Genomic DNA, 112,331 nt, shown 5'->3' with positions numbered 1-112,331 from the left:
GCGGCAGATCGTCTTCAGGAAAACCCTCGGCGGGTGAGGGTGCCGGTGTTCGCTCCGAACCGGCGCCTGCCCGGCCAAAGATCGACAAGGCCAGCGCCAACGATCGATCGTGGGACGTCGTCATTGCAGCCGACAAGGTTGCGGCGCTCAACCTCGCGCCTGTTTCACATGAAACGGAAGCCCGGCTCGATCGCTACATCGCACTGCTGCGGGAGTGGCAGGCCAAGACCAACCTCGTCGCGCCCTCGACATTGCCGTACCTCTGGACCCGGCACATCGCCGACTCTCTTCAGCTCGTCGCTCTCGCCCCATCGGCCAAACGTTGGGCCGACCTCGGCAGCGGTGGCGGCTTTCCCGGGATCGTCCTGGCCTGCGCCATGGCCGGGACGGCCGGGGCGAGCGTCCATCTGGTCGAGCGAATCGCCAAGAAGGCGGCCTTCCTGCGCGAAGCCGTGCGCGTCACGACATCTCCGGGAGTCGTACATCTCGCTGAGATCGGGGATAATGTGGATAGAATCACCGGCCCGGTCGATTGCGTCACCGCGCGTGCGCTGGCTCCGCTACATCAACTCATCGGCTTTGCGGAGCCGCTGATGCGCCGGGGCGCAAAGGCGTTGTTTCTCAAGGGTCAAGATGTAGAGTCTGAATTGACCGAAGCCACTAAATATTGGAATATTCAGCCGCAGCTCCACCACAGCCGTACAGGCGACGGTTGGATCGTCGAGCTGGCTTCCGTCGAACGGCGCGGGTGAGGCGTCAGGGGCCGAGTGGGGGAATTTGCGATGAGCGTGATTGACGAACCGCAGCAAGAACAGACCGCCGCCGTCCCGCAGGGCCATCCGCGCATCCTGGCGCTGGCGAATCAGAAGGGCGGCGTGGGAAAAACAACCACGGCGATCAATCTCGGCACGGCGCTCGCTGCGATCGGCGAGCGCGTCCTGATCGTCGATCTCGATCCGCAGGGCAATGCCTCGACCGGACTCGGCATCGATCGCCGCAACCGCTCCTGCTCGACCTATGACGTTCTGATCGGCGAGGCGAGCCTGCGGGAAGCGGTGGTGTCGACGGCAGTGCCGCGGCTGCATATCGCGCCCTCGACCATGGATCTCTCCGGCCTTGAGCTCGAGCTCGGCACCACGCCGGGTCGTGCGTACAAGCTGCGCGATGCGATCAGCGCGCTCAACAACAACGTCTCGCCCGACGCCGATTACACTTACGTGCTGATCGACTGTCCGCCCTCGCTCAACTTGATCACCGTGAACGCGATGGCGGCTTCCGACGCAATCCTGGTGCCGCTCCAGTGCGAGTTCTTCGCGCTCGAAGGTCTGTCGCAATTGCTGCAGACGGTGGAGCAGGTGCGCTCGACGCTCAATCCGAGCCTGTCGATCCACGGCATCGTGCTGACCATGTTCGACTCGCGCAACAATCTCTCGAACCAGGTCGTTGCCGACGTCCGGCAGTTCATGGGCGAGAAGGTCTACAAGACCATGATCCCGCGCAACGTGCGCATCTCGGAGGCGCCGTCCTACGGCAAGCCGGTGCTCGTCTACGATCTCAAATGCGTCGGCAGCGAAGCTTATCTGCGGCTCGCCACCGAAGTGATCCAGCGCGAGCGCGAGCTGCGGACGACGCATTGAAGCGGCGTTGATGCTACGAGTTACGAGTTTCGACAATTCAGTTCTGGAGTGCAGCGTGAATCCAAGGGAGCTGGCGATGGCCGACGAAGCGCGTTCGCGACTGGGCCGGGGTCTTGCGAGTCTGATCGGTGACGTCGGCGGCGAGGCTCAGCATGTCGATCGGCCGCGCGCGCAACGCAAGGTGCCGATCGAGTTCATCAAGCCCAATCCGCGCAACCCGCGCCGCACCTTTTCGGAGAGCGAGCTCAGGGAGCTCAGCGATTCGATCAGGCAGCATGGCGTGATCCAGCCGATCGTGGTGCGCCCGGTGAAGGGTGCGCAGGACCGCTTCGAGATCATCGCCGGCGAACGGCGCTGGCGCGCCTCGCAAATGGCCGGCCTGCACGAAGTGCCGATCGTCCCCGTCGACATCAGCGACAGCGATGCGCTGGAGTTCGCGATCGTCGAGAACGTGCAACGCGAAGACCTCAACCCGATGGAAGAGGCGCTTGGGTATCACGCGCTCGCCAACGAGTTCAAACGCAGCCAGGACGACATCGCCAAAGTCGTCGGCAAGAGCCGCAGCCACATCGCCAACATGATGCGGCTGACGAAGCTTCCCGCCGAGGTGCAAACCCTGATCACGACCGGCGAGCTGACCGCGGGTCATGCCCGCGCGCTGATCGGCGTGCCTGATCCGCTCGCTGCCGCCAAGCGCATCGTCGAGGAGGGCCTCAACGTCCGCCAGGCCGAGGCGTTGGCGCATGAAGAGGGCGTGCCGGAGCGCAAGCCGCAGAAGGCGCGCACGGGGGCGAAGGAAAAGGACCCTGACACGGTCGACCTCGAAAAGCGCGTCAGCGACGCGCTCGGGCTCAAGGTCACGGTGAGCCACCGCGACCCCGGCGGCTCGGTCCAGATCAACTACCGCAACCTCGATCAGCTCGACGAGGTGATGCGGCGGCTGGCGAAGGGCGCCCTGTAGCCGCTTGGTGTCGTCCTGGCGAAAGCCAGGACCTCATGCCGATCCACACGTCATTGCGAGCGCAGCGAAGCAATCCAGAATCTTTCCGCGGAGAGATTCTGGATTGCTTCGTCGCAAGGGCTCCTCGCAATGACGAGGGGACAGTGCGGGAAGCTCAGCTCCGCCGCTTCGCGTTTGCGGCGATCGCCATCAGCGTGCGCTGGGCGATGGCGGCGGCGAGGGTGGATTGCTTGCGGGTATCGAGCGCGGCGGTCGCGAGCTGCTCGATGATGACGGCGAGCCGCGCCACGCTGAAATTGCGCAATGCGGTTTCGACCGCGGGCTTCCGCGAAAAATGCAGGCGCGGATAGCCGCTGTCGAGCACCGCGGATGCGGGCGTGCCGTCGGCGATTGCGAGCGCCGATTTGTGCAGCCACGCCGCCTGACGCTGCGCCGCGGAGATGATCACGCCGGGGTAGGTGCCGGCGATCATGGCTTTGGCAAACTCGTTCTCGACGATCTCGGGCCGGCCGGCGAAGGCGCCATCGACGATCGGATCGAGTTTCAGTTCCGACGCATCGGCGACGACAGCCATCACGTCATCCAGCGTGATCTCGCCCTTGCCATGGGCATAGAGCGTGAGCTTGCGCAGCTCGTTGCGGGAGGCCTGGCGATCGCCGCCGAGGAACGACATCAGCGCCGCGCGGGCATCTTGCGCGATGCGCAAATTGGCGATGCGGAGCTCGTCTTCCATGAGCTTGGCGAGATCGCGCTCGGTATCGGGATAGCAGGCGATCGCGACGGCCGTCTTGGCGCGTTCGCAGGCCTTGCGCAGTGGCGATTCCGGACGCAGCTCGCCGGCCTCGATCACGATGCGGCAATCCCTGACGCCCATTTCCGCCAGCGTGTCGATAGCACTGGCAAAGCTGCGCGAGCCGGCGCGCACGCGGATGGCGCGGCGGCCGCCGAACAGCGGCACCGTCATGGCCTCGTCGACGAGGCGCGACGGCTCGGCGGAGAGCTCGTCGCCATCGACCTTGACCAGCGAGAAGGGATCATTGGGATCGTCGACGGACGAGGCGATCAGCGCATCCGCGCGTTCGCGGACCAGGCCGGCGTCGGGACCATAGAGCAGGATGATCGGACGGCCCGCATCGGGGCGGGCGAGAAAGGCGTCGATCTCTTTTCCGCGCAGCGCGACCATGTTGCCTGGGACTCGTCATTCCGGGCGAACCGGGGTGACGGGATGAATTAAGTGCCCGCGGTGAAGAACGAGGCGAGTCGAGTCGTGATGTTCTCGGCGATCTCGTTGGCAGCACGATCCTCGGCATCACGTACCGCGCGGTTGCGGCTGAAACGCTGATAGGAGCCGGGCATGTCGTAGGACACGCGGGAGAACGTGGTGCCTGTCATCACCGACTTGCCGCTGACGACCTCGATCAGATTGTACTGGGCGTCGAGGCCGTAGTTTTCGCTGCTGGGCAGGCCGGTGTTGGGATCGACGATCAGCGACGTCTTGCTGCTTGCGAAGCGGATCTCGAGGCGGTGGGTTGGCGGCATGCCAGTGGCGCTGCCATAGAGCTTGAAGGCCAGCGCGTTGCGGACCTCGACGCCGACCCGGGCCTCGCGTGAGGCATTGGCTTTGGCGATCGGGGGTAGATCGACCCCCATCAGCTTCTCGCGCAGACCGGGGGTGCCGTCGGTGTGCTCGGCATACATCGGGTGGAAGCAGCCGGCCGTCATGGCCGCCAGTGCGGCGACCGCCAGCAAGCGGGCTGCGATGCGGATCCTAGCCGACAACATTCACGATCCTCTTGGGGACGATAATCACCTTGCGGACGGGTTTGCCATCCAAGGCCAGTTTTACCGCATCGAGGGCCAAAACGGCAGCCTCGATTTCCGGATTCTCGGCCGCTGTTGCAACTGTGACCTCGCCCCGCTTCTTACCGTTGACCTGGACCACCAGGGTCACACTGTCTTCAACCAGCAAATCGCGTTCGATTTGGGGCCAATTGGCCTCGGAAACCAGCCCGCTATGGCCCAGAACCTGCCAACACTCCTCGGCCAAATGCGGCATCATCGGGGAGAACAGCTGGACCAGGATCTGGCTGGCCTCCCGGATCGCCCAGGCCAAATCTGGAGCCGGCTGGCCGGGACGTTGCAAGATCTCCGCAAACGCATTGGTGAATTCGCGGATATGGGCGAGGCAGACGTTGAAGTGCAGTCGCTCGATTCCGGTGGTGACCTTGTCCAGCGCGCCATGGGCAGCCTTGCGCAAGGCGGTGGCGTCCGGGCCGAAGCTGGCCGGCCGGGCCGTCGGCGCGCCCTTGCCGGGTTCCACAGAATCGTTCACCAGCCGCCACAGCCGCTGCACGAAGCGCGAGGCGCCCTGGACGCGCTCGTCGCTCCAGATCACGTCGCGCTCGGGCGGGGAGTCCGACAGCATGAACCAGCGGGCGACGTCGGCGCCATAGGTCTCGATGATGTCGTCGGGATCGACCGTGTTCTTCTTCGACTTCGACATCTTCTCGATCGGGCCGATCTGGATGTCTTCGCCTGACGTTAGCAGCGTGGCGCGGCGGCCGTTGGCGCCGGTCTCGACCTTCACCTCGACCGGCTGGACGTAGGTGCCGTCGGCCTTCTGGTAGGTCTCGTGCACTACCATGCCCTGCGTGAACATGCCCGCGAACGGCTCGTCCAGGGCGATGTGCCCGGTCGCCTTCATCGCGCGGGTGAAGAAGCGGCTGTAGAGCAGATGCAGGATCGCGTGCTCGACGCCGCCGATATACTGGTCGACCGGCAGCATCCGGTTGGCGACCTCTGGCGTCGTCGGAGCGTTCTCGTTCCAGGGATCGGTGAAACGCGCAAAGTACCAGGACGAATCGACGAAGGTGTCCATGGTGTCAGTTTCGCGGCTAGCCTTGCCGCCGCATTGCGGACAGGTGACGTGCTTCCAGGTCGGATGATGATCGAGCGCGTTGCCCGGCTTGTCGAAGGTCGCATCGTCCGGCAGTTCGACGGGCAGATCGGCATCCGGCACCGGCACGACGTCGCATTTCGGGCAATGGATGACGGGGATCGGGCAGCCCCAATAGCGCTGGCGCGAAATGCCCCAGTCGCGCAGGCGGAAATTGACCTGGCGCTCGCCGACCGGCGCGTTGCCGCGCAGCTCGCTCTCGAGACGCTTCGCCACCTCGTCCTTGGCCTGATCGATGGTCATGCCGTCAAGGAAACGCGAATTGATCATGCGGCCGTCACCGTCATAGGCGGTATCGGTGATGACGAATGATTTCGGATCCTGGCCCTCGGGGCACACCACCGGCGTGTTGCCGAGAGCGTACTTGTTGACGAAGTCGAGGTCGCGCTGGTCGTGTGCGGGACAGCCGAAAATGGCGCCGGTGCCGTATTCCATCAGCACGAAGTTGGCGACATAGACCGGCAGCTTCCAGCTCGGATCGAACGGGTGGACCGCGCGGATGCCGGTATCGAATCCCTGCTTCTCGGCGGTGTCGATGATCTCCTGCGCCGTGCCCATCCGCTTGATCTCGCCGATGAACTCGGCAAGCTTCGGATTCTTAGCCGCGGCTGCCTGCGCCAACGGATGATCGGCCGAGATCGCCATGAACTTCGCGCCGAACAGCGTGTCGGGGCGTGTCGTAAAAATCTTCAGCTCGCTCTCGCCGGCCGGCGTCGTCGTCGCGTCGAGCGCGAAGCGGATCAGCAGGCCCTCGGACCGGCCGATCCAGTTGCGCTGCATCAGCCGCACCTTGTCGGGCCAGCGGTCCAGCGTATCCAGTGCAGACAGCAGCTCCTGCGAGTACTTCGTGATCTTGAAGACCCACTGGTTCATTTCCCGTTGCTCGACAACGGCACCCGAACGCCAGCCCTTCCCGTCGATCACCTGCTCGTTGGCGAGCACGGTCATGTCGACGGGGTCCCAGTTCACCTTGCGCTTCTCGCGCTCGGCGAGGCCTTCGCGCAGGAAGTCCAGAAACATCTTCTGCTGGTGCTTGTAATAGGAGGGATCGCAGGTCGCGATCTCGCGGCTCCAGTCCAGCGACAGTCCGATCGAACGGAGCTGCTTCTTCATCGCGGCGATGTTGGCGTAGGTCCAGGCCTTCGGTGCGACCTTGCGCTCGATCGCGGCGTTCTCGGCCGGCAGGCCGAAAGCGTCCCAGCCCATCGGGTGCAGCACGTTGAAACCCTTGGCTCGCATGAAGCGGGCCAGTACGTCGCCAAGCGTGTAATTGCGGACATGGCCGATATGGATGCGCCCCGACGGGTAGGGGAACATCTCAAGCACATAGTATTTCGGCCGCGGATCGTCGTTTTTGGAGACGAAGATCGCCTGTTGGTCCCAGGCGGCTTGCCAGCGCGGTTCGGCGTCGCGGGCGTTGTAGCGTTCGGAGGTCATGGAATCGTTGGGTTTTCGTGGATCTGGCCGTCTAAAGACGGCGGACTAGGCCATAGAAGTCCTCGGGGGGTCAATGGGTTGCCGCTGGCGGCGCGGCGCCGCAAGGCTGCTCCGCAAAAATACGGAGAGTCCTGTTCGGCTCGCCGGGCCTGGTCACCGAGAGCGAGGTCGATCGCGTCCGGGCTGCGGGTTAGCCCTCAGCCCGCCATCATCATTTCCGCCGCGCCGTTGTCGATCACCGTGATGCCATGCTCGACGACGTTGTTGCGACCGCGGTGCTTGGCGGCGTAGAGCGCGGCGTCGGCGGCTTCGATCAAATCGCCCGGACGCAAGCTCTCGTTGGGCTTGGTCGCGGCAACGCCGATCGAGACGGTGACGATCATGTGGTCGGAGGTGATGTGCGGCAGGCCCAGCTTCAGCACGGCCGCACGCGCCTGTTCGCCAATTTCGACGGCGCGCGCCACGTCGGTGTTCGGCAGCAACAGGCAGAATTCCTCGCCGCCGTAGCGGGCCGCGAAGCCCATCGTGTCGGCGGCGATGCCGGACAGCGATTCGCCGAGCCTGGTCAGGCAAGAATCGCCTTCGAGATGGCCGTAGGTGTCGTTGAACAGCTTGAAATGGTCGACGTCGATCATCAACAGCGCGAGGTCGCTGCCATATTGCTGCGCGCGCATCCATTCGAAATCGAGGCGGCTCTGGAAGCCGCGGCGGTTGGCAAGCCCCGACAACATGTCGATCGAGGCCATCACCGTGAGTCGGTCATTGCTCGCCATCAGCTCGCGTTCGCGCTGGCTGAGCTGTGCGGCCATCGCGTTGAACGCGCGGGCGAGCGGCACGAACTCGGCCGGCAGGCGATTGCGCGCGGCACGCGCCGACAGATCGCCCTCGCCCAGACGCTTGGCCATGTCGGCGAGCATCCTGATCGGCTTGATCACCAGTTTCTCGGCTGCGATCAGCGCGCCGAGCAGCACGAATACGACGACGAAACCGAGCTGGAGATAGGCGGTGCGGATGTCGCGGCTCACGGCCGCGGACACCTTGTCCTCGTCGATGCTGGCGATCAGGCGGGCATTGGTTCCGGCGATGCGGATATAGCTGACCGCGCGGCGGGAGCCGTCGGCAGCGAGGAAAGAGAGTGAACCTTCGTCCTGGTCAGACCTCAGCGCCTTGTCGGCGATCGCGGACATCAGCGGCATGTTGTCGAGCGGACGGCCGATCGCACTATGCTGGTCGGCCGGTGCCGCCAGCACGGTGCCGGTGCTGTCGACCAGCACGGCCGTGATGCCGGCGCGCCCCCCCAGATTGCTCATGACCTTCGACATCCAGTCGAGGTTGACGGTGGCGAGCACGACGGCATCCGCTACGCCGCTGAAGGCGGACACCGGGTAAACCGCCATGACGGTCGGTGTCAGCACCGGGCGCGACAGGATGAAGTCGCTCAGGACGAAGCGGCCGGTTTCCTGCGCCTGCTGGAAATACGGCCGGTCACTGAGGTCCAGGCCGACATACATGTTGTTGGTGGCGCACTGGATGCGCCCGTCCTGGCCGGCGATCAGAAGCGTGCGGATCCAGGGAAGGTTCGACGGCAGGCTCGCGCGCAGCACGTCACAGCTCTTGCTGATGCCGCCGGCGGAGGCGCGGATGAAAGCTTCCGATTTCAGGATGGTCTCGACCGACGAGATCACCTCGCGCTGCGCATCGGCGCTGTGTCTTGCAACGGTGGTGAATTCGGCTGTGGCCTGTGCGATCTGCCGTGTGCGCGTGTCTTCCAGCGATCGGATGCGTTCGAACATCAAAGGCGTCACCAGAATCACCGCGAGCAACGCAAGCCGCGCCCGGATTCCGAGAACCTGCTTGAGTTTCGCTCGTTTGCGGTTGAAACTGACGTTTGACATCTTCGCTGCCCACCCCGCGGCTAAGGTAAAGCGAGGGGTTCAAAAACTCTTTCTTGAACTCGGTAAAATTAGAACTAGCTCCGCAACAACCAGCTCCGATGCGACATCATGACTGAAGCCAACGCCGCGCCGCTAACCGGCCATTCACCAAACGCGCTCGCCGCGGTCGAAGCCGAAATCGCGCGCGCCTGCAAGGATGCGCGGCGCGAGCGTGCCTCCGTGACGCTGATCGCGGTGTCGAAAACTTTCGCCGCGGATGCAATTACCCCGGTCATCGGCGCCGGGCAGCGCGTATTCGGGGAGAATCGCGTGCAGGAGGCCAAAGGCAAGTGGCCCGCGTTAACTTCTGTTTACCCCGATATCGCGCTGCATCTGATCGGCCCGCTGCAATCCAACAAGGCGAAAGAGGCAGTCGCGCTGTTCGATGCCATCCATTCGGTCGATCGCCCGAGCATTTGCCAGGCGTTAGCCAAGGAAATCGAATCCCAGAACAAGCACCCGGAATTGTTCGTGCAGATCAATATCGGTGAGGAGCCGCAGAAGGCGGGCATCGCGCCCGGCGAGGCCGATGCTTTCATCGCGAGCTGCCGCGACACCTACGGGCTGACGATCTCGGGGTTGATGTGCATCCCGCCGGTAGACGAGCCGCCGGCGGCGCATTTCGTGCTGACCGCCAAGGTCGCCGCGCGCAATGGATTGAAGAAGCTCTCGATGGGCATGAGCGCGGATTATGCGACCGCGATCATGCTCGGCGCCACCCATGTGCGCGTGGGCAGTGCGATCTTCGGGCGCCGGTGAGAGCCGTTAGCGACGGCAGAGCGCCATACGAACTCTCGATTTCGTCATTGCGAGCACAGCGAAGCAATCCAGAGTCCCTCCGCGGAAAGATTCTGGATTGCTTCGCTGCGCTCGCAATGACGGTGGTGTATGTGGGGCCTATTCAAACCCCACTGCCACCTTCCCCAGCGCGCCAAAGTCCGCGACAAACCGATCACCCGCCTGGATCGGAAGCGGCGGATGGCACGTGCCCGTGGTCACTACCTCCCCTGCCCGCAAGATGATGCCGAGGCCACGCAGCTCGTTGGCCAGCCAGGCCAGGGCAATGCGGGGATCGCCGAGCACGTTCTTGCCGTGGCCGAGATAGCGCTGGCCGCGTAGCGTGATCTGCGGCCGCTCTTCGACGAGATCCATGGCACGCCAGTTCGCATTCGTCGCTGCGCCCAGCACGAACAGATGCGCACAGGCGTTGTCGGCGATGAGCTGCGCCTCGCCGGCGCTGGCGAAATCGGCAAAGCGCGAATCGGGAATCTCGATCGCGGGATGCAAGCTGTCCACGGCGGCGAGCACCTCGTCGACAGTATATGGCGCCGCGCGCGGCGGCAGATCGCGCCCCATGCCGAAAGCGAACTCCGGTTCGCCGACGCGCATCGCGTTGCCCTTCATCGAGGCGGTGCCGCCATCGGCGATCACGGTGTCGCTCATGATCCGACCGGCCAACGGTCCCGCGACATTGATGTGCTTCTGTCCGGACTCGCTCGTTGCCGCGATCTTCCAGCCGAACAAAGTCCCGCTGAGCGCAGCCTGCACGGCGTAAGCCTCGGTGCGGTTCTGAGGCCGCAACTCTGGCTCCAGCGCGTCAAGCTTGGTGCCGTCGCGCCAATGTTTAACCAGGACCTGCGAAGCGGCGGCGATCTGATCCTTGTCGAGCATGTGTCCTCATCCGATGATGATTTTTGTTTTTGGTCCAAGCCGCCGCAGCAATTGTCGCATCGCCGCTTCGGTCATCGAGACGCAGCCTGCGGTGGGGCCGAAATTGTCGCGGGCCAGATGCAAGAACACCGCGCTGCCCCGGCCGGCGATCCGCGGCCTCGTATTGTGGTCGATTTCGATGATGAAGTCATAGAGATGGTCGGCCCGCTTGAGCCGGTCGCCGCCCTGCCCCTGGCGGAGGCGGATTCCCTGATTGTAATGACGGTCCTTGGGATCCTCGCACCAGGCGTCCTCGCCGGTGATGATCCGGGCCGGCAGGAAGGTCTGCGGGCGGCTGTGCCGGTCGCCCCGCCACCACAATCGCCTCGGACGGAAGCTGCCCCGCGGGGTGCCGCCATCGCCCTCGCGCTTGTTCGCCAGAATGCCGCCGCGTCCGAGCGCCACCGGAATCGTCAGCGCTCCGGCGGTCAGCCAGCCCCGGCGCGGCTTCCCGGCGGCAGGCTTAACGCGGATCACCGAGAGCGGCCCGGCGCTCCGGTTCATGGTGTAACTAGCTGAAGCAGCTTTATTTTTCATGTGAACGTGCGATGTCGAATTCATTACAGGACATTCATCAAAACGGCCTGCTATTCTAGGTTAGAGTGGTTCTGGCTTGTGAATCGGTAACAGCCCACTACTTCAAGACGAACAACAATAATAACGGCGACCCCTAAACTTCCCTCTCGGCCGGGTGCAGCATGGATGCGCGCCGCGCCGGACCCCAAAAGGATGACCCCCTATGGCCAATGCCCGCAAGATCCTGATCGTGGATGACGATACCGATCTGCGCGATACGTTGGTGGAGCAATTGTCGCTGCACGAAGAATTTGAAGCCTCCGCGGTCGATACCGGCGCCAAGGGCGCGAGCGCCGCGAAGGCCAATGCCCCCGATCTCGTCCTGATGGATGTTGGCCTGCCCGACACCGATGGCCGCGAAGTGGTCCGTTCCTTACGCAAGGGCGGGTTCAAGGCTCCGATCATCATGCTCACCGGGCATGACACCGATTCCGACACGATTTTGGGGCTGGAATCCGGCGCCAACGACTATGTCGCAAAACCCTTCCGCTTCGCCGTACTGCTGGCGCGCATCCGCGCCCAGCTCCGGCAGCACGAAGCCAGCGAGGACGCAGTGTTCTCGGTCGGCCCCTACTCTTTCCGGCCCGGCTCCAAGATGCTGACCGCCGCCAATGCGCGCAAGGTCCGGCTGACGGAGAAGGAAACCGCCATCCTCCGCTTCCTCTACCGGGCCGGCCAGATGCCGGTCTCGCGCGAGACCCTGCTCCAGGAGGTCTGGGGCTACAATTCCGGCGTCACCACCCACACGCTGGAAACCCACATTTACCGGCTTCGCCAGAAGATCGAGAAGGACGCCGCGAACCCGGAAATCCTGGTCACGGAAGCCGGTGGCTACAAGCTGGTGCCGTGATACGCTTCAGGGGCGTGCGAATCGTTTTAGATTGCGTGCCCTTGAGCCCCGGACCTGAATGTCAATCGACGATGATGTAGCGCTTCTCGAGCGTGTCCCGACACTGCGCCTGTTGGGAGACGCTTCGTTGCGCATGCTGGCGATCGGCTCCGAGCAGCGTGACTTCGTCCGCGGCGACGTCTTGTTCAATCTCGGCGACGATGCCGATGCCGGCTTCGTGGTCCAGCGCGGCGCCTTCCGGGTCGACGACGGCGCCGGTGCGGAGATGATCGCAAGTCCCGGTGCGTTGATCGGCGAGCTCGCGCTGATCGTGCCGATGAAGCGGCCGTCGAGCGCGATCGCGATCGAGCACGCCTCCGTCATCCGCGTCGCGCGCAGCCTGTTTCAGCGTGTGCTCGAAAGCGACCCCGCCGCCGCCGTCCGCCTGCGCGACGAATTCGCGGTGCGCTCCAGCCAGATCGCCAGCGATATATTGATGGCGGGTGCGAAGCTGACGTCGTGATGTCGTCCTGGCGAAGGCCAGGACCCGTCATCCCAAATGTTTCTGGCTTGGTGCGATTGCCGATGTCCTCGCGCAACAACGAAGATTGGTGTAATGGGCCTGGCTTTCGCCAGAGCGACATTAAACCTCGAGCGTCACCGTCACCGGCACATGATCCGACGGACGCTCCCAGCTCCGCGCATCGCGCAAAATCTTGAAATCACTCACCGCATCTTTCAGCGCGCGCGAGACCCAGATGTGGTCGAGCCTGCGGCCGCGGTCGCCGACAGTCCAATCGGCGGAGCGGTAGCTCCACCACGTGTAGACCTTTTCCGACATCGGAATGCGATCGCGCGCGACATCGACCCATTCGCCGGCGGCGAGCGCGGCTTGCAGCTTCTCGGTTTCGATGGGCGTGTGCGACACCACTTTCAGAAGCTGCTTGTGCGACCAGACGTCATTCTCATGCGGGGCAACGTTGAGATCGCCGACCAGGATGTGGCGATCCTCGCCGCGCGGATGCAACGGCTCGCACGCCTTCATCTCGTCGAGGAAGCGGAGCTTGTGATCGAATTTCTCGTTCAGCGCGGGATCGGGAATGTCGCCGCCGGCGGGCACGTAGAAATTATGCACCACCAGGGGTTTCGCGATCCCGGCCCTCTCACCGAACGACACCGAGATGTGGCGTGAATCCACCTTGTCGCAGAAGGTGCGGATGTCCTTCGACTCGAACGGAATCTTCGAGACGATGGCGACGCCGTGATAACCCTTCTGGCCGTTCAACGCGACATGCTCGTAGCCGAGCCGCTTGAAGCGCTTCAGCGGAAAAGCGTCGTCGATGCACTTGGTCTCCTGGAGACACAGCACGTCCGGCCGCGCGCTCTTGAGAAATTTTGCGACCAGATCGATGCGCAGCCGCACCGAATTGATGTTCCAGGTTGTCAGGGAAAAACGCATGAGATTGATCTAACAAACTCCATCCGTCATGGCCGGGCTTGACCCGGCCATCCACGCCTTTTTGTAGGTCCAGATTGTAGGTCCAGAACGTGGATGCCCGGGACAAGCCCGGGCATGTCGATCATCGCAGCAGCGAGTAAGTCTCAGCCCGGCGACGGGCCGTAATTGGTAAAATCGATCTTGAACATGCCGGGATCGAGCTTCTTGCTCGTATCCAGATTATAGACCGCGATCGTGGTGTCGTAGCCCTGCGGGTCGGTGACGGTCCACTGCTTCAACTGGCCGTCCTTGGCGCCGAACATCAGCAAGAGGCGACTGGTGCCGACCAGCGCCTGCTTCTCCTCGATGGTGACGCTGACGAAGACGTCGTCGGCCGAGACGTTGACGACGTTGGTGTCCTTCATCAGGTCGATGCGGTCGGACAGCAGGAAACGCAGCGGTGTCTGTGACAGCGGATAGACGTCCTGCGTCGCGAGCTTGCGGTCGCGCACCACCAGCGACGATCCGTCGGCGACGATGTCGATCGGGCTCGGCGCGTCATATTCGAAGCGCACCTTGCCCGGCTTCTGGATGTAGAAGTCGCCTTGCGTCTTGCTGCCGTCGGGGCCGACCTGGACGAAATTCCCGACCAGCGTCGACAATGACGACAAATAGGCGCTGACCTTGGCGGCCTGGGCCTTCTGGTTCGCATCGAAGGTCTGGAAGATGCTGCTCGGCACGTTGCGGCGTGGATCCGGAATCACCGGATTGGGCGGCGTCTGGGTCGCGCCGGTGACCGCGGGCCCTCCAACGGCCGGACCGCCGTCGCGGCCCTTCGGTGCAGGCTTCGGCACGGGAACGGTCTGCGCGAACGACGCCGTGATCACCATCGCGGCGGTGACGAGAATTACGCCGGCCATGCGCGCGCTCCGCGCGGCGACAATGGCAGCGAATCGAATGTCCGGATGTCTGATCAACGCGTCGTCCTGTGTGGCTGGGCGCCCTTTTAGCGTGATTTCGGCCAAAAGCAGATAACGTTTTTGCGTGAATGATGGTTTGAGGCGGCTCGCCTCACATATGGCTGTCTTCTTCCTCGACCAGGATCTCGCGCTTGCCGGCGTGGTTGGCGGGTCCGACGATGCCCTCCAGTTCCATGCGCTCCATCAGCGATGCGGCGCGGTTATAGCCGATCTGCAGGCGGCGCTGGATATAGCTGGTAGAGGCCTTACGGTCGCGTTTGACGATCGCAACAGCCTGCGAGAACAAATCGCCGCCGCCATCCGCGCCCATGGCGGACGCGTCGAACACCGCGCCGTCCTCGTCTTCGCTGGGTTCTTCGGCCGTGACGGCTTCGAGATATTCCGGCTGTCCCTGCGTCTTGAGGTGGCGCACCACCTTCTCGACTTCCTCGTCCGACGCGAAAGGTCCGTGCACGCGGCTGATGCGACCGCCCCCGGCCATGTAGAGCATGTCGCCCTGGCCGAGCAGCTGCTCGGCACCCATCTCGCCGAGAATCGTGCGGCTGTCGATCTTGGACGTCACCTGGAAGGCGATGCGGGTTGGGAAGTTCGCCTTGATGGTACCGGTGATGACGTCGACCGATGGACGCTGCGTTGCGAGGATCACGTGCAGGCCGGCGGCGCGCGCCATCTGCGCGAGGCGCTGCACCGCGCCTTCGATGTCCTTGCCGGCAACCATCATCAGGTCGGCCATTTCGTCGACGATGATGACGATGTAGGGCAGCGGGTCGAGCGAGAGCTTCTCTTCCTCGTAGATCGCCTTGCCGGTTTCCTTGTCGAAGCCGGTGTGCACCGTGCGCGTCGGCTCTTCGCCCTTGGCCTTCAATTCGAGCAAGCGCGTGTTGTAACCGTCGATGTTGCGCACACCGAGCTTGGCCATGTTCTTGTAGCGCTCTTCCATCTCGCGCACGGCCCATTTCAGCGCGACCACCGCCTTCTTCGGGTCGGTCACGACGGGCGTGAGCAGATGGGGAATGCCGTCATAGACGGAGAGTTCGAGCATCTTCGGATCGACCATGATCAGGCGGCACTGGTCCGGGCGCAGCCGATAGACCAAGCTGAGGATCATGGTGTTGATGGCGACCGACTTGCCGGAGCCGGTGGTACCGGCGATCAGCATGTGCGGCGTGCGTGCGAGGTCGATGATGACGGGATCACCGCCGATGGTCTTGCCGAGGCAGAGCGGCAGTTTCGCAACCGAATCGACAGTCTCCTTGGCGACCAGCAGCTCGCGCAGATAGACCTTTTCGCGATGCGCGTTCGGCAGCTCGATGCCGATGGCGTTGCGGCCCGGCACGACGGCGACGCGCGCCGAGAGCGCGCTCATCGAACGGGCGATGTCGTCGGAAAGTCCGATCACGCGCGACGATTTGATCCCCGGCGCCGGCTCCAGCTCGTACAGCGTGACCACGGGACCCGGATGGGCCTTCACGATCTCGCCGCGAACGCCGAAATCCTGCAGCACGCCTTCGAGCGCGCGCGAATTGGTTTCCAGCTCGGCCTTGCTGAGCGGCTGGCGATCGCCGGCCTTGGGCGCGGCCAGCACCGACACGGACGGAAGCTCGAACTTGTCGGAAGATTTCTTGGAAGCAGCCTTTGGAGCAGCCTTCTTGCGCGGCGCGCGCGCGGCGGGCTCCTCCTCCTCTTCCTCCTCGTGGTCTTCTTCGTGCTCGTCCTCGTCGTGCTCGTCTTCGGACTGCGGCGAGATCGGCGGCGCGGCGCGGCCGCCACCGAGCTTCGGCTCCTGACGGCTGAAGGCAACGGCCTTGGTCTTCGGTCCGCTCGAGACCAGCGAGCGGTAGGCCGCGCCAAGCAACCAGATCAGTCGTGCCTTCGTGCTCATCAAGGCGTGGAACAGCCAGCCCAGCGATACCGAACCGCGATCGCTCTCCTCGTCCAGGTCGAGCGGCTTGTCATCGTCCTCGATCTCAGCGAGTTCGTCGTCATGCTCGCGTGCGCCGAGGCCGCAGGCGATCAGGAAGGTCGCCGCCATCGCGGCGAACAGGATCGTGCCGAGCACGATGCGATAGATCATGCCCGGCGGTCCGAAGATCACCGCGGGCGCGCGAACCAGGGCATCGCCGACCACGCCGCCGAGGCCTGTCGGCAGCGGCCAGGCGCCGCCATGTGGCCAGCAGCTGACGAAGCCCGCCGCGATCACCGTGCAGAGAATCCAGCAGCCGAGCCGCAGCGCCTCGCGGTCGAACGGGCGGTGGGTCAGCATGCGCCAGCCCCAGACCGCGACGGTCAGGACCAGCATGATCGCGCCGAGCCCGAGGATCTGCATCGCAAGGTCGGCGCCGATCGCGCCGGCATAGCCGAGAATATTGCGGATCGGCCGCGACGTTGCGTGGCTGAGGCTGGGATCCTGCACTGACCAGGTCATCAGCGCCGCCGAGGCGGCGCCCGACAATGCGATCAGGCCGAGACCGCTGAGCTCGCGCACGCGCCGCGCCAGCCCCTCGCGGATCGAGGGCGGCAGATGGCTGACCAAGGGAATGACACGTTCGATTGTCGACATGCTCATGGGCCCCGCCTAACCCAGAGTCTCGACCAGGCGGTGCAGCGCCTGCGCCGTGGTCTCGCCATCCTGCACAAGCGCAAGGCGAATGTAGCCTGCGCCGGGATTGAAGCCGTCGGGCTGGAGCCGCGCCAGATAGCTGCCGGGCACCACGCGCACGCCTGCTTCCTTGAAGAGTTTCAGGCACACAGACACATCGTCGCCGATTTCGGACGTGTTGAGCCAGACGCAGAAGCCGGCATCGGGCCGGCGATAGCCGTAACGATTGCCGATGATCTGGTCGGCGAGATCGAACTTGATGCGGTAGAGCCTGCGGTTCTCCTCGACATGCGCCTCGTCGCCGTAAGCAACGGTCGCGACATGCTGCAACGGGACCGGCACCTGCGGCGCCGCGATGTTGCGCAATTCGAGGAACATGCCGATGAGTTTTTTGTCGCCGGCGGCGAAGCCGACGCGCAGGCCCGGCAGGTTCGAGCGCTTGGACAGCGACTGGAACGCGACCACGCGGGTGAAATCAGGGCCAGCGCATTCGAGCGCGCTGCCGGGCGCTTCGCGGGTGTAGATCTCCGAATAGCACTCGTCGCTGAGGATCACGAAGCCGTAGCGGTCGGCGAGCTGCTTCAGGCGAATGAAATAATCGCGCGAGGCCACCGATCCCTGCGGGTTGGCGGGCGAGGCCAGATAGAACGCCACCGTGCGCGCCAGCGTCGCCTCGTCGATGGCGTCGAGATCGGGCAGGAAGCCGTTCTCGGCGGTGGTCGGCAGGTAGACCGGCTCGCAAGCAGCGGCGCGGGCGCCGGCGCCATAGACCGGATAGAACGGGTTCGGCATCAGGATCGCGGGCTTGCCGGGACGCGGGCCGACATAGCGCGCAGCCGCGATGGCGGCGAGGAACAGCCCCTCTCGGCTGCCATTGAGGACGAGAATCTCGCTCTCGGGATTGAGCGGTCGCGGCAGCTTGAAACGCGACGACAGCCAGGCGCCCGCGGCCAAGCGGAACGGGTCGGTGCCCTTGTTCGCGGGGTAACGGCCGAAATCGGCGATGTGCTTGGCCAGTACCGGGCCGACGAAATCAGGCACCGGATGCTGCGGCTCGCCGACGGCAAGCGAAATCAAAGGCTTGCCGGGCTGATGCGGTGCCAGCAGCTCGTTCAGCCGGACGAAGGGAGAGCGTTCGCTATCGGAGCTTCCACTGTCCTGCGGCGCACGGGATGAAGCGGTCATAGCCATTCTGGACGCCAGCACTCTTGGAACAGCCGGTCGCAGCACGGCGCCGACGGGAAGCGGTTCAGTTCACCATAGATAGGGCGAGGTTAAGACGCGATTAACCATCGGTCGCCGCCTCGGTCCAGAGCAGGAATAATGAGGCCACGGGCGGCTCTCGGAGCTGGTCATGCCATTGCGAGGGGGTGGACGTCTTGGCGATGTCATGGCCGGGCCTGTCCCGGCCACCCACGGCCTTTCCGACGGCGTCCAAGAACGTGGATGCCGGGACAAGCCCGGGCATGACGGCTTATGACGGCTTTGGCGGATAGGCGCCCTAATGCCCCGGCAGCTTCTCGAATGTCGCCATGCCCGCGGGGATCGCGTGGAAGTCCTGCTTGTCGCAGGTGTAGATCGCCATCTGCGGATGGAACTGCGCAGGTTCGTCCAGCGTGCCGACCTTCAGGATCGCCGCCGGCAGGCCGGGAACCTTGGTCACCAGATGGGTCCCGCATTGAGCGCAGAATTCGCGCGTGACGGCGCGTTCGAGGTCCTTGCGCGCGAATTGCTTGGGTTGCCCGGTGATGTAGCTGAAGCCAGCCGCCGGCATCGCGATGAAGGTGTTGGGCGCGCCGCCCGAGATGTACTGGCACTCGCGGCAATGACACTGCGCCTGCATCATCGGGTCGCCCTCGGCGACATAGCGCACTTCGCCGCAATAGCATCCGCCTTCCAAACGCATGACGACCTCCCGATTGTTGTTTCTTGTGGTCGATATTTCTGCGCGGGCGGTGTGGAATGGCAATCTTTTTCTTTCGCCTGGACGGACCAAGACAGACCTCCTGCAGCCGGTTCGTGCATCTATCTCTTGGCAAGTCCGCAGCCGTTGAATCCCCGGCCGCGCCAGCACCCGCTGCTCATGCACTCGGCTTCCAGCCGTGGACAAGCGGTTGAAGCGCAATCCGCGCGGCCACCCATACCGACGCATGCCGTGGCGCACCTGCTTCGCATGAACGAACAGCTCATGCCGCTTCCGGTCTGCCGCGGTTGCCCTGCTCCGGCCTGATCTGGCGGCAGCACGGCCGTCTTGTCCTCGCGCTTGGGCGCCCGCTTCGAATCAGGTCGGCCCGGACTTGCAGCGGGGCTCTGTGTCGTCAGCTTGGAGAGTTCCATCCGACACGGTCGGCTGGTATCGGTGCGGACGCCGGCGCCGGTGGTTCCTTTCAGCTCGAGTGCGAGCTTGTACTGATAGGGCGCGCCGGCTGTGCGGCGCAGCGGATCCTTCTCGCCAATCAGCCCGTTGACGGTGACAGTCGCGCTGCCATCCGCTTCGATCTTCCCGTCATAGATTGTGGCACCGGGCTTGCCCTCTTCCCCGGAGAGAGTGTGCAGCACGCCATCCTTGACGCGCAGGGCATACTGGAAATAGGCCTCGGGAAATGGGGGCTTGTTCTCGCAAGTCTCCTTCGCGATCCAGGTTCCATCGAATGCGGTTACGCGCTTGGCGGTGTCTGATGGTTTCGCCAAGGTCTCGACGCGCGATTTCGCCAGATCTGCGAACGCGCAGGCCGGGAAGCGTGCGAGGTGATCCTTGAATGCCGCGAGCGTTCCCAGCGCTTCCGCGCTACGCCAATGGTCTCCGGCCTCCGCGCAGGGATCGACCTGAGGCGTCGCAGGCGACAACGCCGCCGTCTCGGGCTTGCCGTTCAGGTAGAACTCGCCGAAGAACGACAGCGACAGCTCCGGTACTTGCGAGCCTTTGGAGCGCTGGTAGACGCCGGCGCTGATCGTCTGAAATACCGTGTTGACGTTGCCCTTGTCGCCGATGTGCTCCAGGAACGCGCTGGTGTAGGGGCTGTTGCGGCCGCTGCCGTCGTCGGCGGTCCGGCCGGCCTGTGTCGCGTAGGAAATGATGGTGCCCTCGGGACTTTCCATCTTGGCAAGGCCGCGTGAGACGGTGACGCCACGGCCCTGTCCGACGTTTCGCCGCAACTCGTCGGCAAATGGATTGTCGCGGCAGGCGTCGAGCACGAGGATGCGCAGGTTCTTGGCCTGCTGCAGATCCGCCAGGATCTCGTCGGCGCGCACCAGACGGCGCAGATCGACCTCGTCGCGAACGACGGCATCGACAGGCACCAGATAGTTGACGCCGGCGAACTGGAGCGCGTGCCCACTGTAATAGAACAGGGCGACATCGGCGCCGCGGGCCTCACGCGCGAAGCGAAGAATGGTGTCCTGCATGGCGGACTGGTCGAGGTCGGTCGTGACAACAGGATCGAACCCCGATCGCTTGAGGGCCGCGCCGACATCGGCCGCATCGTTGGTCGGATTGGCGAGCGGGGGAACGTTTCGGTAAGCGCCGTTGCCAATCACCAGCGCGACGCGCTTGTCCGCGCGGGCATCGAGGCTCGACAAAGCGAGCAACAGGAAACACCAGACTAGGCAATAGGGCAGACGCATGAAATCCTGCTCCAAACGGGGAGCATGATATTCAGCAAGCTCGCAGCAATGCAATTTAACTTATGACGGCCCAGCGGCACGGGACCAAAAAGAAAGGGGCTCCAACTTGCGCTGGAGCCCCTCAACGGTCGGGACATTGCCGGGTATGTGCCCCAAACCGTAGTTGTGAGCGCGACCTCCGAGGAGGCCGCGCCCGGGAGGAGACTTACATGTTGTAGGCGCGCTCTGTGTGCTCGGTGATGTCGAGGCCTTCACGCTCGCTCTCGACATTGGCGCGGAGGCCAACGATCACATCGACGACCTTGTAGAGAATCGCCGAACCGATGCCCGACCACACCAGCGTGGTGCCGACGCCCCAGACCTGGGAGATCATCTGCGCCGCGAAGTCGTAATCGGCAACCTTCGGCGGGATCGCGGTGTAGTCGATGATGCCCGCACCACCCAGCGCCGGATTGACGAGGATGCCGGTGCCGAGGGCGCCGATGATGCCGCCGACGCAGTGCACGCCGAACACATCGAGGGAGTCGTCGTAGCCGAGCGCGTTCTTCACGACGGTGCAGAAGAACAGGCAGACCACGCCGACCACGAGGCCGAGGACGATCGCACCCATCACGCCGGAGAAGCCGGCGGCAGGCGTGACGGCCACGAGGCCCGCGACAGCGCCGGAGATGACGCCGAGCACCGACGGGTGACCCTTGATGATCCACTCCGCGAACATCCACGACAGCGCGGCGGCTGCGGTGGCGACGAAGGAGTTGGTCATGGCGAGGGCTGCGCCGCCGTTGGCTTCGAGGTTGGAGCCGGCGTTGAAGCCGAACCAGCCGACCCAGAGCAGCGAGGCGCCGATCATCGACATCGTCAGCGAGTGCGGAGCCATCAGCTCCTTGCCGTAGCCGACGCGCTTGCCGATCAGCAGGGCGCCGACGAGGCCTGCGATGCCGGCGTTGATGTGCACCACGGTGCCGCCCGCAAAGTCGATCGCGCCCTTCTTGAAGATCCAGCCTGCGTCGGCGTTGATCTCATCGAGCTTGGCCTGCGCTGCGGTCTTCGCCGCGCCATCAGCCGCAGCAGCCAGAGCCTTGGCTGCGTCCTGGATCATGTCCGGGCCGGGCCAGTACCAGACCATGTGCGCGATCGGGAAGTAGATCAGCGTGACCCAGAGCGGGACGAAGAGCGCGAGCGCCGCGAACTTCATGCGTTCGGCGAAGGCGCCGACGATGAGGGCGGGCGTGATCGCCGCGAAGGTCATCTGGAAGCACATATAGATGAGCTCCGAGATGTTGGCGTCGACCGAGAAGGTCGCGGCCTTCGAGTCGGTGGTGACGCCCATCATGAAGGCCTTGGAGAAGCCGCCGATGAAGTCGGAACCGCCGGTGAAGGTGAGGCTGTAGCCGTACACGGCCCAGATCACGGTGACGACGCAGACGGTGTAGAACACCTGCATCAGGACGGAGAGCATGTTCTTGGAACGGACGAGGCCGCCGTAGAACAGCGCGAGGCCGGGGATCGTCATCAACAGCACGAGCACTGTCGATGTCAGCATCCAGGCGTTGTCTCCCTTGTTGACCGTTGGCTCGGCGTAGGCTGCGGTCGCAGCGAACAGGCCGACTGCGAGAGCCGCCAATCCCGCGCCATAGGGACGCTTAAACGTCATTTCATTTACTCCTGATTGAATTTTGATTGAGCGCGAAATCAAAGGGCCGCAGCATCGGCCTCGCCGGTGCGGATGCGAACCGCATGGTCGAGATTGATGACGAAGATCTTGCCGTCGCCGATCTGTCCGGTTTTCGCGGCGGTCGTGATGGCGTCGATGGTCTTGTCGACCTGGTCGGAGGCGACAGCGACCTCGATCTTGATCTTGGGCAGGAAGCTCACGGCATATTCGGCGCCGCGATAGATTTCCGTATGGCCCTTCTGGCGGCCATATCCCTTGACTTCCGTCACCGTGAGACCGTGAACGCCGATGGCGGTCAGGGCGTCACGGACTTCTTCCAGCTTGAATGGCTTAATAATCGCCATAACAATTTTCATGGGTCCTATCCCCGCTTGGGCCCGGTCCGGACGTGGCCGGGCGCTTCTCGACTGGTTCGCCACGAGGGAGAAAGTTCACTACGCGGGCACAGCCAGGACCCTTAGAATCAAATGCCGTGCCAGATCGGGCGTGTTGCCTAACGGACTATGAAAACGGGTGTTTTCGCGTTTGACGCGTAGTGCCGTGCAGTGCGCCATTACGCCGCGCTCAATACCTGACCATGCCTGATTAAAATACAGGCACGACAGGCTGTCGACACATTGGTGCTCACACGTAGGGCAGCAGAAAGGTATTTCCGTAAGGCGCGCGCCTATTGCAGGGCTTGTCGTGCCGCGAAATATCGGGCCCGTCGCACTTGTGCTCACGGAATGCGCGCAACCGGCCAACCTGCTTGAGCGGGCGAGGCTTGCCGGACGGGTCCCCGGCAGGGACCGTCAGGCGGCGCTGCGTTCCGCGAAGACCCGGTCGATCAGGCCCCAGTCGACCGCCTGCTGCGCGGTCATGAAATGGTCGCGGTCCAAGGTCCGTTCCACGTCCGGTTCGGGGCGCCCGCAATGCTGGGCATAGAGCCGGATGATGCGCCGCTTGGTTTCCTGCATTTCGGTGGCGTGGATCAGGATGTCGGACGCCTGGCCCTGAAAGCCGCCGAGCGGCTGATGCACGTGAAGGCTCGCATTGGGCAGGGCGGCGCGGTGACCGGGCTCGCCGGCCATCAGCAGAAACGAGCCCATCGAGCGCGCGGTGCCCATGCACAGCGTATGCACTGGCGCCTTGATGAATTGCATGGTGTCGTACATCGCAAGGCCGCTGGTGACCACGCCGCCATAGGAATTGATGTAGAGATTGATCGGCTTGTTCGGATTCTCCGCCTCCAGAAACAGGAGCTGCGCGCAGACCAGTCCGGACATCGCATCATTGACCTCGCCATTGAGGAAGATGATGCGCTCGCGCAACAGGCGCGAATAGATGTCGAAGGATCGCTCGCCGCGGGCGGATTGTTCGACGACCATAGGGACGAGCTGAAGCATGTCGCGCATCGGCGACCTCCATTTTCTGCGGGTGATGAAGTGGTGTTGGTGTCAGGCGGCCGCGCGCATCAGGCAGCCATTGCTGTTGGCCGGCTGCGGCAGCTTCATACGGATCTCGCAGGCTTGCTGGATGATGCGAAAGCGGGTGCCGCCATCCTCGTTCGGCTCGATCCGGAAGATGACATGGCTTTCGCGAAACGGCGGTTCGGAATCGCGCAGCCGGTAGCGCACCTCCTGGCCCGGGATCGCTGATTCCGGCTCGGCGCCCGCAAGATCGCAATCCGGCAACCAGCGCTCGCGCAAAGCCGGAATGGTCACCGCGCGCCAGACCTTGGCCGGCGGCGCATCGAATTCATATTCGAGCACCAGGTCTGTTTTGAGCGCCAAGTCTGCGTCGGAGGGATCAGGCTTCACGGCGTCGCTCATTGATCCATCTCCTTCAAGAGATCGGCGAGGGCATCCATGCGTTTCGGCCAATAGGCGCGGTAGCGCGCAAGCCAGGCCCCGATCGCGGAGATTCCTTCGGGATCGACTTCGTAATTCACAAAGCGGCCCTGCCGCTGTTCGCGCACCAGGCCCGCGCCGCGCAGCACCGCGAGATGCTGCGACATCGCCGGTTGGCTGATCTCCAATCCGTCGCGCAAGGCGCTGGCATTCAGGCTTCCGCCGGCAAGCTTCTCAAAGACCTTGCGGCGGGTCGGGTCGGCCAGCGCTTTGAAGATGTCGGCTTCGATCATGGCGACACATAAGCATACGCTTATGTGTTGCGCAAGCCCAATTACTGCAGCGCCTCGCCGTGCTGCGAAATATCCAGCCCCTCGAGTTCGTGCTCGCGGGAGACCCGCAACGGCACGAACAGACCGACCAGCTTGAGCAGGACGAAGCTCATGCCTGCCGACCAGACGAAGGTGACGGCGACCCCGTAGAGCTGGATAAGAAGCTGCTGCGGATGGCCTTCGAGCAGGCCGGCGGTGCCGCCGATCGCGCTCGTTGCGAACACGCCGGCCAGCAGGGTCCCGGTCATCCCGCCGATGCCGTGGACGCCGAACACGTCGAGCGAATCGTCATAGTCGAAGCGGTGCTTCAGCCAGGTGCAGGCCCAGTAGCAGACGAGGCCTGCGATCACGCCGATGACGATGCCGTGCCAGGGCGCCACGAATCCCGAGGCCGGCGTGATGGTGCCGAGGCCGGCCACCGCGCCGGAGATCATGCCGAGCACGGACGGCTTGCGCCGCGTCGACCATTCGATCGCGCCCCAGGTCAGCGCGCCGGAGCAGGCTGCGAGATGGGTCGCGATGATCGCCATCACCGCGCGAGAATTGGCTGCGCCCGCCGAGCCGCCGTTGAAGCCGAACCAGCCGACCCACAACAGGCCGGTGCCCATCACCGCGAGCGACAGATCGAATGGCGAGAGATTTTCCGTGCCGTAGCCATGACGGCGTCCCATCACCTTCGCCGCGACGAGGCCGGCGGTGCCGGCCGACAGATGCACCACGAGGCCGCCGGCGAAATCCAGCACGCCCATTCCGGCGAGGAAGCCGCCGCCCCACACCCAATGCGCGAGTGGAATGTAGACGAAGATGAACCAGGCCACGGAAAAGAGGAGATAAGCGGAGAACCGCATCCGGTCGGCCACCGCGCCCGCGACCAGCGCCACCGTGATGATCGCAAACGTCATCTGGTACAGCATGAACAGCGCTTCCGGGATCGTCTTCGCCGCCGGGTTGACGCTGTCCATGGTCATACCGGAGAGAAACCAGCGGTCGAGCGTGCCGATCCACGGGCCGTCGCCGACGAAGCACAACGAATAGCCGAACGCGACCCAGAGAATGGAGATGATCGTCACTGCGGCGAGGCTCTGCGCCATGGTGGCGAGGACGTTCTTCTTGCGCACCATGCCGGAATAGAACAGCGCGAGCCCCGGGATCGTCATCATCAGCACCAGCGCGGTGGCGACGATCATCCAGGCGGTGTCGGCAGTGTTGATCTCGGAGCCCGCGGCACGCGCCGGCGAAGCCATGATCGACCCAAGCCCGATCGGCGCGGCGATAGCAGCCGCGCGGCGCAACAATCCCGCCATGTCGTTTCCCCCAGCTATTGATTGTGTCGCACGCCGTGGCGCCGTTGCCCGGTGCGATCGAAGAAGAGCGTTGTCGAGCGAAGCGGTTACCGGTTCGCGAAAAGAAAACGCGTCAAAGCAAAAATCTAGAGCGCGTCGCTGTCGGTCTCGCCGGTGCGAATGCGGGTCGCGTGATCGATCGGCGTGACGAAGATCTTGCCGTCGCCGATCTGGCCGGTGCGCGCGGTCGCGGTGATGACCGCGACGGCCTTCTCGGCGATATCGGAGGCAACCGCGATCTCGATCCGCAGCTTCGGCAGGAAATTCACGACATATTCGGCGCCGCGATAGATCTCGGTGTGGCCCTTTTGGCGGCCATAGCCCTTCACTTCGGTCACGGTCATGCCGTGAACGCCGATCGCCGTCAGGGCCTGACGGACCTCATCGAGCTTGAAGGGTTTGATGATCGCGACGACGAGTTTCATGGTCAGGCCTATTCCCCGGGATGCGCCGCGCCGTATGTCCCCGGCGCAGCGTCAATCTGGCATCTTTCCGGGCAAATGGCATAAAAAACTTGCAGATTGAAGCGGAAAATCGTTGGGCCATGTGAACGGCCGCCTCTGTACAGGGCAGCCGTTCATCCTCCACAATGCGTTTTTGGCATGGATGCGATGAACCCAAGCGTCGCGGCCGGTACAAAACTATGTTCGAGGGGGACGCTTCATGGCGAGTTGGTTCTACGCATCCGAGGGCAAGCAGCAGGGGCCCTATCCGGAAGGGCAATTCCGTGACCTCGTCGCCCAGGGAGTCGTGCGTCCGGATACGCTGGTGTGGTCGGACGGCATGGCCGGCTGGCAGAAGGCGGCCGAAATCCCCGGCCTGATCGGCGGGGGCGGTGCGCCCCCGATGATGCCGGCTGGCGGCCCGCCGATGATGGGCTACGGCGGCGGTGGCGCCGGAGGATCGCTGGCGGTCGATTTCGGCATCCTCGAGTTCACCTGGCGCAGCATCGTGATGCTGATCGGCATGTGCTTCATCATCCCGGTGCCGTGGGTGTTCGTCTGGTACACGAAATGGATCGTGTCCTGCGTGAAGGTCCCCGGGCGGCCCAATCTCAGCTTCACCGGCAATGCGATGGCGCTGGTGCCCTGGTATTTCGGCTTCATCGTTCTGGCGGTCGTGATCGGCTACATCGGCGTTCCCTTGCTGAGCAATTTGCTGTTCATCGCCCAGCTCGTTCTGTACTGGCTCCTGATCAAATGGATGGTCGCGAATCTCGCCTCCAATGGGCAGCCGCTCGGCCTGAGCTTCACCGGCACGGTTTGGGCCTATGTCGGCTGGAGCCTGCTGTTCGCGATTTCCATCATCACCATCATCGGCTGGGCCTGGGTCGCCGCGGCTCAGATGCGCTGGTTCTGCCGCAGCATCGAAGGCACGCGGCGCGAGATCGTGTTCAACGGCAGCGGTCTCGGGATTCTCTGGCGGGGCATCGTGGCCGCATTCCTGTGCGGCTTCATCATCCCGATCCCGTGGGTCTATCGCTGGATCATGAACTGGTTCGCGTCGGAGACGGTTCTGGCTCCGCGGGGATCGCTCCGGGCCTGACCTCGAAAGGCACAAGCGCGATCGATCGTGCTTGTGCCTCTTAGGCTCTCCGTTCGCGCACCGAGCCTTCCTGCGCGACGGAGGCCACCAGCGTGCCGTCAGGCTTGAAGATCGAGCCGCGGGTCAAGCCGCGGCCGCTTCGCGCGCTCGGCGAATCCTGTGCGTAGAGCAGCCATTCGTCGGCGCGGAACGGGCGGTGAAACCACATCGCGTGGTCGAGGCTCGCGGGCATCATGCGCTTGTCGAACAGGGTGCGGCCGTAGCGCGCCATAATCGCATCGAGCAGCGAGAAGTCCGACGCATAGGCCAGCGCGCACATGTGCAGCGCCGGATCGTCCGGCAGCGTTGCCGCGGTCTTGATCCAGACATGGATGCGGCCGTCCTCGATCCTCTCACCGAAATAACGGCCGAGCTCGACCGGGCGCAGCTCGATCGGACGGTCGGATTCATAATAGCGGCGGATGAACTCCGGCATCTCCTTGAACATCGGCTGCTTCGCGACTTCCTCCGCCGTCAGCTTTTCCGGCGGCGGCACGTCGGGCATCTTGTCCTGATGATCGAACGCGCTCTCTTCCTCCGCGTGGAACGACACCATGATCGAGAAGATCGCGTTGCCATGCTGGATCGCGGTGACGCGTCGCGTCGAGTAGCTCTTGCCGTCGCGCAGGCGCTCGACCTGATAGATGATCGGGATCTGCGGATCGCCCGGCAGGATGAAATAGCAATGCAGCGAATGCGGCAGCCTGCCCTCGACGGTGCGGCACGCTGCAACCATCGCCTGTCCGATCACCTGGCCGCCGAACACCCGCTGCCAGCTGGTCTTCGGACTGTTGCCGCGGAACAGATTCACCTCGAGTTGTTCGAGGTCGAGGATCGAGATGAGGTCGATCAGGCTCTTGGACATGGATTTCAGCTTTCGCCTTGCCGCCCCGGGGTTCGCTGCTCCGGATCGACACAATGGGGGCTATCCGCCCTTGTTTCACCGCACTGTTTCGCCCACCTCAAGTCTGCTAGCAAGGCCAGGATTTAGCCGGGAATTGGGTATGTCGGTACAGGGTAGCATTGTCATCGGTGGCGGCGCGTTTGCGGGCCTGGCGCTGGCCCTGGCGCTGCGCCAGGGGCTCGGCCCCGAGATCCCCGTCATCGTCGCCGACCCCGCGCTCTCCACACGTCCGAGCCGGGACCCGCGCGCGACCGCGATCGTGGCCGCCTGCCGCCGCCTGTTCGAGGCGATCGGCGCCTGGGACGACGTCAGGGGCGAGGCGCAGCCGATCCTCGACATGATTGTCACCGATTCCAAGCTGGAAGACGCCACCCGTCCGGCGTTCCTCAACTTTGCCGGCGACGTCGCGCCGGGTGAGCCCTTCGCGCATATGGTCGAGAACCGCCGCCTCATTGATGCGCTGGTGGTGCGCGCCGAGGCCGAGGGCATCGATCTCCGCGCGACCACAGTGTCGTCTTACGACGCGCGGGCCGAAGGTATCGACGTGACGCTCGGTGATGGCAGCGTGATTGCAGCGAGCCTCCTGGTTGCGGCCGACGGTGCGAAGTCGAAACTGCGCGAGCGCGCCGGCATCGCCACCCACGGCTGGGAATATGATCAATCCGGCATCGTCGTCACTGTCGGCCATGAGCGCGATCACGAAGGCCGCGCCGAAGAGCATTTTCTGCCGGCGGGTCCGTTTGCTATCCTGCCGCTTTCGGGCAAGCGCTCCTCGCTGGTATGGACCGAGCGCCGCAGCGAAGCCGCGCGTATCGTTGCGTTGAGCGATGGGGAATTTCACGGCGAGCTCGAGCAGCGCTTCGGCCTGCATCTCGGCGAGGTGAAGGCGCTCGACAAGCCGCGCGCGTTTCCGCTGTCCTATTTCGTCGCACGCTCCTTCATTGCCCAGCGCCTCGCGCTGGTCGGCGATTCCGCCCACGTCATCCACCCAATCGCGGGCCAGGGTCTCAACATGGGGCTGAAGGACGTCGCCGCGCTGGCCGAGGTCGTGGTCGATGCCGCGCGGCTCGGCATGGATATCGGCGGCGTCGACGTGCTCGAACGTTATCAGCGCTGGCGCCGCTTCGACACCATGGCCATGGGCGTTGCCACCAACTCGCTGAACTTCCTGTTCTCCAACCAGTCCACCTTGCTGCGCACCGTCCGCGACATCGGCCTCGGCCTCGTCGATCGCGCCCCGCCGCTGAAGAATCTTTTTATCCGCCAAGCCGCGGGTTTGACCGGTGAGATACCGCGGCTGTTGAAGGGCGAGGCGCTGTAGGATTTTCGGTAGCCCGGATGGAGCGCAGCGTATTCCGGGGCCGCTGCGTCATACGAGGAACCCCGGATTTCGCTGCGCTCCATCCGGGCTACAAGTCTCTCATCGGGCCACAAGTCCCTCAATCGATCTTGCGGGCCTCTTCCGGCAGCATGATCGGGATGCCATCGCGGATCGGATAGGCGAGCTTGGCGCTGCGCGAAATCAGCTCCTGCTTTGCAGCATCGAACTCCAGCGGACCCTTGGTCAGCGGGCAGACCAGAATCTCCAGCAATTTGGGATCGACGCTGGCTTCGGGGCGTTCGGTGGGCGCGTTCATGGGGGTCTCCGACGGTCGGTTGCCTCTAGCATAAAAAATCGTAGCAGCCCATCGCGTCGCCTCAAGCGGCAACCATCCGCAGAATCTCGTCGAGCAGGCCCTCAAGCCGCGCGGCCGGCGCTGGCGGGCCCGACAGGGCGAAGCCGAGAAACGTCCAGTACAGGATTTGCGCGCGGGCTCGCGCTGTCGCCGCCTCGAACCCGCGCTTCCTCAGCAGCTCCTCGATATAGTCGAGCCTGCGCCGGTCGATGGCACGCACCGCCGTTTGTGCCGCCGCATCGAAGGCCGTCCAGTTCCGCACCGCGCGCTCGAGGTCGAGCCGCGCGCCAAAAGTCCTGCGCAGCAGCGCTTTCAGCGGCTCGTCGCTGTCCGCCTCGACATCGGCGATGATCTGCTCGGCCGCGATCTCGCGCCAGCGCTTCAAGAGAGCAGCATGGAATGCGCCGAGATCGGCGAAATGCCAATAGAAGCTGCCGCGCGAGACCCCCATGGCTTTTGCCAGCGGATCGGCCTTCAGCGCGGTGAAGCCGTCTCGCGCGAGCGCCTTCAGTCCCTGTTTGATCCAGTCGTCGGCGGTCAGCTGTTCGGCCATGTCGGGTTCCGGATGCAAACATACACTAGTGTATTGACAGCCGGCAGGCCAGCGCCTATCCCACCATACATAACTGTATGGACCATATTTGCAGGGAGCTTTGACGATGCGTGATCTCTTGCTCCAGTGCGCCGGGGTCTTGACCATTGCCGTGGCCCTCATTCATGGCATTCTCGGCGAGACCAAGGTCTTTGCCCGCGCCCGCATCGAGCCGGAGCGGCTCCGCACCCTGATCCGCCTGGTCTGGCAGGCCTCGACCGTCGCCTGGATCGGCGGCGGTGTGCTCCTGATCGCGGCGCCCTGGATGCAATCGGAGCCAGCGCGTCACTGGATCGTCGTCACCATGGCCGGTGTGTTCGGCTTCTCCGCTCTCGCCAACGCATGGGCCACAAGCGGCCGGCATTTTGGATGGATGGCGCTCACCGCCGTCGTCGTCATGGCGGTTGCTGGCTACTGAGCTTGCGCGTCGGGATCAGCCTGCTGTCAAACCGTGAGACGTAAGGCCGCAGTGTCGTCTCAAATGCGCGCTGCATACGGAGAGCGCTGAACTTTTTCGGATCGTTAGAATAACTCTAAAGCGAACTGGCCGCGAACCGCATTGACTTCATCATGTGCTTTGCTTCCTTCGGTCCCGCTTCGCCTGCCGGCGCAGCGCCCACGACAGAAGAGGAGACGTTTGTGAAGGTTATTCGTGTTGTTGCCGTTGCATTGACGATCGGGATTGGCATGGGATCGGCAGCCTTGGCCGATGGTTTCAAGGACTGCACCAAGCTCGACAAGGCGTCGTGGAAGCCGGCGAGCGACGCCGAAGCCAAGGCCAAGGCGCTCGGCTACGAGGTGCGGCGCTCCAAGATCGAAGGCTCGTGCTACGAGGTCTACGGCGTCAAGGAAGGCAAGCTTTACGAGCTGTTCTACAGCCCAGAAGATCTCAGCCTGAAGCACACGATTGCGAAGTAGACCGCGCGAAGTGTCTGCGCAATGCTACGCCTGAGGGTGGTCCTCGCTTGATCGAAGAAACGGTGCCGCACGCTCGCGGGGGGTCCGACCGGACCCCCGCGGATCGAACCGCCGCGCGGACAGTCGCGGTCTGGGACCTCCCGCTGCGGCTCTGGCACTGGGCGCTCGCGGCTTGCGTTCTGGCCGCGTGGTTCACGCCGACCGTCTATGACCGACTTCACCGCATCGTCGGTTATGCCGTACTCGGCCTTCTTGCGTTCCGTCTGGTCTGGGGTTTTTGGGGAAGCCGCTATTCGCGCTTTCGCATGGTCGGCGTCAGGCTTCGGGCCGCGCCGGGTTATCTCTGGAATCTGCGCCGCGGCATCACCGGCCGCTATATCGGTCTCAATCCAGCCGGCACGTTGATGCTGGTGGCGCTGCTGGTCTCGCTGGCGGTCTCGACGATCACGGGCGCGATGTCGGTGACCGTGACCTTTTTCGGTGTCTGGTGGGTCGAGGACACTCACCATTATTCATCCGACGCGGTCATCGTCCTGATCGTGCTGCACGTCTTGGGCGTGCTGATGATGGGGCGTCTTCAGCGCGAGAATCTGATCAGCGCGATGATCACTGGACGTAAGCGCATCCGTCATCACCTCTAGAGCACTATTGGTTCTGATTGTGTCAGAACCGAAGCTTCGGTTCGGCGCGTCTCCTCCCCCGCCAATCGGTGTCGCCTTCCTCCGCTCCAGGCCTCGCTGCCGGTTCCAGAGTGCTCTCGGTTGGCTCTACGACCGGTGGCGCGCATTGTCCTGCGCGGGCGCCCGCCAGATTTCAAATTGCACTGACCACGTTAAGCAACCAATAAGCATGCAATCAGGCGTTGCACAAAATTAACGCGAAGGCGGATTAGCACGGACACTATCGGCAATATCCACGATGGAGCGGCTGGGATGTTTCGGGTTTTCGCTTGCCTTGCCGTCGAGCACGATTGGCGGCTTGTCCTGCTCGCCGGTCTGGTCTGCTTGCTCGCGAGTAGCGTCGCGGTCAGTATCTTTCATCGTGCGATCGTGGCGCCCGCAAGAACGCGGTTGATCTGGATCGGGATTGCCGGCGCTGCCATCGGATATGGGATCTGGGCAACGCATTTCGTCGCGATGCTCGCCTACGAACCCGGCGTTACGACCGGTTACGGCATCGTACTGACGGCGCTTTCGCTTGCTACGGCAATGCTGTTGACGTCGGGCGGCTTCGGCATTGCGGCCGGCTATTCCGGCCGGTGGCGCGCCGCGGCAGGCGGTGTCGTCATTGGCGGCGGCATCGCCAGCATGCACTATCTCGGAATGTGGGCACTTGAAGTGCCGGGCCGCGTCACCTGGTCGCTGGATCTGGTGTTTGCCTCGGTCATTCTGGGCATGTGCCTCGGCTGTGCCGCCCTCGTTGTTGCAGTCAGGTACAAGAACTCCTGGGGCGCACTGTTGGCGGCAGTCCTGCTGACCCTTGCTATCGTCTCGCATCACTTCACGGCGATGGGTGCCGTGCAGATCGTTCCAGATCCGACGCGTTCAACCGACAGTCTGTCGCTTTCGCCGACTTTCCTCGCTCTCGCCATCGCCGGCGTGGCACTATCTGTACTTGGGATGAGCCTGATCGGCGTACTCGCCGACCGCCGCCTGGCAAGTAGAACCAGCAAATTCGAGGAGATCATCAGCCAGCTTTCGATCGCCCGGCAGCAGCTCGAAGGCTCGCAGAGAGAGTTGCAGGATCAGACGCTCAGGCTGGACACCGCGATCAACCACATGGTTGAGGGCCTTTGCATGTTTGACGCCAAGAAGCGGCTTGTCGTCTGCAACGAGCGCTACGCCCGACTCTATCGGCTGCCGCCGGAACTGCTGCGGACGGGGACGTCGCACACCGACATCATCAGGCATCGCATCGTGAACGGAATCCTCAAGGGCGATCTCAGCGAGGGGGCTGCCGAGCAATTCATCTCGAAGCTGGCCGCGCTGCCGTTCGATGCGGTCTCAAGCAGGATCGACGAGTTTGCCGACGGTCGGTTGATCTGCGTGACGCGGCAGCCAATGGCCGGTGGCGGATGGGTTGCCACACATCTCGATGTGACCGAGCAGCGCCGGTCTGAGGCCAAAATCACTCATATGGCGCAACATGACGCGTTGACCGATCTGCCCAACCGCGTGCTGCTCAGGGAGCGGATGGAGCATGCCATCGCAGTTACTCGCAACGGTGGCGTCGACTTGGCCGTGCTCATGCTCGACCTCGACCGCTTCAAGGAAGTCAACGACACGCTTGGACATCCGGCGGGGGATTCCCTGCTCCGCGCCGTCGCCGCGCGCCTGCGCGAATGCACCACCGAAACCGCGTTGATCGCTCGACTGGGCGGCGACGAGTTCGCAGTGATCGATTACGTCACCAATCCAGCCGTGGAGGCTGCCGGCCTGGCCGAGAGCATCGGAAGGGCGCTTTGCGAGCCCTTCGATCTCGGCGATCACCGGGTCACGGTCGGCACCAGCATCGGAATCGCCATCGCGCCGCGCGATGGCAGCGATTCCGACGTGATCATGAAGAGCGCGGATCTCGCCCTCTACTCCGCCAAAAGTGGCGGACGTGGCGCATACCGCTTCTTCGAGCCGGAACTCGACGAGCTCATGCACGCGCGACGCAACCTGGAGCACGATATGCGGGATGCCCTTGCCGATCGTCAGTTCGAGCTCCACTATCAGCCGTTCGTCAGCGCCGCTACCGGCGAGACCCGCGGCTTCGAGGCCCTGCTCCGCTGGCATCACCCACAGCGAGGACTGGTCACGCCGAGCGAATTCATCCCGCTTGCGGAGGAGACAGGCCTTATCGTGCCGCTGGGAGAATGGGTCTTGCGGACCGCCTGTGCGGAAGCCGCCAATTGGCCTGCGCATGTCAGGATCGCTATCAACCTATCTCCCGCTCAATTCAGGAGCAAGGAACTCGTTGCTGTCATTGTCGGCGCGCTGGCGAGTTCGGGAGTGGCGCCACACAGGCTCGAGCTCGAGGTCACCGAGACGGTGATCATGCACGATAGCGAGGCTGCTTTCGCGGTGCTCGGACAATTGCGCGAGCTTGGCGTGCGAGTTGCCCTGGACGATTTCGGCACCGGCTATTCGTCTCTGAGCTTTCTGCAGAGATTCCCGTTCGACAAAATCAAGATCGACCGCAGTTTCGTCAGCGAACTATCCAGCCCGAGCGCAGAGGCGCACCATCTTGCGCGGGCAGTGGTTCGTTTTGCTGTCAGCCTCGGCAAGATAACGACCGCCGAAGGCGTCGAAACGAAAGAGCAGCTGGACATCCTCCGTGAGGAAGGCTGCGTCGAAACACAAGGCTACTATTTCAGCCGGCCGATGCCTGCATCCAGCATCACCAGCATGCTGCGGCGAGGTGCCGAAGCGGCCTACCACGCTGCATGAGCATTCCTACCCTCACTGCAGCGGCGGATCGCCGCTGGTGCGCTTCTTCGCGAGGTCCATCTCGGTCACCGCGATCAAAATTTCGGCGCGGGTCTTCAGGTCGGGCGCTTCCAGCATCGCCTGCTTCTCGGCCACGCCATAGGGCGACATCATCGCCAGCGCGTTGACGAGTGCTTCGTTGGGAGCGGTCTCGACGCCCTCCCAGTCAACCTTGAGGTTGTTGGCCTTCAGAAAGTCCGCCAGCACCGTCAGCAGTGCTTCGCGATCGACCTCCTCCTCGCCCATGCGCGGCGTGAAGTCGTCGACGAAGGCAAAGAAATCCACCTTGCACTGCCGGTAGGCGGTGAGAACCTCAAGCTCCTCGACGACCTTGAAGCGCGAGACACCGGTGAGCTCGAGGATGTAGCGGCCGTCGCCGGATTCCGCGAGCTGGGTGATGCGGCCGACACAGCCGACACGGAACAGCGCCGGCTTGTCGGAATTCTTGGGCGAATGCGCGATGTCGGGCTGGATCATGCCGATCAAGCGATGGCCGTCGCGAAAGGCATCGTCGATCATCGCGAGGTAGCGCGGCTCGAAGATGTTGAGCGGCATCTGCCCGCGCGGCAGCAGCAGCGCGCCCGGCAGCGGAAACACCGGAAGGATCTCCGGAAGGTCGGCCGGCCCGCGATATTCGATGTTGATCGGCATCTGCCGGGTCCCCTGGCCTTGCCAGCGCGCGTCAGGAAAACAGGATGATCGACAAGCGCTTGCGTCCCTCGACGGTTGCATCGTCCGTGCCGCCCCAGGCCTCGAAGAACTGTACCAGCTGCTTGCGGGCGCCGTCGTCGTTCCATTTGCGGTCGCGCTTGACGATCGCGAGCAGCTGCTCGGTGGCCGCTGCCCGGTTGCCTTGCGCGTTGAGCGCGATCGCGAGGTCGAATCGGGCCTGATGATCGAGCGGGTTTGCGGCGACTTTCTGTTCCAGCTCGGCGACGGGCCCGAGCTGTTCCGCCTGCTCGGCCAGATCGATCGCGGTCTGCACGGCTTTCACAGCCGGGTCGTTGCGCTTGGATTCCGGGACCATGGCGAGCGTCTGCTTGGCCTGCTCCATCGCGCCGGAGACGGCGTAGCATTTCGCGAGCCCGGCGAGGGCCGCAATGTTGGTCGATTCGAGCTGCAACACCTCCGCGTAGATCTGGGCGGCCGCGGCGGCATCGCCCTCTGCGAGCACGGCCTCGGCTTCCTGGAGGATCTCCGCGATATTCGGCTCACCCGGCGCGGTCACGCCCTTGGTCAGCTTCTCGATGAAGGCGTTGAGCTGGCTCTCCGGGACCGCACCCATGAAGCCGTCGGCCGGCTGGCCGTTGACGAAGGCGATCACCGCCGGAATCGACTGGATGCCCATCTGGCCCGGGATCGCCGGGTGCTGGTCGATGTTCATCTTGACCAGCTTGACCTTGCCCTTGGCGGCCTTGACCGCTTTTTCCAGCAAGGGCGTGAGCTGCTTGCAGGGGCCACACCACTCCGCCCAGAAGTCGATCAGCACCGGCTGGCGCTTCGATTCCTCGATGACGTCCTTCACGAAGGTCTGGGTAGTCGTGTCCTTGATCAGATCGGCGGCAGCCGGGCCCGCTGCTCCGTTACCCTGGTCGATGATCGTCACGGGATCCCCTCGTCTGATGTCTGGAATTGGCGGGTCTTTAGCACGTCGCCAATTCATATGCTTCGCTGTTGGCCCTAAATTGGGCCGGGACGGCCGAATTTCAATCCGTGTGGGCCGATTCGCCGGTTCCGGAGCCTTTTTTGGGGCATTTGGCCGCGTTCGGGTCCATATCGGGCCTCCGATTGCGCATCTATGCCGCCGGTAGCTGTTGCATTCCCCTCCCGCTTTTGGCATACGACAGCCGTTGCCGGCGCAGTCATGCGACCGACACAGGATGCGGGTGTAGCTCAGTGGTAGAGCACGACCTTGCCAAGGTCGGGGTCGAGGGTTCGAGCCCCTTCGCCCGCTCCAATTTTCTCCCAAAGCATCCAGTGAGCCGGATGGGCACGTGGTTTTCCACGCCTCTGGCGGCCGTTTGGGTCTCGAATGACAATTCTGGTCACAGGCAGCGCGGGCCATCTCGGCGAGGGTCTTCTCCGCACGCTCCGCGGGCGCGATTCGTCTGTGCGTGGGATCGACCTGAAGCCATCGCCCTTCACCGATGCCGTGGGCTCGATCGTCGATTCCGACTTCGTCCGGGCCCAGATGGACGGCGTCACCGCGGTGATCCACACCGCGACCCTGCACAAGCCGCATGTGGCGACCCACAGCAAGCAAGACTTTGTCGACACCAACGTCACCGGCACGCTCAACCTGCTTGAAGCGGCCGTGGCCGCCGGCGTGCGCAGTTGTCTTCACCAGTACCACCAGCGCGTTTGGCTCGCAGCTTCGCCCCGAGGCGGGCCAAGCCGCGGTGTGGGTCACCGAGGACCTGCCGCCGATTCCGAAGAACATCTACGGCACGACCAAGCTGATGGCCGAAAATCTCTGCGAGCTGTTCTGTCGCGAGCGCGGCCTGCCTGTCGTGGTCTTGAGGACCTCGCGCTTCTTCCTGGAAGACGATGACGATCCGGCGATGCGGTCGGCTTACGCGCCGGAGAATGCGCAGGCCAACGAGCTGCTCTATCGCCGGCTGGATATCGCGGACGCGGTGAGCGCCCATCTGCTCGCCGCCGAGCGCGCGCCGGACATCGGGTTTGCCCGCTACATCCTGTCGGCCACGAGCCCGTTCGAGCAGCGCCATCTCGCCGCACTGGCGCGCGACGCGGCCGGTGTGGTGCACGAGCTCTGTCCGGATTGTGCGGAGCTCTATGCGGCGCGAGACTGGCGGCTGTTCCCCGCGATTGACCGCGTCTATGTCAACGAGCGCGCGCGGCACGAACTCGGCTGGCGGCCCGAATTCGACTTTGCGCATGTCCTGAAATGCCTTCGCGATGACCGCGATTTTCGCAGCACGCTGGCGCGCGATGTCGGGTCGAAAGGCTATCATGAGACGATTTTCGACGATGGTCCTTACCCCGTCGCCCCGTAGCCGCCACCTTTGCTAATTCGCTCGATTCGTCAGATGTCTACCCGGAGTCACCGGCAGCAAGATGGCCGGAGCCGTTCTACTTTGCATGGGGTTGTTTTCGCGTTTTTTTGTTCCAGACCTCCTGCTGCCTGCAAATTAGCCGCGCATGATCTCGATTCTGCGCTGCAGCGAGAGCGTTGTCGTCGCGGCATTCGCGATCATTGCCTTTCCGTCTCAATTTTTACTGAGCGCTATCGCAGCGCACGCGGCGCGCTTCTCACCGCTCGCAGATGTGCTAACCTTCTGCGTCTGTCCTCTCGACAGAGTCCGAACTTCGCCTCTCGATAGCAAATTAAAATAAATGTGCAGCCCTGATGGCTGCCTTAGGGGAGTGACGCGATGAAATTCCATCGATCCGTCTTTCAATCCGTCCTGGCGCTTGCAGCGGTTGCCCTTCTCGCGGGGACAAGCGTCGGTCACGCGCAGCAGCAGGACAAGAACAAGCCGCTGAAGAAATACGAATCCGGCACCAAGGAGTTCTGGACCCATCCGCCGGACGACTGGTTTCTCGGCGACGAGACCGAGGCGCAGAAGGGCCTGGCGCCGCCGTCGGGTCCGCCCACCGGCGCGTCCGACGCCGAGCTCGCCAATATCGTCAAGAAGGTCAAGCTGCCGCCGGGCTTCAAGATGGAGGTCTACGCCTCCGGCGTGCTGGCCGCGCGGCAGATGGCCTGGGGTGACAAGGGCACGCTGTTCGTCGGCTCATTCGGCCTCGGCAACGTCTATGCGATTAAGGACAACAACGGAAAGAAAGAGGTCAAGACGATCCTCAAGGGCCTGAACATGCCCACGGGTCTGGCCGTCAAGGACGGTGCCCTCTACGTCATCGCGGTCGACAAGCTGATCCGCTACGACGACATCGAAAACAAGCTCGACAATCCCGGCGAGGGCAAGGTCGTCTATGACGACATGCCGTCCTATGCCGCGCATGGCTGGAAATACATCGCGGTCGACAAGGAAGGCTGGTTCTACATTCCGTTCGGACCGCCCTTCAACATCGGCATTCCCCCGACCAGCGTGTCGCAGATCCGCCGGGTCGATCCCAAGACCGGCAATGCGGAAATCTATGCGCTCGGCGTTCGCAACTCGGTCGGGGGCGACGTCGATCCGCGCACCGGCAAGTTCTGGTTCACCGAGAATGCCCGCGACTGGATCAGCGACGATCTGCCCTCAGACAAGCTGAACATGATCAGCAAGATCGGCGAGCACTTCGGTTATCCCTACTGTCACCAGGGTGATCTGCCGGATACCAAGTTCGCGATGGGCCACAAATGCTCCGAGTTCACGCCGCCCGTGCTGAACCTCGGCGCTCACGTCGCTCCGCTGGGCATGAAGTTCTATACCGGCGACCAATTCCCGGCCGAGTACAAGAACAACATCTTGATCGCCGAGCACGGCTCCTGGAATCGTCACAAGTACCAGGGCGGCCGCATCATGCGCGTGATCGTCGGTCCCGACGGCAAGAACGCCAAGCAGGAGGTGTTCGCCTCCGGCTGGATCGAGGGCGACCAAGGCTATCTCGGCCGTCCCGACGACATCATTCTCGCCAAGGACGGCTCGATCCTGGTCGCCGACGACTGGGCCGGCGCGATCTACCGCATCAGCTACAGCAAGAAGTAGCGTAAGACGACGCGAGGCTGCGGTGCCGAGAGGGCGCCGCAGCCTTTCTCATTTCAATTTCGCACGCTGTCGTTTCCGATCGCGCACCGCTTGCGCGCAAGTCCGGAACCCTTGGCCACGAACGCGGGTTATCGAATTCTCAGATGCGTCATTGCGCATCATAGCTCGCGCTTCTTCGCCCCGGAATGACGCGTTCGATAGATCGGAATTCCAATCATGCGCCGGCAGTTCATCTCGCACGCAATCAGCGCGGTCGCGCTCCTCGCGCTCGGTTCTCTCCCCACGAGCGCCGCCGACAATGCCGCGATCAAGGAGAAGGCCGCCGTCTGCGCCGGCTGTCACGGCGAGAACGGCATCTCGCAGACCGAGAACATTCCTTCGCTCGCGGGCCAGCCCGATCAATTTCTGCAATGGCAGCTCGTGTTTTTCCGCGCCGGCTCGCGCAAGAACGACCAGATGCAACCCATCGCCGAGGAAATCACCAACGAGGACGTCCGCAATCTCGGCGCCTATTTCGCCGCGCTGACGCCGCCCACAGCGGCGGAGGACAAGGATCCGGACCTGTCGAAAAAGGGCGCCCAAGTTGCCGCCGGCCGCCGCTGCGCCTCATGTCATACGGATAGCTTTGCCGGCACCAAGGCCGTCGCGCGGCTGGCGGGCCAGCGCGAGGAATACCTGGTCAAGGCGCTGCACGACTACAAGAGCAGCCAGCGCGTCGGCGGCGGTGGCGCTGCGATGGCCGATGTCGCCTATCACATGAGCGATGAGGAAATCACCGCCGTCTCGCACTATCTCGCGTATTTCAAATAGCGGAAGCTGCGGCTACCCCACCCGCTGCTTCTCATACGCTTTCAAATGCGTGTAGGCGATGCGCAGCTTCGGCACCGGCACCTTGGCGGCATCGGCGCGAGCGATGAGGTCGCCGATGACGTGATCGGCCTCGACCGGCAGGCCCGCCTTGACGTCGCGGAACATCGAGGCCGTCATCGGTGAACCCTCGGTGGTGAGGTTGCCCTTCACGCGCTCGAAGAACGGCCCGCCCGGCGTGTAGCCCGACGCGGTGGCGATCGCGCTGGTCTCGTCCAGCATGCCGAGCAGGAAATCCCTGCCGCCGGGAGCGGCGAGAATATTGCCGACGGAGGTGCGCATCAGGCTGGTGGACGCGGCCAGCGAGGACAGGAACACCCACTTTTCCCACATGTCTTGCATGATGTTCTGGCTGGCGGTGGCCCCAGCGATGCCGCTCTTGAAGGCCTCGTCGATCGCCTTGACGCGATCCGACAGCTCGCCGTCGCGCTCGCCGTAATTGATCGACTGCATCGGCTGGAGCTGCACCACCTCGCGCTTCTCGTTGAGCGTCGCGGCGATGGCGCAGAGGCCACCGAGCACGCGCTCCTTGCCGAACTTGTCGTCGAGGATATCGAGATGCTTCATGCCGTTGAGCATCGGGATGATCGCCGTATTGGGCCCGACTGCTGCCGCGAACGACTTGATGGCGTCGTCGAGGTCGAAGGCCTTGCAGCTCAGCAGCACGACGTCGAACTTGTCCTTGAGCGCGTCGGCCTGAATGGTCGGCGGATTTTTCAAGGTCACGTCGCCGTTCGGGCTTTTGATGACGAGGCCGGCGCTCGCGAGCTCGCTGGCGCGCCGCGGCCGGACCAGGAAGGTGACGTCGCGGCCGGCCTGCAACAGCCTGCCACCAAAATAGCCGCCGATGGCGCCAGCGCCGACCACGAGGATACGCATGGGATTGTCCTTGTTGTTGGTTCTTTTTCGTCGTCTTGGCGAAAGCCAGGACCCATTACCCCGACTGCCTCTTGTCGGACAAGTCGGAGCCCCCGCCTATCGCCAAACGCGATCCGGTGGTTATGGGTCCTGGCTTTCGCCAAGATGACGTCGAGGACATTGTTCGGTTTCCCTGCTTCGAGAAAATCACTTCCCCGACACCATCTCCTCGACCTCGCGCAACTGCTCCTTGCCGAAGAACATCTCGTTGCCGATGAAGAAGGTCGGCGAGCCGAACGCGCCCCGCGCGACAGCTTCCTCGGTGTTCTTGATCAGTCTGCCCTTCACCTCCGGTTCCCCGGCGCGAGCGAACAGCTTTTGCGCGTCGAGGCCGGAGGACGCCAGCGCCTTCGCGGCGATTTCCGGATCGTCCATCTTCTTCGGCTCGCCCCACATGTGATGGAAGGCGGCTTCGACATATGCTTCGAACACGCCCTCGAGCTGCGCCGCGATCGCTGCGCGCATCAGGTTCAGCGTGTTGACGGGGAAGAACGGATTCATGACATAGGGCTGCACCTGGAAGCGCTTGACGAAGCGCTCGGTCTCGACCGCGTGGAATTCGCGCTTGTTCTTGATGCCGGCAAGCGTCTCGGCGGGGGACTTGTTGTTGGTCGATTTGAAGATGCCGCCGAGCAGGATCGGCACATATTCGAATTTGACGCCGATGCGCTGCTCGATGGCGGGGATCGCGAGATGGCTGAGATAGGCGTTCGGACTGCCGAAATCGAACAGGAATTGCGGGGCTGTGCGGGTCAAAATCATGCTCCCTGACGTCGCTTTTTTCGCATTGTGGCGCAGCGCGCGCCGCGGGTCTACCGTTTAATGGCGGTCATAATCTCTTGATGATTTGGTCAGGTCAGGCGCCGGATCGTCCGCTTGCGCCACACCAGAAGGTAATAGCCCATCTGCAAAAGGAACATGGCGCAGAACACGATCGGATAGGCGGCCCACACACCCTGAAGGCCAATCGTGCGGCTCAGGATCACTGCGGATGGCAGCTCGATCGCCATAATGGCGAAGACCGCGAGCAGCATTGGCGTCAGTGCCACGCCGGCAGCGCGCATCGCGCCGGAAAATACCGTCGCCAGGCCGAACGGCACCGAGCTCCACAGTGCGATGTTGAGCAAGCTCTTCGCCAGCTCGAGCACGGTGTCATCAGTGATGAAGATGCCGAGCACGGCGCGCGGCGCGAGATAGATCAGCGCCACCAGTCCGCCCGTCAGGACGATGTTGAACGCAAGTCCGGTGCGCACGATGCCGTCGAGCCCCGCTCTGTCGCCGCGGCCGACCGCTTGGGCGCCGAGGATGGAGACTGCTATCGAAATCGACATCGCCGTGAACTGCGTGTAGCCCATCACCTGGTTGACCGCGCCATAGGCTGCGGTGGCGTTCGAGCCGAAGCCGTTGACGAGGCCGAGCAGCACCAGCTCGGCGATCGCCATCACCACCATGCCGATCGCGCTCGGCAGTCCAATGCCGAGGATCTGTCCCAGCACCACACGATTGAGCCGCAGATGGCGCAGCAGTGCAGCGTCCGGTGCCAAGGCATGTTTTCTCCGCAGCAGATAGGCCGCCAGCGCGACCAGCGTCAGCGCGTTGGCGATCGCTGCCGCCCAGGCCGGGCTGGTGATGCCGGCCGCCGGCAATCCGAACGACCCGCGGATCAGCATCGGCGTCAGGATCAAGCCGATCGCGGTCGACAAGGCCAGCGCCAGCAAAGGCGTCAGCGCGTCACCGACGCCGCGGATCATCGCCGTCATCAGCAGGAAGACGAAGCCGAGCGGCATGGTGAGCAGCATGATGCGGGCATAGGCGCTAGCCTGGTCGAGAATGTCTGCGGGCGTTGCGAGCATCATCATCAATTGCCGGCTGAAGATGCCGCCGATCAGTGCAATTGCAATCGAGAGCAGCAGGCCGATTGCGAGCGTCGTGCCGACGATGAGCTTGATCCGGCCCTGCTCGCCCGCACCATAGGCCTGGCCGATCAGCACCGTGGCGCCGGTGCTCAGCCCCATGACGAAGGCGAAAAGGAAGAACATCACCGGAAAGAACACCGAGACCGATGCAAGCGCGTCGATCCCGATCATCTGGCCGAGATAGACGTTGCTGACGGTGCCGAACAGTGATTGCAGCGCGTTGCTCAGCATCAACGGCGCGAGGAAGCGCAGAAAACTTTTCCAGAGCGGCTTGGCTGCGGACATGGATTGGCCTTTCAGGGCCTGCGAAACCGTCGCCACGCGCAATGCGCGTGGCCTGGCCGTCGATGGGGTTGTGAGAAGGCGCGCACCTAAGCGCGGTCGCTGTAGGCGAGCTTGACAATGTGGTCGCGGATGTCGGCGGGCCAATCTGCGATCAGTCCGGTGAAACGCCGCCGATCATCCGCAAACAGCGCGCGCGATGCTTCCTCGAACTGCGGCAGATTGCCGGCCATGGTCGACATGAAGTGATAGGCCGCATCGCGCGCCTGCCGCTCGCGGTCCTTGTCGCCGCTGGCACGCCGCGCCTCTTCGACAAGTTTCCGTAGTGCGACCGAGGCGCCGCCTGCTTGCGCGCTGAGCCACTCCCAGTGCCGCGGCAGCAGCGTCACCTCGCGCGCGACCACGCCGAGCTTCGGCCGGCCGCGACCGCGCGGCTCGCTCGGCGATGCGGTGTCCTCAACCGGGGGCGGCACAAGCTTCGCCAGCCGCGCCAGCACCTCCCGGTCTCCGCCGCGCAGATCGAAGTCGATCGATCTGCCCGTGGCGTCCTCGAAGATGATGATGGGCTCGTCCGGCCGCTCCGTCATCCTCTTGATGACCAGCGCGACCTCTCCTGCTGGCCCGGAGACCAGACGGCGATGCCCTTGGAAAGCGGTGAAAGTCTTCTGCATTGGAATCATTGCCATATTGGTCGCGATGGCAGCTTTAATACCCGGGTAAATTGCTAAGGTCAATATACCCGGGTTAAAATACTCGACCGGATGGCTCGACATTGCGTTCCCGGGCTGGCACGAACGCGCGGCCGATCGAACCATGCCTAGCCCCGGGGACCACGCGATGCTGACCGTTCATCACCTCAACAATTCCCGCTCGCAGCGCGTGCTGTGGCTGCTCGAAGAGTTGGGCGTGCCTTACGAGATCGTGCGCTATCAGCGCCAGCCGGACATGCGCGCGCCGAAGGAGCTCCGCGCCATCCATCCACTCGGCAAGTCGCCCGTTATCACGGACAACGGCAACACCATCGCCGAATCCGGCGCGATCATCGAATATCTCATCGCCACCTATGGCAACGGCCGGCTGGTCCCGCCGCCGAACACGCCGGAGCGGCTGCGCTTCACCTACTGGCTGCACTATGCGGAAGGCTCGGCGATGCAGCCGCTGCTGCTCAAGCTGCTGTTCACGCTGATGCCGAAGCGCGCGCCGGCGTTGCTCCGCCCGCTGGTGCGCAAGGTCTCGAACCAGGCGCTTACTGCGCTGGTCAATCCGCAGCTGAAGCAGCACATGGACTATTGGGAAGGCGAGCTCGGCAAGAGCGAGTGGTTCGCCGGCAACGAGTTCACCGCCGCCGACATTCAGATGAGCTTTCCGCTTGAGGCAGCCCAGGCGCGCGGCGGGCTGGAGCTCGGCCATCCCAACGCGATGGCGTTCCTGGAGCGCATTCATGCACGGCCGGCGTACAGCCGCGCCCTCGAAAAGGGCGGGCCGTATCAGGTCGGTCGATAGTTAGCTTTCATCAGTCCGCGTGCAGCACGCGCCCGCGCGTCTCCGGGAGCGCGAAGGCGGCGATGAAGAACAGCGCGTAAGCCACCACCGCGAAGATGGCGATCGCATTCGCAAGCGACGTCGTCGCCGATAGCGCTCCGACCAGGAACGGAAACAGCGCGCCGATGCCGCGGCCGAAATTGTAGCAAAAGCCCTGGCCCGAGCCGCGCAGTCGCGTTGGATAAAGCTCGGTCAGGAACGCGCCGACGCCGGAGAAATAGCCCGAGGCGAAAAAGCCGAGCGGGAAGCCGAGCACCCACAGGACCTCGTTGGTGAGCGGCAGCTGCGTGTAGAGCAGCACAACCGCTATCGCGCCGATCGAGAAGGTCAGAAAGAGATTGCGCCGTCCGATCCGGTCGGCGAGCCACGCGCCGGTGAGATAGCCGATGAAGGAGCCGATGATCAGCGTCGAGAGATAGCCGGTCGAGCCGACGATCGACAGATGCCGCTCCTTGGTCAAGAACTGCGGCACCCAGAAGGTGACGGCGTAATAACCGCCCTGGCAGCCCGTGGCCATCAGCGACGCCAGGATCGTGGTCTTCAGGATCGGGCCCGAGAAAATCTCCCAGAGCGCCGGGCGATTGCCGCTCGCGGCCTGCTTGGCGCGGGCCTCAGCCGCGATCTCCGGCTCGGTCACCGAGCGGCGGATGTAGAACACCAGCAGCGCGGGCAACGCGCCGATCACGAACATCCAGCGCCACGCTGTCTCCGCCGGCAAAGCCGAGAACAGGATCGCCTGCGACAGCACCGCGAGGCCCCAGCCGACGGCCCAGCCCGACTGCACCGAGCCGACTGCACGCCCGCGATATTGCGGCCGGATCGCTTCACCCATCAGCACGGCGCCCGCCGCCCACTCCCCGCCGAAGCCGAGGCCCAGCACCGCGCGTGCGATCAGGAGCTGTTCGAAATTCTGCACGACCGCGCAGACCAGCGAGAAGAACGAGAACCAGATGATGGTGATCTGGAGCGTTCTGACCCGGCCGATATGGTCGGAGAGATAGCCGCCGAGCCAGCCGCCGATCGCGGAGGCCAGCAGCGTCACGGTGCCGGCGAGCCCGGCCGACCCCGCATCGACCTTCCACAGCGCGATGATGGTGCCGATCACCAGCGGATAGATCATGAAGTCCATGCCGTCGAGCGCCCAGCCTGCGGCGCACGCCCAGAACGTCCGCCGCTCCGGCGCGTTCATGTCGCGATAGAAGGCAAGAAGGCTGGTGTCCTCGATCTCGGCGCGTTCGATGCGCTGGTTCGGATCAACGGTGGTCATGCGCGATTCCCGACAGTGTTTTCTTTGGCAGTTTCTCTGGCCTGGCGGTGGTAGCACGCGCGGGGGCGCGCGCAAGCCGGCCGCCGGCCTTCGCGCCATGCAAGTACAGAGTTACTGCCCCGCTGCTTCCGCGCCCCGGGTGCGTGGATCGGGCGCGCCGAGCGGCCCGTTGGCGGTCACCGCGATCGAATTCGCCGATGTCTGCCCCATCGGCGTGACGATGAGATGATCCATCGCCTTCAGCTCGAGCAGCACATCATCGGGAAAGCCGCTCTCGACCCGGACCTCGTCGGGCAACCATTGGTGATGCAGCCGCGGCGCGGCCACGGCAGCCGCGACGTCCATCTTGTAATCGAGGACGTTGACGATCACCTGGAGCACGGCCGAGATGATGCGGCTGCCGCCCGGCGAGCCCGTCACCAGCACCGGCTTGCCGCCCTTCAGGACGATGGTCGGCGACATCGAGGACAGCGGCCGCTTGCCCGGCCCGGGCAAATTGGCCTCGAAGCCGACGAGGCCGTAGGCATTGGAAGCGCCGACCGCTGCGGTGAAATCGTCGAGCTCGTTGTTGAGCAGCACGCCGGTGCCGTCGGCGACGAGGCCGACGCCGTAGCTGAAGTTCAGCGTATAGGTGTTGCTGACCGCGTTGCCGCTGCCGTCGACGACGGAAAAATGCGTGGTGTTGCTGCCCTCATGCGGTGAGGTCGCAGTGGAAACGAGCTGTTCCGACGGCGTGGCGCGATCCGCGGAGATGGTTGCCCGCAGCTTGGCCGCATAGTCCTTGCCGGTGAGCGTCCCGATCGGCGCGTTGACGAAGGCGGGATCGCCGAGATAGCGCGCCCGGTCCGCATAGGCGCGCTTCATGGCCTCGATCAACAGATGCAGCGAGGCCGGCGATCCCTGCTTCAGATCGGCGAGCTGAAAACCTTCGAGAATATTGAGCGTCTCCACCAGCACCACGCCGCCCGACGACGGCAGCGGCATCGACACGATGTCATAGCCGCGATAGGTGCCGCGCACCGGCGCGCGGATCACCGCTTGATAGGATTTCAAATCCGCTGGCGTCATGATGCCGCCCGCATCAGTCACGGCCTTGGCGAGTTTTTCCGCGACCGGCCCTTCATAAAAACCGCGCGGGCCCTGTACGGCGACAGTCGACAGCGTTTCGGCGAGATCGCTCTGCACCAGCCTGTCGCCTTGGCTGAGCGGCGTGCCATCAGGCCGCGAGAATATCCGGGCCGAGGAGGGCCAGCGCACCAGCTGCTTGTGCCAGCCCGGCAGCGTGTCGGCAATGTCGTCGCCGACGAGGAAGCCGTCGCGGGCGAGCACGATCGCGGGCTCGAGCAGTTGCGCCAGCGTGAACCGGCCCGAGCCACATTTTTCCAGGGCGAGCGCAAGACCCGCGACGGTGCCGGGCACGCCGACGCCGAGCGCAGAATCCCGCGACTTCGCCGCATCGGGCTTGCCGTCGGCGCCGAGGAAAATCTGCGGCGTGGTCGCAGCCGGCGCGGTCTCGCGATAATCGATCGTGATGTCTTCGTTGCGCTCGGTGGAATGAATCACCATGAAGCCGCCGCCGCCGATATTGCCGGCCCGCGGATAGGTCACGGCCATCGCAAAGCCGGTCGCGACCGCGGCATCGACGGCATTGCCGCCGCGCCGCAGGATATCGGCGCCGACCTGCGCGGAGATTTTCTCCTGCGCTACTACCATGCCGTGTTCGGCGGGAACGGCGTGCACGGTGTCGAGCGCGGGCGGCACATAGGCCCGCCGCGCATCCTGCGCGGTCGCGGTCGGAAGTCCGAACGCCAGAGTGGCAAGGAAGGCGAAAAATGTCCGCCGTGTCGAAAAAGACGACATCATCAAACTTCCGCAATGGCCATGGGCAGTTCACATGCAGCGCTGCAATGCTATACGGTTTGCCCCGACAGAGGCAAAACTGTTCGTGATGAGGATTATGGAGTGACGACGATCGCCCGGGATGCGCGGATCGCCGGCGCGCAGCGGACCTATCCGCCGCGCAGCGCCGTCGTCAGCTGGATCTTCTTCGACTGGGCCGCGCAGCCTTATTTTACGCTGATCACGACCTTCGTGTTCGCGCCCTATTTCGCCACCGGCATTGCGCCGAATCCCGCCACCGGGCAATCGTTGTGGGGCTTTGCGATGGCTGCCGCGGGCCTCGCGATTGCCTTGATGTCGCCGGTGCTGGGGGCTATCGCCGATGCGTCGGGCCGCAGGAAGCCGTGGATCGCCGGATTCGGCGCAGTGCTGGTGCTGGCATCCTGCACGCTGTGGATCGGCAAGCCCGGCGATCCCTCGATCATTCCGCCGCTGCTCACCGCGGTCGCGCTCGCCAGCGTTGGCGCGGAATTCGCCACTCTCTTCAACAATGCGATGATGCCGACGCTGGTGCCGCCGGAGCGCATCGGGCGGCTCTCCGGCACCGGCTGGGCGACGGGGTATGTCGGCGGCATCGTCAGCCTGATCATCGTGCTCGGCCTGCTCGCCGCGAACCCCGAGACCGGTCGCACGCTGCTCGGTCTCACGCCTCTGTTCGGGCTCGATCCCGTCAGTCATCAGGGCGACCGCGCCGCCGGACCGTTGACCGGGCTTTGGTTCATCGTTTTCGTGACGCCGATGTTCCTGTTCACGCCGGACTATCCGGCGAAGCGTCCGGTGCGCGAGGCGCTGCACGAGGGGCTGTCGGAGCTGAAGCAATCGATCAAGGGGCTGCCGCAGCAGAAATCGCTTGCGGCGTTTCTACTCGCCAACATGATCTACACCGACGGTCTGGTGTCGCTGTTTGCCTTCGGCGGCATCTATGCCGCGGGTACGTTCGGCTGGCACACGATCCAGATCGGCACGTTTGGCATCATGCTCGCGATCGCCGGCGCGTTTGGCGCGTGGTTTGGTGGCAAGCTGGACGATCGCTTCGGGCCGAAGCGCGTGATCGCCGGCAGCATGCTGGTCCTGCTGCTGGCGCTGGCGGCGATCCTGCTGGTCGACAAGGATTCGATCCTCTTCATCAAGGTCGCGCCGCCCGCGCCCGGCGGCGGATTGTTCGCCGCCGCGTCAGAGCGCGCTTATCTGGTGCTGGGCTGCCTGATCGGTGCGGCCGGTGGTCCGCTGCAAGCGGCCTCACGTACGCTTCTGATCCGTCTCGCACCGAAGGACCGCATCGCGCAGTATTTCGGTCTGTTCGCACTGACGGGGAAAGTGACGTCCTTCATCGGCCCGCTGCTGATCGGCGTGATCACCGCGGTGACGGCGAGCCAGAAGGCCGGCATGGCCGTGCTGGTGGTGTTCTTCGTCGCGGGTCTGGCGCTGTTGATGCGGGTGCGGGAAAATTAGCGTCGTCCCGGCCTAGTGCGCAATTGCGCACGGGGACCGGGACCCATACCGCGTGATTGCTCGTTGCCGCGACACGGCCAGTACCGCACACCAAACTACTTCCTGGGCTATGGGTCCCGACCTTCGCCGGGACGACCCGTCGAGAGTTTAGTACACGACAGATCTAGTGCCTGAAGTGCCGCGTGCCGGTGAACACCATGGCGATGCCATGCTCGTCGGCGGCCTTGATCACTTCGTCGTCGCGCATGGAGCCGCCGGGCTGCACCACGGCGGTGGCGCCGGCCTCGATGCAGGCGAGCATGCCGTCGGCGAACGGGAAGAACGCATCCGACGCCACCACCGAGCCCTTGGTGAGCGGTTCGGCGAGCTTCAGCTCGGCGGCCGCATCCTGAGCCTTGCGTGCCGCGATCCGCGCTGAATCGACCCGGCTCATCTGGCCGGCGCCGATGCCGACGGTCGCGAGATCCTTGGCGTAGATGATGGTGTTGGACTTGACGTGTTTTGCGACACGGAAAGCAAACTTCAGGTCGCGCATCTCGGCATCAGTGGGCGCGCGCTTCGTGACAACCTTGAAGGTCATGTCGTCGACGACGGCGTTGTCGCGGCTCTGCACGAGGAGACCGCCCGCCACCGTCTTGGCGGTGAGGCCCGGCGCGCGCGGGTCGGGCAGGCTGCCGGCGAGCAGAAGCCGAAGGTTCTTGCGCGCGCCGATGATGGCGATCGCTTCCTCGCTAGCGTCAGGCGCGATGATCACCTCGGTGAAGATTTTCGTGATCTCGCGCGCGGTGTCAGCATCGAGTGCGCGGTTCATCGCGATGATGCCGCCGAACGCCGAGGTGGAATCGCAGGCCAGCGCCTTGCTGTAGGCGCCGACGAGGTCGGAGCCCTCCGCGACGCCGCAGGGATTGGCATGCTTGACGATGACGCAGGCTGCGGTGCGCTTGGCGTCGAACTCGCCGATGCATTCATAGGCCGCATCCGTGTCGTTGATGTTGTTGTAGGAGAGCTCCTTGCCCTGGAGCTGCCGCGCGGTCGAGACGCCCGGCCGCTTGTCGGGCGTCGCATAGAACGCCGCGGTCTGGTGCGGATTCTCGCCATAGCGCAGTGACTGGATCAGCCGGCCGCCGAAGGCACGGAAATCGGGCGCGTCGATCTCGAGCTGGCGATTGAACCAGTTCGAGATCGCGGCGTCATAGGCGGCAGTGCGCGCGTAAGCCTTGGCGGCAAGGCGCCGGCGCAACTTCAGCGTGGTTGCACCGCTGTTGGCGGCGAGCTCATCGAGCACGGCCTGATAGTCCTGCGCCTCGACCACGACGGCGACGTCGTCATGATTCTTCGCGGCGGCGCGGATCATCGCGGGGCCGCCGATGTCGATGTTCTCGATGCAATCCTCGAAGCCCGCGCCTTTGTCGACGGTCGCCTCGAACGGATAGAGATTGACGACGAGGAGATCGATCGGCGCGATCCCATGCGCCGTCATCGCATCCGCATGGTCCTTGTTGTCGCGGATCGCGAGCAGACCGCCGTGCACCTTCGGATGCAGCGTCTTCACGCGGCCATCCATCATCTCGGGGAAGCCGGTCAGCTCGGACACGTCCTTCACCTCGAGGCCGGCCGCGGCGATCGCCTTCGCGGTGCCGCCGGTCGAGATCAGCTCGACATCGTGCGCGGCAAGCGCCTTTGCGAAGTCGATCAGGCCGGTCTTGTCGGAAACGGAGAGAAGTGCGCGGGTGACGCGGCGGGGATGGTCAGTCATGAGCAAGATCCTCTGTCTGAAGGAGTAATGCCCAGGCGCGCGGCAGCTGTGTCCCGCGCTTCCCGATGGTGCTCCATCCAAGGTCGCCAGTCGCGCGAGCGAGGGCTCGATAGCAGTTTTCGGTCGCTATCACAACGACCAGATGGTGCCGAATCGCATGCGTCTACAGCGGAAGTTCCGGCTCCCGCCGTGCATTTCTGCGGGCATTCGTGACCGCCGGCGAGGCGGTGGAGCGCACAAAACTCCAGCGGATCGAGGGCGCCTGCCGCGCGTCCTGGCGGATCACGATCTGCGCGGTGCGGCGCGGGCCGTCATTGCCGGCCAGGGATACGCTGTCCTCCAGCTCCACCTTGTCGTCGAGCGCCTCGAAGGTCCAGACGTCGCGATTCGGGAGCACCAGCATGACGCCGCGGGCGTCGGACAGCCGGCTCGCCTTCACCGCCGGGTGCAGATGGAATCGCAGCGCGAAATCGGCATCCGGACCCTTGAAGCGCCCGCCTTGCGGCGGCGACAACGTGTCCTCGCCGTCGATGCGCGCGCCGTCATTGGCGATCATCAGTACGCGGCGGTGGATCGCGCCGAATTTTGTCAGGTAACCGTCATGCGACGTCGTGAGCAGGGTGCCGTTCTGCACGATTTCGCGATAGCTCTCAACCTCGACGGGGCCGCTGGTGACCGGAGCGCCGTGCAAGAGCCGCTTCATAGCCGACATCTCCACGAACTGGCATGACGAGGTGTCGTGATAGGTCAGCGTCGAATGCGCCGCCGTGCCGCGTGCGAACGGCCGCCAATTGTCGCGGCCCGTGGCCGGCATGCCGCAATTGGTGACGATGCGGCTGATGCCGGAGGAGAGTTCGAACGACAGGCAGCCGGCATGGGCGTCGTGGCTGACGCTGGCCGCCGGCGGCGGGCCCGTGTCGATGATCAAAGTGGTCTGGCCGGCATCGAGGCGCTGGAAACCGGTATGCGGCATGTTCGACATCGGCGCGCCGTGGGTGTCGTCATAGGCAAGCAGCGTCGCGAGCAGGTCCGACGGGGTCGCGCTCATGCCGTTGAACAGCGCGAAATTGCCGTCGCCGTGGCGGAAGAAGCGCAGCATCGGCATCATGCGGTCGATCGCGTTGAGCAGCGCGGGCGGCGGCGCGATGTTGCGCGCGGCAAAGGTCTGCCGCAGCGGCAACAGGTCGATCAAGAGCTCGATCAGCGCGCCCGGGTTGCGCGAGACATGGCCGCCGTCGGGCAGGATCTGCCGCTGCAATTCATCCGAGAGCTTTTTCGAGGTGCTGCGGATGTGACTTGCCTGGTTGGCAAGGCACAACGCCGCATAGCACAGCGCGATCAGCACCTGGAGCTTCGGCACTCCGTCGGGGATGTTGACCATGGTGTAGCGCAGCAAGCGGATTTCGCGCGCCAGCGCGCGCAGATACCGACGATAGAATTTGTTGTCGGTATCGTTCAGCACCAGCGGCGCCTGCGACAGCAGGGAGATCACGCGGCGCGCCAGCACGTCGGCGCGTCGCGCGACGGGACGGCGCTTGCTGGCGGGGTTGCCGATCCAGTCCTCGATCAGCGAGCGCGCATTTGCGCGCGTCAGCGCGGTGTCGGCGGCGCGCAAATGGCGCAGCCAGCCGAAGCCGAGCAGCGCAACTTCCCAATCTTCCGACGGCGGCTCGAGATCGAAGATCGAGCGGCCGTGGCAATTGACGATCTTGCCGGCGAAGACGAAGCGGCCGGCATAGATCTCGGCGGCGCGGGTCGCATCCGCGGTGCGTAGATCATGCGGCGCGATGATCAGCCGGTCGGCGCGGCCGGGCCAAACCCGCGACAGGGCGACGGAACCGCCGCTCGCGCGCGCGAGCATGTTCCGCGCGAAGCGGTTCATCACCAGCGTCGAGATACGTCTGCGTTGAGCGACCGACACGCCTTGCCTTGATGGGGGAGAGGATTCCGACGAATCCTTATTAATCCCAAAATCGGACGGCCGACACCACCTTGAACGACGCGAATCAGTGCCGTGTTTGCAAAATCCAGTGCAAAATCAGGATTTAACGAGCCGGGCCGCGAAAAATCCGTCGAGCCCGCCGAGCTTGGGATCGGCGTTCGGCAGATGGCTGGGCAGGGTGCGCAGATCGCCCTCGGCGGTAATGATCTCGCTGAGCCCCGACACCTCGGACGCATCGATCGGAACCCGGCGAAGACCGGGCTCCGCGGTCAGCAGCGCGGCGACCGCATGCTCGCCCTCTTCAGGTTCCAGCGAACAGGTGCAATAAACTAGCGTCCCACCGGGCTTGAGTAGCGAGACCGATTTTTGCAGCAGCCGCCGCTGGAGCGCGGTCATTGCGGCGATGTCGGATTCCTGCCGGAGCCAGGATACATCGGGGTGGCGGCGGATCGTCCCGGTCGATGTGCAAGGCGCATCAATGAGGATGCCGTCGAAGCCATCGGCAGGGCCGGCCCATTCCGCGGCGTCGGCGACGACGGTCTCGGCCTGCAGCGACAACCGCGTCAGATTCTCGCGCAGCCGTGCCACCCGGGCAGGCGAGCGGTCGATGGCGGTGACGTGCGCGCCGGCCTGCGCCAGTTGCGCGGTCTTGCCGCCGGGAGCGGCGCAGAGATCGGCGATGGATTTGCCCTTGATGTCGCCGAACAGCCGGGCTGGCAACGCAGCGGCGGCGTCCTGCACCCACCATTGTCCTTCGGCGAAGCCGGGAAGCATGGTCACCGCGCCGTGCAGCACCGTGCGCACCGATCCGGTCGGTAGCACTTCGCCATGGAGCCGGCTCGCCCATTGCGCGGCGTCCGACTTCACGGTCAGATCCAGCGACGGATCATGGCTGAGCGCGAGCGCCATGTCCCTTGCGACCGTCTCGCCATAATGCGCGCTCCAGCGCGCGACCATCCAGGGCGGCAGGTCCAGCGACTGCGCGGCAACCTCGTCCACCAGCGCCTTGCCCTCGCGGGCGCAGCGGCGCAGCACGGCGTTGACGAGGCCGGCATAGCGCGCGGCGCGCCGGTCGGATTGCACGAGGCGAACGGAGAGATCGACGGCCGCGTGATCGGGCACGTCCATCCAGAGGATCTGGGCGGCGCCGATCAACAGCGCGCTCTGCGCGCGCGGCGCGTCGGAGGGAATGCCCTTGTCGAGCAGGCGGGACAGCACATGGCCGAGCGTGCCGAGCCGGCGCAGCACGGTGGCGACCAGGCGGCGCATCAGCGCGCGGTCGCGGTCGGGGAGCGTCTTCAGTCCGGGATGGGCGCCGCTGCCGTCGAGCTGCTCGTCAAGTGTGCGGTGCTTGTGCAGCACGCCGTCCACGATGTCGGCGGCAATCCGCCGCGCCGCGAGACCGGGCACTTCGGATGGAGGAGCGAAACGTTGAGAAGGCATGCGGAAACAAGGTTCTGAGCAGCGGCAGTTCGCCGTAATGGGCGCATGCCTTGAGAAGGCGATCTCTGGCACGCGAATATGCCAAATGTAAGAATCGCTTCCGGGTTTTTCAGCCCTTTCGGAGCAATTTCAGGAATGCGTTATTGGGCGTCGCGCCGCGGGCCGTCCCGCGCTAGAAAGCCGCCTATGAGTGACCAGCCTCCCGTTCCCGACCGCAAGCAGCTTACGCCGGCCGCCCAGCGCGCGCTGGCCGAGGCCGAAGCGCGCCGTCAGGCTGCGGCAGCCCGAGCCAAGAACGACGGCGAGGCGGCGCCAAAGGAGTTGCAGGGCCCAAAAGGACCCGAACCGACCCGCTATGGCGATTGGGAGCGCAAGGGCATCGCTTCCGACTTCTGAAGCTTGTCTTTTGAGGCTCGCTTGCCGGACTGCCCGACTCAGCCCTAGCGTGCGCGGATGTCGCGTTTCGATCCAAGCCATCCATATCGGCCTTCATACAGCGGCTCGCCATTTGGTCGCCGGTTCTCAGGGCTGTTGCCGTGGATGTTCGTGGTTGGAATCGTGGTGGCCGTGGTGTTCACGTCCCGGCATGGGATGAACTGGCAGTTCCCTCACGTGACCGACGGTCAATCACGAGACGCCGAGATTGTGCTCCAGCAAGGCGGCCATCCCGATCGTCGCGAGCCGGTCGATGTCGTTCGCACCATTGACGGCGACACCTTTCTCGCACGCGTTCGTCAGCGCGACGGCCGCGATCTCATCGTGCGCGTTCGCCTGCGCGGCATCGACGCACCCGAGATGAAAGCATCCTGCCAGGAGGAACTGGACAAGGCCGAAGCCGCGGCCCGCGCATTGCGCGATCTGCTCGCACAGGGTGGCGTGACGATCACCAACCTCGGTGCCGACAAATATGGTCGCGTTCTCGCCGACGTCGCGACCAAACGCACGACCAATGTCTCGGCGGCGTTGCTCGCGGGCGGTTACGCGCGGAGCTACAATGGCGGCCATCGCGACGGCTGGTGCGCGCGGAGCTGGCGCTTCTGGTGACAAAAAGCCGCGTCGAACGACGCGGCTATTGCCGTGTCGTCCTGATGCCGGCGATCAGCGCGTCACGACCACCGTCGTGCCGACCGAGACGCGGCTGTAGAGATCGGTGATGTCGTCGTTGAGCATGCGGATGCAGCCATAGGAGACGAAGCCGCCGATCGAGCCCGGCACGTTGGTGCCGTGGATCGCGTATTCACCGCCGGACAGCGTCATCGCCGCGACGCCCATCGGATTGCGGGGCGAGCCGCCCGGGATGACGTCCGGGATGCTGGGCTTGTCGCGCTTCACCTCGGCGGGCGGCGCCCAGGCCGGATTGCGGTACTTGCCGTCGATGCGGGTGGTGCCGGCCCACTGCTTGCCGGACTTGCCGACGCCGACCGGGTAGCGCACGGCGTGGCCGCTATCGAGGACGAGATAGAGCCGACGCTCGTTGGTTTTGACCACGATGGTGCCCGGCGAATAGTCAGCCAGGTTCGTCCCCACCATTTCCGGCCGCGCCTGCGCCGCCGTCAACGTTAAGACCCCAGTCACGACGGTGGCGGCCAGCGCCACAGCAATCCTCATCGACATCGATTTTCCCCTTGCCCCGAACGGACCGTCCAAGATTACGCAAAACCGGCAATCGCCGGCTCGCCAAGTCCTTGTTAGGGGACATTCTTAACCGCGCCTGTTAACCGGATGGTTTCCACGCACGGCCGCCAAGGGCCAGCCAGCAGGGGGAACAAAGGAAATGTTCGAAACAAAGTAAATGACCTGAAAACAACACTTGGCGGGAAAGATGCCCGGGCGCCGGGGCGCGGCCTGACAAGTGCGTGAGGATGTGAACGGCCGTTGTTCGGGGGAGCGCTAACGCGGGGATGCGATCTCGTGTCCCGGACGCGGCGCAGCGCGAAGCGGTGCGACGCAGAGCCGGGATCTAGAAGGCCACAGAGTCTGCCGTTGCATCGGCCCCGACTCTGCAGCGCACCGCGAAGTGCGCGCTACGCTGCGTCCGGGGCACAGGACGATGTGGCTCAGACCGCCTTTTTGTTCTGACGGTTCTTGACGAGGTCGTCGACCACGCCGGGATCGGCCAGGGTCGAGGTGTCGCCCAGGCTGCCCGGTTCGTCCTCGGCGATCTTGCGTAGGATGCGGCGCATGATCTTGCCGGATCGGGTCTTGGGCAGGCCGGGCGAGAACTGGATCTGGTCGGGCGCAGCGATCGGGCCGATCTCCTTGCGCACCCAGGTGACGAGCTCCTTGCGTAGATCCTCGGTTGGCTCGATGCCGGCCATCAGGGTCACATATGCGTAAATGCCCTGACCCTTGATGTCGTGCGGGTAACCGACCACGGCGGCTTCCGAGACCTTCTCATGCGCCACCAGCGCGCTTTCGACTTCGGCGGTACCCATGCGGTGGCCGGAGACGTTGATGACGTCGTCGACGCGGCCGGTGATCCAGTAATAACCGTCCGCATCGCGCCGGCAGCCGTCGCCGGTGAAGTACTTGCCCTTGTAGGTCGAGAAATAAGTCTGCTCGAAGCGGGCGTGGTCGCCATAGACCGTGCGCATCTGGCCCGGCCATGACCGCGTCAGGCACAGATTGCCTGATGTCTCGCCGTCCAGCACGTTGCCGTCGGCGTCGACGATCTCAGGCACCACGCCGAAGAACGGCTGCGTCGCCGAGCCCGGCTTGAGCTTCGTGGCGCCGGGCAGCGGCGTGATCAAAATGCCGCCGGTCTCGGTCTGCCACCACGTATCGACGATCGGGCAGCGGTCGTCGCCGACGACGCGGTGATACCACTCCCAGGCTTCCGGATTGATCGGCTCGCCTACCGAGCCGAGCAGGCGCAGGCTGGCGCGCGAGGTCTTCTTCACGGGCGCGTCGCCGCTCCGCATCAGCGCGCGGATCGCGGTCGGCGCGGTGTAGAAGATGTTGACCTTGTGCTTGTCGATGACGTTCCAGAATCGCGAATTATCCGGGTAATTCGGCACGCCTTCGAACATCAGCGTGGTCGCGCCGTTGGCGAGCGGTCCGTAGAGAATGTAGCTGTGGCCGGTGACCCAGCCGACGTCGGCGGTGCACCAGTAGATGTCGCCGTCGTGATAGTCGAAGACGTATTGATGCGTCATCGCGGCGAACACGAGATAGCCGGCGGAGGTGTGCAGCACGCCCTTGGGTTGGCCGGTCGAGCCCGAGGTGTAGAGGATGAACAGCGGATCCTCGGCGTGCATGTGCTCGACCGGGCACTCGGTCGTCACCATCTTGGCGGCGTCGTGGTACCAGAGGTCGCGCGAGGGATTCATTTCGACCGCGCCGCCGGTGCGCTTGACCACGACGACCCAGTCGACGCCGTCTGCCTTGGCGAGCGCCGCGTCGACATTGGCCTTCAGCGGCACCTTCTTGCCGCCGCGCAGGCCCTCATCGGCGGTGATGATCACCTTGGACTGGCAGTCGTTGATGCGCTGGGCGAGGCTGTCGGGCGAGAAGCCGGCGAACACCACGGAGTGAATCGCGCCGATCCGCGCGCAGGCCAGCATCGCGTAGGCCGCCTCCGGAATCATCGGCAGGTAGATGGTGACGCGGTCGCCCTTCTTGACGTTCCGGGTGCGCAGGATGTTGGCCATCCGGCAGACCTCGTCGTGCAGCTCCTTGTAGGTGATGTGCCGGGATTGGGAGGGATCGTCGCCTTCCCAGATGATCGCGGTCTGGTTGGCGCGATTGTGGAGATGCCGGTCGATGCAATTATGGGCGACGTTGAGAACGCCGTCCTCGAACCATTTGATGGAGATGTTGCCGGGCGCGAAGGAGACGTTCTCGATCCTGGTCGGCGCGTGCATCCAGTCGATGCGCTTGGCCTGCTCCGCCCAGAAACCGTTCGGGTCCGAGATCGAGCGGGCGTACATGTCCTTGTACTTGGCCTGGTCGACCCAGGCGCGCTTCGCCCATTCTGCGGGGACGTCGTAGATCTTCTCGGACATGTTTCCCTCCACATACGGCGAGCCGAGCACGGACCACTGGCGAGCCGACTTGATCGTTGAACCGATTATGCGTCGGGCTAACCGGACCCGACAAGGTGCACAAGCTGGACCTTCGGCGAGCAGCCTGCCATGCGGAGGATCAAGCCGTTTCGTGCGACTGTCGCAGTTTTGAAACAGGGCGACGGGCGGCTTTGGGGTCTTCACCCAGATGCTCGGAATGGGCCCGCGCAGAGCGCCATGCATTCAGCAGAGGTATTTAGAAACCGCCTCTCACTGATTCGGGACTCGCAATGCGGTTCGGAACACCCTAAATGGCCAACCCGGGTCCAACGAGACCCCTTGGAACAAAAATCAGAACAGCGGCATTGACCGACAACAGACAGGGCTAAGGCATAAGACTATGATGGATCAGCAGAATCTCGGGACGATACGGCCCGCTTCAGCCGATCCTGCAGCCATCGCGCTGGCCAAAGCCCTCGGACAATGGCCGAAACCGGCCGGTTCCGGCCGTCCCAGCCCGAAGAAAGTGTTCGACGCGGCGCCGTCGACGACGGTCGAGGCCCTCGCCAAGGAACTGGGCCTGCGGCTCGGCGACCAGAACGAGCTGACCATCCGCCGCGTCAGGCGCGGCAAGGGCTATTCGTTCGTGCGGCCTAACGGCGTCCACATCCGCGATGCCCGCACCATTCGGCGGCTGCATTCGATGGCGGTGCCGCCGGCCTATCGCGAGGTGCGCTACTCGGCCGATCCGAGCACGCATCTCCAGGCAGTGGGACGCGATGCCGCGGGCCGGCTGCAATATCGCTATCACGCCGATTGGGAGAAGGTCCGCGAGCAACGCAAGGCGCATCGCCTGGAAAAGCTCGTCGGCGCGCTGCCCAAGATCCGGCGCAAGGTCTCGGCGTTCCTGTCGGGCGACGAGCCGACCCGCGAGTTCGCGCTCTCCGCCGTCATCGAATTGATCGCGCGCACCGCGATCCGCCCCGGCAACGAATCCTATGCCCGTCTCAACGGCACCCGCGGCGCCACCACGCTGCTGAAGTCCAACGTCTCGCTGGAAGACGACAGCTTCGTGCTGACCTTCAAGGCGAAGGGCGGCAAGGCGGTGCGCAAGGAGTGCGACGCGGCCAAGCTCGTGCGCGCCATCGGGATCTTGCAGGGCGTTCCCGGCAAGCGCATGTTCCAGTATCGCGATCCCTATGGCATCGTGCGCGCGGTCAGCACCACGCAGGTGAACGCGTTTCTGCGCGAGATCGCCGGCATCAAGATCTCGCTGAAGGATTTCCGCACGCTGATGGCCTCTGCCGTCGTCGTGGAATCGCTGTCGCGGATCACGCCGGCGACCAGCCAGCGCGGCCGCAAGAAGCAGGTGCTGGAGGCGATCCGCGGCGCTGCCGACCAGCTCTCCAACACGCCGGCGATCTGCCGCAAGAGCTATGTTCACGATACCATCGTCACCGCGTTCGAGGACGGCATCCTGGAACGCTTCGCCGCGACCATGAAGGGCCAGCGCTCGCAGGCCAGGCGCGAGCAGCTTTTGCAGCAGGTGGTGGCGACCGCGGCGGTCTGACCTCGGCGTCGTTACGCCTTGTTGGAAACGCCGTTGTCGGGACCGGGATCGCCGCCCGCGGCTGCCGCCGTGAGCCGTCCCAGATAGTGCGCCCATCCCGTCGCGTGGGCGGCCGCCTGTTCCTCGGTCGGCAGCCCGCTATGGGTCATGCGCAGCAATGTGCCGCCGTCGCGTTCGATCAGGTCGATCTCGATCAGGCTTGAGCCGGGCGGCACTTCCTGGCCGCCCTCCCATCCAAACGTGTAGGCGAGCCGATGCACCGGCACGACTTCGCGGAATGCGCCGCGGGCAACGCCGCCGCGGGGGCCGATGCCTTTGAGCAGATACAGCCCACCGGGATGTGGCTCCGTGGTCGCCTCGGAACCCATCCAGCTCAAAATCTTCTCGGGGTCGGTCAGGTAGGCGAAAACGGTGGCGCGTGGGGCCGCGATCTGGGTCTCGCGTCGCACTATGAACGGTTCGGTCATCGACGATCACCCCTGGGCTGACACTGGGACATGGCGGCGCTCGAGCGGCCCGTCAAGGATTGCCCGTGACAAAGACCGCCTGCCTTCGTCATGATCGGGCCATGCACCTCTCGCCGACACTCGCCTGGCTTGTCGATGCCGCCGCCGATAGCGCCGGCGCCGACCGCCTGCTCGCGGACCTTGGCGCACATCTGGTCGCCGATGGCGTGCCGCTTGCGGCGGGCAGCCTGACGCTGGAGGTGCCACATCCGCTGATCGCGAAACGGACCTGGTTGTGGCGCGCGGAGAACGGCCGGGTGATCGAAGCGCTCGGCTTCGCACCAGGCGGCCTCGCGCCCGACCCGCCCAACGATGCCGGCCGCCGCTGGCTGCGCGACATCGCGGAGGGTGAAGTGCACGAAGATTTGGTCGGACGGCCCGACGGGCCGTTGCTCGGCTGGATCGGGCCGCGTCCGTTCACCGCGGACGAGACCGAGCAATTGCGCCAGGCCGCGCGCTTTGCCGCCACACCCCTTGCCGTACTTGCCGCGCGTGCAACGTTGCGCGCGACGCTGGATGCCTATCTCGGCAAGCGCAGTGCGGAGCGGGTGCTGGCGGCACCCCTGCGGCGCGACCTCGGCGAGACCATACAGGCCGCGCTGCTCTATGCCGATTTGCGCAACTTCACGCTCCTGTCGGAAACCAATCCGCCTGCCGAGGTCATCGCGGCGCTCGATGCCTGGTTCGATCGCATCGCCGGCGCGGTCCACGCCTTCGGCGGCGAGGTGCTGAAATTCATCGGCGACGGTGTGCTCGCGATCTTTCCGGTGGTCAGGCCGTCACCGCGCCAAGCGTCCGATGCAGCTCTGCGTGCCGCGCGCGCAGCCGAAGCCGGGATGGTGTATCTCAACGCGGAGCGCCGTGCTCAAGGTCTGCCGCCGCTCGCGTTCGGCGCGGCGCTGCATCTCGGCGAGATGCTATGGGGCAATATCGGTGCCGCCAATCGGCTGGATTTCACCGCAATCGGTCCCGCCGTCAATCTCGCCAGCCGGCTCGAAGGATTGTGCAAGCCGCTCGGCAGAACCGTGCTGGTGTCGGGCGCGCTCGCCGCGGAAACCGACATGCCTCTGATCGCGCTCGGATCGCATTCGCTGCGGGGCATCGCCGCGCCATGCGAGATATTTGCGCTGCCGGAGAAACAAGCTCCGATGTCGTAGCCCGGATGAGCGTAGCGACATGCGGGATCGCAGCAGTAGTCCCGGATATCGCTTCGCTCATCCGGGCTACAGCACCCAAGCCTACATCCCGCCCATCTTGCAGACGAGCTTCCATTCCTCGGCCGTCACCGGCTGCACCGAAAGGCGCGAATATTTCACCAGCGCCATGTCGGCGAGTTTCTTCTCGGCCTTGATCGCGGCCATCGTCACCGGAATCTTCAACGGCTTGTCGGCCTTGATGTCGACGCAGACGAATTTCTCGGTCTTGTCGGTCGGATCGGGGTAGGCTTCCTTGATAATCTCCGCGATGCCGACGATCTCCTTGCCCTCGTTGGAATGATAGAAGAACGCCTTGTCGCCCTTCTTCATGGCGACGAGGTTCTGGCGCGCGGTGTAATTGCGCACGCCGGTCCAGGCTTCGCCCTTGGCGCCTTTCGCCACCTGCTGGTCCCAGGACCACACCGATGGTTCGGATTTCACCAGCCAGTACGCCATGTTCATTCCTCCGCCTTGAAAGGTCGCGTCATGAGCCCCGAGATCGCGGCGTCGATCGTGCTTCTGCCGGTCAGGATCGATGCGACGGCTTCCGATACTGGCATTTCGATGTTTTGCGAAGCCGCGAGCTCGATCAGTACCGGCGCGGTGAATTCGCCTTCGGCAAGCTTGCCGGCGGGCGGCTGCTCGCTGCGGCCAAGCGACAGGCCGAGCGCAAAATTGCGCGATTGTGGGCTCGAGCAGGTCAGGATCAGATCGCCGAGGCCAGACAAGCCCGTGAGTGTTTCGCTGCGTGCGCCGAGCGCGCGGCCGAGGCGTGTCAGCTCGGCAAAGGCGCGGGTGGTAAGTGCGGCCTGGGCGGAAGCGCCGAGCTTGCGCCCGACCGCGATGCCGACCGCGATCGCCAGCACGTTCTTGGCGGCGCCGCCGATCTCGACGCCGCGGACATCGGTGGAGTGATAGGGCCGGAACGTCGGCGAGCCCAGCGCCTGCACCAGGTGGCTCGCCAAGGCGTCGTCCTTTGCGGCCAGCGTCACCGCCGTCGGCAGGCCACGCGCGACATCGTCGGCAAAGCTCGGGCCCGACAGGATCGCCGGCTGCGCGTGAGGCGCGGCCTCGGCGATCACGTCGGTCATGAATTTATGGGTGCCGTGCTCGATGCCCTTGGCGCAGGCAATGATCGGCACCGGCTTTTCCAGGTGCGAGGCGAGCATGTTGACAGCACCGCGCAGATGCTGCGCGGGCACTGCGATCAGCAGCATGTCCGCGCGTGCGGCGAGGGCCAGGTCGCTCGTGACGATGATCTCCGGCGCAAGCCGCACGCCCGGCAGCCGCGGATTGTCGCGGCTCGATGCGATTCGCGTCGCGTGCTCGGAATTGCGCGCACACAGCGTCACGTTCCGTCCGGCCCGCGCCGCCACCATCGCCAGCGCCGTGCCCCAGGCGCCCGCGCCGATCACCGCGACAGATCGGAACGCTGTCATTGCTAGAATCCCGCGCGTGTCTTGCCGTATCCGGCCGGTGCCGTCGCGTTCGCATCGAGCAGCCAGCGCGCGCGAGGCTGTGCTTCCATCGTGTCGGTCATGCCGAGCGCGAGACGTTCCGCGCCGGCCCAGGCGATCATTGCACCATTGTCGGTGCAGAGCGCCGGCGGCGGCATGATCAATTGTGTTCCGGCTTTCCTCGCAACGTCATGCAGCGCGCCGCGGATCGCCTGATTGGCGGCGACACCGCCGGCCGCCACCAGCGCACGCGGTGCACCGAACTGCTCGCGGAAGAGTTTCAGGCCGACGCTCAGCCGGTCGGCGGTGGAGTCGAGCACGGCGGCCTGGAAGCTCGCGCAGAGATCGTTGACGTCCTGCGGTGTGATCTCGGCCAACCGGCTTGCTTCGTTGCGCACCGCTGTCTTCAATCCCGAGAGTGAGAAGTTGGCGTCGGGGCGTCCCTGCAGCGGCCGCGGAAACGCAAATCGCGCGGCATCGCCGTTGGCTGCCGCGCGCTCGACCTGCGGGCCGCCCGGATAGGGCAGCCCCAGCATCTTCGCCACCTTGTCGAAGGCTTCGCCGATCGCATCGTCGACGGTGGTGCCGAGCCGCACATACTGTCCGACGCCGGTGACGGCAACGATCTGGGTATGGCCGCCCGAGGCGAGAAACAGGCAATAGGGAAATTCGAGTGCGTCGGTCAGGCGCGGTGTCAGCGCATGCGCTTCCAGATGGTTCACCGCGACCAGCGGCGTGTCGTGCACCATCGCGATCGCCTTCGCGGTGGTGAGCCCGACGATGACGCCGCCGATCAGTCCCGGGCCCGCGGCGGCCGCGACACCGTCGAGCTGGGCGAAGTCGATGCCGGCCTCAGTCATGGCGCGGTCGATGATGCCGTCGAGCAGGTCGACATGGGCGCGGGCCGCGATCTCCGGTACCACGCCGCCGAAACGGGCATGCTCCTCGACCTGCGACCACACGATATTGGACAGGATCTTGCCGCTGCCGTCAGGCGCACGCTCGATCACCGCCGCGGCGGTCTCGTCGCAGGTGGTTTCGATGCCCAGTACCAGCATTGGCGAATTGTTATCCAATTTGCGCCCTTCCCGCCCCCTTGCGCTCATCCGCAAAGCAGAGTTCTGGTACGTCCGGTAGCATTCCGGGGTCGGCCAACGCAATCGTCACGCGCTGCCGTTCCTCGTGAAAGCGCCACCGCCACGTGGTTCGGGAACACAAGCGATGTCCATTCTTGTCACACGGCCGCATCCCGACAATGAGGCGACGTCGGAAAATCTGCGTGCACGGGGTCATGTGGTGCTGCTCGCGCCGGTGCTCAAGTTCGAGCCGGTCGCCTTCCATGACGAGAGTGAAACGAGCTACAGCGCCGTCATTGTCACATCGGCCAATGCGATCCGTGGCGTCGCATCGCAATTACCGGACCTTGGTCTCCTGCAGCTGCCGCTGTTCGCGGTCGGCGAGCACACGGCTGCCGCCGGGCGCGATGCCGGTTTTGCCGAGGTGATCGTCGCCGGTGGCGATGCCGCTGCCCTGCGCGACAAGGTGATGCAGAGCGCGCGCGACAAGCGGCTGAAGAAAAAGAGCACGTTGCTCTATCTCGCGGGCGCGGATCTGTCGCGCGACCTCGGCGGGGAGCTGGGCGCCGAAGGCTTCATCGTCATCACGCAGACGACCTATCGCATGGCGCCAGTCAAGCTGTTGCCGCGCGATGTCTGTGAAGGCTTTGCCGCCCATGGGATCGAGGCGGTGCTGCACTACTCCCGGCGCAGCGCGCGGGCTTTCCTGGAGGCCGCGCGGGCGGAAGGTGTCGAAATCTCGGCTCTGGCGATCCCGCAGTGCTGCCTGTCCGAGCCGGTCGCCGGCGTACTGCGCGAGGCCGGTGCCTCGCAGGTTCTGGTTGCGGCGACGCCGGACGAAAATGCCTTATTTGACACCTTGGAGCGTGCTTTGCGCACCCGTTTGGCGTAAGAGGTCGGGCCGAATCCGACGCAATCGGGTCCGTTCGTTCAGGGCAGGTAAGTGTGAGGAACCGTCACGATGGCCGACGACAAGCCTGAAGACGCAGGATTGGCTCCCGAGTCCGGCCGCGCCAAGCGCATCCCGCCCACCATCGACCTCGAGGCGACGGAAGTCTCGACTCAGCCGCAGCAGGTGACGGGCGAGCCTGAGGCTGGGGCAGCGACCGAACAGGCCGCGCATGAGCAAGCCAAATCTGAAGAGGGCAAGTCTCAAGAGGAAAAGTCTCAAGAGGTAAGGTCCGAAGAAGCTATTGCCGCGCCGCAGCCCGAACCTGCCGAAGAAGAGTCTTCCGTTGCGTCCGCGTCGGTATCGCCGTCGATTTCACCCTGGGTTATCGCTGCGTTCTCCGGCGCCGTCGCAGCCGCAATCGTGATCGCGGTCGGCTGGATGCTGGGCTGGCCTGCCGTGCAGGCGCCGCCGGCTGCTCCGCAAGTGACGGGCGCAACCGTCGAGGCGCTGAGCGGGCGCGTGGCCGCGGTCGAAGCCAAGACGGGCAAGCCGGCCGCCGATCCGGCCATGGTGGCGCGGATCGATGCGCTGGAGAAATCCGCAACGAGCCTGCGCAGCGAGATCGCCAATCTGCGCGCACAATCCGACAAGACTGCCAGCGCCCTAAACGACGCGACATCGGCGCCGCGCGCTGCCGCGCCCGATCTTGCCGCTCTCAACGACCGCCTCGCTCAGCTCGAACGTGCCAGCAAGACCGAACGTGCGGAACTCGCACAGCAAAGCGAGAAGATCGCCGACGCGAAAACGATGGACGACAAGCCGCTGCGCCATGTGGTGGCGGCGGCCCTGCTCGACGTCGCCGTTCGCCATGGCGATGCCTACGAGTCGCAGCTCGCCGCCGCGCGGTCGCTGGCAGCAAAGCCGGAGATGCTGAAGCCGCTCGACACCTTTGCGTCGTCAGGCATTCCGACGCCGGTCGCCTTGAGTCGCGAGCTCCTCAACATCGTGCCAAAATTGTCGCCGCCGGCGGAAGCTCCGGCCAGCGGCACCGGAATCGTCGAGCGCCTTCAGGCGGGGGCGTCGAAACTCGTCCGCATCGAGCGTACCGACGGGGTCGGCAACGATCGCGGCGCGATCGTCGCGCGGGTGACGGCGGCTGCGTTGCGCAACGATTTCGTCGAGGCGCGGCGCGAGTTGAAAACGCTGCCCGAGGCCGATCGTGCACCGGCGCAAGCTTGGCTCGACAAGACCGATGCCCGTGACGCCGCGCTCGCCGCGTCACGCAAATTCGCCGACGCCGCCATGGCGGATCTCGTCAAGCCTGGTCAATAAAGGTTCGCGCAACAATCAGCGCGTATAGGGATCGTCATGCTTCGCATCGTCCTCTTCCTCGTTCTGATCGCACTGGCGGCGGCCGGCGCGGCCTGGGTTGCCGATCAGCCCGGCGACCTCGTCCTGACTGCGGGCGCTTTCCGCGCCACAACGACGCTTCCCCGCTTCGTGTTCTTGCTTGGTCTCTTTGCCGCGGCAGTCGTGCTGGTCTGGAGCCTGCTGACGATGGCCTGGCGCGCTCCGGGGCGTCTGCGCCGCCGTCGTCACGAAAAGCGCCATGCTCGCGGCCGCCACGCCATCACCCACGGCCTGCTTGCGATCGGCCATGGCGACACCGCGCTTGCCCGTCGCCACGCCGATACCGCGCGGCGGCTGGCTGCAAACGATCCGCTCGCGCTTCTCTTGCATGCGCAATCGGCGCAGCTCGAGGGCAATCGCGACGAGGCCCAGCGCGTCTTCCGTGCCATGGCCGAGCGCGAGGACACGCGCCTGCTCGGCCTGCGCGGCCTGTTCATCGAGGCGCAGCGCGCCGACGATGCGGTCGGCGCCGTGATGATCGCCGAGGAAGCGATCAAGCTGTCGCCGTCCTCGACCTGGGCCTCGCATGCGGTGCTCGGCTTCCGCTGCGCGCGCGGCGACTGGAGCGGCGCGCTCGCGATCCTCGATTCGAATCTGTCCGCGGGCCTGATCGACAAGCAGGCCTATCGCCGCCAGCGCGGCGTGCTGCTCGCCGCCCGCGCGCTGGAATTGGAAACAATGGACCGCGACGTCGCGCGCGAGAGCGTGATGCAGGCGGTCAAGCTCGCGCCGACCCTGGTTCCGGCCGCAGTGCTCGCTGCAAAATTCGAGAGCGAGGCGCATCAGGTGCGCCGCGCCATGAAGCTGGTGGAAACCGCCTGGCTCGCCAATCCGCATCCTGATCTTGCGGATGCCTATGCGCATGTGAAGCTCGGCGATTCCGCGCGGCAGCGCCTGCAGCGGGTCGAGACGCTTGCGGCCAAGATTTCTGCCGACAATGCTGGCTATATCGAGGGCCAGCTGGCGATCGCGCGCGCCGCGATCGATGCGTCCGAGTTTGCCCGTGCGCGCGCGGTGCTGGCGCCTTACGTCAACGATCCCACCCAGCGCGTGGCGATGCTGATGGCCGAGATCGAGCGGACCGAGCATGGTGACGGCGGCCGGGCCCGCGCCTGGACCTTGCGCGCGGTGCGCGCCCGCCATGATCCGGCCTGGACTGCGGACGGTTATGTCAGCGACCGCTGGCGTCCGGTTTCCCCGGTCACCGGCCGTCTTGACGCCTTCCAGTGGCAAACGCCAGTCGCGAGTCTTCCTTCCGACAAAGGCGCCATGATCGAATCCTCGGCCTTCGAGGAAGCGATGCTGGCGGCTCCGCCGCCGAAGCGGGTGACGGCGGCCCCGAGCGAGAGCCCGGTGGAACCGGCTGTCATGGCGCCGGATCCGGTGCCCGCTCCGCAGGACAATTCGCCGCCCCTTGAAGCCCAGGAAATCTTAAAGGAAGCCGTCGAGGAGACCGCCAAAGAAACCGTCAAGGAAGAGCCGGTCGTCACGCCTGCCGAGCCGCTCAAACCGGCCCCTGAGATCGCCGAATCATCGTCCGCGGCGGCAACGCCGGTGTTCCGGACCCGCGCCGACCTTGGCAAGCCGGCACCAGCGCCTATTCCCGCCGTCATCCCGATCGTCCGCGCGCCTGATGATCCCGGGATCGATGACGAGGGTCCGAGCGATGAATTTACGGAACAAATCGGCACGCCCAGGGACCACGCAAAGGCCCAGGCCGGCGGCTGGCGCGGATTCTGGTCTCGCTGGGGCGGGTGAGCGGCATTTGGGAGCCGGCGCCACCTTGCCAATTCGGGCCATGCCCGATATCAGGAGCGCGCGTAACGGGACCGGCCTCGCGCGGGCCCCGGCAAGGTTCGCCGCAATAGCTCAGTTGGTAGAGCACGTCATTCGTAATGACGGGGTCGGGGGTTCGAATCCCTCTTGCGGCACCAGCGCCCCAGTGTCCGGCCCGAAGACATGGGTAACGGAACGTACCTAAGACATGGGTGACAGCCTCGCGCCGAACGGGTGTCGAGAGGTTGCAGGCGTCTGCTTCAGGTGCAGCGCGTCTCGCGCGGCGGTTATTAGCTTGCGGTCATCATCCGTCGCCATTGCATCGATCCTCGCTATCACCGCCGGGCATGCACTATCGCTGCGGATGAATTTCAAAGAACGCGTGCAGGCGCTCGGCAGGATCGGCTTTCATTGAGTACGGCCGACGGCCTGCCTTTGATACAGCTTCGTCCAATTGGGCAAACCGTGTTGCCCGCGCTTCAAGGTGATGCTTTTGACTATCTTGGTCGAGATTTGCGGGCAGAGAGATCATGGATCGAACGTTTGCAGCAAACGCTTTTCCGGCTGTCCTTTCACCGGCTCGGGCAATAACTTCTAGATCGACATGTATGTCGGCCAAGTTATAGGCGCTGATCTTTCCCCCGACGTTATCAGCAATTCTTTCGATTGTTTCTGCGCAGGTCTGCGCGATGTCGGGCCAGCCTTTGTCGAGCGCATCGAGTCCAAAGACCGCAAGATTGGCCGTCGCGTCGGACAAGTGGTGTCCCTTTGCAGGACGATCAGCAGGAAAAAATCCTCCCACCCAAGTTATGAGTGGCTTTAGGTCATCCACAACCGTCGAGATAAATTCCTCTGCACCTGAAGGTGGATGCGCGATCTGGCGCATGAGCACTTTCAGAATCGCATCGAGGGAGTCCAGCACCCATTTGGCCAATAGGGTGCCTTGAAAATCGATACTCGACAGGCGTCGGTAATGCCCGCGGACTTCTTCCGCGGCCTCAGATAGATCGGCGAAGGGATCGTTCCATGGCCGCTCTGGATCAACCTTGATCTTTGCCGCGATGCTTTCGACCAGCGCCGGGATGCTAGCTTCAAAGCCGAGTGCGTAAGCCGGGAAAACGTGTAAACGGCGTTTACCTGCGGCGTCAGCCAATATCTCGGACGGAATTAGTTCGGAAATTTGGTCTAACGTCGATTTTAGCGACCCTACTTCGAACAAGTCGTTCTCGATTTCAAAACGGACCGCGAAAAGAATGGCTTCAAACGAGCGGAACACCGAAATCTGATCCGACTTACCGTATCCATCCACAGCAATGTCAAAGAGCGCCTCGTTCGCCTCCATTGTTGTTTCCGTAGAGCCCACATCAGTCGAGCGGTTTTGAAGCACGGCTCCGAAACTGGAAATAGCACGCAATTTTGCGTCGGGCATGTTGGCCGCAAGCACCAAACGCGCCGCGCGGTGAAGGTAAAAGCAAGCACTATAGGCCAGCGGCGCTACTCTCTGCTCTGCCGCGCCGGGCGCGACAACAGACATAGCCTGCAATGTCATCCGGCCCATTGACGAGATTGAATGTTGCACAACTCGCTCGTTCTTGGCGGCAATCGCGTCCTCTATGATGTGCAGTATGCTCTCGTAGATGGGATTCAATACGTCCGATACGTCGCTCAGGTATCCAGCAAATGGAAATTTGGGATCTACATGAAGCGTTATGCTCTTCTTTCGTAGGTCTGAGTATTCGGTAGCGATAGTTTCAAGCGCGCCGAGGGTTTCGATGGTCGCATTCGAGTCGCGGCGAGCAATGAAACGGTGCGCAAATTCCTCAAGTTGCGCAATCGAGTGTTGGAGTCCTTGAGGTAAGCGCGTGCGCACAATTGTTTGTGCGTGGAGTGTCTGATCCATCTTACTCGGCGCGCCGTTAGCAACGACTTGAATTGCGACCACCTTCTCAGCAGCTCGTCCTATCCTGCGAATCTGCGCGCTGCTGACCCGTACGATTTGTCGGATGGCCGACTCTGGTGCAAGCAGGTTAAGTGTTGAAACGTAGAAGCGGCGCAGAGCATCGAATGATATTCCAAGAAGAAGGAATTGCAGCACCAGGGACATCTTCGGATCGAGCCGGACGGACCACCGCGTCCCCAGCAAGAGCGAGAGCATCGTAGTCGCCACCAAAATCAAAAAAACGCCGAGAAGAGCACGATCCTTAGCGAACTGCTGCAAAACAGAGATAGAAAATAATTCGGCGGCGCGTTGCGCAGGAATAATTGAAAGAGACAAAACTAGCGCAAGCGCAGCGCCAATTATTTGGGCGGCGGCTAAGTGCATCTCACTTGCTTTGATATCCGTGCTGTCAGCGATGGTGTAGAAGAGCACCGAGATTATCACGGACACAATTGTCGCGAGGAGCGTTGATCCTTTGGAGGCGACTTGCTGGATCGTTCGTTGCAGGCGCAGGTCTGTAGACAGTAGCGCTTTGATGTACGTCGCATGGGCGCGACGGCGGTACCCAAGGGCGACGCGGCCGAATTTGTGCCATCGCGACTCGCTAATTGGGTCGCTCAGCTTTGTGGGTGGTTCAGAGGTTCGCCCTAGCGGACTAGAGCGGGGTGCTTCCGCACGATGACCATCCCGAGCGGCAGTTGACTGCGGGCGAGACGGTGTAGACTCGCCTTCCTTCATATGTGGAAAGACCTTATACATTAGACAATTCGAAGATCAGCGAGGACGGCCAACTATAGTTGTCGTTCGCAGCGTCCACAACTATCGCACAGAGAGCTGCCGTTCCATCGCAACGGACGCGTTCGGGATCGAGCGCCACCCTGAGTGATCGTGATCACATAAACTCGCAATCGGCTCCCCTAGTGTCCAGCTCACGCCAAACACGGGGAGATTTCATATGCGCAAGATCATTTTGGTGACCGCCATGGTGCTGGTCTCTGCCTCTGCCCAGGCCGGAGGCCCGCGCAGCCTGTCGCTGTCCGCGGTGAGCGAGCCGGCTTCGGTTCAGCAAACGACGCCGGCGCTTGCCGCCGCGCCGACGCAGGTGAGCGAAGCAGCGCCTGCCGCCGAAGCTCCGAAATATCTCGATCGCCCGCCGGCGGTGTCGCTCAATGCGCCCGCGGCGGTTGCCACACCCACGACCACGACGGCCTCAGCGCCCGCGACGACGACGCAACCCGCCGCGAAGACAACGGCCAAGGCAGACAAGCCGAAGCACAAGCGCAGCTGGACCGAAGGCCGCATCATCAGCGAGCTGCATCGCCATGGCATCTACTGGTAAGATGCCCGCTCTCAAAAGGATATGGCCGGGACAAGCCCGGCCATCACGCGAGAGTTTTGAATCTGATCGGGCGCGTTACTGCGAAACCGTCTGCACCACGCTCCCGATCGGACGCGCGCTCGAGGTCGGCACCTTTAGGTCCTTCAGCAGCGCCTCGTCATATTCCGGCAGCGACTGGAGGGTCGTCTTGGCCTTCATCTGCACGATCTTGTAGCCGCCGGCCTTCAGCCGCGCGAGCAGCGCGGGCATGGCTTCGCCGGTGTGCTTCTGGAAGTCGTGCATCAGGATGATGCCCTTGCCGAGCTTGTCGAGCCTGGTCATCACGGTCTCGATGATCTTCTCCGGCGTGGCGCCCTTCCTGAAATCGAAGGAGTCGATGTCGGTCGAGAACATCGCGACGTTTCGGGTGCCGAAATAGCTCACGATCGCCGGATTGTGCTGGAGCTGCGGGAAGCGGAAGAACGGCGCCGGGTTGGTGCCGAGCGCGTATTTCACCGCGCTAATGCCCTTTTCGACCTCGTCCTTGGCCATCTGCTCGGTCATCTTCTTGCCGTTCAGATTGACGTGCGACCAGGTGTGCGTGCCGACCGTATGGCCCTGGGCCAGCACCTGGCGCAGGATCTCCGGGTGGTAGGTCGCATGCTTGCCGACCGAGAAGAACAGGCCCTTGGCGCATTCGTCCGCGAGCGCCTTCAGTACGGCGGGCGTGTTGACCGGCCAGGGGCCGTCGTCGAACGTCAGCACGACCTCCTTGTCGGTGAGGAAGTCGAACTGCTTGAAATGATCGAAGCCGAAGCCCGGACCGCCGGTGGTGTCGATCTCGACCACGCGGGAGACGCCGAGCGCGTTGGGATTGGCGCAGGTCGATTTCTGCTGAACCGGCATCGGCGCGGGTGCGGGCGCCGAGGCGGCTGCCGCCGGCTTGGCCGCAATCGCGGCCGTGATCGCGACGTCGTCCTTGGCGGCGAGCTTCGCCTGTGCCGGCAATGGATCGGCGGCACGGGCGGCAATCGTCTTGGGAGCGGCCTGGTCGGCGCGCGAGGAATAATAAAACCAACCGCCGGCGGCAATCACGACCGCCGCAACTACACTGGCCAGCATCAGGCCCAACGCATTACGCATCGCCATTCTTTCCAATTACGCAACCAAACCGGCGGAATTTCCCGCTCGACGAGCCATTAATGCGAAGGAACAGTTAACGTGACACCAACACGACAGCGGATATGGAGGAATTTCAGCGAGGTGCGCCAGCGTGACCGAGGTCACAGAGGGTGAGCCTCCCGTGACCGTCATCACAGTCGGAACTGTTTTGCTGGAGCATGGTCAATCCCATCAACAACGGCGGGCCCGCTTCCGCGGTGCCAATGGGAGCTTCAAATGACCAACTCGCTGAACATCAAGTCCTTAAGTAGCAAGATCCGCGACGTCAGCCTGGCTCTGGGCTTTGCCGCCATCCTCTCGATCGCCTCGACCGGCTCGAGCTTCGCCTTCTCGTCCGAAGCGCAGCAGCAGTGCACCGGCGACGCTTTCCGCCTGTGCTCGTCGGAAATCCCGAACATCCCGAAGATCACGGCGTGCATGATGAAGCATCGTTCGGATCTGAGCGCCGGTTGCCGTGCGGTGATGGACAAGGATCTCGCCAAGGGCGGCGCGTCACGCAAGGTCGCTGACGCCCAGGACAGTCAATAAGAGTCGATCAGTAACAGCAACGATAGCGTCGTTGCGTCGGTTAGCTCCCCTCGCGATGTGCCCCGGCGTGATGCCGGAGCGCCGCGGCGGCGCAAGCCCGTCTGCCAATAAAGCCGTTGCGGCTTCGGGATCGTCGCTCTAGCTTCGCCCGCACATCTTCCGGGTAAGAGGCATTACGCGATGACCAGATTTCTTTGCATCATTCCATTGATCCTGTTTGCATCGACTGCGTCAGCGCAGCAGCCCGGTCACGACGCCTGCGCGCGCGACGTCACGCGCTTCTGCCGTCCGGTGATGAACAATGGCGATGGCGCCGTGCTCGCCTGCCTCAAGCAGAACCGTACGCGGCTCACCAAGGGCTGCGACAAGGTGCTGACGGATCACGGGCAGTAAGACGTCGCTACGGACTCGCAAAACCTAAGTGCTGCTTCCCGCCGCAGTGGCGACCACGGGCAGCACCTCACTTGCTGCCTGGTCCGGCGTCTCCTCTTTCCAGCGCACCGAGCCGAACGGACGCTCGAGCATGCGGCGGATCCGCACCGGATCCGGGCCGATGTGGAAATCGATCGCCTCCTGATGCAGCGCGCGTTCGGACTGGGTCGAGCGGTTGCGCTGGCGCAGATAGTCGAGCCAGGTCGGGCAATGATAGCGCTCGGTCCACAATTCGGGATCGGCGATGTCGCGCGCGATCGACCAGCCATAGGCGCCGTTGCGCTGGCGAGAGAGCTGCACGTCCTGCATCACGTTGTGAAAGGCGCGGGCGTTCTCTTGGGCGACGCGGTATTCGATCTCGACCACCAGCGGCCCGCTGCGCGCCGTGAGCGACAATTTGACTTCCGGATCGGCCAGCAGATCGGCGTCTTCGTTGCGGGCGCCGACGCGCGGCATCGTGAGCCAGATTCCGAGCACCGGCGAGATCAGCATCAGGCCGGCGGCCGTCAGCAGCGCTACCTCGACGCCGGCATAGTCGGTGAGATGGCCCCAGCCCCAGGCGCCGATCGCGATGCCGCCGGAAATCGAAGCCTGAAACGCCGCGAGCGAGCGGCCGGCGACCCAGCGCGGCGCCGAGAGCTGCACGCCGATATTGAACAGCGCGATGGCGGCCATCCAGACCGCGCCGGCGAGCACCAGCGCAGCCGCGGTCAGCACCGGCTCGGTGCTCACGGCGAGAGCGGCCATCGCAAACGCCATCGAGATGGTGCAGGCGCGGATCGCGGCTTCGCCGCTCATGCGCTTGCGCAATTCGTGGATGTTGAGCGCGCCGATCACAGCGCCCATTCCGAAGGCGCCGAGCATGATGCCGTAGGTTTGCGCGCCGCCATGCAGCAGATCACGTGCGACCAGCGGCATCAACGCCATGATGGCACCGCCAATCAGGCCCATCACCAGCGTGCGCAACAGCACGATCTTGATCGGCGGCGAATTGGTGATGTAGCGGAAGCCCGATACCATGGCGCGGTTGAGCTTCTCCCGCGGCAGGCGCGAGGGTTCGGTGTTGCGCCGCCAGAGCAGCAGCACCACCAACAGCGGCAAATAGAGGATCGCGTTACACGCGAACGCCGCGACAGCACCGAGTGCGGCGACGATGACACCGCCGACCGCAGGGCCGAAGCTGCGGGCGATGTTGTAGCTGATGCCGTTCAGCGCGACGGCTGACGGCAGTGCATCGGGCGGCACCTGCTCGCTGACCGAGGACTGCCAGGCCGGACCGAACAGTGCGTTGCCGCTGCCAACCACGAAGCAGAAGGCGAGCAGCGTTTCCGGGGAAATGAAGTTGAGCCAGGCCAGGACCGTGAGTGCGGTCGCGCCAGTCAGCGCGATCATGAGCGCGATCAGGGTGACGATACGGCGGTCATACATGTCGGCGATGGCGCCCGCCGGCATCGAGATCAGCATGATCGGCAGCATCAGGGCGGTCTGTACCAGCGCCACCTTGTCCGCCGAGGCCGCCATCTGCGTCATCGCCCAGGCGGCGCCCACGCCCTGGATCAGCAGGCCGAGATTGGAGAGCAGGCTGGCGAGCCAGATGCGCCGGAACACGGTGTACCGTAGCGGCGCCATGATGCCGTCGGCGTCAATTTTCTGACGGTTCGTCTGCTCGGTCATATCCCCTTCCAAATGGGCTGGCAGAAGTGGCGTCGGCGTGGTCTTTGGGCGATTTCGGCAAGTTCAGTGATGCCCGCGAAAGTCCTTCGCTGTCCAGTGGTTAGGCCGGTATAAGCGGTGCACAGAGATGCTTTTGCCGGGGAGGAACAGATGAAGCTGTCACGACGGATGATCTTGCAAGGTGCCGGCAGCTTGCCCTTCGCAATTGCGAGCTTGCGCACGGGCGCATTGGCTCAATCCGCACCCACTGCGCCGAGCGAGGTGCCGCCAATCCTGTTCGTCCACGGCAATGGCGACTACGACGCGCTCTGGATGACGACCTTGTGGCGGATGGAATCCAACGGCATTGCGCGCGATCGCATGCATGCGATCAATTTCAACGATCCCAATGCGCGAAGTGACGACAAGGTCGAGCAGGCGGGCCGCTCCTCGACCGAGGACCAGCGCCGCGAGCTCGCCGCCGCCATAGCCGAATTGAAGCGCAGCACCGGCGCCGCCCGCGTGGCGCTGGTCGGCAGCTCGCGCGGCGGCTATGCCATCCGCAACGTCATCAAGAACGGCGGCGCCGGCGATGTCAGCCACGCCGTGCTGTGCGGCACGCCCAATCACGGCGTGTTCGCGACTGACGACCAGCCCAACAGCGAGTTCAACGGCCGCGGCGCGTTCCTGCTCGGCCTGAACGAGGGCGAGAGTGAGGTGACGCCGGGTGTTGCCTTCCTGACCTTGCGCAGCGACGGCATGGACAAATACGCGCAGGCCGATGGCCGCTTCATCGGCAAGCCCGGCACGCCGACCGGCGTCAGCGTCGAAGGTCCGGAGTTGAAGGGGGCCACCAACCTCGTGCTGGGCGCACTCGATCATCGCGAGGTGGCGTTTCACCCCCGAGCCTTCCGCGAGATCTATAAGTTCATTGCCGGCCGCGAGCCCGCGCGAATCTCGATTGTGCCGGAGCAGAGCGTCAGGCTGAGCGGCCTCGTGACGGGCACACCGGGCGGTGCGCCGACCAATCGGCCGGTGGCCGGTGCAACCGTCGATATCTTTCGGGTTGATCCTGAAACCGGTGAGCGCAAGGGCAGCGCCGTGCACAGCGCGAAGACCGGTGCCGACGGCCGCTGGGGACCGGCGCAGGTCGAACCTTCCTGGTCGCTCGAATTCGCCCTCGCAGCGCCGGATGCGCCGACGACGCACATCTACCGCTCGCCCTTCCCGCGCTCGTCCGACGTCGTTCACCTGCGCGCCGCGCGCCCGCTCGGTCCCGCGGACAAGGACGCCGGGGCCGTCGTGATCATGTCGCGTCCGCGCGGCTATTTCGGCCTGCCGCGGGACGTGGTGCTGCTCGACGGCAAGGAGCCGGCGGACGTCAAATCGGGTGTGCCCACGGATTCGACAGCAACACTGCGCCTTCCGGCCGGCGAGGTCGGGCGTAACATCGTGGCCGAATTCAACGAAGAACGAATTGTGGCACGCGCCTGGCCTGCCTCCGAGAACAGGATTGCGATTGCCGAGCTGACTTACTAGCTAACTGCCTGCGCCACCCCTCCGGGAGAGAGCCATGAACATCGCCAGCGTGCGTCGGCCCATCGTCCCTCCGACGCCGCCGCGAGCGCCCGACGACATGTCGTTCCTCGGCCGGCTTGCCGTGATCAAGCGGAATATGATCGCGACCTGGGGGCAGCGCGCCTATGAGGAAGACGTCATTGAAGGCCGCTTCTTCTTCCGCAACAGCTTCATCCTGAACCGGCCGGATGCGATCCGGCATGTCCTGCTCAGCAATTACGAGAATTATTCGCGTACTCCGGCGGGCATCCGCATGCTTCGTCCCGTGCTCGGCGACGGTCTTCTGATTGCGGAGGGCCATTCGTGGACGTTTCAGCGCCGCACCCTCGCGCCGGCGTTCACGCCGCGTGCGACAGCAAATCTCGTTCCGCACATGACGGCGGTGCTCGACGAGACCATCGCAAAGCTCGACGGGCGAACGAGCGAGCCGGTCGATCTGCGCGAGATCATGCAGCGCATGACGCTGGAGATCGCCGGCCGCACCATGTTCTCGTTCGGCATGGACCGGCATGGTCTGACCTTGCGCAACTTCGTCATGGAGTATGGAGCCCGACTCGGACGGCCGTACTTGCTCGACATGGTGCTGCCGCTGTCCTGGCCGAGTCCGATGGATTTTGCCCGCGCCCGTTTCCGCAAGCGCTGGACCGAATTCGTCGCGATGCTGATCGCCGAGCGGCGTGAGATGGGCAAGAAAGACGGCGCGCCGCCGCGCGATCTTTTCGATCTCATGGACGAGGCGCGTGACCCTGAAACCGGCAAGGGCTTTTCGGACGAACAACTGGTCGACGAAGTCGCGACTATGATCCTCGCGGGTCACGAGACCACGGCGACCGCGCTGTTCTGGGCGCTCTATCTGCTCGCGCTCGATCCCGATACGCAGGAGGAGATCGCCTCCGAGACCCGCGGCGAGCACCTCGACAGCATGGCCGACATCGATCGGCAGAAGTTCACCCGCGCCGTGATCGAGGAGACCATGCGGCTTTATCCGCCGGCCTTCCTGATCGCCCGGGCCGCGCGCGAGAAGGACAACGCGGCCGGCGTCGCCATCGGCAAGGGCGACATCATCATGATCGCACCGTGGCTGCTGCACCGGCACGAGAAGCTGTGGGATCAGCCGAACGCGTTCATTCCAAAACGCTTCATGTCCACGGAAGCGCCCGATCGATTCGCGTATCTGCCCTTTGGCGCGGGTCCGCGCGTCTGCGTCGGCGCCCCCTTCGCGCAAGCCGAATCCGTGCTGGCGCTGGCCCGGCTGATCGGTGCGTTCCGTGTCGAGCTTGCCGATACCAGCCCTGTCATTCCGCTCGGCGTCGTCACGACCCAGCCGGACCGGTCGCCGCTGTTCCGCATCACGCGTCGGTGACAGGCGTTCGCCTGGCCGACGGCGTGATCCACTCCAGATAGAGTTGCGCCATGAGCGATATCCAGGCCCAGTTTTCCGTTCTGAAGCAGACCGCCGATGCGAAAGTGGTCGACGCGATCGCGCGCCTCATCGAGGACGGCGAAGATCACGAGCTCAACCGCGTCAATGTACTCGATTTCGCGAAGCAGCACGGTCTCGATGAAGAGCACGCGATCTCGGCATTCCTGCATTCGGCGCGGCTCGGCCTGTTCGATCTGGGCTGGAATGTGCTGTGCCCGGGCTGCGGCGGCGTGTTGGGTGCGCACTCGACCCTGAAGGCGCTCAAGCCAGACAATTATCATTGTGCGCTGTGCGCCTGCGGCTACAAGGCCTCCGTCGATGATCAGGTCGAAGTCTCCTTCACCGTCAATTCACGTGTCCGGCGCATTGCGGCGCATGATCCCGATACGCTTCCGGTGTGGGAGTACTTCAAGCAGGTGTTCTGGAGTTCCGGCGTCGACTTCAACAAGGAATCGTTTGCGACGCTCGCCAACGAGGTGACGCTGGACACGATGGAGCTCCCGGCCGGCGAGAAGGCGACCATGTCGCTGCAACTGCCGGACGATTTCATCATCATCTTCGAACCGGTGACGCACGCGGCGCATTTCATCGACGTGCAGGGCGAGCCCACCAAGGACCGTCAGCAGCTCGCCATCATGTACAACAGGGTGCAGGCGCCGACGGGAACCACGACCATGCGGCCGGGCCCGCTGCGGCTGTCGCTGGAGAACCAGGCCGGCGTACGCGTGCTGCCGTCGGTGTTCATCGCGGCCGAGGCGCTCCATCACCTCATCGGCAAGCGCAAGCCGTTCCTGACCGCCAAGCGGATGCTGTCGAACCAGACGTTTCGTGATGTGTTCAAGGCGGACAATCTCAGTCTCGACCAGCGGCTCCAGATCACCTCGCTGACCTTCCTGTTCACCGATCTGAAGGGATCGACCGCGCTCTATGAGCGCGTCGGCGATCTTGCCGCCTTCGACCTCGTGCGCGCGCATTTCCATGCGCTGCTCGAGATCATCTCCTCCGAGAAAGGCGCGGTGGTGAAGACCATCGGCGACGCCGTGATGGCGACCTTCGTCCGTCCCGAGCATGCGATCGCAGCGGGTTTGCGGATGCGCGCGGCGATGGACGAGCTCAACAAAAAGCGCGGTACTGCCGATCTCATCGTCAAGATCGGCATCCACGAAGGTCCGTGCCTCGCGGTGATGCTGAACGAGCGGCAGGATTATTTCGGCCAGACCGTCAACATCGCCGCCCGCGTGCAGAGCCTCTCGACCGCGCAGGAGATTCACATCACCGGCCCGGTGCTGGATGCGCCGGCGGTTGCCGAAGTCCTCAAGCAGCGCGAAATCAGGCCGATCCAGAAGCAGGCCGCACTGCGCGGCATCGCCGACAAGATGGTGGTGTACGAGATACCGTGACTGGTGTCGTCCCGGCGAAGGCCGGGACCATACCGCGTGATTTCCGAAACAGGCTGGATGGTCGTTACCAAAGCCTTCGCCAAACCGCAGCCTGTGGTTATGGGTCCCGGCCTTCGCCGGGACCACATGTGCGCACTTGCCTTGCCCTACTCCAAAATCACAGACTCAGATTGCCGAAACGTAATGCGACGCGCGGAACTGACGCACGTTGCGCCGGTTGAATTTCCTACTCATATAATGCTGGTAGCGGTCGCGCTCCGCGGCTTCATCGATTTCGGTAGGACCTTATGCTCGACGGCCTGCGCCAATTCATCGCCGACATTGTTGCTCCCCATGCCCAGGACCGCGCTTTCGGTGACGGTGATTACCGGCTGGCGGCGACCGCGCTGCTGGTTCACGTGATCTCGCTGGACGGCCAGCCGACGGCTGCCGAGCAGCGCAAATTGCACAGCCTGATCGAAAGCCACTTTGGGCTCGATCGCGGCACCGCGGATCGTCTGATCGCGGATGCGACGGAGGTCGAGGGCGAGGCGGTCGACCTCTATCACTTCACCAGCATCATGATGCGCTCGCTCGACGAAGAGGGCCGCAAGCGGGTCGTCCAGATGATGTGGGAGCTGGTCTATGCCGATGGCCAGGTTACCGAGTTCGAGGATAATGTGGTCTGGCGTGCCTCCGACCTGCTCGGGATTTCGCAACGCGACCGGATCGACCTGAAGCACGCGGTCGCAGATCGTGCCGGTGGTCAGGTCAAGGACAGCGCGGTCGGCGGGTGATCACTGCCAATACCGCCAATTGGCGGTTGTGCGGACCACATGACGAAACTTTAATGTAGCCTCGGGGCTGCCCTGGTTCCGGTTTTCCCCTGTAAAAACGGGGTTTTCCTGCTTCCCCCGTTTCCCGCTCAGGTGGCTATGCGGTGGACGCCGCTTGCCTGTCGCGCACGGCCTATGCTCTCGTTCCAGCATTGCGGCGCCAAAAAAACTTCAATTCAAGAGATCTCGATCGTGACTGAGCGGGTAACGTTGATCACCGGTGCCTCGGCGGGCATCGGCACGGAGCTAGCGCGTGTGTTCGCCGCGAACGGACACCGTCTTGCGCTGACGGCGCGACGCGCGGACCGGCTCGAGGCGCTCGCAAACGAGCTCGCTGCCAAGGGTGGCAAAAAGCCGATCGTGATCGCCTGCGATCTTGAGGATGCGGATGCCGGCGAGAAGATCGCCGCCGCACTCGCTGCCGAAGGCGTCGAGCTCGATCATCTCGTCAACAATGCCGGCTTCGGCGTGTTCGGCGACGCAATTGAGCGCGACCGCGTCGAGCAGGTCGGCATAGTGGATGTCAATGTCCGGGCTCTGACGGATCTGTCGCTGCGCTTTGCCGATCAGCTGATCAGGAACAAGGGTGGCCTTCTCAACGTCGGATCGGTCGCCGGCTATCTGCCCGGCCCCGGCATGGCGGTCTATTACGCGTCCAAGGCCTATGTCATTTCCTTCACCGAGGCCTTGCGGGCGGAGCTTGCACCGCACGGCGTTCGCGTCACCGTACTTTGCCCGGGCCCGGTGCCCACCGAATTCCAGGCGCGCGCCGGCGTTGGGTCCGGACATGATACGGCCCTTCTCAATGTTCCTGCCGCTGAGGTCGCACGACAGGCCTATCGCGGCCTGATGGCCAACAAGCGGGCCGTGCTCCCCGGTCTGGGCATCAAGATTGTGCCATTCGCGCTGCGCTTCTTCCCGCGCGGCTTCATCCTGTCCGCCACCAGCCGGTTTCAGAGACAAAGACGCTAGAGGGAGCTCTCGGTCGGTCGTGGCCCGGAGCTTGCTTTCTATCGGGAGTGTGTGTGCGCAAACTCACACGAAATTAACGATCGCTTAGTTATGCTGGCGGTCAGAACCGATAGCAGTCGCAAAGACCATGTCGTTCCGGACGGACAGATTTGGTGGCGCAGATGTGGTGCCCTTCCCCAGAAGGACGCCTGATGTCGCCGCCTTCGAAACCCGGTTGCCGGTTCTGATCATCCTGCATCAGGAATCCTCGACGCCCGGCCGCGTCGGCAATGCGCTGCGCGCCCTTGGCCACCGCCTCGACATCCGCCGTCCCCGCCTCGGCGATCCGCTGCCTGAGACCCTCGACCAGCATGCCGGCGCTGTGGTCTTCGGCGGTCCGATGAGCGCCAATGATCCCGACGACTACATCCGCCGCGAGATCGACTGGATCGAAATTCCGCTCCGCGAACAGCGGCCGTTCCTCGGCATCTGCCTCGGCGCGCAGATGCTCGCGAAGCAGTTAGGAGCCCGCGTCGCGCCGCATGCCGATGCGCTGACCCAGATCGGCTACTACCCGATCCGCCCGACACCCGCGGGACACGGGCTCTGCCCGAATTGGCCGGCACGGGTCTATCACTGGCATCGCGAAGGCTTCGAGCTGCCGGTTGGCGCTGAACTGCTTGCCGAAGGCGATGATTTTCCGGTGCAGGCGTTCCGCACCGGCAACGCTTTCGGCGTGCAGTTTCATCCTGACGTGACCTACGCCATGATGCATTGCTGGACCACGCGCGGCTATGACGGTCTCAGCGCGCCCGGCGCGCGGCAGCGGCATCATCACTTCGCGGACCGTGCCGTCTACGATGCCGCGGAACGGGCCTGGCTTGATCAATTCATCGACGGCTGGCTGGCGCGTCGGCCGTTGCTGGCGCAAGCCGCCGAGTGATCGCGCCCTCCCAGGCCGTTGGCACAAGCCCTTGTCTCATCCCTTGATATGCTAGGCTCATGTCAACGAGCGCGCGCGAAACTGCGCCGGCAAACAAAGGGAGAGCACCATGGCTTACGAACACATTCTCTATGAGGTCAGCGACAAGGTCGCGACCATCACGCTCAACCGTCCCGATCGCATGAATGCGTGGACGCCGATCATGGAGCGCGACGTGCGCCATGCGATGGAAGCATCGAGCGCCGATGACAATGTCCGCGTCATCGTGATCACCGGCGCGGGCCGCGCCTTCTGCGCCGGTGCCGACATGGACGCATTGAAGGGGCTCGACCCCGATGATGTCAGGCGCGCGTCGAACCTGCCGCCCTTCGACATGAACCGGCGGCCGGACTGGCAGACGCGCCATGGCTTCTACCCGTCGATCGGAAAGCCTGTCATCGCCATGCTCAATGGCGCGACCGCCGGCATCGGCCTCGTCCACGCGCTCTATTGCGACCTGCGCTTTGCCGCCGACAACACCGTGTTCACCACCGCCTTCGCCCGGCGTGGTCTGATCGCCGAGCACGGCATCAGCTGGATGCTGCCGCGAATCGTCGGCCACGCCAACGCGATGGATCTGTTGCTCTCGGCGCGCCGCGTTTCGAGTGACGAGGCGCTGCGGATCGGGCTGGTGAACCGGCTCTGCTCGCCCGAGAAGCTGCGCGAGGAGACCTATGCCTATGCGCGCGACCTCGCCGATTTCGTCTCGCCGAGCGCGATGGCCGTGATCAAGCGGCAGCTCTACGAGGTGCCGTTCCAGACGCTGGCGGAGGCGACGATCGAAGCCAACCGGGACATGATGGTGGCGCTGAACGGCAGCGATTTCCGGGAGGGGGTCGCGAGCTTCATGGAGAAGCGGCCGCCGAGGTTTACGGGGAAGTAGGGAAGCTTAAGGGGCAGTCCGTCTTCGCCCTGCGGGCTACGCCGGACACCACGCTTCGCCCCTCGAGCTCCGCGCGGCTGCGCCACGCGTAGCCCGAAGGGCGAAGCGTGGTGGAGCCAGGCGGGATCGAACCGCCGACCTCGTCATTGCGAACGACGCGCTCTCCCAGCTGAGCTATGGCCCCTTTTGTAGGCCGCTCTGGTCAATGCGGCCGACAACCGGGCGCCATTTAAGTCCCCGCCAAGGTCAAGTCAAGGACGGGTGTAACCCGGTTTTAGCCATCCCGGCACCGACTTCCCTTGTTTGGACCGGGGGGAACCGATATCTAGCAGCAGGCGTCAATCCCGACCGCAGCCAGAATTTTCAAAAGTCAGAGTCTTCAAAAGCCATGCGTGCCGTTCTCGACATCGTCATCATCGTGCTCGACCTCTACGTCTGGCTGCTGATCGCGTCCGCGATCCTGTCCTGGCTGATCGCCTTCAACGTCGTGAACACCCGCAACCAGTTCGTTTCGGCGGTGGCGGAGTTCCTGTACCGAATCACCGAGCCGGTCCTGGCTCCGATTCGCAATTTCCTGCCCAGCCTCGGCGGCCTCGACATCTCGCCGATCATCCTGATCCTGCTCATCATGTTCATCGAGCGGGTGATCCTGTATTACATCTACCCGAACGTGATCTAAGCAAGCTGGAGCGCCCTGGGTTGCCAAAGAACCTTGTCATCAAGGAACCTTGGCGTTACGGGGCCGCAGGTATCAGCATCGCGCTGCGGGTGACGCCGCGCGGCGTCCGCGACGACATCGACGGGATCGAGCAGCTCTCCGATGGCCGCAGCGTGCTCAAGGTGCGGGTGCGCGCTATCGCAGATGGCGGCGAGGCCAACAAGGCCGTTCTGGTGCTGCTGGCGAAATCGTTGGGCGTGCCCAAGGCCAGCGTCAAACTCCTGTCGGGAGCGACCTCGCGGCTGAAGCAGATCGCGGTCGACGGCGATCCGGCGCGGCTCGGCGAAGCCCTGCGCCAGCTCGCATCAGCCAAATCGACAGACTGAGGGAACTGACATGACCGCCAAGATCATCGACGGAAAAGTCATCGCCGCAGAACTTCGCGCCCGCGTCGCCGACGAGGTCGCACGCGTCAAGCGCGAGCACAATCTGGTTCCGGGCCTTGCGGTGGTCCTGGTCGGAAGCGACCCGGCGAGCGAGGTCTATGTCCGGTCGAAACACACCCAGACCCAGGCCGCCGGCATGGCCTCGTTCGAGCACAAGCTGCCGGCCGACGTCTCGCAAGCAGATCTCCTGGCGCTGGTCGCAAAACTCAACCGCGATCCCGCCGTGCACGGTATTCTGGTGCAACTACCGCTGCCCAAGGGCCTCAATACCGAGGCGGTCGTCAATGCCATCGACCCCGCCAAGGATGTCGACGGGCTGCATCCGAACAATGCCGGCCGCCTCGCCGGCGGTTTCGAGGCGCTGTCGCCCTGCACGCCGCTCGGCTGCATCATTTTGACCAAGAGCGTGCATGCTTCGCTTGAAGGCATGAACGCCATCGTCATCGGCCGCTCCAACCTCGTCGGCCGACCGCTGGTGCAGCTGTTGCTGAACGAGAACGCCACGGTGACCATCGCGCATTCGCGCTCGCGTGACCTGCCCGGGCTCGTGAGGCGCGCAGACCTCGTCTATGCCGCCGTCGGAAAGTGCGAGATGGTGCGCGGCGACTGGCTGAAGCCGGGGGCGACCGTGATCGACGTCGGCATCAACCGGATTCCGAGGGACGACGGCAAGACGCGTCTCGTCGGCGATGTTGCCTATCAGGAAGCGCTCGCCGTGGCTGGCGCCATCACGCCGGTACCGGGCGGCGTCGGTCAGATGACAGTCGCCTGCCTGCTCGTGAACACGTTGCGCGCGGCCTGCGCGATTGCAGGGCTGCCGAAGCCGGCGGTGTAGTTCACCTCGCCCCGCAAGCGGGGCGAGGGAGCAGAGCTCAGGCCTTCTTCTTTTTCTCGCGATCGATGCCTTCGAGGATCAGCTTGTGCGCATCTTCGGGGCCGCCCCAGCGCAGGATCTTCACCCACTTGCCGGGTTCGAGATCCTTGTAGTGCTCGAAGAAGTGCTGGATCTGCTGGAGCGTGATGTCCGGCAGGTCGGAATACGACTTCACCTTGTCATAGCGCTGCGTCAGCTTCGACGACGGCACCGCAAGAATCTTCTCGTCGCCGCCGGCTTCGTCTTCCATGAACAGCACGCCGACCGGGCGCACGCTCATGACCGCGCCGGGAATGATGGCGCGGGTGTTGATGATGAGGACGTCGCAGGGATCGCCGTCGTCGGACAGCGTGTGCGGAATGAAGCCGTAGTTCCCGGGGTAACGCATCGGCGTGTAGAGGAAGCGGTCAACCACCAGCGTGCCGGCTTCCTTGTCCATCTCGTACTTGATCGGTTCGCCGCCCACGGGGACTTCGATGATGACGTTGACGTCGTGAGGGACGTTTTTCCCGATCGAGACCGCATCGATACGCATTCAAGGCTCCGTTGTTGCCGAGGTTAAATCGCACCCGGCAGCGATTTTGGCGCTGTCATACGCGGGCTTGGCCCGCTGATCCATCGCGTTTTTGTGAAATAATGAATCCGGCGATCACCGGCTCAAGGCAGCGGTATCGACGGAAGGAAAACGCTGCCGGCGGGACTTCAGCAGCTCAATTGGTCCAAGCGAAGGCAACCTTGTCGAGCGACTTCGGCCCGAAACGCTCCGAGGACCGCGCCACCATGCGGCCGCCCAAGGCGCGGTAGAACTCGGTGGCCGGATCGTTGTCCGAGAGCGCCCACACCACCATGCTCTTCAGGCCGCTCTGCATCAGGTCGCGGCGGGCCGCGGTGAACAGGCGGCGACCAAAGCCCAGGCCCTGGAATTCGGGACGCAGATAGAGCTCGTAGACCTCACCGTCGAAATGCAGGCTGCGGGCGCGGTTGCGGCCGTAATTGGCGTAGCCTGCGATCTTGTCGCCGAACACCAGCACGCTGACGCGGCTGCCCTTGCGGATCGCGCTGTCCCACCATTGCGGACCGCGGCGGTTGATCAACTTCTCCAGTTCGGCGCCGGGAATGATGCCCTGATAGGCGGAGCGCCAGGCTTCGTCATGGGTGGACGCCACCGCAGTTGCATCTGCGGCTTTGGCCGGCCGGACCTCGATCAGGGTTGTGCTCATGGACGTGATCAAACCAAGTCGCCGCGCCGGCGGCAAGACCTATCGTTAATTATCGGTTAACGTGTGGACTTTCTGCATCAGTATTTGAACCATGTTGTACCGAAAAAAGACAAGACGCCGATTCGAATGGCACCGGGGTGCTCTGCGCCGGTGCAAAACTGCTTTGCGGCAACGAATGAACGGCAATGGCAACGCAGAAAGTCTGCCGATATTGATTCGTTCCTACTAGTCTAACTGTCGCTGTTCTCGCCTCCGGCAATTCATGCGGATCCCCAACATCCTCGTGCCTTTGGCTCTGCTGGCCTTGCTGGCTGCGCCGCCGGTGTGCGCTCAGGTTTTTGGTTCGTCCGGAGCGGAGGGCGATCCGTTTCGCCGTCAGCAATGGCGCGTGCCGTCGCCGGATACCGACATCGCCGCTCATGCCCGGCTGTTTCGCCCGCCGGGTGCCGGCCCGTTCCGGCTTGCGGTGATCGCGCATGCTTCGACGCAAAATGGCTTGCGGCGCGCGCAAATGTCTCAGCCGGAATACCGCGCACTCACGGCATTCCTCATCGCGCGCGGCTTCGCCGTGCTGGTGCCCGAACGGCTCGGCCATGGTGCGACCGGTGGCCGCTATGTCGAGGACCAGGGTGGCTGCGACGAGGCGGACTACGTGCGCTCGGGCCGCGCAACGGCCGACGAAATCGCGCTCGCGCTGGACTATGTGCGAAAGCAGGATTTTATCCGCAAGGACGCCGCGATCGTGATCGGCCATTCCGCCGGCGGTTGGGGCGCGCTGGCGCTCGCGAATGCCGATCCGAAGGCGATCTCCGCCATCATCGCCATTGCGCCGGGCCGCGGCGGCCATGCCAATGACGAGCCGAACCGGATCTGCGCGCCGCATACGCTTCTCGCCGCGGCGGCTGAATTCGGCAAGGCCGCGCGCATCCCCATCACATGGCTCGTTGCCGCCAATGACAGCTACTTTGCACCGGCATTTTCGCTTGCGTTGGTCGATGCGTTTCGCGGCGGCGGTGGCAAGGTCGACTTCCGAACGACGCCGGCCGTCGGTAGCGAGGGCCACTGGATGATCGAAACCGAGGCAGGCGTCAAAGCCGCGAGTGCCGAGCTTGCGCGTGGGTTGAAGCCGGCGGCTGCCAAAAAGCCATGACGCCGTATTCCTGGTCACGCACCTGATATTGGACAATCGCTAATGCCCAAATGGCCCGACGATGACGTCATCCTGTTCGACGGCGTCTGCATCTTCTGCTCGCGCTGGGTCCGCTTCGTCGCCAAAAGGGACCCGGCGAAGCGGTTTCGCTTCACGCCGATTCAATCTGACTATGGCGCCCGGCTCGCGCGCACGTTCGGCATCGATCCCGCTGATCCCGACACCAATGCCGTGGTTCACGGCGGCGCGGTGTTCATGAAGTCGGACGCTGCGCTGACGGTGCTGTCGCAGCTCCCCGGCTGGGGCTGGGTGCGCGCGTTGTTCGCTGTGCCCAAGCCGCTACGGGACCCGCTCTACAATCTCGTCGCGCGCAACCGATACCGCATCTTCGGCAAGTATGATTCGTGCTTCGTACCGGATGCCGACTTGCGGGCGCGGGTGATCGAGTAGGACGTGGTCAGCGTTGGATTTTCTCTACAAGAGCCACAAATTCTTGCAGGTCCAAAAGGGCTCTTTGTTGAGTCGACTTGTACGTTTCGTGAAGCTTTTTTGGCAAGACAAGTTGCAACGATTTGGTGCGCATTTCGGATGTTTGATTTTCTGAAATTCCGGGCTCTAACGTCAAGAGATGCTTCGTCTTGATCCGGTTCGCTTCAGCTAACACTTGACGCCACCGATCCTTGCAGGTCGATTTTGCGCCGAGCATTACAAGGCGATTTTCTGAAAACGCTGACGAATTGTATTCCTTCGCCCCCGGGAACAGGAAATCCGGTCTATTGTTATTTTCGGTTCGCGCCCCTCTCTCGAACCTTAGCTTGCGGGCAGAAAAAATTGCAGCGAGATGATGCTCAAGAGCCGATCCGGCGCGCGACTTGCGGCGATTCTGGACGCTCAGCGAAAATTTGATGAAGCCTTCAACGTCAGCCTTCTTGCTGAGCATGAAACCGTCGGCCAGCCTTTTCGAGACAATGTGCCGCTCTAGGGTACGGAACAACCTTTCCTCAAATTCGATCCATGTCATGAGCGCGTGATCAGGATCGTCTCTAACACTCGTCTCGGGAGCATGCTTCCTAGCAAACTCAGAGAAGATGCCCGTTGCGGGGAATTCTGCACCAAATTTCTTTAGGAGCGCGTCGAGCCACTCATCCTCAGTAACGATAGCTTCGATTTCGATGAGCTCAAGAATATAGCGAGCCGTGAAAGAAAGTTCCTGACCGCGCTCTCGGCGAAAGTCTCGCTTATTGTCGTCGAAACGGTCTCCGGTTGCACGCAGACCGAATAGCCAAAAGAGTTGCTGCTCAATTGCGCTGCCCGCGGTGCAACTCATCGCAAGCAGTGGACCAGATTTTGGCTTGCAGAAAAACAGCGTGTCGCCAGCGCGCGCCTTCCGAACGACTTCTTCGGCAGCCGCCCGCAAAGAACAGCCGCCCATCGGTCGGTGCCGCCAGCACGGCGCGGTCACCGGCGTGGCCGGGCAGGGCGTGCGAGTAGGAGCCTCTCGCGAAGGGGTCGTGGGCCCAGCGCGACTCGTAGAGCGGCTTCAGCTTTCGCCTGATGTCGTTGCCGAGGAAGCCTGCGATCTCCTCGATGCTTTGGGCGGCAATGGCGCCGTCGCCCGCGTCTTCCAGTTCGCGTGCAAAGCTGCCGCCGAAAAAGCCTTCGATGCAGGGCTGGCCGAACGGGCGGATATGATAGGTGCCCATGTCAGTGCGCATCGTGGCGCCGCGCAAATTACCTTCCTTCGGGAAGGCTTCGGCATCGTCGAGCGCCAGCGTCACCTTGTCATCGACACCGAGCGGCAGGCCGGCCGCGGCGTCGACCTTGGCGGGGAGAGGTGGCGAGAAGCGGATCGCCTCATTGGCGATCAGATTGGTCGGCACGGTGACGATCACCTTGTCCGCGGTCAGCGTGCCCTGCGATGTCTCGATGCGGATGCGCTGGTCGGAATGATCGATCAGCGTGACGTTGCAGTTCAGCGCCACCGGGCATGGCGCGCCATAGGCCGCGATCAGCGCGCCGTAGCCGCGGCGGACGCGCCAGTTGAGGTCGCTGTCCTCATACGCGTCCCAGTCCAGCGTCGACATGTCCTTCAGTTCGCAGCCGTTGATGTAGGTCGAGATCGCGTCGATCATGGGATTCCAGCGATTGCCGGGCTCCAGGCTGAAGCTCGCGGGGACATCCTGGCCCTTCTGGGCGGTCTCCCACAGCCGCTGATAGAAGGCGTCCATGGCGTGCATGAAATCATCGCGCTCGGCTTTCGGAAACGCGTCGCCATAGGCGCGCTCGCGCCAGGGCGGGAGGTCCTTGTTGACCTCGAAATCGAGCTGCTTTGCAATCGCGACGAAGGAGTTGTTGTCCGCCGAATGCAGCCAACCGCAGCCGACGTCGAAGGTGACTTCGGGCGAGGCCTGCACCGTCCAGGCCCGGCCACCGAGCCGGTTACGCGCCTCGAGCACGATCACGGAGAGGCCGGAGCCTGCCAGCGCATGCGCCGCGCCGAGACCGGCGGCGCCCGCACCGATGATCGCGACGTCGACGGAGGAGGGGAGGGACATAGCGGTCAATTTCATCGTCATGCCCGGGCTTGTCCCGGGCATCCACGTCATTGACACCAGTATCGAAGACGTGGATGGCCGGGACAAGCCCGGCCATGACGCATTCGTCGTGTGTCCGAGTGGCCTTAAGCCACCGCTTCCTTGGATTTTTCCGCGCGCTTGCGCTCGTTCGGGTCGAGGTGCCGCTTGCGCAGGCGGATCGACTTCGGCGTGATCTCCACCAGCTCGTCGTCCTCGATATAGGCCAGCGCCTTTTCCAGCGTCATGCGGATCGGCGGGGTCAGGCGCACCGCTTCGTCCTTCGACGTGGTTCGGATGTTGGTGAGCTGCTTGCCCTTGAGCACGTTGATCTCGAGGTCGTTGTCGCGGGTATGCTCGCCGACGATCATGCCCTTGTAGACCTTCCAGCCCGGCTCGATCATCATCGGGCCGCGATCTTCCAGCTTGAACATGGCGTAAGCCACCGCTTCGCCCTGGTCGTTGGAGATCAGCACGCCGTTGCGGCGGCCCTGGATCTCGCCCTTGTACGGCGCGTAGCCGTGGAACAGACGGTTCATGATCGCGGTGCCGCGGGTATCGGTGAGCAGCTCGCCCTGGTAGCCGATCAGGCCGCGGGTCGGCGCGTAGAACACCAGCCGCAGACGGTTGCCGCCGGACGGCTTCATCTCGATCAGCTCGGACTTGCGCTCGCTCATCTTCTGCACGACGACACCGGAATGCTCCTCGTCGACGTCGATGACGACTTCCTCGATCGGCTCGAGGGTGGCGCCGGTGGCCTCGTCCTTCTGAAATACGACACGCGGACGCGACACCGAAAGCTCGAAGCCCTCGCGGCGCATGGTCTCGATCAGGATCGCGAGCTGCAATTCGCCACGGCCTGAAACTTCCATCGCGTCCTTGTCGGAGGCTTCGACGACCCGCAGCGCAACGTTGCCCTCGGACTCGCGCAGCAGGCGGTCGCGGATCATGCGGCTGGTGACCTTGTCGCCTTCGGTGCCGGCGAGCGGCGAGTTGTTGACGATGAAGGACATCGACACGGTCGGGGGGTCGATCGGCTGCGCCACCAGCGGGGTGTCGACCGACGGATCGCAGAAGGTGTCGGCGACGGTGCCCTTGGTCAGGCCGGCGATGGCGACGATGTCGCCTGCCTCGGCTTCGTCGAGAGGAGTGCGCTCGATGCCGCGGAAGGCGAGGATCTTGGTGATGCGGCCCTGCTCGATCGTCTTGCCGTCGGCGCCCAGCACCTTCACGGCCTGGTTCGGCTTGATCGAGCCTGAGGAAATACGGCCGGTGATGATGCGGCCGAGATAGGGGTTGGCTTCCAGAATGGTGCCGATCATGCGGAACGGGCCTTCCTCGACGGTCGGCGGCGCGACATGGCGCACGATCAGGTCGAACAGCGGCTGCATGCCGGCTTCCTGCGACCCGTCCGGGCTCTCGGCCATCCAGCCTTGCTTGGCCGACCCGTAGAGGATCGGGAAGTCGAGCTGCTCCTCGCTGGCGTCGAGCGCCGCGAACAGGTCGAACACCTCGTTGATGACTTCGGTTGCCCGCGCGTCGGGACGGTCAACCTTGTTGATCACGACGATCGGCTTCAAACCGACCTTGAGCGCCTTGGAGACCACGAATTTGGTCTGCGGCAGCGGCCCCTCGGCGGCGTCGACCAGCACCAGCGCGCCGTCCACCATGTTGAGGATGCGCTCGACCTCGCCGCCGAAATCGGCGTGGCCTGGGGTATCGACGATGTTGATGCGGGTGTCCTTCCACTGCACCGAGGCCGCCTTGGCCAGAATGGTGATGCCGCGCTCGCGCTCCAGATCGTTGGAGTCCATGGCGCGCTCAGTCACCTTCTGGTTCTCGCGATAGGTGCCGGATTGCTGGAGGAGGCGGTCGACCAGGGTCGTCTTGCCGTGGTCGACGTGGGCGATGATGGCGATGTTGCGAAGATTCATGAGTGGGCTTCTTTGCGGTCGGACAATGGGTTAAGCGCGATCTCGCCGGTCAGACCGGGACCTCTTCTCGAAACAACGCTTGAAGACTGGAAACGGGGCGCTTTCCGCCCAAAAGGGAAAGCCCGGCATATCGACCGGGCACCCTACGCGTTGCGGCGCAATATAGGCAAAAACCGCCAAAAAACAATGTGTTCTTTGGCCGTTGGTTGATTGAATTTTGTCCGGGAATTCCCGGGGGTTAGGCGAAAAGCCGGGCTCAGCCGCGCCGGCCCTTGATCGCGGCCCAGATCAGGGCGACCCCGCCCAGCCCCACGACCAGGCCTACGAACACCAGCGGTGCCACGTCGGAACCCATCCGGCCGCCCTCGATCACCGACATTCCGCCGAACAGCAATGCGCAGGCACCGGGTAGCAGCATGAGGATCCCGAAGATCGCCATGATCGCGGTCAGGCAGCCGCCGCGCTTGTTCGGCGGGGCAGGAGGCGGTCCCGGAGGGGCTGGCGGCGGCGTGTCGCTGATGCTCATGCCTGCAGGACTCCTGCGGTTGACTGCGCCGCCAGTTCGGCGCGGATGCCGTCGATCTTTCCGTTTCGGTAGAACAGATTGTAGGTGTCGAACGGGATGATCGCGCCGTTCTCGGTGACGAAATGGATGCAGCTGCGCTTGACGTTGCCGACGCAGAAATTGAAGCGATCGAGAAACTGCACGATGGTGACGCGGAATACGTTCTCGTACGTGATTCCCTGCGGCACCTCGAAGCTCGGCAGGCAGCACAGCAATTCGCAGACGCGCTCGCTCGTGTTCAGCGGTCCCGAGGACAGCGAGAACAGATCGATGAATTTCTCCCTCAGCGCCGGATGCTTCTCCGGGCTTATCGTATTGGGCAACAATGCGACGAGTTGCTCCTGCGGGATCAGCGAGGTCAGCGGCAGCACTTTCTTGCCGTTGCGCAGGCCGTAACCGATCGAGATGCTTTCGGGATTGCAGGGCAGCGGGATCATGTCCTTGTCGCCGAACACGCCGGTTTCGACCACGCGCTTGCGGATCTCCGACAGCATGATGCGATCGGTGTTCTTGTCGAAATTTTCGTTGCGGCCGGCGTCCTGCACCGGCTGCAGCGTGACGCCGCGAACGCACTTCCAGGTCAGCGCGTGGCGGACGATGTCGCCGATCTCGGCATCGTTGACACCGCGCTTGATGGTCGCCACCAGCGTGGTCGATACGCCGTAATGCTCGAGATTCTCCAGCGCCTGCTGACGGATCTTGCGCAAATCCGCGCCGCGCAGATTGATCAAAGCGTCGCGTTCGAGCGAGTCGAACTGGAGATAGACCTCGAGCCCGCGCTTGTTCTCGGCGAGCCGCGCCACGAAATCCTTTTCGCGGGCGATACGCAGGCCGTTGGTGTTGATCATGACATGGCGGATCGGGCGGGCGCGCACCGCATCGAGGATCGCGAAGAAGTCGGGATGCAGCGTCGGCTCGCCGCCGGAGATCTGCACCAAATCAGGCTCGCCCTCGCTCGCGACCAGCGCGTCCAGCATTCGCTCGACCTTGGCCAGCGGCGTGAAGCTGGTCCGCGCCGGCGAGGAATCGGCAAAGCACACCGGGCAGGTCAGATTGCAATGCTCGGTGATCTCGATCAGCGCGAGGCAGGAATGCTGCTCGTGGTCGGGGCACAGGCCGCAATCATAGGGGCAGCCGAATTCGGTATGCCGTTGAAAGGCCAGCGGCCGGTCGCCCGGCTTGATGAAATCCTTGCACAGGCGCCAATACGCGGCGTCCGTCGACACGAGCGTGGACTGGACGCCATGCTCCTTGCAGCGCTTCTCGTACCAAACCTCGTTGTCGAGGATCTGGATCTTGGCCGGCACCAGCTTCAGGCAGGTCTCGCAGAGAGATTGGGTCTGGCCCCAGAAGATATAGGGACGCGACTTACGCAACGGCGCGTTCATGCATGGGTCTCGCATTGGGCGCCCTCGCCAGCATGACGACGGCGTAGAGCAGGATGGACAGCGACAGCAGGTGAAACAGCGTGAAGGGGCCGATCAGCGTGCCGTAGGGCTTGAGGAATTCCCACAGGAAGCGCTGTGCTCCATAGTAGACGAGGACGAGGTAGAAACCATTGGTGATCACAAACGCGCTCCGGTTCAAGACCGCCACCACGTAGAGCAGCGCGAACACCCCCATCGCGGCGCTTTCGTAGAGCTGCACGGGATGGCGCGGGATGCCGTCGGCGAAATCATGGCCCCAGGGCCATGCCGTCGGCGTGCCGTAGGTGAAATCGTCGAGGCCCGCGAAAAAGCAGCCGAGCCGGCCGATCGCGATGCCGAGCGCCAGCGGCAGCGCAAAACGGGCGCCGGTTCGGACCGTGATCCCTGCGGACCATTTGTAGAGCTCGATCGCCAAGATGCCGCCGACCAGCGCTCCTTCCACGGAGCGCGCGATGCCGCTCTGGCCCGACAGCCACAGATTGGCGGAGCCGAACAGATAGGCGCCGAGCCCCGCGCCGAACACCAAAGCGGCGAGGTAGGACCGCTCAAAGGATTGCGCCGGAAACCGCAAGCCCTGTCGCGACAGCCCGTAGAGCGCCACGGCCGCAGTCAGCCACGCCGCGATGTCGAAGAGAGTGTGAAGGAAAGCCCCGCTCATGCGGGGACATTAGCCCAGGTTCCCCCGCGGCGGGATAGTGCGGCCGCTTCTTATCCCCGAAGAGGAGCGAGTCAGGCGGCTAGCCGGCCTGCCTCTCCTCGGTCGGATAGACGCCGCGCAGCACCTCCTCGAAGTGCATCTTCACGGCCTCGTTGCACAGGCAGGAGCGCAGGCGCAGGCCCTCGCGGTTGCGGACCAGGATCGATCCGCGTCGCGTGTCGAGCACGCCCTCCGCCTTGAACGACTGGAGCACGCGGCTGGCATAGCTGCGGCCGACGCCGAGCAGTGTCGCGAGTTGCTCGTGCGTCAGAGGCACGCTGCTCTCGTCGCCGGTCCGCTCCATAGCGGCCAGCATCCATTTGGCGGTGCGCTGCTCGATCGAGTGAATGGCGTTGCAGGCGGTGGACTGGAAGATCTGAGCCAGCATGCAGTCGGCGTAACGAGCGAAGACATGGCGCAACGAGGGCGAGCGCTGCTTGGCGGCCTCCAGCTTGCTGACGTGAATTCGCGCAAACGGCCCGCCGAATTTCACGCAGATCCGGGTATAGGCCGGCAGATAACCCTCGCTGACGATGCCGCCCACCGCGCCTTCGCGGCCGACCAGGATGGTCTCGACATCGCGGCCGTCCTCATTGGGAACGAGGAAGGTTGCAAGCGACGGTCCGCAGGGGAAGTGGACGACCTGGACGTCGTCGCCGGGGTTGTAGAGCAGCTCATTCGCTGCGGCGCTTTCGAGCATGACATGCGGCGCAAGCAGGGCGAAGTCGGCCGGGCTCAAGCGCCGCAGCAGATTGTTGGTCGGCCGGCTATCGATCTCGGTGGCGTTGCTGGTCCGCGCGTCCATCTTAAACTCCCATCCGCCTCCACATTTAGCGAGTTCCGACGAGGTCCTGTGTGCACAAGTAGACAGACCTAACAACTGTGATGTGGTGGTTTCGTTCCGGGAACCTCCGCGCCGGGTACAGGCGTCGTGACGCGGTATCCCAGTCAGAGAAACCTCATGCTCCAAGTTACGATGATGGCACCCGCTGTTTCCGATGGTTCAAACTGTCCCGCCGATGTGCTCATTGTCGAGGACGATCCGATCATCGCGATCGACTTCGAAGATCGCCTGCTCGGATTTGGCGTGAAGAGCGTCCGCACGGTAGGTTCAGTGGCGCAGGCGCTGACCGCAATCGCGGCGCACGCCCCCGAATTCGCCTTGCTCGACGTCGGTTTGAGTCGCGAGAACAGCTTTGCGGTCGCCGAACGGCTCGCGGCGCTGAAAATTCCCTTTGTGTTCGTCACCGGCTACGGCGCTGACGCGCGCATCCCGCCCGAATTCGCCGGCCAGCCGCGATTGCAGAAGCCGTGTTCGAGCGACGCGCTGGAGGCGGCGCTCCAGGTCCGCGCGGCGAACTAGCGATACGGCGTCAGGCCGGCTTCGGATCGAGCGTGGTTGACCACAGCGCGACGTCGGCGCGGTCGCGCAAGGTCACCGTCATCTGGCCGGAAGCGCCGTCGATCTTGACGTGACCGAAGAACTGCATGCCGGCGGATGGCGGCAGGTTCTGGTTGTCTTTCCCGGGCGCCTTGACGAAACGCACCTCCGGCCCAAACGTATTGTCGAGCGCGTTCGGACCGAATGTGCCCGCGTGAAGCGGGCCCGACACGAACTCCCAGAACGGCTCGAAATCCTGGAATTGCGCCTTGTTCGGATCGTAATAATGCGCGGCCGCGTAATGCACGTCCGCCGTGAGCCACACGGTGTTGCTGACCGGCGCCATCTTGATGAAACGCAGGATGTCGGCGATCTCGAACTCGCGGCCGCGCACCGGGCCGTCGCCCTGCGCAATGGCTTCCGATCCCCCCTTCGGCGTGTCTGACACGACGAGGCTGAGCGGCATGTCGGAGGCGATCACTTTCCAGGTCGCGCGAGAATTCAACAGGCCGCGCTTGAGCCAGGCGATCTGGTCCGGGCCGAGGAAATAGCTGGCCGGGTCGTAAACGGTTTCGAGGTTGGGGCCGTTCGGGCCGCGATAGCTGCGCTCGTCGAGCACGAACACGTCGAGATGGGGACCATAGGAGATCTGGCGATAGACGCGGCCGGGCTCGACGATGCTCTCGCGCATCGGATACATCTCGTGGAAGGCACGGCTTGCGCGGGCCGCAAGCAGTGCGATGTCGCGCTCCTTGTAGGTCGCCGGCAGCTCCTTCGACAGCGACCAGTTGTTGGTCACCTCATGGTCGTCCCACTGCACGAAGATCGGCACTTCGGCATTGAAGGCGCGAAGATTGTCGTCGGTGAAATTGTATTTGTGCGCGGCGCGGTACTCGTCCAGCGTCTCGGCGACCTTGGCCTTCTCGGGAATCGTGACGTTCTTCCAGATCTTGCCGTCCGCGAGCTTCACCTCGGACTGGATAGGGCCGTCGGCATAGATGGTGTCACCGGAGTGCAGGAAGAAATCCGGACGGTGCTTGCGCATCGCCGAGAAGGTGAACATGCCGCCGTCATCAGGGTTGATGCCCCAGCCTTGTCCTGCGACGTCGCCGCCCCAGACGAAGCTGACGTCGCGACGGTCGGCGGGTGCGGTGCGGAAGCGGCCGGTCACCGGCTCGCCCTCCACCGCGGTGTGCGAAAGATCGCGGAAGCGGACGCGATAAAAAATGTCCTGTCCGCCCGGCAGGTTTTCGATCAGCATCTTCGCGGTGAAGTCGCTGTCGGGCAGCGCCGCGATCGGCGGCAGCGCGCGGGCATCCCTGAACGACTCCGTCGTCGCCACCTCGACCAGCATCTGTGCGGGCCGGTCGGTGCGCGCCCAGACCACGCCGCTGTCGACGGTGACGTCGCCCGACTGCACGCCATGGGTCACCGCCGGCCGGTCGGCCGCGCGGGAGAGATGGGGCATTGCGACCGCGCCGAGCGCGCCGGCGCTGGTCGTCAGGAAACGGCGGCGGGAGAATTTGATGTTCATGAAGACGGTCTCGATATCGCGTGAGGCGATCGCCCAGGGCGGTCGCCATGGTGAAGCAGACGCTATATTGAGACAATGTGACGCGGCGATAACGCGCGAGCGCTTACGCGTTGCCAGCGGCCCGGAATTGGGCACCGGCGCGCTGCAGGTTCTGCGGCAGGCTGAACAGCACCGCCTTGCGGTCGGCAACCGCCGCATGGAACTGGTCGAGCGCGATGTTGAAGGCGGTGAGCGCACCTTCCTCGATCGCGCCGTGGTCGTAGCAGCGCAGCGTATCGCGCAGGATCTCGTCGGCCTCGGTCTGCATCTGATCGAGATCTTCGGTCGTTTCGCTCTTTCGAGCGGCGGTGATCATGTCGAGCAGCCGCTCGCGCAGATGGCTGTTGTTGTCGCGCTCGTCCTTCTTCAGATAGCCCGCAAACCAGGCGCCGATCGAGCCCATGGCCGAGAGCGCCATCAGGGTCCACCAGATGTAATCGCTGTATCTGTCGAGGAAGGTCTTTTCTTCGCCGTCGACGAAAGCGGCGGCGCCGGGATGCACGGGAATCACCGCATCCTTGTCGGTGTCGGGCGTTTCGATCTTCGCCGCCAGCGGGAATTCCGTCACCAATTGCTGGCGTACGGAGAAAAGCTGGCGCGTGAACGCCGCGATGGTGGTTTCGGACACTGCTTTGCGCGCCACGATGTGGTGCGAGAAGCTGATGGTCTTGACCTCGTCATCGGGACGATCGGGCGAGCCGCCGTAAGTGCCCGCGGGAATCTCGGCCGCTTCATAGACCGGATGGTTCTGGGCGATCGCATCCGCGGAATCGATCGCGAGAAAGGTCGGCGTGCCGAAATCCTTGGTGGAAGCGGCGATCGCCTCCGCCGTGATCTTGCTGTTGACGGGACCGGCCGCGAGATAGGCATCAGCCCTCTGCGCCTTGATCGCTTCGACGGCTTCGGTTGCCGGGTATTGCACGATCTCGACCTTGGCGGGATCGACACCGTATTGCTGCAGGATCACCTTGAGCAAATTGACGTTGGCCTGGGTGCGGCCGACCACGCCGACCCGATGTCCGGCGAGCTGCGCGATCTTGGTGATCTTCGCGCCCTTCTTCTTGCCCTTGCCGGACACGGACCATAGCGCCACGACGTTCTTGCGCAGGGTCGCAACCGCTTGCGCGTTCTTCGGTACGTCGACGTCGCCGCGCACAATGGCAAGATCGGCCTTGCCTTCCGCGAGCAGATTGGCGCTGGCGGTGGCGCCGTCGGTCTGGATCGGGCGCAACCGCACAGAACTCTTATGCTGCGCGAAGGCCTGGGTCAGTGCCTGCACGACCTTGACGTCATCGCTGTTGGCGGGGCCGACCGCGATCTTCAGCGTCACCGGCCGCATGGCAAAGTAATAGCCGCCGGCGAGCGCGCCAACGATCGCGAGCACCAGCGCGAGAGTCACGAGCGCCGTCTTCCGCGCCGATGATCGCGGCGAGGGCGGGGTGGGCGCTTCGGCCAGGTCCAATCCCCCGGTCATCGATCTCCCGAACATTCGCTTGAGGCTCAGTTTCATCTTGGCCGGCGGTTTACGCCTGCAAGTGTAGCAAATTTCTTGTCCGGCAGGGTTACATCTCCGTTATGGTTAGCGGATGGGGTCCAATCCCGTATGAACCCGGGGCGTCAGTGCGGTGTTAGGGTAAAGTTCCCCTGAAAGGACGGAGGCGAGGATGACAGAACGGCTCTCGGCGGAGGCACGCAGGCAGGCGCTGGGCGAACTACCTGGCTGGACCGAGGCTCAAGGACGCGAGGCGATCGGGAAAACCTTTGTCTTCAAGGATTTCAACGAGGCGTTCGGCTTCATGACCCGCGCGGCACTGGTCGCCGAGAAGATGGACCACCACCCCGAATGGCGCAATGTCTACAAAACGGTGGAGGTGGTGCTGTCGACCCATGACGCCGGCGGCGTCACCGCGCTCGACATCGAGCTCGCCAAGGCGATGAACGCCATCGCCAAGCTGACACCAGGCTGACGTCTTGCAGGGGAAGGCCGCGTCCCCATCTTGTGATCAGCACGGGATGCGGCGATCTGCCACCCAGGCTGGAACGGGGAGTTTGTCGAACATGGCTGCCGAACACAGCGTCGGTTTCGAGCCCGCCGACCGGCTCGCGGAAGATCGTGAGAGCGTGCGCCGCCGCTTCTGGCGCAAGCTGAAGCGTGTCGCCGCGCATCTGCCGTTCGCGGAGGATCTGCTCGCGGCCTATTACTGCGCGTTCGACCGCCAGACGCCACGCCATGTCCAGGCCTCGCTGCTCGGGGCGATCGCCTATTTCATCCTGCCGTTTGATTTCGTTCCCGACGTGATGCCGATCCTCGGCTTCACCGATGACGCCGCCGTACTCGCCACCGCGATCCGCATGGTTGCCAGCCACATCACGAACGAGCATCGCGAAGCCGCCCGCGCCGCGCTGAAGCGCGGGGTGGATGAGGTGGAGCCGGAAGCCGCGCAATAGCTGTCGCCGCATACTCCGCTGTCATTCCTCGCGATGGTGCGGAATCCAGCACGCCGCGGCCTTCCGATTGAACCATAACCGTCTCGGAATGCTGGATCGCCGCCTTCGCGGGCGATGACAGCTGTATGTGTGGATGACTGCTCGCTACTTCTTCTCCGCCTGCGCCTGGGCCTGGGCCTTTTCGGCGTCCCACGCCTGGAATTGCTTGAACAGCGTTTCCTTGTCCGCGTCGGACACTTTTGCGGCCGAGGGGCTCTGTCGCAGGAACGCCTCGAAGCGTTGCCGCGTCACCGGTTCGACGCCGTGGCGGTCGAGCCATTGCTGCGCCACCGGCAATCTGTTCCAGCCCGCCAGGGGCGCCGCGAGCGAGACCTCCTTCCACTTTGGATGGAAGGGCGGGTTCTGCAGCGTCGGGAATTTCGTGAAGAACGCGTCCACGTACAGTGCAAGCTTGCGGTAGCGCTCGGTGTTGGGCGCCCAGTTGTAGGCCGCGAGCACGGCCGGCACCGCGATGGTGTCCACGCTCTCGCCCTCCTTGACCAGGTTCGGATAGTCCTTGGCGGTCAGCGTCGCCGGCAGATAGTCGCTCTGGAGGGGCTTTGCATAATCCACGGTCGCAAGGTGGAAGCGGCCGTCATTGCCGAAGGTCGAAACGGACTTGTACGGTTTGCCGCCGACCACGATGACGGCGTCGATCTCGCCGGCCTTCAGTTTCTCCATCGCGATGCGCTGCTCGACATAAACGAATTTCGCCTTGATCCCGAGCCGCTCGAACACGGTGAGCGCGGTGACGAAGGTGCCGCCGTTGGGCAGATCGACGCTTACAGTTTTGCCTTCCAGATCCTTGAGTGTCGCGACCGATTTTGGCGCGATCACCTGCATCTCTTCGTTGTAGAGCTTCGTCACATAGGTGAATTGCTTCTTGATGTCCTTGGCAAAACCTTTGCGCTCGAGATAGTCGAGCGTATCCGCGCGGACGATTCCGAGATCGACGCCTTGCAGGAACAGGATGTCGGCAACGCTCTGCACCGAACCTCGGCCGACGATTGGCAACACACGAATCCTGTTGCCGTCGTCGAGCACGGAGGCGAGGTCGGCGCCGAATTGCACATAGGTGCCGCCGATCGTGCCGGTGATCAACGTCACGGTGTTGGCGTTCAGCGACTGCTTGGTCGAGGTCGAACCGAACTGGAAGATGGCTTTCAGGCTGTCAGAGACCTTGGCCGGATCATATTCGGTCTGCTCCGCGCGTGCCGCGAAGGCATAGATCATCATGATGGCGGCAAGCGCCATTCTCAAAGCATTACGCATGATATCCCCTAAAGAGTTCTAGTTCTGAAGCTGGGCGAGGCGTTGCCGCGCCTCCGCCGATCCAAGGCCTGCGGCCTTTTGGTACCAGTCGCGCGCGGCGGTCGCGTCGGCAGCAACGCGCCGCGCGTCGCTCGTGCCCAGCACCGCCGGGTCATAGGTTTGCGCGAGCAGAAATGCAGCCGTTGCATCCTGTGCATTGGCGGCCCGTTCGAGCAGCAGGCGCGCCGCGGCAATGTCGCCGACCGCCAACAGACCGTTCGCGCGCGCCATCAGCCCAGCCAGTGTGTCGGCATCGAGCGTCTTAGCGGGCGGTGGGGGCGCAGGCGGCGCCGCGACTGGCCCGGGCGCCTGGGCTTGCAGCGCGGTTTGATAGGCAGTCGCAATCGCTTCGCGGCTCGGAGCTGAGGCTGCGGGGAGATCCTGCGCGTCAGCGCTCGCCAGCCTTGTGTTGCTCAAGCGCGCCGGGTCCTTGTACGCGGTCTGAGGCCTGTCCGGCACGTTGGCCGACGCCATGGCCTGGTCCAGCTCGGCACCCGTCGGGCCGGCAGCGTCGGCGGCGAAGAGATTGCGGAGACTGGGCTGATACAGCGCGGCCGCAACGGCCAGCGTGGATGCGATGAGAACCGCCGCGAGAACACGCGGGACAATTCTGAGCCGGGGACCCAACGCCCGCGCCGTATATTCGCCTGACTCCGGCACACCGAGCGGATCGGACAGGAACAGTGGAATTGGATCTTCCGGTGACAGATCGAGCCGCGCGGCGCGCGCACGGATATAGGACGCGACGGCCGGATGTGATGCAGCTTGATCGGAATCGAACGATCTCGATTCCCTGGACGGGCGGTACGCCGTCGTCTCCATGGTGATGCTCCCCACTACTAACGCAACGCTGGGGCATCCCGGCTTCAGTCTTTTTGTTGTTGTCCAGAAATGCCCCGCAAACTGGAGCCGGTAAATCGCCGTCTGAATCAGCCCAAAAAACGTCGGCGGCTTGCGCGAATCGGGAGATATTTGGGTTTGATTGAGGCGAGGCGGAGGAATGCCCCGCAATTTTGTCGACAATGGTTGACGGGGATTGACCCGGCGGCGGCGCGGACACTGCCTGTCCCGCGCTCGCGGTCATTCCCCGCGAAGGCGGGAATCCAGTACGCCGCGGCTTCTCGATTCAATGACTGACGTCTCGGAGTACTGGTCGCCCGGTCAAGCCGGGCGATGACAGTTGAGCTCGTGGCGAGCGGCCGTACCGACACACGTCGTGCCGCATAGCCTCACGGATGCAGGATCACTTTGCCCATCGCCTGGCGTCCGGCGAGCACCTTGAGCGCATCCGCCGTCTGCGCCAGCGGGAAGACGCGATCGACATGCGAGGAGATCTTTCCTTCCGCTGTCCACTTCACGAGCTTCTCGAGATTGGCGCGGTTCTTTTCCGGGTTGAGCCGGGTCCAGGCGCCCCAGAACACGCCGCGGATATCGCAGCCCTTCAGCAGCGCGAGGTTCAGCGGCATCTTCGGAATGTCGCCGGCGGCGAAGCCGATCACGAGGAAGCGGCCTTCCCAGGCAATCGAGCGCAGGGCCTGCTCGGCATAGGTGCCACCAACCGGATCGAAGATGATGTCGACGCCCTTGCCGCCCGTAAGCTTTCGCAGGCCTTCCTTCAAAGCTTCCTTGCCGTAATTGAGCGCGAGTTCTGCGCCGTGCGCCTTCGCGAATTCGAGCTTCTCGTCCGACGAGGCGCAGGCGATCACCTTCAGGCCCATCAGCTTGCCGAGCTCGCACGCGGCAAGTCCGGTGCCGCCGGCGGCGCCGAGCACCGCGAGCGTCTCGCCCGGCTTCGGGCTCGCGCGATCTTCCAGCGCATGCAGCGCGGTGCCGTAGATGATGATGATGCCGGCCGCGCGGTCATAATCGAGATTGTCGGGGATCTTCACGATCGATGCCGCCGGCAGCGCGATCTTTTCGCGCGCGCCGTTGTGGCCGCAGGAGGCGACGACGCGATCGCCGATCTTCAGATCAGTCACGCCGGGACCGATGCTCTCGATCACCCCAGCCACTTCGGCGGCCGGCGAGAACGGGAATGGCGGCTTGATCTGGTACTTGCCTTGAATCATCAGGATGTCGAAGAAGTTCAGCGCCGCAGCCTTGATCGCGATCACGGCTTCGCCGGGACCGGCCACCGGATCCGGCACGTCGGCCAGAACGAGATCGTCGGGCTGGCAATATTGCGAGCAGAGGATGGCTTTCATGGCGGCACCTTCTTGAGAAGTGAAGTACTGGGCGTTTCGAGTGGATTTATAGTTTGCCCGTTTCTGCCGGATTTAGGTGCGGGCGACAATCCGGTTTCTTTGTCAGTTGGAACGCAGGAGCCTATCCTCCCGTCATTGGGAGCGTAGCGAAGCCTATTTCCGCGGTACGGTTTCCCGCTGCGCGCGCAACGACGAAACAAGAAGGATTCAAACCATGTTTGAAACAGGCCTGCTCAAGGACAAGCGCATCCTCGTCACCGGCGGCGGTTCGGGCCTCGGTGCTGCAATGGCGCACCGTTTCCTCGCGCTCGGCGCCGAGCTCGTGATCTGCGGCCGCAAGCTCGATCGGCTCGAGGCGGCGGCGAGCAAGATGCGCGAAGAGAACGGCGGCAAGGTCACCACGATCGCCTGCGATATCCGAGACGGCACCGCCGTCGAGAGCATGATGGACGCGATCTGGCGCGGGGCGCCGCTCGATATTCTCGTCAACAATGCGGCTGCGACTTTCATCGCGCAGAGTGAGCATCTCTCATTCCGCGCCGCGGATGCGATTCTCGCGCCGACCCTGCATGGTGCGATGTATTGCACGCTTGCCGCCGGCAAGCGCTGGATCGACGGCAAGCATGGCGGCGTCGTGCTCTCGATCCTCTCGACCTCGACCATCACCGGTCGCGCCTTCACCGTGCCGTCGGCGATGGCGAAGTCGGCCGTGTTGGCGATGACCAAAAGTCTCGCCGTGGAATGGGGCCCGAAGGGAATCCGCACCGTCGCGATCGCGCCGGGACCGTTCCCGACCGCCGGCGCCTCGGGCCAGCTCCGCCCCGAGGGTCGCGACGAAGGGTGGGCCGCGCGCAACCCGATGGGACGAGCCGGCGAGCACCCCGAGCTTGCCGACCTCGCCAGCTTCCTAGTCTCCGACCGTGCCGGCTACATCAACGGCGAGATGGTGGTGATCGACGGTGGCGCGCATTTGCGCAGCTCCGGCGTCGAGGATTTGTTGCGCTGGACCGATGCGCAATGGGCGGAGCAACGCGCGGCGCGATCCAGGGCCTAGTCGCCGCGACCTTCGCTAACTGCCTTCCCAAATTGGACTTTCCCGGCTATCCCTGCCCCGGGGACAATGCGCGACCGGGCCATCTTCCAGTCACAATATTGAGGGAACCACTCCAGCATGTGGCGGGTGCTGATTTTAGCTTTGATGACGGGCGTGGCGGCCTGTGGAATCATCGATTCCGCGCGGGCGCAGACGGCGCAGCCTGCGCCCAAGACTGCACCGAAAGAGGCCGCGCCGAAACCGGCCGCGCCGGCGGCCAATACGACCGGAAAGACGGCTGCAAAGCCCGAGAGCAAGCCGGCGGCCCCGCACGCGGCGGTTGCCGGCGGCGCGGAGCCAACCCTGATCGGTCAGTTCGGCACCTGGGGCGCCTATTCGGCCGCGCCCAACGGCAAAAAGGTCTGCTTCGCGCTGGCCAAGCCGTCGTCGTCGAAGACCAACCCGCCGAATCGGCCGCGCGATCCTGCCTATGCCTTCGTCTCCACCCGCCCGGCGGAGAAGGTCAACAACGAAGTCTCGGTCATGATCGGCTATGCGCTGAAGCCGGGCTCTGAATCCTCGGTCGAGGTGGGCGGCGCCGCTTTCGCCATGTACTCGCAGGGCGACGGTCTCTGGATCAAGAACGCGGCCGAGGAAGAGCGGATGGTCGAGGCCATGCGCAAATCCGCCGATCTCGTGGTCAAGGGCATGTCGTCCAAGGGGACCGAGACCACCGACACCTTTTCGCTGAAGGGCCTTGCCCAGGCGCTCGACAAGATCGCGCAGGATTGCAGGCGTTAAGCCTGCGGTCGATAAGGTCGCAATCGGCCGTTCCGGTTGCTATATAGGGCGCGTTCCAGATTTTCTCCCGTCATTCCGGGGCGATGCGTAGCATCGAACTCGGAATCTCGAGGTTCCGGGTTTAGTCCTTTGGACCATCCCAGAACGACCACCTAAATCAGGCCATTCCATGCAACCGACGACCGAGCCGCACAACGCAACACTGGTGGAGAAGACTCCGCTCGAGACCTATGTGCCGCCGGCGAGGCCCTCGCTGATCGGCCTGTCGCGCACCGAGCTTGCCGATCGCCTCGGCGAGATCGGCGTTGCACCGGCGCAGCGCAAGATGCGCGTGCAGCAGCTGTGGCACTGGATGTATTTCCGTGGCGCCCAGAATTTCGAAGAGATGACGTCGGTCTCGAAGGGCATTCGTGCCGAGCTCGCGCAACATTTCACCGTCGACCGGCCCGAAGTCGTGGCCGAGCAGATCTCCAACGACGGCACCCGCAAATGGCTGCTGCGGCTGCCGAGCGGCGACAATGTCGAGCGGGCGCATGAAGTCGAGTGCGTCTACATCCCCGAAACCGATCGCGGCACGTTGTGTGTGTCCTCCCAGGTCGGCTGCACGCTGAACTGCTCGTTCTGCCACACCGGCACGCAGCGCCTGGTGCGCAATCTCACCGCCGGGGAGATCGTCGGACAGGTGATGGTGGCGCGCGATCGTCTGAATGATTGGGCCGATCGCGAAGACGGTACGCGCCGCGTCACCAACATCGTGATGATGGGCATGGGCGAGCCGCTCTACAATTTCGACGCGGTGCGCGACGCGCTGCTGATCGTCGGCGACAACGAAGGCATCGGCATCTCCCGCCGCCGCATCACGCTGTCGACCTCGGGTGTGGTCCCGAATATCGTGCGCGCGGGCGAGGAGATTGGAGTGATGCTCGCGATCTCGCTGCATGCGGTGCGCGACGAGCTGCGTAACGAGCTGGTGCCGCTCAACCGCAAATATCCGATCAAGGAATTGCTGCAGGCCTGCCGCGACTATCCCGGCGCCTCGAACGCGCGCCGCATCACCTTCGAATATGTGATGCTCAAGGGCGTCAACGATTCGCTCGACGATGCCAAGCTGCTGGTGAAGATGCTCAAGGGCATTCACGCCAAGATCAATCTGATCCCGTTCAACCCCTGGCCCGGCACCGCCTATGAGTGCTCGGACTGGGACCAGATCGAAAAATTCTCCGAATACGTCTTCAACGCCGGCTATTCCTCGCCGGTGCGCACTCCGCGCGGCCGCGACATCCTCGCCGCCTGCGGCCAGCTCAAGTCGGAGACGGAAAAGCTCTCGGCCCGTGAACGCCAGACGCTGCGGGCCATGGCGATGACGGATTGATATTGATGATGGCGACGCTCTCAACGCCCGTCATGGCCGGGCTTGACCCGGCCATCCACGTCGAGCCACGAGAGAGCAAGTCGTGGATGCCCGGGTCAAGCCCGGGCATGACGATTGTGGATGTGGCGACGCCGTCAGTCACCAATTCGTTCCCATCATGTCCCTGATCGGCCGCCTCGTCGTCATCTTCATCGGCTTCCTCGCCGCCTGTTTCGTCGGCGGCATGATCGTTGTCGTCGCGCTGTTGTTTCCGGAGTTCGCCGATCTCGGCGCCGGTCCCGTCGATCAGGGCACGATCGATATCCTGCTCGGGTTCGGCTTCATCTTCGTCTCGGGCTTTGCGCTGGTGCCGGCGGCGGTGATCGTGGCGATCACCGAGGCGCTCTACATCCGCAGCGCGCTCGCCTATGCCGTGGGCGGAGGCGTCGTGGGGCTCGCCTGCTATCTCGGCCTGGTCCCGTTTCATTCCGACACGCTGCAATTCGAAGGCATTGTGCGGCGGCATCTGGAGATCATGACCGGCGCGGGCATCGTCGCCGGCGTCGTCTACTGGCTGATCGCCGGCCGCAATGCCGGCGCTTGGCGCAATCCGCCGCCTGCGCGCCAACCGCCTCCGCCGCTGCCGTCGAATTCGCGGCCGGATGCGCGGTGACTTTCTGACTTGTCACGGGGTTTTCATCCCTTTCCCACTGGGCTAAACCGCGCGCCATGAACCGGACTGGACTCTTCATCGCCCTGGCGCTGTGGCTCGTGATCGGCGTCGTTTTCGGCCTCTATCCCGAGCTTGATCTCAAGCTCGCCGCGCTGTTCTTCGACCCTGAGACGAAAACGTTTCCGCTCAAGCTGAACGGTTGGGCCGGCTTCGCGCGCGACGCCGCGATGTGGGTCGCCTGGGCGTTCGTGCTGCCTGCGCTGATCGCGCTCGTGGTCAAGATGGTCCGGCCCGACCGCCCGCTGATGGTATCCGGTCGCGCGATCGTCTTCCTGCTGGTCACGATCATCATGTCGGCCGGCATCCTCACCAATCTCGCCTTCAAGTCCTATTGGGGCCGGCCGCGCCCGGTGGTGGTGACGCAGTTCGCCGGCGACCAGCAATTCGTGCCGTGGTGGGATCCGCGCGGGGGCTGCGCGCGCAACTGCTCGTTCTTCTCGGGCGAGGGCGCGACCGCGTTCTGGACGCTGGCGCCGGCCGCACTGGCACCGCCGGCGTGGCGACCGCTCGCTTATGCCGGAGCCGTGGTGTTCGGCCTCGTGACCAGCGGGCTGCGGATGGCCTTTGGCGGCCATTTCTTCACCGACGTGTCGATCGCCGGCCTCGTCACCTTCGTCGTGATCTGGTTTGCCTACGCGCTGATTTACCGCTGGCCGCGGACCCGGTTTTCCGACGAGGCGGTCGATGCCGCCCTGACTCGGCTGAACATGCCCGCTTACCGGCTCCGCCAGCGCCTGTTCGGACGCAAGACGGGTGCCGAGCCGTCAGTTTGAGCCATTAAAGGGGTGCCGAGCCCCGCGAAATTTGATATTCGCGCGGTCAACCCGTGAAACGACATCAGCCCTTCGAGACCGATTGGAAGCCCCATGACCACGATCCTGAAAAGCCTGCCCAAGGGGGAGAAAGTCGGCATCGCTTTTTCGGGCGGCCTCGATACCAGCGCGGCGCTGCTCTGGATGAAGCAGAAGGGCGCGCGCTGCTACGCCTATACCGCCAATCTCGGCCAGCCGGATGAGGCCGATTACAACGAGATCCCGCGCAAGGCGATGGAGTTCGGCGCGGAGAAAGCGCTGCTGGTCGATTGCCGCACGCAGCTCGTCCACGAAGGCATCGCCGCTATCCAGTCCGGCGCCTTTCATATCTCGACCGGCGGCATCACCTATTTCAACACCACGCCGCTCGGGCGCGCCGTCACCGGCACGATGCTGGTCGCGGCGATGAAGGAGGACGGCGTCAACATCTGGGGCGACGGCTCGACCTTCAAGGGCAACGACATCGAGCGCTTCTATCGCTACGGCCTCCTGACCAATCCGGGCCTGCGCATCTACAAGCCCTGGCTCGACCAGCAGTTCATTGACGAGCTCGGCGGCCGCGCCGAGATGTCGGCGTTCATGACGGCGCAGGGCTTTGCCTACAAGATGAGCGCCGAGAAGGCGTATTCGACCGACAGCAATCTGCTCGGCGCGACGCACGAGGCCAAGGATCTTGAAAGTCTCGACAGCGGCATCAAGATCGTCAACCCGATCATGGGCGTGCCGTTCTGGCGTGACGACTGCAACGTCAAGGCCGAGAAGGTTGTGGTGCGTTTCGAGGAAGGCCAGCCGGTCGCGCTGAACGGCCAGACCTTCTCTGATCCCGTCGCGCTGTTCCTCGAAGCTAACGCCATCGGCGGCCGCCACGGCCTCGGCATGAGCGACCAGATCGAGAACCGCATCATCGAGGCCAAGAGCCGCGGCATCTATGAAGCGCCCGGTATGGCGCTGCTGCACATCGCCTATGAGCGCCTCGTCACCGGCATCCACAACGAAGACACCATCGAGCAGTACCGCATCAGCGGCATGCGCCTCGGACGCCTGCTCTACCAGGGCCGCTGGTTCGATTCGCAGGCCCTGATGTTGCGCGAGACCGCGCAGCGCTGGGTCGCGCGCGCCGTCACCGGCGAGGTCTCGCTCGAGCTGCGCCGTGGCAACGACTACTCGATCCTCAACACCGAAAGCCCGAACCTCACCTATGCGCCGGAGCGGCTCAGCATGGAGAAGGTCGAGGACGCGGCGTTCACGCCGGCCGATCGCATCGGTCAGCTCACCATGCGCAACCTCGACATCAACGATACCCGCGCCAAGCTGAAGCTCTACAGCGACACGGGCCTGCTCTCGGGCAGCGAAGGCTCGCAGATCTTCCGGCTGGAGAGCGACAAGAGCTGACACGCTCCATCCGGGCTACGAAACAAAACAAAAAATGGCCGGGATTGCTCCCGGCCATTTTGCATTTGTGTGTCGCCTCAGCGCGGCGGCGCGGTGCCGGGCGGGGGCGGCGGCAGCGAGGCCTGGCCGCCGTTGAGCAACGGCGTGATGTTGCGGACGGTGACGCGCCGGTTGATCGCGCTCGGTCCTTGCGTCTGCTCCTTCAGGTACTGCTCGCCATAGCCTTGCGACGTCAGGTTTTCAGACGGCACACCGAATTGCTGGGTCAGCAATTCGGCCGCGGACTGCGCACGACGGTCCGACAATGACAAATTGTCGACGTCGTTGCCGACCGCGTCGGTGTGACCTTCGATCAGGAACACCACGCGCGGGTTGGCCTGGATCGCACGGTTGAGACCGTCCGCGATCGACTGCAGCTTCGCCGCCTGGTCCGGTGGGATGGTCCACGATCCGGTCTCGAAGTTGATCGTGTTGAGGTCGATGCTCGGCATTTGCATGCGAACATTCGGGCTGTAGCGGATCTCGTCGAGCGTGTAGCGACGGTTGATCCGCTGCACCGGCGGCGCCACCATCGTCTCGTAGATCACGTCCGGCGAGGCCTCCTGGGCGTCGACGATATAGCGATCGTAGGGCATGTTGACGACGGGCGGCGGCGCGTCGACATAGAAACCGCCGACCGACTGCGGATCGCGGTAGCTGTTGTCGATGATGACGAGCTCGCGCCCGGCCGGGTCCCTGCGGATTCGCCGCAGCAGCCGACCGTCCTGACCTACAACGGTAATGATCTCGCTGCCGTCGGGACGGATCACCACGGTGCGGGTATCGGCGCCGACAGTTTCGGTGCGGATGTCGCGGGCGCCATAGCGGAAGCGATAGAGATCGTTGCCGCGGACGTAGGTCTGCCCACCCGGATCGCGGATGATGATGCGGTCCGGCTCGGTGTAGACGGTGCGGCCGCCTTCGACCGACTCGCGGCGCTGGTTGCGGTAGTCGGCGATGGTGGCGCCGATCACGGCACCGGCGACGACACCTGCACCGATCGCGAGCGGCGTCAGGTCACGCTGCGGCGGACGCGGCGGTGGCGGCAGGGGCGTGGTCGTCGTGGGCGCGGCGCGGAACGCCGGCGCAACCGTGGGCGCCGCGTATTGCGCCCTGTTGGGCGGCGGGGTCGCAGCCGCCGAGCCCGGCACGGTGCTCGGTGCAGCGGCGCCGGCGGGGGGAGCCGGCGGCCGGGGCGGGGCGCCTGCCTGCGGCTGGGTCGGCGGAGCTCCGGCAGCGGGTGCACCAGCAGGAGGCGCACCACCCTGGCGTCCAGGGGGCGGTGTCACGGCGCCACCGGGGGCCGGCGTCGTTGTCGGAGCCGGAGTTGCACTAGGCGCAGGAGGCGAACCTGGACGGCCGGGCGGCGGCGTCGGAGTGCCACCGGGAGTCGGCGTACCGGGGCGGCCAGTCGGCGGCGTGCCCGGCGTGCTGCCTGGAGCCGGCGTCGCGGTCGGCGCAGGAGTCGCCGTCGGTGACGGTGTGGCTGCAGGTGCAGCCGGAGCACCCGGTCGCGCGGTCGGAGCGGCCGGCGCAGGCGACGGTGTTGCCGTGGGCGCCGGCGCTGGGCGTCCCTGCGGAGTTGCTGCCGCAGGCGGCGTCGGTGCGTGCTGCGGAGCCGCGGCGGACGGCGGTGCTGGCGGCGGGGGAGCCGGGCGCGCGGAAGGCGGTGCCGGAGGCGGCGGTGTCGGCGCGTGCTGTTGCGGAGCCGCAGCCGGGGGCGGCGCAGGTT

At 64.2% G+C, this 112,331-nt stretch carries 104 protein-coding genes, 3 tRNA genes, 1 pseudogene and 1 riboswitch (1 of these 109 running past the window's edge); of the genes and pseudogenes, 50 read left to right on the top strand and 58 right to left on the bottom strand.

The window, feature by feature from the left end; translation table 11 throughout:
• The 3 genes from rsmG to IVB42_RS01045 all read left to right on the top strand — a co-directional run.
• On the top strand, positions 1-752 hold the 3' portion of the coding sequence (rsmG, locus tag IVB42_RS01055) for a 16S rRNA (guanine(527)-N(7))-methyltransferase RsmG (protein ID WP_018459644.1). The gene continues 22 nt to the left of window position 1, outside the view; only the last 752 of its 774 coding nucleotides appear in the window; the start codon falls outside the window, past its left edge; its stop codon occupies positions 750-752.
• 30 nt (positions 753-782) lie between these two features.
• Positions 783-1,637: a ParA family protein gene (locus IVB42_RS01050; RefSeq protein WP_018459645.1), complete on the top strand. Its 855-nt coding sequence runs from the start codon at positions 783-785 to the stop codon at positions 1,635-1,637.
• A 76-nt stretch (positions 1,638-1,713) separates the two neighbouring features.
• Positions 1,714-2,598, top strand: a complete 885-nt coding sequence (locus IVB42_RS01045) for a ParB/RepB/Spo0J family partition protein (protein WP_018459646.1) — start codon at positions 1,714-1,716, stop codon at positions 2,596-2,598.
• A 154-nt stretch (positions 2,599-2,752) separates the two neighbouring features.
• On the opposite strand, the gene holA is transcribed toward IVB42_RS01045, so the two are convergent.
• The 4 genes from holA to IVB42_RS01025 form a co-directional block, all read right to left on the bottom strand.
• Complete coding sequence (gene holA / locus IVB42_RS01040; RefSeq protein ID WP_018459647.1) at positions 2,753-3,781, bottom strand: DNA polymerase III subunit delta; 1,029 nt, start codon at positions 3,779-3,781, stop codon at positions 2,753-2,755.
• A 47-nt stretch (positions 3,782-3,828) separates the two neighbouring features.
• Positions 3,829-4,380 carry an LPS assembly lipoprotein LptE gene (gene lptE / locus IVB42_RS01035; RefSeq protein WP_018459648.1) on the bottom strand — a complete coding sequence of 184 codons (552 nt, stop codon included), beginning with the start codon at positions 4,378-4,380 and terminating at the stop codon, positions 3,829-3,831.
• Complete coding sequence (leuS, locus tag IVB42_RS01030; protein ID WP_018459649.1) at positions 4,367-6,991, bottom strand: leucine--tRNA ligase; 2,625 nt, start codon at positions 6,989-6,991, stop codon at positions 4,367-4,369. The genes lptE and leuS overlap by 14 nt, the downstream gene beginning before the upstream one ends.
• 197 nt (positions 6,992-7,188) lie before the next feature.
• Positions 7,189-8,886 carry a diguanylate cyclase gene (locus IVB42_RS01025; protein WP_018459650.1) on the bottom strand — a complete coding sequence of 566 codons (1,698 nt, stop codon included), beginning with the start codon at positions 8,884-8,886 and terminating at the stop codon, positions 7,189-7,191.
• 108 nt (positions 8,887-8,994) lie between these two features.
• Here IVB42_RS01025 and IVB42_RS01020 point away from each other — a divergent pair, with 108 nt between their 5' ends.
• Positions 8,995-9,684: a YggS family pyridoxal phosphate-dependent enzyme gene (locus tag IVB42_RS01020; RefSeq protein WP_247393713.1), complete on the top strand. Its 690-nt coding sequence runs from the start codon at positions 8,995-8,997 to the stop codon at positions 9,682-9,684.
• A gap of 138 nt (positions 9,685-9,822) precedes the next feature.
• Here IVB42_RS01020 and IVB42_RS01015 read toward each other — a convergent pair whose 3' ends face one another.
• Both IVB42_RS01015 and IVB42_RS01010 read right to left on the bottom strand, forming a co-directional pair.
• Positions 9,823-10,596, bottom strand: a complete 774-nt coding sequence (locus IVB42_RS01015) for a fumarylacetoacetate hydrolase family protein (protein WP_018459652.1) — start codon at positions 10,594-10,596, stop codon at positions 9,823-9,825.
• A gap of 6 nt (positions 10,597-10,602) precedes the next feature.
• Positions 10,603-11,139, bottom strand: coding sequence for a L,D-transpeptidase family protein (locus IVB42_RS01010; protein WP_018459653.1), 537 nt, complete (start codon positions 11,137-11,139; stop codon positions 10,603-10,605).
• Between the two features lie 235 nt (positions 11,140-11,374).
• Here IVB42_RS01010 and IVB42_RS01005 point away from each other — a divergent pair, with 235 nt between their 5' ends.
• Together IVB42_RS01005 and IVB42_RS01000 are read left to right on the top strand one after the other, a co-directional pair.
• Entirely contained in the window at positions 11,375-12,061 is a 687-nt protein-coding gene (locus IVB42_RS01005) for a response regulator transcription factor (protein WP_007598630.1), read from the top strand.
• Between the two features lie 58 nt (positions 12,062-12,119).
• Positions 12,120-12,563 carry a cyclic nucleotide-binding domain-containing protein gene (locus IVB42_RS01000; RefSeq protein ID WP_007598631.1) on the top strand — a complete coding sequence of 148 codons (444 nt, stop codon included), beginning with the start codon at positions 12,120-12,122 and terminating at the stop codon, positions 12,561-12,563.
• 120 nt (positions 12,564-12,683) lie between these two features.
• Here IVB42_RS01000 and xth read toward each other — a convergent pair whose 3' ends face one another.
• The 13 genes from xth to IVB42_RS00935 form a co-directional block, all read right to left on the bottom strand.
• A complete protein-coding gene (xth, locus tag IVB42_RS00995) occupies positions 12,684-13,499 on the bottom strand; it encodes an exodeoxyribonuclease III (RefSeq protein WP_018459654.1) in 816 nt (271 codons plus the stop codon).
• A 143-nt stretch (positions 13,500-13,642) separates the two neighbouring features.
• Entirely contained in the window at positions 13,643-14,398 is a 756-nt protein-coding gene (locus IVB42_RS00990) for an outer membrane lipoprotein carrier protein LolA (protein ID WP_018459655.1), read from the bottom strand.
• A gap of 151 nt (positions 14,399-14,549) precedes the next feature.
• Positions 14,550-17,024, bottom strand: coding sequence for a DNA translocase FtsK (locus IVB42_RS00985; protein WP_026233856.1), 2,475 nt, complete (start codon positions 17,022-17,024; stop codon positions 14,550-14,552).
• A gap of 9 nt (positions 17,025-17,033) precedes the next feature.
• Complete coding sequence (locus IVB42_RS00980; RefSeq protein ID WP_026233857.1) at positions 17,034-18,248, bottom strand: aminotransferase class I/II-fold pyridoxal phosphate-dependent enzyme; 1,215 nt, start codon at positions 18,246-18,248, stop codon at positions 17,034-17,036.
• 310 nt (positions 18,249-18,558) lie between these two features.
• Positions 18,559-18,963 (bottom strand): GFA family protein, encoded by a 405-nt coding sequence (locus IVB42_RS00975; protein WP_018459659.1) that lies wholly within the window; start codon positions 18,961-18,963, stop codon positions 18,559-18,561.
• Positions 18,964-19,082: 119 nt separating this feature from the next.
• On the bottom strand, positions 19,083-20,681 hold the full coding sequence (locus tag IVB42_RS00970; RefSeq protein WP_247397675.1) for a caspase family protein: 1,599 nt from the start codon (positions 20,679-20,681) through the stop codon (positions 19,083-19,085).
• A 205-nt stretch (positions 20,682-20,886) separates the two neighbouring features.
• Positions 20,887-22,335 (bottom strand): ammonium transporter, encoded by a 1,449-nt coding sequence (locus tag IVB42_RS00965; protein ID WP_018459661.1) that lies wholly within the window; start codon positions 22,333-22,335, stop codon positions 20,887-20,889.
• 38 nt (positions 22,336-22,373) lie between these two features.
• Positions 22,374-22,712, bottom strand: a complete 339-nt coding sequence (locus IVB42_RS00960) for a P-II family nitrogen regulator (RefSeq protein WP_007598642.1) — start codon at positions 22,710-22,712, stop codon at positions 22,374-22,376.
• Between the two features lie 435 nt (positions 22,713-23,147).
• The gene (locus IVB42_RS00955; protein ID WP_018459663.1) at positions 23,148-23,750 is read right to left on the bottom strand and encodes an ATP-dependent Clp protease proteolytic subunit; all 603 of its coding nucleotides are present in this window, start codon (positions 23,748-23,750) and stop codon (positions 23,148-23,150) included.
• Between the two features lie 42 nt (positions 23,751-23,792).
• A complete protein-coding gene (locus IVB42_RS00950) occupies positions 23,793-24,167 on the bottom strand; it encodes an SRPBCC domain-containing protein (RefSeq protein WP_018459664.1) in 375 nt (124 codons plus the stop codon).
• Positions 24,164-24,478, bottom strand: coding sequence for a metalloregulator ArsR/SmtB family transcription factor (locus tag IVB42_RS00945; protein ID WP_018459665.1), 315 nt, complete (start codon positions 24,476-24,478; stop codon positions 24,164-24,166). Before IVB42_RS00945 ends, IVB42_RS00950 begins: the two co-directional genes overlap by 4 nt.
• A gap of 41 nt (positions 24,479-24,519) precedes the next feature.
• On the bottom strand, positions 24,520-25,821 hold the full coding sequence (locus IVB42_RS00940) for an ammonium transporter (protein WP_018459666.1): 1,302 nt from the start codon (positions 25,819-25,821) through the stop codon (positions 24,520-24,522).
• Positions 25,822-25,946: 125 nt separating this feature from the next.
• The gene (locus IVB42_RS00935; protein ID WP_007598647.1) at positions 25,947-26,285 is read right to left on the bottom strand and encodes a P-II family nitrogen regulator; all 339 of its coding nucleotides are present in this window, start codon (positions 26,283-26,285) and stop codon (positions 25,947-25,949) included.
• 238 nt (positions 26,286-26,523) lie between these two features.
• Here IVB42_RS00935 and IVB42_RS00930 point away from each other — a divergent pair, with 238 nt between their 5' ends.
• Positions 26,524-27,405, top strand: a complete 882-nt coding sequence (locus IVB42_RS00930) for a DUF4339 domain-containing protein (protein ID WP_247397673.1) — start codon at positions 26,524-26,526, stop codon at positions 27,403-27,405.
• A 40-nt stretch (positions 27,406-27,445) separates the two neighbouring features.
• Here the strand turns inward: IVB42_RS00930 and tesB are convergent, their stop codons facing one another.
• Entirely contained in the window at positions 27,446-28,309 is an 864-nt protein-coding gene (gene tesB / locus IVB42_RS00925; protein ID WP_018459668.1) for an acyl-CoA thioesterase II, read from the bottom strand.
• Between the two features lie 139 nt (positions 28,310-28,448).
• Here tesB and IVB42_RS00920 point away from each other — a divergent pair, with 139 nt between their 5' ends.
• On the top strand, positions 28,449-29,669 hold the full coding sequence (locus tag IVB42_RS00920; protein ID WP_018459669.1) for a ubiquinone biosynthesis hydroxylase: 1,221 nt from the start codon (positions 28,449-28,451) through the stop codon (positions 29,667-29,669).
• Between the two features lie 118 nt (positions 29,670-29,787).
• On the opposite strand, the gene IVB42_RS00915 is transcribed toward IVB42_RS00920, so the two are convergent.
• Complete coding sequence (locus tag IVB42_RS00915) at positions 29,788-29,985, bottom strand: Trm112 family protein (RefSeq protein ID WP_018459670.1); 198 nt, start codon at positions 29,983-29,985, stop codon at positions 29,788-29,790.
• A 61-nt stretch (positions 29,986-30,046) separates the two neighbouring features.
• A complete protein-coding gene (locus tag IVB42_RS00910) occupies positions 30,047-30,577 on the bottom strand; it encodes a TetR/AcrR family transcriptional regulator (RefSeq protein ID WP_247295815.1) in 531 nt (176 codons plus the stop codon).
• Between the two features lie 106 nt (positions 30,578-30,683).
• Between IVB42_RS00910 and IVB42_RS00905 the strand changes: the two genes are divergently transcribed.
• From IVB42_RS00905 to IVB42_RS00890, 4 genes are all read left to right on the top strand, one after another.
• Positions 30,684-31,034: a hypothetical protein gene (locus IVB42_RS00905; protein ID WP_018459672.1), complete on the top strand. Its 351-nt coding sequence runs from the start codon at positions 30,684-30,686 to the stop codon at positions 31,032-31,034.
• A gap of 221 nt (positions 31,035-31,255) precedes the next feature.
• Complete coding sequence (locus IVB42_RS00900; protein WP_007598654.1) at positions 31,256-31,534, top strand: PepSY domain-containing protein; 279 nt, start codon at positions 31,256-31,258, stop codon at positions 31,532-31,534.
• 47 nt (positions 31,535-31,581) lie between these two features.
• Positions 31,582-32,175, top strand: coding sequence for a cytochrome b/b6 domain-containing protein (locus IVB42_RS00895; RefSeq protein ID WP_018459674.1), 594 nt, complete (start codon positions 31,582-31,584; stop codon positions 32,173-32,175).
• A 291-nt stretch (positions 32,176-32,466) separates the two neighbouring features.
• A complete protein-coding gene (locus IVB42_RS00890; RefSeq protein WP_018459675.1) occupies positions 32,467-34,968 on the top strand; it encodes an EAL domain-containing protein in 2,502 nt (833 codons plus the stop codon).
• A gap of 12 nt (positions 34,969-34,980) precedes the next feature.
• Here IVB42_RS00890 and IVB42_RS00885 read toward each other — a convergent pair whose 3' ends face one another.
• A complete protein-coding gene (locus IVB42_RS00885; RefSeq protein ID WP_018459676.1) occupies positions 34,981-35,658 on the bottom strand; it encodes an LON peptidase substrate-binding domain-containing protein in 678 nt (225 codons plus the stop codon).
• Positions 35,659-35,689: 31 nt separating this feature from the next.
• A complete protein-coding gene (trxA, locus tag IVB42_RS00880; protein ID WP_007598659.1) occupies positions 35,690-36,613 on the bottom strand; it encodes a thioredoxin in 924 nt (307 codons plus the stop codon).
• Positions 36,614-36,889: 276 nt separating this feature from the next.
• Here trxA and IVB42_RS00875 point away from each other — a divergent pair.
• The 4 genes and pseudogenes from IVB42_RS00875 to IVB42_RS00860 all read left to right on the top strand — a co-directional run bounded on the left by IVB42_RS00875 (position 36,890) and on the right by IVB42_RS00860 (position 40,493).
• Positions 36,890-36,964, top strand: a tRNA-Gly gene (locus tag IVB42_RS00875).
• Positions 36,965-37,039: 75 nt separating this feature from the next.
• Positions 37,040-38,024 (top strand): annotated as a pseudogene (locus IVB42_RS00870) (NAD(P)-dependent oxidoreductase).
• Between the two features lie 378 nt (positions 38,025-38,402).
• Positions 38,403-39,683, top strand: coding sequence for a PQQ-dependent sugar dehydrogenase (locus tag IVB42_RS00865; protein ID WP_085349220.1), 1,281 nt, complete (start codon positions 38,403-38,405; stop codon positions 39,681-39,683).
• 216 nt (positions 39,684-39,899) lie between these two features.
• Entirely contained in the window at positions 39,900-40,493 is a 594-nt protein-coding gene (locus IVB42_RS00860; protein WP_018459679.1) for a c-type cytochrome, read from the top strand.
• A gap of 12 nt (positions 40,494-40,505) precedes the next feature.
• On the opposite strand, the gene panE is transcribed toward IVB42_RS00860, so the two are convergent.
• From panE to IVB42_RS00840, 4 genes are all read right to left on the bottom strand, one after another.
• Positions 40,506-41,429: a 2-dehydropantoate 2-reductase gene (gene panE / locus IVB42_RS00855; protein ID WP_018459680.1), complete on the bottom strand. Its 924-nt coding sequence runs from the start codon at positions 41,427-41,429 to the stop codon at positions 40,506-40,508.
• 186 nt (positions 41,430-41,615) lie between these two features.
• A complete protein-coding gene (locus tag IVB42_RS00850) occupies positions 41,616-42,230 on the bottom strand; it encodes a 2-hydroxychromene-2-carboxylate isomerase (protein ID WP_247469624.1) in 615 nt (204 codons plus the stop codon).
• An 89-nt stretch (positions 42,231-42,319) separates the two neighbouring features.
• The gene (locus IVB42_RS00845; protein WP_026233859.1) at positions 42,320-43,669 is read right to left on the bottom strand and encodes an MATE family efflux transporter; all 1,350 of its coding nucleotides are present in this window, start codon (positions 43,667-43,669) and stop codon (positions 42,320-42,322) included.
• Between the two features lie 86 nt (positions 43,670-43,755).
• Positions 43,756-44,352 (bottom strand): DUF2239 family protein, encoded by a 597-nt coding sequence (locus tag IVB42_RS00840; protein WP_018459683.1) that lies wholly within the window; start codon positions 44,350-44,352, stop codon positions 43,756-43,758.
• A 151-nt stretch (positions 44,353-44,503) separates the two neighbouring features.
• Between IVB42_RS00840 and IVB42_RS00835 the strand changes: the two genes are divergently transcribed.
• Positions 44,504-45,169, top strand: coding sequence for a glutathione S-transferase (locus IVB42_RS00835; protein WP_018459684.1), 666 nt, complete (start codon positions 44,504-44,506; stop codon positions 45,167-45,169).
• A gap of 10 nt (positions 45,170-45,179) precedes the next feature.
• Here the strand turns inward: IVB42_RS00835 and IVB42_RS00830 are convergent, their stop codons facing one another.
• Together IVB42_RS00830 and ggt are read right to left on the bottom strand one after the other, a co-directional pair.
• A complete protein-coding gene (locus IVB42_RS00830; RefSeq protein WP_018459685.1) occupies positions 45,180-46,475 on the bottom strand; it encodes an MFS transporter in 1,296 nt (431 codons plus the stop codon).
• A 111-nt stretch (positions 46,476-46,586) separates the two neighbouring features.
• Positions 46,587-48,338 (bottom strand): gamma-glutamyltransferase, encoded by a 1,752-nt coding sequence (ggt, locus tag IVB42_RS00825; RefSeq protein ID WP_247469623.1) that lies wholly within the window; start codon positions 48,336-48,338, stop codon positions 46,587-46,589.
• A gap of 99 nt (positions 48,339-48,437) precedes the next feature.
• Here ggt and IVB42_RS00820 point away from each other — a divergent pair, with 99 nt between their 5' ends.
• A complete protein-coding gene (locus tag IVB42_RS00820) occupies positions 48,438-49,826 on the top strand; it encodes an MFS transporter (protein ID WP_018459687.1) in 1,389 nt (462 codons plus the stop codon).
• Between the two features lie 163 nt (positions 49,827-49,989).
• Here IVB42_RS00820 and purH read toward each other — a convergent pair whose 3' ends face one another.
• The 3 genes from purH to IVB42_RS00805 form a co-directional block, all read right to left on the bottom strand.
• Positions 49,990-51,582, bottom strand: coding sequence for a bifunctional phosphoribosylaminoimidazolecarboxamide formyltransferase/IMP cyclohydrolase (gene purH / locus IVB42_RS00815; RefSeq protein ID WP_018459688.1), 1,593 nt, complete (start codon positions 51,580-51,582; stop codon positions 49,990-49,992).
• 22 nt (positions 51,583-51,604) lie between these two features.
• A riboswitch (ZMP/ZTP riboswitch) is annotated at positions 51,605-51,686 on the bottom strand.
• A gap of 59 nt (positions 51,687-51,745) precedes the next feature.
• Positions 51,746-53,464 carry a heparinase II/III family protein gene (locus tag IVB42_RS00810; RefSeq protein WP_026233860.1) on the bottom strand — a complete coding sequence of 573 codons (1,719 nt, stop codon included), beginning with the start codon at positions 53,462-53,464 and terminating at the stop codon, positions 51,746-51,748.
• A gap of 156 nt (positions 53,465-53,620) precedes the next feature.
• The gene (locus IVB42_RS00805; RefSeq protein ID WP_026233861.1) at positions 53,621-54,967 is read right to left on the bottom strand and encodes an RsmB/NOP family class I SAM-dependent RNA methyltransferase; all 1,347 of its coding nucleotides are present in this window, start codon (positions 54,965-54,967) and stop codon (positions 53,621-53,623) included.
• A 186-nt stretch (positions 54,968-55,153) separates the two neighbouring features.
• On the opposite strand from IVB42_RS00805, the gene IVB42_RS00800 reads away from it, so the two are divergent.
• Both IVB42_RS00800 and IVB42_RS00795 read left to right on the top strand, forming a co-directional pair.
• Positions 55,154-55,363 (top strand): DUF1674 domain-containing protein, encoded by a 210-nt coding sequence (locus tag IVB42_RS00800; protein WP_018459691.1) that lies wholly within the window; start codon positions 55,154-55,156, stop codon positions 55,361-55,363.
• A gap of 57 nt (positions 55,364-55,420) precedes the next feature.
• Positions 55,421-56,011, top strand: coding sequence for a thermonuclease family protein (locus IVB42_RS00795; RefSeq protein WP_026233862.1), 591 nt, complete (start codon positions 55,421-55,423; stop codon positions 56,009-56,011).
• Between the two features lie 54 nt (positions 56,012-56,065).
• Here IVB42_RS00795 and IVB42_RS00790 read toward each other — a convergent pair whose 3' ends face one another.
• Both IVB42_RS00790 and acs read right to left on the bottom strand, forming a co-directional pair.
• Positions 56,066-56,581 (bottom strand): L,D-transpeptidase, encoded by a 516-nt coding sequence (locus tag IVB42_RS00790; protein WP_018459693.1) that lies wholly within the window; start codon positions 56,579-56,581, stop codon positions 56,066-56,068.
• A gap of 443 nt (positions 56,582-57,024) precedes the next feature.
• Positions 57,025-58,971 carry an acetate--CoA ligase gene (acs, locus tag IVB42_RS00785; RefSeq protein ID WP_247295805.1) on the bottom strand — a complete coding sequence of 649 codons (1,947 nt, stop codon included), beginning with the start codon at positions 58,969-58,971 and terminating at the stop codon, positions 57,025-57,027.
• A gap of 400 nt (positions 58,972-59,371) precedes the next feature.
• On the opposite strand from acs, the gene IVB42_RS00780 reads away from it, so the two are divergent.
• Positions 59,372-60,541, top strand: coding sequence for a DNA topoisomerase IB (locus IVB42_RS00780; protein WP_018459695.1), 1,170 nt, complete (start codon positions 59,372-59,374; stop codon positions 60,539-60,541).
• 11 nt (positions 60,542-60,552) lie between these two features.
• Here the strand turns inward: IVB42_RS00780 and IVB42_RS00775 are convergent, their stop codons facing one another.
• Positions 60,553-61,008: an SRPBCC family protein gene (locus tag IVB42_RS00775; RefSeq protein WP_247397671.1), complete on the bottom strand. Its 456-nt coding sequence runs from the start codon at positions 61,006-61,008 to the stop codon at positions 60,553-60,555.
• Between the two features lie 101 nt (positions 61,009-61,109).
• Between IVB42_RS00775 and IVB42_RS00770 the strand changes: the two genes are divergently transcribed.
• Positions 61,110-62,204 (top strand): adenylate/guanylate cyclase domain-containing protein, encoded by a 1,095-nt coding sequence (locus tag IVB42_RS00770; RefSeq protein WP_018459697.1) that lies wholly within the window; start codon positions 61,110-61,112, stop codon positions 62,202-62,204.
• Positions 62,205-62,285: 81 nt separating this feature from the next.
• On the opposite strand, the gene IVB42_RS00765 is transcribed toward IVB42_RS00770, so the two are convergent.
• The 3 genes from IVB42_RS00765 to tsaD are packed head-to-tail and all read right to left on the bottom strand — an operon-like array spanning position 62,286 to position 64,758.
• On the bottom strand, positions 62,286-62,699 hold the full coding sequence (locus tag IVB42_RS00765) for an EVE domain-containing protein (protein ID WP_026233864.1): 414 nt from the start codon (positions 62,697-62,699) through the stop codon (positions 62,286-62,288).
• Positions 62,700-62,701: 2 nt separating this feature from the next.
• Positions 62,702-63,682: an NAD(P)H-dependent glycerol-3-phosphate dehydrogenase gene (locus IVB42_RS00760; protein WP_018459699.1), complete on the bottom strand. Its 981-nt coding sequence runs from the start codon at positions 63,680-63,682 to the stop codon at positions 62,702-62,704.
• Between the two features lie 2 nt (positions 63,683-63,684).
• Positions 63,685-64,758 (bottom strand): tRNA (adenosine(37)-N6)-threonylcarbamoyltransferase complex transferase subunit TsaD, encoded by a 1,074-nt coding sequence (gene tsaD / locus IVB42_RS00755; protein WP_018459700.1) that lies wholly within the window; start codon positions 64,756-64,758, stop codon positions 63,685-63,687.
• A gap of 163 nt (positions 64,759-64,921) precedes the next feature.
• Here tsaD and IVB42_RS00750 point away from each other — a divergent pair, with 163 nt between their 5' ends.
• The 4 genes from IVB42_RS00750 (at position 64,922) to IVB42_RS00735 (ending at position 69,012) form a co-directional block, all read left to right on the top strand.
• Positions 64,922-65,668: a uroporphyrinogen-III synthase gene (locus tag IVB42_RS00750; RefSeq protein WP_018459701.1), complete on the top strand. Its 747-nt coding sequence runs from the start codon at positions 64,922-64,924 to the stop codon at positions 65,666-65,668.
• Positions 65,669-65,737: 69 nt separating this feature from the next.
• On the top strand, positions 65,738-67,000 hold the full coding sequence (locus IVB42_RS00745; protein WP_018459702.1) for a hypothetical protein: 1,263 nt from the start codon (positions 65,738-65,740) through the stop codon (positions 66,998-67,000).
• Between the two features lie 36 nt (positions 67,001-67,036).
• Entirely contained in the window at positions 67,037-68,836 is a 1,800-nt protein-coding gene (locus IVB42_RS00740) for a heme biosynthesis HemY N-terminal domain-containing protein (protein WP_018459703.1), read from the top strand.
• Positions 68,837-68,936: 100 nt separating this feature from the next.
• Positions 68,937-69,012, top strand: a tRNA-Thr gene (locus tag IVB42_RS00735).
• A 194-nt stretch (positions 69,013-69,206) separates the two neighbouring features.
• Here the strand turns inward: IVB42_RS00735 and IVB42_RS00730 are convergent.
• Positions 69,207-71,225 (bottom strand): hypothetical protein, encoded by a 2,019-nt coding sequence (locus IVB42_RS00730; RefSeq protein ID WP_157643122.1) that lies wholly within the window; start codon positions 71,223-71,225, stop codon positions 69,207-69,209.
• A 523-nt stretch (positions 71,226-71,748) separates the two neighbouring features.
• On the opposite strand from IVB42_RS00730, the gene IVB42_RS00725 reads away from it, so the two are divergent.
• A complete protein-coding gene (locus IVB42_RS00725; protein ID WP_018459732.1) occupies positions 71,749-72,132 on the top strand; it encodes a hypothetical protein in 384 nt (127 codons plus the stop codon).
• Positions 72,133-72,207: 75 nt separating this feature from the next.
• Here the strand turns inward: IVB42_RS00725 and IVB42_RS00720 are convergent, their stop codons facing one another.
• On the bottom strand, positions 72,208-73,254 hold the full coding sequence (locus IVB42_RS00720) for a polysaccharide deacetylase family protein (RefSeq protein ID WP_247295801.1): 1,047 nt from the start codon (positions 73,252-73,254) through the stop codon (positions 72,208-72,210).
• A 255-nt stretch (positions 73,255-73,509) separates the two neighbouring features.
• On the opposite strand from IVB42_RS00720, the gene IVB42_RS00715 reads away from it, so the two are divergent.
• Together IVB42_RS00715 and IVB42_RS00710 are read left to right on the top strand one after the other, a co-directional pair.
• On the top strand, positions 73,510-73,821 hold the full coding sequence (locus IVB42_RS00715) for a hypothetical protein (RefSeq protein WP_018459734.1): 312 nt from the start codon (positions 73,510-73,512) through the stop codon (positions 73,819-73,821).
• Positions 73,822-74,001: 180 nt separating this feature from the next.
• Complete coding sequence (locus IVB42_RS00710; RefSeq protein ID WP_018459735.1) at positions 74,002-74,214, top strand: hypothetical protein; 213 nt, start codon at positions 74,002-74,004, stop codon at positions 74,212-74,214.
• A 24-nt stretch (positions 74,215-74,238) separates the two neighbouring features.
• Here IVB42_RS00710 and IVB42_RS00705 read toward each other — a convergent pair whose 3' ends face one another.
• Positions 74,239-75,927, bottom strand: coding sequence for an MFS transporter (locus IVB42_RS00705; RefSeq protein WP_018459736.1), 1,689 nt, complete (start codon positions 75,925-75,927; stop codon positions 74,239-74,241).
• 150 nt (positions 75,928-76,077) lie between these two features.
• On the opposite strand from IVB42_RS00705, the gene IVB42_RS00700 reads away from it, so the two are divergent.
• From IVB42_RS00700 to IVB42_RS00670, 7 genes are all read left to right on the top strand, one after another.
• On the top strand, positions 76,078-77,445 hold the full coding sequence (locus IVB42_RS00700) for a twin-arginine translocation pathway signal (protein WP_018459737.1): 1,368 nt from the start codon (positions 76,078-76,080) through the stop codon (positions 77,443-77,445).
• 34 nt (positions 77,446-77,479) lie between these two features.
• A complete protein-coding gene (locus IVB42_RS00695) occupies positions 77,480-78,847 on the top strand; it encodes a cytochrome P450 (protein WP_018459738.1) in 1,368 nt (455 codons plus the stop codon).
• A 50-nt stretch (positions 78,848-78,897) separates the two neighbouring features.
• Complete coding sequence (locus IVB42_RS00690; protein ID WP_018459739.1) at positions 78,898-80,307, top strand: adenylate/guanylate cyclase domain-containing protein; 1,410 nt, start codon at positions 78,898-78,900, stop codon at positions 80,305-80,307.
• Between the two features lie 287 nt (positions 80,308-80,594).
• On the top strand, positions 80,595-81,083 hold the full coding sequence (locus IVB42_RS00685; RefSeq protein WP_085359631.1) for a TerB family tellurite resistance protein: 489 nt from the start codon (positions 80,595-80,597) through the stop codon (positions 81,081-81,083).
• A 231-nt stretch (positions 81,084-81,314) separates the two neighbouring features.
• Positions 81,315-82,094, top strand: coding sequence for an SDR family oxidoreductase (locus tag IVB42_RS00680; protein WP_026233870.1), 780 nt, complete (start codon positions 81,315-81,317; stop codon positions 82,092-82,094).
• 127 nt (positions 82,095-82,221) lie between these two features.
• Positions 82,222-83,016 (top strand): glutamine amidotransferase, encoded by a 795-nt coding sequence (locus tag IVB42_RS00675; RefSeq protein WP_026233871.1) that lies wholly within the window; start codon positions 82,222-82,224, stop codon positions 83,014-83,016.
• Between the two features lie 109 nt (positions 83,017-83,125).
• Positions 83,126-83,938, top strand: coding sequence for an enoyl-CoA hydratase (locus IVB42_RS00670; protein WP_018459743.1), 813 nt, complete (start codon positions 83,126-83,128; stop codon positions 83,936-83,938).
• 108 nt (positions 83,939-84,046) lie between these two features.
• On the opposite strand, the gene IVB42_RS00665 is transcribed toward IVB42_RS00670, so the two are convergent.
• Positions 84,047-84,122 (bottom strand) — tRNA-Ala (locus IVB42_RS00665).
• Positions 84,123-84,326: 204 nt separating this feature from the next.
• Between IVB42_RS00665 and IVB42_RS00660 the strand changes: the two genes are divergently transcribed.
• From IVB42_RS00660 to folD, 3 genes are read left to right on the top strand one after another with little or no spacing between them, the layout of a single operon-like run.
• Positions 84,327-84,617, top strand: coding sequence for a YggT family protein (locus IVB42_RS00660; RefSeq protein WP_007598721.1), 291 nt, complete (start codon positions 84,327-84,329; stop codon positions 84,615-84,617).
• Between the two features lie 20 nt (positions 84,618-84,637).
• Complete coding sequence (locus IVB42_RS00655; RefSeq protein WP_018459744.1) at positions 84,638-84,982, top strand: DUF167 domain-containing protein; 345 nt, start codon at positions 84,638-84,640, stop codon at positions 84,980-84,982.
• A 10-nt stretch (positions 84,983-84,992) separates the two neighbouring features.
• A complete protein-coding gene (gene folD / locus IVB42_RS00650; protein ID WP_018459745.1) occupies positions 84,993-85,877 on the top strand; it encodes a bifunctional methylenetetrahydrofolate dehydrogenase/methenyltetrahydrofolate cyclohydrolase FolD in 885 nt (294 codons plus the stop codon).
• A 37-nt stretch (positions 85,878-85,914) separates the two neighbouring features.
• On the opposite strand, the gene ppa is transcribed toward folD, so the two are convergent.
• Both ppa and IVB42_RS00640 read right to left on the bottom strand, forming a co-directional pair.
• The gene (gene ppa, locus IVB42_RS00645; protein ID WP_007604168.1) at positions 85,915-86,451 is read right to left on the bottom strand and encodes an inorganic diphosphatase; all 537 of its coding nucleotides are present in this window, start codon (positions 86,449-86,451) and stop codon (positions 85,915-85,917) included.
• A gap of 175 nt (positions 86,452-86,626) precedes the next feature.
• Entirely contained in the window at positions 86,627-87,136 is a 510-nt protein-coding gene (locus tag IVB42_RS00640; protein ID WP_007598725.1) for a GNAT family N-acetyltransferase, read from the bottom strand.
• Positions 87,137-87,398: 262 nt separating this feature from the next.
• Between IVB42_RS00640 and IVB42_RS00635 the strand changes: the two genes are divergently transcribed.
• Together IVB42_RS00635 and IVB42_RS00630 are read left to right on the top strand one after the other, a co-directional pair.
• Positions 87,399-88,286, top strand: a complete 888-nt coding sequence (locus IVB42_RS00635; RefSeq protein WP_018459747.1) for an alpha/beta fold hydrolase — start codon at positions 87,399-87,401, stop codon at positions 88,284-88,286.
• A gap of 42 nt (positions 88,287-88,328) precedes the next feature.
• Complete coding sequence (locus tag IVB42_RS00630; protein ID WP_018459748.1) at positions 88,329-88,736, top strand: thiol-disulfide oxidoreductase DCC family protein; 408 nt, start codon at positions 88,329-88,331, stop codon at positions 88,734-88,736.
• A 7-nt stretch (positions 88,737-88,743) separates the two neighbouring features.
• Here IVB42_RS00630 and IVB42_RS00625 read toward each other — a convergent pair whose 3' ends face one another.
• The 7 genes from IVB42_RS00625 to IVB42_RS00595 all read right to left on the bottom strand — a co-directional run bounded on the left by IVB42_RS00625 (position 88,744) and on the right by IVB42_RS00595 (position 96,287).
• Positions 88,744-89,613 carry a type II restriction endonuclease gene (locus IVB42_RS00625; protein WP_247370613.1) on the bottom strand — a complete coding sequence of 290 codons (870 nt, stop codon included), beginning with the start codon at positions 89,611-89,613 and terminating at the stop codon, positions 88,744-88,746.
• Entirely contained in the window at positions 89,585-90,841 is a 1,257-nt protein-coding gene (locus IVB42_RS00620) for an NAD(P)/FAD-dependent oxidoreductase (protein WP_247338195.1), read from the bottom strand. Before IVB42_RS00620 ends, IVB42_RS00625 begins: the two co-directional genes overlap by 29 nt.
• A gap of 125 nt (positions 90,842-90,966) precedes the next feature.
• Entirely contained in the window at positions 90,967-92,793 is a 1,827-nt protein-coding gene (gene typA / locus IVB42_RS00615; RefSeq protein WP_018459751.1) for a translational GTPase TypA, read from the bottom strand.
• A 256-nt stretch (positions 92,794-93,049) separates the two neighbouring features.
• Positions 93,050-93,319: a hypothetical protein gene (locus IVB42_RS00610; RefSeq protein ID WP_018459752.1), complete on the bottom strand. Its 270-nt coding sequence runs from the start codon at positions 93,317-93,319 to the stop codon at positions 93,050-93,052.
• Positions 93,316-94,746 carry a radical SAM protein gene (locus tag IVB42_RS00605; RefSeq protein WP_018459753.1) on the bottom strand — a complete coding sequence of 477 codons (1,431 nt, stop codon included), beginning with the start codon at positions 94,744-94,746 and terminating at the stop codon, positions 93,316-93,318. Before IVB42_RS00605 ends, IVB42_RS00610 begins: the two co-directional genes overlap by 4 nt.
• Positions 94,727-95,443, bottom strand: a complete 717-nt coding sequence (locus IVB42_RS00600; RefSeq protein ID WP_247295794.1) for a prolipoprotein diacylglyceryl transferase family protein — start codon at positions 95,441-95,443, stop codon at positions 94,727-94,729. The genes IVB42_RS00605 and IVB42_RS00600 overlap by 20 nt, the downstream gene beginning before the upstream one ends.
• 79 nt (positions 95,444-95,522) lie before the next feature.
• Positions 95,523-96,287 (bottom strand): Crp/Fnr family transcriptional regulator, encoded by a 765-nt coding sequence (locus IVB42_RS00595; RefSeq protein ID WP_018459755.1) that lies wholly within the window; start codon positions 96,285-96,287, stop codon positions 95,523-95,525.
• A 156-nt stretch (positions 96,288-96,443) separates the two neighbouring features.
• Between IVB42_RS00595 and IVB42_RS00590 the strand changes: the two genes are divergently transcribed.
• Positions 96,444-96,845: a response regulator gene (locus tag IVB42_RS00590; RefSeq protein ID WP_026233873.1), complete on the top strand. Its 402-nt coding sequence runs from the start codon at positions 96,444-96,446 to the stop codon at positions 96,843-96,845.
• Positions 96,846-96,855: 10 nt separating this feature from the next.
• Here IVB42_RS00590 and IVB42_RS00585 read toward each other — a convergent pair whose 3' ends face one another.
• The gene (locus IVB42_RS00585; RefSeq protein ID WP_018459757.1) at positions 96,856-98,397 is read right to left on the bottom strand and encodes an alkaline phosphatase D family protein; all 1,542 of its coding nucleotides are present in this window, start codon (positions 98,395-98,397) and stop codon (positions 96,856-96,858) included.
• A 103-nt stretch (positions 98,398-98,500) separates the two neighbouring features.
• On the bottom strand, positions 98,501-99,946 hold the full coding sequence (locus IVB42_RS00580) for a TAXI family TRAP transporter solute-binding subunit (protein ID WP_018459758.1): 1,446 nt from the start codon (positions 99,944-99,946) through the stop codon (positions 98,501-98,503).
• A 154-nt stretch (positions 99,947-100,100) separates the two neighbouring features.
• Here IVB42_RS00580 and IVB42_RS00575 point away from each other — a divergent pair, with 154 nt between their 5' ends.
• Both IVB42_RS00575 and IVB42_RS00570 read left to right on the top strand, forming a co-directional pair.
• Entirely contained in the window at positions 100,101-100,403 is a 303-nt protein-coding gene (locus IVB42_RS00575; RefSeq protein ID WP_018459759.1) for a 4a-hydroxytetrahydrobiopterin dehydratase, read from the top strand.
• Between the two features lie 91 nt (positions 100,404-100,494).
• Positions 100,495-100,884 (top strand): YkvA family protein, encoded by a 390-nt coding sequence (locus tag IVB42_RS00570; RefSeq protein ID WP_018459760.1) that lies wholly within the window; start codon positions 100,495-100,497, stop codon positions 100,882-100,884.
• Between the two features lie 144 nt (positions 100,885-101,028).
• Here IVB42_RS00570 and IVB42_RS00565 read toward each other — a convergent pair whose 3' ends face one another.
• The 3 genes from IVB42_RS00565 to IVB42_RS00555 form a co-directional block, all read right to left on the bottom strand.
• Positions 101,029-102,195, bottom strand: a complete 1,167-nt coding sequence (locus IVB42_RS00565) for a TAXI family TRAP transporter solute-binding subunit (RefSeq protein ID WP_247338184.1) — start codon at positions 102,193-102,195, stop codon at positions 101,029-101,031.
• A gap of 18 nt (positions 102,196-102,213) precedes the next feature.
• Positions 102,214-103,257, bottom strand: a complete 1,044-nt coding sequence (locus tag IVB42_RS00560; RefSeq protein ID WP_247370620.1) for a hypothetical protein — start codon at positions 103,255-103,257, stop codon at positions 102,214-102,216.
• A gap of 206 nt (positions 103,258-103,463) precedes the next feature.
• Entirely contained in the window at positions 103,464-104,438 is a 975-nt protein-coding gene (locus tag IVB42_RS00555; protein WP_247397668.1) for an NADPH:quinone oxidoreductase family protein, read from the bottom strand.
• 214 nt (positions 104,439-104,652) lie between these two features.
• Here IVB42_RS00555 and IVB42_RS00550 point away from each other — a divergent pair, with 214 nt between their 5' ends.
• The 6 genes from IVB42_RS00550 to argG all read left to right on the top strand — a co-directional run bounded on the left by IVB42_RS00550 (position 104,653) and on the right by argG (position 110,560).
• A complete protein-coding gene (locus IVB42_RS00550) occupies positions 104,653-105,492 on the top strand; it encodes an SDR family oxidoreductase (protein WP_018459763.1) in 840 nt (279 codons plus the stop codon).
• A gap of 117 nt (positions 105,493-105,609) precedes the next feature.
• Positions 105,610-106,272, top strand: coding sequence for an invasion associated locus B family protein (locus tag IVB42_RS00545; RefSeq protein ID WP_018459765.1), 663 nt, complete (start codon positions 105,610-105,612; stop codon positions 106,270-106,272).
• Positions 106,273-106,441: 169 nt separating this feature from the next.
• Positions 106,442-107,644: a 23S rRNA (adenine(2503)-C(2))-methyltransferase RlmN gene (gene rlmN / locus IVB42_RS00540; RefSeq protein ID WP_018459766.1), complete on the top strand. Its 1,203-nt coding sequence runs from the start codon at positions 106,442-106,444 to the stop codon at positions 107,642-107,644.
• A 157-nt stretch (positions 107,645-107,801) separates the two neighbouring features.
• Positions 107,802-108,296, top strand: a complete 495-nt coding sequence (locus tag IVB42_RS00535) for a hypothetical protein (RefSeq protein ID WP_018459767.1) — start codon at positions 107,802-107,804, stop codon at positions 108,294-108,296.
• Positions 108,297-108,352: 56 nt separating this feature from the next.
• Positions 108,353-109,129 carry a phosphatase PAP2 family protein gene (locus IVB42_RS00530; RefSeq protein WP_018459768.1) on the top strand — a complete coding sequence of 259 codons (777 nt, stop codon included), beginning with the start codon at positions 108,353-108,355 and terminating at the stop codon, positions 109,127-109,129.
• A gap of 93 nt (positions 109,130-109,222) precedes the next feature.
• Positions 109,223-110,560 carry an argininosuccinate synthase gene (argG, locus tag IVB42_RS00525; RefSeq protein WP_018459769.1) on the top strand — a complete coding sequence of 446 codons (1,338 nt, stop codon included), beginning with the start codon at positions 109,223-109,225 and terminating at the stop codon, positions 110,558-110,560.
• A 77-nt stretch (positions 110,561-110,637) separates the two neighbouring features.
• Here argG and IVB42_RS00520 read toward each other — a convergent pair.
• Positions 110,638-112,331: OmpA family protein (locus tag IVB42_RS00520; protein WP_247469622.1), on the bottom strand; the 1,694-nt coding region annotated here is incomplete at its 5' end.

It is taken from the genome of Bradyrhizobium sp. 45, from assembly GCF_023073155.1.
GTDB lineage: Bacteria > Pseudomonadota > Alphaproteobacteria > Rhizobiales > Xanthobacteraceae > Bradyrhizobium > Bradyrhizobium canariense_D.
Note: the sequence above shows the minus strand (reverse complement) of the source record. Positions and strands in the feature narration are given on the sequence as shown.

What these genes read in the sequence shown, in the direction of transcription:
- IVB42_RS00670 (WP_018459743.1), top strand. Translation starts at nt 83,126, where the DNA reads ATGGCTTACGAACACATTCTCTATGAGGTCAGCGACAAGGTCGCGACC.
- IVB42_RS00700 (WP_018459737.1), top strand. Translation starts at nt 76,078, where the DNA reads ATGAAGCTGTCACGACGGATGATCTTGCAAGGTGCCGGCAGCTTGCCC.
- IVB42_RS00990 (WP_018459655.1), bottom strand. Translation starts at nt 14,398, where the DNA reads ATGGCCGGCGTAATTCTCGTCACCGCCGCGATGGTGATCACGGCGTCG.
- IVB42_RS00565 (WP_247338184.1), bottom strand. Translation starts at nt 102,195, where the DNA reads ATGCGTAATGCTTTGAGAATGGCGCTTGCCGCCATCATGATGATCTAT.
- IVB42_RS01045 (WP_018459646.1), top strand. Translation starts at nt 1,714, where the DNA reads ATGGCCGACGAAGCGCGTTCGCGACTGGGCCGGGGTCTTGCGAGTCTG.
- IVB42_RS01005 (WP_007598630.1), top strand. Translation starts at nt 11,375, where the DNA reads ATGGCCAATGCCCGCAAGATCCTGATCGTGGATGACGATACCGATCTG.
- IVB42_RS00865 (WP_085349220.1), top strand. Translation starts at nt 38,403, where the DNA reads ATGAAATTCCATCGATCCGTCTTTCAATCCGTCCTGGCGCTTGCAGCG.
- IVB42_RS00740 (WP_018459703.1), top strand. Translation starts at nt 67,037, where the DNA reads ATGCTTCGCATCGTCCTCTTCCTCGTTCTGATCGCACTGGCGGCGGCC.
- tsaD (WP_018459700.1), bottom strand. Translation starts at nt 64,758, where the DNA reads ATGCTGGTACTGGGCATCGAAACCACCTGCGACGAGACCGCCGCGGCG.
- holA (WP_018459647.1), bottom strand. Translation starts at nt 3,781, where the DNA reads ATGGTCGCGCTGCGCGGAAAAGAGATCGACGCCTTTCTCGCCCGCCCC.
- ppa (WP_007604168.1), bottom strand. Translation starts at nt 86,451, where the DNA reads ATGCGTATCGATGCGGTCTCGATCGGGAAAAACGTCCCTCACGACGTC.
- IVB42_RS00830 (WP_018459685.1), bottom strand. Translation starts at nt 46,475, where the DNA reads ATGACCACCGTTGATCCGAACCAGCGCATCGAACGCGCCGAGATCGAG.
- IVB42_RS00885 (WP_018459676.1), bottom strand. Translation starts at nt 35,658, where the DNA reads ATGCCGATCAACATCGAATATCGCGGGCCGGCCGACCTTCCGGAGATC.
- IVB42_RS00910 (WP_247295815.1), bottom strand. Translation starts at nt 30,577, where the DNA reads ATGGCCGAACAGCTGACCGCCGACGACTGGATCAAACAGGGACTGAAG.
- IVB42_RS00930 (WP_247397673.1), top strand. Translation starts at nt 26,524, where the DNA reads ATGGCGAGTTGGTTCTACGCATCCGAGGGCAAGCAGCAGGGGCCCTAT.
- IVB42_RS00675 (WP_026233871.1), top strand. Translation starts at nt 82,222, where the DNA reads ATGTCGTTCCGGACGGACAGATTTGGTGGCGCAGATGTGGTGCCCTTC.
- IVB42_RS00705 (WP_018459736.1), bottom strand. Translation starts at nt 75,927, where the DNA reads ATGACCGAGCAGACGAACCGTCAGAAAATTGACGCCGACGGCATCATG.
- argG (WP_018459769.1), top strand. Translation starts at nt 109,223, where the DNA reads ATGACCACGATCCTGAAAAGCCTGCCCAAGGGGGAGAAAGTCGGCATC.
- IVB42_RS00805 (WP_026233861.1), bottom strand. Translation starts at nt 54,967, where the DNA reads ATGCCTTCTCAACGTTTCGCTCCTCCATCCGAAGTGCCCGGTCTCGCG.
- IVB42_RS00975 (WP_018459659.1), bottom strand. Translation starts at nt 18,963, where the DNA reads ATGCGTTTGGAAGGCGGATGCTATTGCGGCGAAGTGCGCTATGTCGCC.
- IVB42_RS00555 (WP_247397668.1), bottom strand. Translation starts at nt 104,438, where the DNA reads ATGAAAGCCATCCTCTGCTCGCAATATTGCCAGCCCGACGATCTCGTT.
- rlmN (WP_018459766.1), top strand. Translation starts at nt 106,442, where the DNA reads ATGCAACCGACGACCGAGCCGCACAACGCAACACTGGTGGAGAAGACT.
- IVB42_RS00795 (WP_026233862.1), top strand. Translation starts at nt 55,421, where the DNA reads ATGTCGCGTTTCGATCCAAGCCATCCATATCGGCCTTCATACAGCGGC.
- IVB42_RS00860 (WP_018459679.1), top strand. Translation starts at nt 39,900, where the DNA reads ATGCGCCGGCAGTTCATCTCGCACGCAATCAGCGCGGTCGCGCTCCTC.
- tesB (WP_018459668.1), bottom strand. Translation starts at nt 28,309, where the DNA reads ATGTCCAAGAGCCTGATCGACCTCATCTCGATCCTCGACCTCGAACAA.
- IVB42_RS00745 (WP_018459702.1), top strand. Translation starts at nt 65,738, where the DNA reads ATGGCCGACGACAAGCCTGAAGACGCAGGATTGGCTCCCGAGTCCGGC.
- IVB42_RS00725 (WP_018459732.1), top strand. Translation starts at nt 71,749, where the DNA reads ATGCGCAAGATCATTTTGGTGACCGCCATGGTGCTGGTCTCTGCCTCT.
- IVB42_RS00920 (WP_018459669.1), top strand. Translation starts at nt 28,449, where the DNA reads ATGTCGGTACAGGGTAGCATTGTCATCGGTGGCGGCGCGTTTGCGGGC.
- IVB42_RS00570 (WP_018459760.1), top strand. Translation starts at nt 100,495, where the DNA reads ATGGCTGCCGAACACAGCGTCGGTTTCGAGCCCGCCGACCGGCTCGCG.
- IVB42_RS00630 (WP_018459748.1), top strand. Translation starts at nt 88,329, where the DNA reads ATGCCCAAATGGCCCGACGATGACGTCATCCTGTTCGACGGCGTCTGC.
- IVB42_RS00660 (WP_007598721.1), top strand. Translation starts at nt 84,327, where the DNA reads ATGCGTGCCGTTCTCGACATCGTCATCATCGTGCTCGACCTCTACGTC.
- IVB42_RS00765 (WP_026233864.1), bottom strand. Translation starts at nt 62,699, where the DNA reads ATGGCGTACTGGCTGGTGAAATCCGAACCATCGGTGTGGTCCTGGGAC.
- IVB42_RS01050 (WP_018459645.1), top strand. Translation starts at nt 783, where the DNA reads ATGAGCGTGATTGACGAACCGCAGCAAGAACAGACCGCCGCCGTCCCG.
- typA (WP_018459751.1), bottom strand. Translation starts at nt 92,793, where the DNA reads ATGAATCTTCGCAACATCGCCATCATCGCCCACGTCGACCACGGCAAG.
- IVB42_RS00970 (WP_247397675.1), bottom strand. Translation starts at nt 20,681, where the DNA reads ATGCGTCTGCCCTATTGCCTAGTCTGGTGTTTCCTGTTGCTCGCTTTG.
- IVB42_RS01025 (WP_018459650.1), bottom strand. Translation starts at nt 8,886, where the DNA reads ATGTCAAACGTCAGTTTCAACCGCAAACGAGCGAAACTCAAGCAGGTT.
- IVB42_RS00720 (WP_247295801.1), bottom strand. Translation starts at nt 73,254, where the DNA reads ATGCGTAATGCGTTGGGCCTGATGCTGGCCAGTGTAGTTGCGGCGGTC.
- IVB42_RS01015 (WP_018459652.1), bottom strand. Translation starts at nt 10,596, where the DNA reads ATGCTCGACAAGGATCAGATCGCCGCCGCTTCGCAGGTCCTGGTTAAA.
- IVB42_RS00580 (WP_018459758.1), bottom strand. Translation starts at nt 99,946, where the DNA reads ATGAAACTGAGCCTCAAGCGAATGTTCGGGAGATCGATGACCGGGGGA.
- IVB42_RS00585 (WP_018459757.1), bottom strand. Translation starts at nt 98,397, where the DNA reads ATGAACATCAAATTCTCCCGCCGCCGTTTCCTGACGACCAGCGCCGGC.
- IVB42_RS01020 (WP_247393713.1), top strand. Translation starts at nt 8,995, where the DNA reads ATGACTGAAGCCAACGCCGCGCCGCTAACCGGCCATTCACCAAACGCG.
- IVB42_RS00945 (WP_018459665.1), bottom strand. Translation starts at nt 24,478, where the DNA reads ATGATCGAAGCCGACATCTTCAAAGCGCTGGCCGACCCGACCCGCCGC.
- IVB42_RS00575 (WP_018459759.1), top strand. Translation starts at nt 100,101, where the DNA reads ATGACAGAACGGCTCTCGGCGGAGGCACGCAGGCAGGCGCTGGGCGAA.
- IVB42_RS00790 (WP_018459693.1), bottom strand. Translation starts at nt 56,581, where the DNA reads ATGTCGATGAGGATTGCTGTGGCGCTGGCCGCCACCGTCGTGACTGGG.
- IVB42_RS00600 (WP_247295794.1), bottom strand. Translation starts at nt 95,443, where the DNA reads ATGAGCGGGGCTTTCCTTCACACTCTCTTCGACATCGCGGCGTGGCTG.
- IVB42_RS00780 (WP_018459695.1), top strand. Translation starts at nt 59,372, where the DNA reads ATGATGGATCAGCAGAATCTCGGGACGATACGGCCCGCTTCAGCCGAT.
- IVB42_RS00980 (WP_026233857.1), bottom strand. Translation starts at nt 18,248, where the DNA reads ATGGCTATGACCGCTTCATCCCGTGCGCCGCAGGACAGTGGAAGCTCC.
- IVB42_RS00605 (WP_018459753.1), bottom strand. Translation starts at nt 94,746, where the DNA reads ATGAACGCGCCGTTGCGTAAGTCGCGTCCCTATATCTTCTGGGGCCAG.
- IVB42_RS00835 (WP_018459684.1), top strand. Translation starts at nt 44,504, where the DNA reads ATGCTGACCGTTCATCACCTCAACAATTCCCGCTCGCAGCGCGTGCTG.
- panE (WP_018459680.1), bottom strand. Translation starts at nt 41,429, where the DNA reads ATGCGTATCCTCGTGGTCGGCGCTGGCGCCATCGGCGGCTATTTTGGT.
- IVB42_RS00640 (WP_007598725.1), bottom strand. Translation starts at nt 87,136, where the DNA reads ATGAGCACAACCCTGATCGAGGTCCGGCCGGCCAAAGCCGCAGATGCA.
- IVB42_RS00985 (WP_026233856.1), bottom strand. Translation starts at nt 17,024, where the DNA reads ATGAGCATGTCGACAATCGAACGTGTCATTCCCTTGGTCAGCCATCTG.
- IVB42_RS00620 (WP_247338195.1), bottom strand. Translation starts at nt 90,841, where the DNA reads ATGTCCCTCCCCTCCTCCGTCGACGTCGCGATCATCGGTGCGGGCGCC.
- IVB42_RS01010 (WP_018459653.1), bottom strand. Translation starts at nt 11,139, where the DNA reads ATGAACCGGAGCGCCGGGCCGCTCTCGGTGATCCGCGTTAAGCCTGCC.
- acs (WP_247295805.1), bottom strand. Translation starts at nt 58,971, where the DNA reads ATGTCCGAGAAGATCTACGACGTCCCCGCAGAATGGGCGAAGCGCGCC.
- IVB42_RS00595 (WP_018459755.1), bottom strand. Translation starts at nt 96,287, where the DNA reads ATGGACGCGCGGACCAGCAACGCCACCGAGATCGATAGCCGGCCGACC.
- IVB42_RS00965 (WP_018459661.1), bottom strand. Translation starts at nt 22,335, where the DNA reads ATGACGTTTAAGCGTCCCTATGGCGCGGGATTGGCGGCTCTCGCAGTC.
- IVB42_RS00685 (WP_085359631.1), top strand. Translation starts at nt 80,595, where the DNA reads ATGCTCGACGGCCTGCGCCAATTCATCGCCGACATTGTTGCTCCCCAT.
- IVB42_RS00695 (WP_018459738.1), top strand. Translation starts at nt 77,480, where the DNA reads ATGAACATCGCCAGCGTGCGTCGGCCCATCGTCCCTCCGACGCCGCCG.
- IVB42_RS00550 (WP_018459763.1), top strand. Translation starts at nt 104,653, where the DNA reads ATGTTTGAAACAGGCCTGCTCAAGGACAAGCGCATCCTCGTCACCGGC.
- folD (WP_018459745.1), top strand. Translation starts at nt 84,993, where the DNA reads ATGACCGCCAAGATCATCGACGGAAAAGTCATCGCCGCAGAACTTCGC.
- IVB42_RS00890 (WP_018459675.1), top strand. Translation starts at nt 32,467, where the DNA reads ATGTTTCGGGTTTTCGCTTGCCTTGCCGTCGAGCACGATTGGCGGCTT.
- purH (WP_018459688.1), bottom strand. Translation starts at nt 51,582, where the DNA reads ATGACTGACCATCCCCGCCGCGTCACCCGCGCACTTCTCTCCGTTTCC.
- IVB42_RS00810 (WP_026233860.1), bottom strand. Translation starts at nt 53,464, where the DNA reads ATGAACCGCTTCGCGCGGAACATGCTCGCGCGCGCGAGCGGCGGTTCC.
- IVB42_RS00955 (WP_018459663.1), bottom strand. Translation starts at nt 23,750, where the DNA reads ATGCGCGACATGCTTCAGCTCGTCCCTATGGTCGTCGAACAATCCGCC.
- IVB42_RS00610 (WP_018459752.1), bottom strand. Translation starts at nt 93,319, where the DNA reads ATGAGCATCAGCGACACGCCGCCGCCAGCCCCTCCGGGACCGCCTCCT.
- IVB42_RS00960 (WP_007598642.1), bottom strand. Translation starts at nt 22,712, where the DNA reads ATGAAAATTGTTATGGCGATTATTAAGCCATTCAAGCTGGAAGAAGTC.
- IVB42_RS00590 (WP_026233873.1), top strand. Translation starts at nt 96,444, where the DNA reads ATGCTCCAAGTTACGATGATGGCACCCGCTGTTTCCGATGGTTCAAAC.
- IVB42_RS00710 (WP_018459735.1), top strand. Translation starts at nt 74,002, where the DNA reads ATGACCAGATTTCTTTGCATCATTCCATTGATCCTGTTTGCATCGACT.
- IVB42_RS01000 (WP_007598631.1), top strand. Translation starts at nt 12,120, where the DNA reads ATGTCAATCGACGATGATGTAGCGCTTCTCGAGCGTGTCCCGACACTG.
- IVB42_RS00905 (WP_018459672.1), top strand. Translation starts at nt 30,684, where the DNA reads ATGCGTGATCTCTTGCTCCAGTGCGCCGGGGTCTTGACCATTGCCGTG.
- IVB42_RS00845 (WP_026233859.1), bottom strand. Translation starts at nt 43,669, where the DNA reads ATGTCCGCAGCCAAGCCGCTCTGGAAAAGTTTTCTGCGCTTCCTCGCG.
- IVB42_RS00625 (WP_247370613.1), bottom strand. Translation starts at nt 89,613, where the DNA reads ATGAGTTGCACCGCGGGCAGCGCAATTGAGCAGCAACTCTTTTGGCTA.
- IVB42_RS00750 (WP_018459701.1), top strand. Translation starts at nt 64,922, where the DNA reads ATGTCCATTCTTGTCACACGGCCGCATCCCGACAATGAGGCGACGTCG.
- IVB42_RS00530 (WP_018459768.1), top strand. Translation starts at nt 108,353, where the DNA reads ATGAACCGGACTGGACTCTTCATCGCCCTGGCGCTGTGGCTCGTGATC.
- IVB42_RS00760 (WP_018459699.1), bottom strand. Translation starts at nt 63,682, where the DNA reads ATGACAGCGTTCCGATCTGTCGCGGTGATCGGCGCGGGCGCCTGGGGC.
- xth (WP_018459654.1), bottom strand. Translation starts at nt 13,499, where the DNA reads ATGCGTTTTTCCCTGACAACCTGGAACATCAATTCGGTGCGGCTGCGC.
- IVB42_RS00775 (WP_247397671.1), bottom strand. Translation starts at nt 61,008, where the DNA reads ATGACCGAACCGTTCATAGTGCGACGCGAGACCCAGATCGCGGCCCCA.
- IVB42_RS00915 (WP_018459670.1), bottom strand. Translation starts at nt 29,985, where the DNA reads ATGAACGCGCCCACCGAACGCCCCGAAGCCAGCGTCGATCCCAAATTG.
- IVB42_RS00535 (WP_018459767.1), top strand. Translation starts at nt 107,802, where the DNA reads ATGTCCCTGATCGGCCGCCTCGTCGTCATCTTCATCGGCTTCCTCGCC.
- IVB42_RS00770 (WP_018459697.1), top strand. Translation starts at nt 61,110, where the DNA reads ATGCACCTCTCGCCGACACTCGCCTGGCTTGTCGATGCCGCCGCCGAT.
- IVB42_RS00940 (WP_018459666.1), bottom strand. Translation starts at nt 25,821, where the DNA reads ATGGCGGGATTGTTGCGCCGCGCGGCTGCTATCGCCGCGCCGATCGGG.
- IVB42_RS00950 (WP_018459664.1), bottom strand. Translation starts at nt 24,167, where the DNA reads ATGAGCGACGCCGTGAAGCCTGATCCCTCCGACGCAGACTTGGCGCTC.
- IVB42_RS00850 (WP_247469624.1), bottom strand. Translation starts at nt 42,230, where the DNA reads ATGATTTTGACCCGCACAGCCCCGCAATTCCTGTTCGATTTCGGCAGT.
- IVB42_RS00715 (WP_018459734.1), top strand. Translation starts at nt 73,510, where the DNA reads ATGACCAACTCGCTGAACATCAAGTCCTTAAGTAGCAAGATCCGCGAC.
- IVB42_RS00840 (WP_018459683.1), bottom strand. Translation starts at nt 44,352, where the DNA reads ATGGCAATGATTCCAATGCAGAAGACTTTCACCGCTTTCCAAGGGCAT.
- IVB42_RS00800 (WP_018459691.1), top strand. Translation starts at nt 55,154, where the DNA reads ATGAGTGACCAGCCTCCCGTTCCCGACCGCAAGCAGCTTACGCCGGCC.
- IVB42_RS00635 (WP_018459747.1), top strand. Translation starts at nt 87,399, where the DNA reads ATGCGGATCCCCAACATCCTCGTGCCTTTGGCTCTGCTGGCCTTGCTG.
- IVB42_RS00545 (WP_018459765.1), top strand. Translation starts at nt 105,610, where the DNA reads ATGTGGCGGGTGCTGATTTTAGCTTTGATGACGGGCGTGGCGGCCTGT.
- leuS (WP_018459649.1), bottom strand. Translation starts at nt 6,991, where the DNA reads ATGACCTCCGAACGCTACAACGCCCGCGACGCCGAACCGCGCTGGCAA.
- lptE (WP_018459648.1), bottom strand. Translation starts at nt 4,380, where the DNA reads ATGTTGTCGGCTAGGATCCGCATCGCAGCCCGCTTGCTGGCGGTCGCC.
- ggt (WP_247469623.1), bottom strand. Translation starts at nt 48,338, where the DNA reads ATGATGTCGTCTTTTTCGACACGGCGGACATTTTTCGCCTTCCTTGCC.
- IVB42_RS00935 (WP_007598647.1), bottom strand. Translation starts at nt 26,285, where the DNA reads ATGAAACTCGTCGTCGCGATCATCAAACCCTTCAAGCTCGATGAGGTC.
- IVB42_RS00690 (WP_018459739.1), top strand. Translation starts at nt 78,898, where the DNA reads ATGAGCGATATCCAGGCCCAGTTTTCCGTTCTGAAGCAGACCGCCGAT.